The sequence below is a fragment of the Actinoplanes sp. G11-F43 genome, from assembly GCF_050589265.1.
In the GTDB taxonomy this organism is placed as follows: domain Bacteria; phylum Actinomycetota; class Actinomycetes; order Mycobacteriales; family Micromonosporaceae; genus Actinoplanes.
The window spans coordinates 57,672-167,324 of record NZ_JBNZCE010000020.1 but is presented as its reverse complement, the minus strand read 5'-3'; the positions used below and the strand labels follow the sequence as shown (position 1 = coordinate 167,324).

Below are 109,653 nucleotides of genomic sequence, written 5' to 3'. Positions count from 1 at the left end.
CGGGCGCTGGGCCACCGGCCGCCGGGCCGCCGGGCGCCGGGCCACCGGCCGCCGGGCCGCCGGGCGCCGGGCCACTGGCCGCCGGGCTACTGGCCGCCGGGCCACCGGCCGCCGGGCGCCGGGCGCTGGCCGCCGGGCGCTGGCCGCCGGGCGCTGGCCGCTGGCCGCTGGCCGCCGGGCGCTGGCCGCTGGCCGCTGGCCGCTGGCCGCTGGCCGCTGGCCGCTGGCCGCTGGGGAGAACGTTCTTTCTGGTGGGCTGATGCGGTTCCGGCGAGCATTCTTTGCTGGAAAGAACGTTCGTTCTGGTTCGCTTCCGCGCGCCCAGCGGATCCCTCCGGCGAAGGCTTTACGGCCCGTCGATCACAGCCACGGCACCGCTCCCCGGCGAATCGGCGACCGCTCAGAGCATTCCGCAGAGTTCCCGGCCACCAGTCGATCATCACGCGCGAGATTGATCAACAAACGGGATCTTGGTCGCTTTTCACCGAAATGATCCTTTTGATGGGCCACCTGGCCAGCGCGGAGTCAATTCCTCGCGCGAATGTCCGCCGCCCACCCCCATCCTGGCCGATCTTGGAGGATTTACCACCAGAAACGGTGGTAAATCATCCAAGATCTCTTGCTGAGCGAGGCGCCCGCGCGAGGGCTTGACCGCGAACGATCAGGCGACCGAGAAGTGGCTGAAAAAGGTGGCAAATCGTCCATATTTCAGCCGAATGGGCCAGCTCGGCGAATTGACCGCGAGCGATCCGATAGCTGCGGAGAACGCCCTTCAAGAATTTGTTCGCTCGAGACCGATCGCTGACAACTGCGCGCGACTCGATGACTGATCGTCGCCGCCGCGGCAGTGCCCGGCGACCCACCCGCACGGGTACGGCGGTGCGGCCCGACGACCGACGCGCACGGGTACGGCGGTGCAGCCGGGCGACCGACGCGCACGGGTACGGCGGTGCAGCCGGGCGACCGACGCGCACGGGTACGGCGGTGCAGCCCGACGACCGACGCGCACGGGTGCGGCGGTGCGGCCGGGTGACCGACGCGCACGGGTAGGGCGGTGCGGCCCGAATGCGGCCCAGGATCGACGGCTGCGGCTGCGACTGCGTCACAATAGTGTTTGTGTTGCGATGGTGTGTGAGACACAGTATTGTTCCTGGCATGACAATCGATGCGACGCTCTCCGGGCATCTGCAGGAGCTGCGGCGTGGGACGGTCGTTGTTGCCAGCCTCACCGTCCTGCGGGAGCCGGGGTATGGGTATTCGCTGCTGGAGACCCTGAGTGCGGCCGGGTTCGAGGTGGAGGCGAACACGCTCTACCCGCTGCTGCGGCGTCTGGAGACGCAAGGGCTGCTGACCAGTGAGTGGAACACCGATGAGGCCCGGCCACGGAAGTTCTACCGGACCACGCCTCAGGGGGACGCGATCGCCAGTGCGCTCCGTGGCGAGTGGGCTCGGCTCGACCAGGCGATCGGTGACCTGGGCGAGGTCGACGTGAGTGACGGGTCCGGGTGAGGGCCGGTGGCTACGGCACGAGCGATACGAGCCGCACAACCGACACCAGCGGCACAAGCAATACAGGCGGCACAGGCGGCACGACCAGTGAGGGGACCCCTGTCATGACGACGATCATCGACCGATATGTCTACACCGTGCTGCGGCGGGTTCCGGAGGGGCAGCGTTCCGACATCGAGCGGGAGCTGCGCACCTCCATCGAGGACGCGGTGGACGCGCGGGTCGACGGTGGACAGGAGCGGGCGGCGGCCGTCGAGGGGACTCTGCTGGAGCTGGGGGATCCGGATCGGCTGGCGGACGGGTACGCGGGGCGGCCCCGCTATCTGATCGGGCCGGAGTTCTACCCGATCTGGCGCCGGCTGCTGATGCTGATGGTGTCGACGGTTCTGCCGATCGCGGTGGTCGTCTCGGTGGCGATCCGGGTGCTGCAGGGCGCGACGTTCGGGGAGGTGGTCGGGGCCGCCGTCGGGTCGGCTCTCAACGTGGGCGCGCATCTGCTGTTCTGGACCACGCTGACGTTCGCACTGCTGGACCGGAGCGGGGTCGGGCGCAACGAGCTGCACGGGCGGCCGTGGACGCCGGCCGACCTGCCGCGGTACGAGCCGGGGTTCATGACTCCGGGGCAGCTCGCGGTGGCCGTGTCGTGGCCGGTGCTGCTGATCGTCGCCCTGGTGTCGCAGCAGTTCGCGTTCACGGTCGAGCCGGTGTTGGATCCGGCGAACTGGGCGTTCTGGTGGCCGTACGTAATCGTGGTTTTGATTCTTGAGGGTCTGTATGCGGTCTGGCTGTTCCGGCGGGGCGCCTGGGGGCACCCGGTGACCGCTGTGAACGCGGTGCTCGCGGTGCTGTTCGCCGGGCCGCTGGTGTGGCTGGCGGCGACCGGGCGGCTGTTCAACCCGGAGTTCGTCGCGACGCTGGACTGGGGCACCGCCGATCCGCTGCGCTGGCTGACCGTCGTCACCATCGTCGGCATCGTCGGCACCGCGCTGTGGGATGTGTTCGAGACGGCGCTGCGGACCGAGCGGGCCCGGCGTGGGCTGGCGACGCCGGTGCCGGGTTCCGGGCGGGAGTACAGCGCACCGCTGTCCTGACAGACGGGGGCCAGGGCGAGGCGAGTGGGCCGGAGAAACAGGCCGGCGAAGGTCTCAGCTCGGGGTGGGGGATGCCGATTCTCGCGGCACTGCCGAAGAAAGCGCTGCTGGAAAGCACAGTCGGAAGCACGGCTGGAAAGCACGGCTGACGAGCGCGACGACGGCAGTACCGGAGAACAGGCCTGGCAGGATGCCGGGCCGGATGGTCCGGAGACCGCACACGGACGAGCGGGAAGGACGAATCCCCCATGAGCAGAGTGGACCAGTTGGCGGTTCCCGAGCGGGAGGACCGGTGGAAACCGTCCAACCCGCTGCTGGAGAGCGTGATCAGGAAGTACATCGACGAGGCACGGCGAGAGGTCTGTGACACCACCGGCAGCTCCGCGACCCTGGCGGCCGGCGGCATGGTGCTGGTGACGTTCGGGATCATCCTGGCGGTGGGCACCGGTGAGCCGTTCCTCGCCATCATGGTGATGGCGGTCCTGGCGCTGGGCGGGCTGGCCTACACCGGGGTTCAGGCGCCGCCGCTGCGGGTGGACCCGCTGCAGATCCTGGCGCCGATGGGCGGGCCGGGCAACCTGCCGGCCGGCTACCTGGTGCACCCGCTGGCCTGGCAGTCGGGCCTCCCGGAATATCTGGTGGGCGTCCCGGAGCGGCGGCTGCGGATCGCGATCATGCTGTGCCGGGAGCACCCGGGCGCGGTGACCGATCTGCTGCGGCTGATCGAGCGGGCCGAGCGGCACGTGGCCGAGCACAAGCCGGGCCGGGACTTCAGCCCGGAGGGCCGGATGCACGAGGTGCAGAAGTTCGCCACCCGGATGGTCGAGCAGCAGGTCCGGCACGTGCCGGCGCTGACGCGCAGCTGATCACGGGGGCTGTGCTGTCCGCCAGTTACCGGTGTGTGAGCCAGACTCGGCGGGAAGAGGCCATGATGATGTCCATGATCACGACATGCGGGCGGTAACCGGTCGGATGGAACTCACACCGGGGCAGCAGGAGAGGATCCGCGCCCTTCTCGAGGAGGCGCTGCGGGAGGCCGGCCGCAGCGCTCTCGAACGGCACGACGCGGCGGCGGTCAGCGAGTTCGTCGCCGGCCGCCGCCGGGCGCTGGAGCGGATGTCACCCGGCGCCGCGCACGATCCCCAGGACGTGCTGGACCAGGACGGAGAGGGCGGCGGGGTCGGCGAGCAGGGCTGACACCCGCTCGTCGGGGGCCGGGCCGCCCCCGGGACCGTGGTCGATCTCGTCGGCGCCGGTGCCACCCAGGAAGAGGGTGGTGAGCACGTCGACGACGGTGAGCGTGGGGTCGTCGCCGCGGCGCAGCCGGTCGCGCAGGGCCAGGACGGCGATGCCGGCCAGGTCGGCGATCCGCGTCTCGACGACCTGGGCCGGATCGGTGGCGAGCAGCGGCCGGGGGTCACCGGCCCGCTCGCCGGGCGAGCCGCCGACCGGCGCGGTCTTGCGGCCGAGTGGCCGCTCGATGTTCCGCTCGAACCAGTCGGGGCGCCGCCGCATCACCGCGAGCACCCGGTCCACGTCGGCCCGCACCCGGGCGGGTGTGCTGCCCCGGTGGTCGCCGGTGAAGTCGGCCCGGTCACGGGTCCAGCTGTCCACCGGCCATTCGGTGGCGCCGACCCCGGCGGGCAGGCCCACCCAGGTCAAGATCTTCAGCGCCAGCTCCTCCAGCCACGGGTCGCCGAGGCCCTCGGCGAGGGCCCGGGTCATCCGCGGCCGCTGCTGGGCGCCCTGTTCGCCGCGCCGCCGGCGGTGGCCGTCGATGGCGGCGTTCTGGGCGCGCCGGGCGATCCAGCCCTCCAGATCGCTGATCGGTGTGGTGGCGGCCATCAGGTGGTCGATGACCGCTTCGAGATCGTCCTGGAAGCCGTCGAGGCAGGTGTCCTCCATCGAGTGCAGGCCGTGCCCGCAGGCGTTGTGGCCGCGGTTGCGGGCGACCCGGCGGGTGATCACGTCGTACACGATCGGGTATGCCACCTCGAAGGCGGCGGGGAGCAGACCGCGCCGCTCCTCGGCACTGAGCGCCCCGAGCAGCCCCCTCGCCGCCAGGTGACGCAGACGGGACCGGTCGGCGACCGCGCCGTCCCGCTGGCGCGGGATCCGTGGCCGCATCGCCGGTCCGGTGTTGGACCGTCCATGAGTGGGTGACGACACCTGATCGTCACTTTCAGTAACCCCATCCCCCCAGATCATCGACCCATCCTGGCGTGTGCCAATTCCGGATTGCGGCCCCTCAGTGGCCATGTTTCTGGCCGCCACGGTGGCCAGCCCGACGATGACAATCCGTAGTTTTCCGGAGTTGAGAGGACCGCGGGTGTGCTGGCCGACACAAATATGCACTACGGTCTGTCTGTTGTATAGCGACGGAACGTAGGACGAGGATCCCCCGATGCCCGACTCCGATCTGTACGAGGAGCTGAAGAAGCTCCGCCGAGGGCGGGGTGTCGACCGCCGTGACCTCGGCAGATACATCGGCCCGGAGATCCGCCGCCGCTGCCGCCTGGCCGCCGGGGAGAAGGAGATCCGGATCCGGCCGGCGGTGGTCGCGATGCTCGCCGATCTGACCGCCGGGCTCGCTCCCGATCTGCAGCGGGCGGCCCAGCTGGCGTTCGGGCTGGACCGGGATTTCCGGCTGGCCACCCTCGCCGACCGGGAGAGCCGTCTGGCCGATCTGCAACGGGTGTCGGTGCGGACCGCCCGGCGCCGGATGAACGACGCCCTCGCCGCGATGGCCCTGGCCGGTGACGACGCTCCGGAGCCGGCCGAGGGCCCGGCGGCCGGTTCGGGCTGGCGGGTGTCGTCGCTGCGGGCACTGTTCCGGCTGGACACCGGGACCCCCGAGTTGTACGAGATGCGCACGGTCACGGCCACCCGGGAGATCGACGAGATCACCATCCGGATCGGTCTGCCGGAGGCCCCGGCCGGGGTCGGCCCGCCGGAGGTGGACGTGCTGTTCGGCGCGCGGATCCGGGCGGTCGAGCACCGGGACGGCGGGAACAGCCAGAAGGTGGTGCTGGAGCTGCCGGAGCGGATGTTCCCCGGCGACGAGCACGAGCTGTGGCTGCGGGTGGTGCTGCCGCCGGGCCAGCCGACCTGGTCGCACTACGCGATCGTCCCGCTGGACCCGTGCGAGTCGGGGATGGTGCGGGTCCGGTTCGGGGCCGAGCCACCCAAGGAGGTGTGGCTGATCGACGAGGTGCCGTACCCGGATCTGGGTGAGCGCCCGGACGGCCGGCAGGTGCTCGAACCGTCCGCGCTGGGCGAGGTGGTCCGCGAGTTCCACGGGCTGCGTGAGGGCTACGGCTACGGCGTGGCCTGGACCGGACTGTCCGTCAGTTCCGGGCATGTGGAGCGATGAGGAGCTGACCGGCGACGAGGTGCTCGGTCATCACGTGCTGGCCCCGGCCGATGGTCGCGGCGGCCCGGACGGCGGCTGGAGCGGCGGCGTCCGGTGCGGTCACCCGCTGATCTACCCGGTGCCGGCGGCGGATCTGCCGGCCCCGTTGCGGGCCCGCGCCGGGGCCGGCACCCACCGGCATGTCGGCGCCCTGTTCGCCTTCGACCTGGATCCGCTGGATCCGGGCCGGCGTTACACCGCCGCCCGGTTCACCGTCACCCTGACCGGGGCCGGGCACCGGGCGGTCCGGGTGGACTCCGGCGGTGACGAGTTCGGCCTGCTGCCGTCCGGCCCGGCGTCCCCGGTGGCCGCGCTGGCCACCGCGGCGGCCCGGCCCGGGCTGCTGGCCCGGCTGGCCGGGCGCCGGGACTCGCCGCGGGTGTGGACGACGGGTGTGCAGACCCCGTCGTTCGGCTGGGGGTTCGAGGATCCGCGCGGCCGTCTGGTGCTGCCCCGGACGTATGCCATGCACGCCCTGCTGGAGATCCCGGCCACCGCCACCGAGGTGGCCGGGCGGCTGGCGGTGCGGGTGGAGACGTCCGGCGCCCGGGGCCGGCAGGCGGCCGAGCTGTCCGAGGGGGCCGGGTTCACCGAGCCGGTCCGCCCGGCCGCCACCCCGGCCGGCGCGGCGGTGCGGTTGTGCATGGCCGCCGACGTGGTCGGCTACAGCCGGCGCGGCAGTGCCGAGACCGAGCTGCTGCAGCACGATCTGGTGGAGGTGCTGGGCCGGGCCCGCCGGGCGGCCGGGATCGGCGACGGCCTGGTCAGCCCGCAGCCGCAGGGCGACGGCCAGTTCACCGTGCTGCCGGTCGGCATCGACGAGGCCGCGGTGATCCCGGCGCTGCTGCGGGAGCTGGGTGAGCGGCTGGCCGAGCGGGACCGGGACCGCCCGCCCCAGGAGTCGATGCGGCTGCGGGTGGCGCTGCACCGGGGCCTGGTGAAGGAGAGCGTGAACGGCTGGGTCGGCACCGCGGCGATCGCCGTGCACCGGCTGCTGGACAGCCCTCCGCTGCGGGCCGCGGTCAGCGACAACCCGGCCGCGGTGTACGCGCTGGGCGTCCCGGACGTGCTCTACCGGGATGTGATCGTGCACGCCGTGCAGCCGCCGGTGGCGGCCGACTTCCGGGAGATGACCGTGGAGCTGCCGGAGAAGGACTTCGTCGAGCGCGGCTGGATCCACGTCGGCCCCGGAGTGCGGCGGTGACGGTGTTCGCCCTGCTCGTCGGGATCGACGAGTACCGGGCGGTCCCCGGCCTGCGCGGCTGTGTCAACGACGTGGAGGCGGTCGCCGCCCATCTGAACGCCACCGTGGAACACGTGTCCGCGCTGGTCCTGACGAACGGCCGGGCCACCCGGGCGGCGATCGTCGCCGCGATCCGGGAGCACCTGGGCCGGGCCGGGCGGCACGACACCGCACTGTTCTGGTTCAGCGGCCACGGCTCGGACGCGGACGCCCCGGACTGGGTGGGCGGGCTGGAACCGGCCCGGCGGGTGCAGACGCTGGTCTGCGCGGACAGCCGGGCCGGTGGGGTGCCGGATCTATGGGACAAGGAGCTGGCGGTGCTGCTCGACGAGGTGGCCGCGCGCGGTCCGCACGTCACGGTGGTGCTGGACAGCTGCCACTCCGACGGGGCCAGCCGCGGTCCCCGGCTGCCGCCGACCGCGCTGACCCGGGCGGTGGGCGAGGCCGGTGCGCGCGATCCGGGCTCGTTCCTGCCCGGCACGATCGAGCGGGCGGCGGCCGTACCGCCGATGGGGTGGGTGGAACTGGCCGCCTGCCACTCGTTCGAGACGGCGCGGGAGATGCTCGTCGACGGCCGGGTCCGGCACGGGGTGTTCACCTGGTCGCTGCTGCGGGCGCTGCGCCGGCTGGGGGCGGCGGCGAGCTACGCGGCGCTGCTGGACGCGGCGCGCACCGAGGTGGACCGGTACAGCTTCCAGTCCCCGCAGGCCCGGCCGCGGGACTCGCCCCGGCTGGACGAGACCTTCCTGGGCGCCGGTCCGGCCCGGCGTGACGGCGACGGGATCCGGATGCGGTACACCGGGGAGGGCTGGACGATCGACGCCGGTGCGGTGCACGGCGTGCCACCGGGCGACGGGGCCCGGGTCGGCGTGCACGGCGAGGCCGCCGGGCGGGAGGCCGAGATCATCGCGGTACGGCCGGAGCAGAGCCTGGTCGAGCCGGTGTCCCCGTGGTGGCCGGACCGGGACGAACAGTTCCGGGTGGTGCTGACGTCGGTGCCGCTGCCGCCGGCCACGGTGGCGCTGACCGTGGCCGATCCCGGGCTGCGGGACACGCTGAGCACGGCGATCGCCGCCTCGCCGCTGCTGCGGCCGATGCCCGCGGACGGCACCGGCGTCCCCGGCCTGTGGGTGACCGCGGCGCACGGCCGGCTGGAGATCGCCGACCAGCACGGTGACCTGCTGGAGGAGCGGGAGCTCCGCGGCCGGTACGCGGTCACCGAGGCGGTCGTCTGCCTGGAGCACATCGCCCGCTGGCGGCGGACCTGGGAGCTGACCAACGAGACGTCCCGGCTGCGGGCGCCGGTCGGCATCGAGATCGTGGACGCCGGGACCGGGCTTGCGCTGGCCCCCGACGACCGGGGCGAGTATGTCGCCCGCTACCGGCCGGGCGGGCACCTGTGGGAGCCGCCGCGGGTGCGGATGCGGCTGCGCAACCACAGTGGTCTCGCGCTCTGGTGTGTACTGCTCGACCTGACCGCCCGCTTCCAGGTGCACTCGGACCTGTTCCCGGGGGATTTCCTCGCGCCCGGCGCCACCGCGGACTGCCTGGACGGGCGCGTGATCTCCGCGTCCCTGCCGCCCGGCTCCCGGATCGAGCCGGGCGCGTCCACCCGGGACCGGCTCAAGCTGGTCGTGGCCGAGCAGCAGTTCAGTGCCCGCCCGTTCCACCAGCCGCGGCTGGGCCGGCGGCCGGGAGCCGAGCGCGGGTTCCCGGGCTCGGCCCCGCACCGGGACCTGACCGACGCCGACCTGCCCACCGGGTACGACTGGACCACGGGCGAGGCGGTGTTCCGTACCGAGGTCCCGCTCTAGGTCCTCGTTCGTGTGCCGAGCTGTGGCTCGATTCGAGCCACAGCTCGGCACACAGAGGCTAGATCCACTCGGCCTTGTCGGTGAGGGCGCGCAGTCCGGCCGCGTCCAGCACGGTGATCCGGCGGTACCCGGTCCTGACCAGGCCGGCCCGGCGCAGGTCGCGCAGCGCCCGCTGGACGGTGTCCTCGCGGGCGCCGATCAGCGACGCCAGCTCGGTCTGGCTCAGCACGACCCGGATCAGCAGGCCGTCGCCGACCGCCTCGCCGCAGCTGGTGGCGATGTCGAGCAGCACCCGGCCGAGCCGCACCTGCACCGGGAACGCGGTGAACTCGGTGCGCCGCCGGTTGGCCCACAGCAGCCGCCTGCTGACCGCGACGGTGAGCTGGGCGGACACCTGCGGATGGACGCTCAGGAAGCGCAGGAAGGCGGCCTGCCGGATCACCGTGGAGACCACGTCGCCGCAGGTGGTGACGGTGGCGATGCGGCCGTTGCCGGTGAACGCGCCGTGCTCGCCGACCAGGTCGCCGGGCAGCCGGATGGCGAGCAGCCGGGAGGTGCCGCCGACCGTGGTGGTCACCTTGACGTGGCCCTGCCGGATCACCTCGACCTGGGTGTCCTGGCGTCCCTCGACGAGCAGGTGCCGGCCGCCGGGCACCTTGCGGGTGGTGCCGAGTGCCAGCAGCTCCTCCCGTTCGGCGTCGCTGAGCAGGGTCAGGAAGGAACCCGGAGCCCAGGCCGGCTCACCCGCACGCACCATGTCCCCATTGGACCGTCCCGGAGGCGGAGAGCGCAATCGATGATCCGGAATGCCCGAACTCGGAGAAATCCGGATTCGGTACGGCCGGGATGCGATCGGATCGGGTCATGGAATCACACCGGTAGCACTTCATCAGTCCCGTTCCCCAACCATCTCCAGGACCGCCGTCACGATCCGGTCGATCCGGGCCGGCTCGGTGAGCCCGCCGATGATCCCGTCCAGCGGGTCGGCCACCACGTGCGGCATCTGGTCGAGGGTCCCGGAGAAGGCCCCGCCGAAGATGGTCCGGATCACCTCCACCACCACCGTCTCCGGCGGCTCCCCGCGGCGGACCCGGGCGGCGATCGCCCGGACCGCGGCGCCGGCCAGATCGGACAGCTCGGCGTCGGCCCGGTCCGCGGCGGCGGCCGGTGGCGGCGGCACCAGCGGCTCGCCGTAGATGTCGGTGGCCATCGCGACCATCGGCGGCCGTTTGGCGCCGAGCGGGCGCTCCACGTACGACTCGTACCATCGCGGGCGCCCGCGCATCACCGCCAGCACCTGTTCGATCTCGCGGCTGACGGTGGCCGGGTCGCTGCCCGCCCAGTCGCCGGTGACCAGGCCGCGTTTCTGCGCCCAGGAGTCGGCCGGCCACAGCTGCTCGCCGGCCGTGCCGGTGGTGCCGACCCAGGTCAGGATGTCGGTGGCGAGCGCGGTCAGCCACGGGTCCCGGCCCAGCCCGGTGGCCAGCCAGCCGGGCAGCCGGGGCCGTTGCAGGGCGCCGCGCTCGCCGCGGCGGCGGCGGTGGGCGTTCACGGTGGCCGCGTTGAGCCGGGTGGTGATCCAGGCCTCCAGCTGCCGGATCGGCTGCCGGGCGTGGCTGAGCAGGTCGTCGACGACCGCCTCGACGTCGTCGTGGAACCGGTCCAGGCATTCGTCGGCCAGGCTGCCGACCCCGGTGGCGCAGACCGTGTGCCCGCGCTGCCGCTCGAACCGGCAGGTGACCCGGGTGAACACGATCGGCCACACCAGCTCGTAGGCGGCGGCGACCAGGCCGATGCGCTCCGGGCCGCCCGCCGCCGAGGCGAGCCGGCCTTCGGCGGCGAGGTCACGCAGCAGCGACAGGCCACCGGATCGCGCCACCGGGCTGAGCGAGATGACCACCGGGGACTCCTTCGACGTACCGTGGCCGGGCTTCGGTGGTTGAAGCTTGCTCTTGGCGGGCCTCCGCCGGGGAGACGCCGGGCGCAGGCCGGACCGTCCGAGGAGCGATTCGGCATGATCGGCGGAGAGCGTCCCGGTGGACAGTCGACCCATTCCGGCTATCGGCCGGTGATCGTCCGTCAGATACCGGCGTGAATACGAGGTTCGTTCTCGCGCTGGTCCTGCCGGCCGTCCTCCTGCCCGCACCGGCGCACGCGGCGCCGGCCCCGACGCTGGATCAGATCTACACCGCCCTGAACGTCGACACCGTGCCGTCCGACCACGTGCTGCTGGTGGACGTGTCCGGTGCGGTGGACGGCGACCGGTACCCCGCGGTGCGCCGGAACGTGACCGCCTATCTGGACGCCCTGTCCCCGGACGACTTCGTCACGCTGATCCCGTTCGACGGCACGGCGCGGGCCACCACCCGGCAGGTCGGCCGGACACCGGAGACGGCCGGCACCGGGCTGCCGGCCACGGCGGGCGGCCCGCACACCGACATCGGCGCGGCGTTGCGCGCGGCGATCCGGGCGCTCGGCCGGCCCGGCGCTCCCCCGCTGGCCACCGTGGTGCTGCTGACCGGTGGCCCACACGCGCCGGGGCCGGGCAGCGCCTTCCCGCAAGCCCGCGGGGAGGCCTGGGACACCCTCACCGAGCAGGCCGCCGCCCTGGACAAGACGTCGCTGGCGGCGTACGCGGTGCCGCTGTCCGGCCGGGCCGGCGCCGCCCAGCTGACCAGGGTCTTCCCGGCCGCGGCGGTGCTGCCGGCCGCCGGTGAGCTGAGCGCGCGGCTGGCCCGGCCGGTCGCGGAGGCCCGCCTGGCCAAGGCCCGCGGCCTGCTGGCCGAGGAGATCACCCTGCCGGTCCGGGTCTCCTGGCCGGTCACCGCGCCCGGTCCGGGACGGACCACCGTGCCGGTACGGGTGGAGTCGCCGATGCCGCACGTGCCGCTGACCCTGGCCGACGTGGTGGTGACCGGGGACACCCCGGACGTGTCGGTGAGTGTGCCGGCCGGGCCGGTCGAGCTGCCCCCGGGCCGGGAGATCACCCTGCCGGTGCGGGTCGACTGGGATCCCGGGCCGGTCTCGTTCGCCCCGCGCCGGATCGTGCGGGACCGGGTCACGCTGCGGCTGTCCGCGACGGTGACCTCAGCCTGGTCCCCGGTGCTGACCGGCGCGCTCGGCCTGACCCCACGGTTCGCGCTGGCCGGCGCCCCGGCGGAACGGGACCTGTCGGCCCAGCGCGGCAGCCTGTGGCGGTGGATCGCGGTCGCCGTCGGGTTGCTGCTGCTCACCGGGCTGGTGCTGGGCCGGCGGTTCGGTCAGCGGGGGTCGTCGTAGCCCTCGTCGGCGCGTTCCCGGCGCAGGTACGCCTCGGCCCGCCGCGCCTGCGGACCGGTCTCGGCGGCCAGTCCCGCGTACATGCCGGCGATCTGCTCGTGGGAGCGGCCGGGCGGCAGCAGCGGGACCGCCGGGTCGACCGCCGCCTCGATCACCACCGGCCGGTCCGCGGCCAGCGCCTCGTCCCATGCCTTGCCGGCCGCGTCCGGCTCGGTGACCCGGATGCCGCGCAGGCCGAGGAGTTCGGCGTACCCGGCGTAGGGCACCGCGGGCAGGTCCTGGGAGGCGGGGAAACGGGGCTCGCCCTCGGTCTCGCGCTGCTCCCAGCTCACCTCGGCCAGATCCCGGTTGTCCAGCACGCAGATCACGAACCTCGGGTCGGCCCAGTCCCGCCACCGGGCGGCCACCGTGACCAGCTCGGCGAGCCCGGTCATCTGCATGGCCCCGTCCCCGGTGAGCACCACGACCGGCCGGTCCGGGGCGGCGAGCTTGGCGGCCAGCCCGTACGGCAGCCCGCATCCCATCGACGCGAGGGTGCTGGACAGGTGGGCCGGCACGGTCTCCGGCAGGCGCAGGTGCCGGGCGTACCAGTAGACGACCGAGCCGACGTCCACGGCCACCCGCGCGCCGGCCGGCAGCCGTTCGGACAGCGACCGGACCACGTGCTGCGGGTTGACCGGTTCGGCGGCCGCGGCGGCCCGTGCCCCGGCGATCTCGTGCCACCGGCGGACCGACCCGGCCACCCGGTCCGCCCAGGCGCCCGGCGCACGCTTCGGGATCAGGGCGAGCAGGGCGCGGACCGTCTCGGCGGCGTCCCCGAGCAGTGGCACCTCGACCGGGTAGCGGATGCCGAGGCGCCGCCCGTCGACGTCGATCTGCACGGCCCGCGCCTGGCCCGGCGCCGGGTAGAACTCGGTCCACGGATCGTTGGTGCCGATCAGCAGCAGCGTGTCGCAGTGCCGCATCAGCTCCTCGCTGGCCGTCGTGCCGAGATGCCCCATCACCCCGGTGTGGTACGGCAGACCCTCGTCCAGCACCGGTTTGCCCAGCAGTGAGGCGGTCACTCCGGCGCCGAGGCGTTCGGCCAGCTCACGGATCTCGGCGCGGGCGCCGTACGCCCCCTGCCCCACCATGATCGCCACCCGCTCGCCGGAGGTGAGCAGATCGGCCGCGGCCCGCAGGTCCTCCTCCCGGGGGATCACCCGGGCCGGGCGCAGCCCCGGGCTGGTCACCAGGACACCGTGCTCGTGCGCCGACGGGTCCGGCGCCGGGGCGGCCTGCACGTCGTGCGGCAGGATCACGCAGGTCGGGCTCCGGGTCGCCACCGCGGTCCGGAACGCCCGGTCGAGCAGCATCGGCACCTGCTCGGCGGTGGCGGCGGACTGCACGAACTGGGCGCACACGTCGCCGAAGAGCCGGACCAGGTCGATCTCCTGCTGGTAGGCGCTGCCCAGCACGCTGGTGACCTGCTGGCCGACCACCGCGACCACCGGCTGCGAGTCGAGCCGGGCGTCGTAGAGCCCGTTGAGCAGGTGCACCGCGCCCGGCCCCTGGGTGGACAGGCAGACGCCGGTGCCGCCGGTGTACTTGGCGTGCCCGACCGCCATGAACGCGGCCGTCTCCTCGTGCCGGGCCTGCACGAAGGCCGGCTCACCGGCCCGGCGCAGCGCCCCGATCACCGGGTCGATGCCGTCGCCGGAGTACCCGAAGACCCGGTCCACGCCCCACGCCGAGAGCCGTTCCACCACCACGTCCGCAACCGTTCGCCGCTCCATGGGGTGCTGCGTGCCCGCGCTCGGGGTGGTCAAACGGGATGGGCCGGAACCGGCTGGTCCACACCGGCGCGGTCCAGGCGGTCCAGCAGCCAGGCGGTCATCGCCTCGGGCGGCTGCGGGCGGGCGATGCCGAACCCCTGGGCCAGGTCGCAGCCGTACGACCGGAGCCGCTCGAAGATCTCCTGATCCTCCACTCCCTCGGCGACGATCCGCATGCCGAGGGAGTGGGCCAGGCCGACGGTGCTCCGCACGATCGCGGCACTGCGCGGGTCGGTGCCGCAGCGCATCACGAAACTCCGGTCCAGTTTCAGGTCGTCGACCGGCAGCACCTGCAGATAGGCGAGGCTGGAGTACCCGGTGCCGTAGTCGTCGACGGCGATCCGCAGGCCCATGTCCCGCAGCCGGCCCAGCTGGGTGAGCGCGGTGTCGGCGTCGGTCATCAGCACACTCTCGGTCACCTCCAGCTCGATCGCCGTGATCGGCAGGCCGTGCCGCAGCAGCAGCGCCGACACCTGGTCCGGGAAACACTCGTCCCGCAGGTTCGACACCGACAGGTTGACCGCCACCGGCACCACCAGGCCCCGGTCGTGCCAGATCCGGCTCTGCCGGCAGGCCAGCTCCAGCACCTCCGCGGTGATCCGGCCCATCAGGTCGGCGCTCTCCGCGGTGTAGAGGAACGAATCCGGGTAGATCAGCCCGCGCTCCGGATGCTGCCAGCGGACCAGCGCCTCCATCCCGGCCACCCGGGCGCCGTCGTCCACCGTCACCTTCGGCTGGTAGTGCAGCACCAGCTCGTCCCGGTCCAGGCCGGTGCGCAACTCCTCCAGCATGGTGAGCCGGGCCTTCGCGTGATCGTCCAGGCCGGTCGCGAACACCGGGCCGGCGCCGTGGCCGTTCTTCGCCGCGTACATCGCCACGTCGGCGCGGCGCAGCAGGGTGGACCGGTCGGCGCCGTCGTCCGGGTACACCGCGATGCCGATGCTGGCGTCCACGTGCAGATCGACCTCCGGCAGCACGAACGGCTCCCGCAGCGTCCGCAGCACCCCGGCCACGATCCGGGCCGCGTCCTGGCCGCCCGACCCCGGCATGACCAGCCCGAACTCGTCGCCGCCCAGCCGGGCCAGCAGCACCCCGGCGCCGAGCGACTCCCGCAGCCGGGCGCCGACCAGCCGCAGCAGGCTGTCCCCGACGTCGTGGCCGAAGCTGTCGTTGACCTCCTTGAACCGGTCCAGATCGAGGTACGCGACGGCCAGCCGGGCGCCCGGCCCGGACTCGGCCAGCTCCGATTCCAGCCGTTCGATGAACGACCGGCGGTTGGCCAGGCCGGTCAGCTCGTCGGTCCGGGCCTGCCGCCGGGCGGCGCCCAGAGCCTCCGCGGTACGCACACTGGCCAGCATCCGCACGATCGCCGCGGTCACCGCCGTCGCCGCCAGCACACTCGTGATCCGGTCCACGTCGTGCGCGGTCAGCGCCGCCCACATCAGCACACCCAGGCAGACCACCGCCAGACCGGCCGGCACCGCGGTGCTCAGCCAGATGTCCGGCCGCCCGGACCGGGCCCCGGTCAGCGGCTGGCCGGCGGCCAGCGCCAGCAGTGCCAGCCCGGCGATCCACAGCGCGTCCAGCGTCGACGGCACCGGATCCAGGCCCTGCCAGAGCATCACCATGCTGGCCGTGTCCAAGGCCGCGAACAGCCCCATCCCGCCGATCAGCAGCACCGTCGCCCGGTCCGCCCGCCAGCCGCACAACGCCCAGGCACCGAGCAGGCAGCCGGTCACCGCGATGTCGCTGAGCGGGTAGGCGGCGTTGACGATCACCCCGAGCACGGTGCTGTGCGCGGCCGGTTCCACCGCGGCCAGCACCGGGATCGACACCAGCGCGGACACCGCGGTCGTGGCGATCATCCCGTCCAGCCCGGCCGGCACGCTCATCGCCGGCAGCCGGTGCCGCAGGAACAGCACCAGGGCGATCGCGAACGCCGGATAGAACGCCAGCCACAGCGCGTCCGCCGGGGTGACCAGCGGTTCCGGGTCGAGCGGGCGGACCAGGGCGTACCAGTACACGTTGCCCGCGCCGTAGGAGAGCATCCCGGCGGCGAGGAAACCCCAGGCCAGCCGGACCGGGCGGGGGGACCGGCGGGCACGGGCCGCGGTGATCAGGCCGGGCAGCAGGTAACAGACGTTGTGGAGCAGCCCGGCGAACATCGTCCCGCCGACCGCCGAACCCAGATCGGTGAGCACGCACACCACCGTCTGGACGGCGAGGAGGGCGGCCAGCAGCCACCACGCCGCTCGCTCGCGGCGCGTCATCCCCGCGAGAAGAGAACCGGCCCCCACCTCCGACCTATCGGAGCCGCCCAGCCGATCTTGAGCGGATGGCCCCGGCTCCCTTCCACCGCGTGCCGCGTTCCGGCGCGGTCCGCACCACAGCGCGGCACGCTGACCGCGAAACTAGCACGCGTGGCCACCCACGGTCCGCACCGCACCGCAACGCGGCACGCGGACCCGGCCCAGCGTGGGCGCGGGGCGTGTGGTTACTTCCGGCGCGATTCGCGCCGGAAGTCGGCACGCGGGGTTGATCTCGGGCGGCACGGGCCGGGTGTCGCGGGGCGGACCACCACGTCCAGCTGTTGGTGAGCCGGCAGCCGGGTGCCCAGGGAGGCCATGTGCAGGGCGGCCACCACCTCGGCCGTCTCGCCGCCGGGCAGGGTGATCCGGGAACCCGGGGGCGCGACCGTGTCCGGTGGGCACAGCACCGTGGTGCCCGCGTCATGCCGTGCGATCACACACGGGCCGATCGGAACCGGGCGCCGGCCGGGCGCCTCCACCCGCAGCGAGCACGGCTCCTCGACGTGGTTCAGGGCGAATTCGAGCCAGTTCACGCCCCAAGATTGCCCCGTGCCCGGCGGTTCAATCGTCATGGCAGGATCGCCGGATGCCGTACCTGTCCGTTTCCGGCGGCCCACGACCGCACTACGACCAGGTCGGGGACGGCCCACCGCTGATCGTGCTGCCCGGCGGCCCCGGCATGGACGTGCGCTACCTGGGTGATCTCGGCGGTCTGTCGGCGACCCGGCGGCTGATCCGGCTCGACGCCCGGGGCGGGGGCCGTTCCGAGGTCCCGGCCGATCCGGCGGCGGTGTCGTTCCGCGCGCAGGCCGAGGACGTCGAGGCGCTGCGCCGGCATCTCGGGCTGGCGACGATCGATCTGCTGGCCCACTCGGCCGGGACGCTGACCGCCCAGGAGTACGCGGTGACCAGGCCCGCCCGGGTGCGCCGGCTGATTCTGGTCACCCCGATCGGGCGGGCCGGGCGCGACATCGACCCGGACGAGCTGGCGGAGATCCGGGGCCGCCGGTCCGGTGAACCCTGGTATCCGGCGGCCGCCGCCGCGCGGGGCCCGTTCGCGCAGGCGCTGACCGCGGCGTTCCACTGGCACCGGTGGACACCCGAACACCGGCGGGAGTACGTGCCCGCGCACGTCAACCCGCACCCCTGGTACCGGGAGGCGTTCTATGCCGGGCCGGCCACCCCGGGACCGGTGCGGGCGCCGGTCCTGGTGCTGGCCGGCGCCTCGGACGGGATGATCGGCACCGCGGGGGCCCGGGCGGTGGCCGCCGCCCACCCGGACACCCGGCTGACGGTGATGACGGAGTCCGGGCACCGGCCGTGGACCGAGCAGCCCGCGCTGTTCCGCGAGCTGGTCGGCGGTTTCCTGGACGCCACCGGCCCCTGAGCCCGGCGCCGGGCACAGGACCGGCGCCGGCGGCGTGGGTCAGGAAGTGGCGGTGCGGTCCAGCTCGGCGAAGAGGCCCAGCCACAGTTCGCTGCGGGTCGGGAAGGCCGGGACCGCGTGCCGCAACCGGGACAGCGGCACCTCCCCGACGATCGCGATGGTGGCCGCGTGCAGGAAGTCGGCCACCTCGGCGCCGGTGACGGTGAACCCGGCCAGCACACCCCGGTCCTCGTCGACCAGGAACCGCGCGGTGCCGCCGGAGCCCCCGGTGAACGAGCCGCCCGCGTTGCCGTCGGTCGGCACGTCGACCGCCCGCACCCGCAGGCCGGCCGCCGCCGCGGTGGCGGTGGTGTGCCCGGCCGCCGCCACCTGCGGGTCGGTGAAGATCACCCGGGGGGCGCCGGGGCCGTCCGCCGGGTGCTCCGCCGCGATCGGCGTGCCCAGCACGTCGGCCGCCGCGACCAGCGCCTGGTACTTGGCCATGTGGGTGAACAGGGCCCGCCCGTTCAGGTCGCCGATCGCGTAGAGCCAGTCGCTGCCGGGCACCCGCATCCGCTCGTCCACCTTCACGAACCCGGACGTCTCCAGGCCCAGGTCCGCCGAGTTCGGCCGGCGGCCGGCCGCCACCAGCACCTCGGCCGCGGTGACCGTGTCGCCGCCTTCCAGGGTCACGGTCACCCGGCCGTCGTCGTCGCGCTGGACCCGCACCGCCCGCTGCCCCTGCCGGACGTCCACACCGCGGGCCCGCAGCGCGTCGCCGACCTGCTGCCCGGCGAAGTCCTCCTCCCGGGGCAGCAGCCCGCTGGCGCTCGCGATCAGGGTGACCCGGCTGCCCAGCGACTGCCAGGCCTGGCTCATCTCCACGCCGACCACACCGGCGCCGATCACGATCAGCGACTCGGGGACCTCCCCCGCGGTGGTCACCTCCCGGTTGGTCCACGGGCGGGCGCCGGCCAGCCCGTCGATGTCCGGGATCGCCGCGCTGGAGCCGCCGGCCAGGATCACCGCCCGCCGGACCTCGATGATCTCGTCGCCGACCGCCACCCGCCGGTCCCCGGCCAGGCGGCCCCGGCCCCGGATCAGGTGCACCCCACGGGACTCCAGCCAGGGCAGCTGGCCCGCGTCGTCGAGCCCGCCGATCAGCTCGTCCCGGTGCCGCAGCACGGCCGGCACGTCGAGCGGGCCGGTCACCGCACCGGCGACGCCGGCGGTCCGCTGCGCCTCGGCCAGCAAGGCGCCCGGCCGGAGCAGGGCCTTCGACGGGATGCACGCGTAGTACGAGCACTCCCCGCCGACCTTGTCCGCCTCCACGATCGCCACGTCCAGCCCGGCCTCGGCGAGCCGGCCGGCCGCCACCTCGCCGCCGGGTCCGGCCCCGATCACCACCACGTCGAAAGTTCGCATGGGGACATGCTGCCCGGTCCCGCTCCGCGGGGCGCACCCGAGCCGGTGGCCGAGGTCAGATCGTGTGCCGGTCAACGGCTCGATTCGAGCCGTTGACCGGCACACGAACCGGGACCACCGCATTCGCCCGGCGGTCGCCGGGCGGTCCGGGCCACCGCGGACGTCGCGCGGTGGTCACGGGACCGTTGGGTGTGGCGTACCGGAAAGGCTGTCAAACGGGCGCGGACCGTAACGTCGGCGGCAACATGAAGGTGACGGTCTCCTCGGTGACGCGGTGTTCGGTGACCCGGTCCGGGCGCAAGGCGGTGATCACCTCGTCGACCAGGTGCGGCGGTGCGGAGGCGCCGGCGGTCAGGCCCACCGTGGCCACGCCCTCCAGCCACTCCGGGCGGATCTCGCCGGCGTCCTCGATCAGGTGGGCGGGGGCGCCGTGGCGGCGGGCCACCTCGACCAGGCGGACCGAGTTGGACGAGTTCGCCGAGCCGACCACCAGGACCAGATCGCAGGCCTCGGCGATGGCGATCACCGCCTCCTGGCGGTTGGTGGTGGCGTAGCAGATGTCGTCGGGTCCGGAGATGCCGGGATACCGGGATTTCAGCGTGCCGATGATCTCGCGGGTCTCGTCGGCGGCGAGCGTGGTCTGGGTGAGGTAGGAGATCCGTTCGCCGGACACCTCCAGCGCACCGGCCGACGCCACGTCCTCGACCAGGTGGATGCCCGGCACCTGGCCGAGGGTGCCCTCCACCTCGTCGTGCCCGGCATGACCGATGAGCAGGACGGTGTCGCCGCGGTTCGCGAACCGGCGGGCCTCGGCGTGCACCTTGGCCACCAGTGGGCAGGTCGCGTCGATCACGTCGAGATTCCGGCGGGCGGCCTCGGCGCGGACCGCGGGGGCCACACCGTGGGCGGAGAAGACGACGACCGCGCCGTCCGGAACGGTGTCCAGTTCGTCGACGAAGATCACGCCACGGGCTTCCAGGCCGGCCACCACGTGGGCGTTGTGGACGATCTGGCGGCGCACGTAGACGGGTGGACCGTGCAGGCTCAGGGCCTGGTCGACCATGTCGACGGCGCGTTCGACTCCGGCGCAGAACGAGCGGGGAGCGGCGAGCAGGACTTCCATGATCTCGGAGCTTAGGTCGAAGACTTCAGTTATCTGCAAAAACCGGGAAACAAGGCTTGACCTGGGATAAAACGGGCTAGACGGAAGCCTCATTAAGGATGAAACGTGACTAGTTCAGTTAAGCCTGTTGAGACCAGAGAGCAACAGGACCACCAGCAACGGCAGAGCCTCAGCACCGCCGCCGCCCGGAACCTGGCGCACACCACCAAGTCCGTCCCGCAGATGCAGGAGATCTCCTCCCGGTGGCTGCTGCGCAAGCTGCCCTGGGTCCAGGTCGGCGGCGGCACCTACCGGGTGAACCGGCGGATGACCTACCGGCTCGGCGACGGCCGGCTCACCTTCACCAACACCGGCGCGGCCGTGCACGTCGTCCCGGCCGAACTGCGCGAGATCGCGGTGCTCGCCGGCATCGACGACGAAGAGCTGCTGGCCGGGATCGCCGACCGGTTCGTCCAGCGCGAGTACGAGCCCGGCCAGGTGATCGTCGAGTTCGGTTCGGTCGCCGAGAACCTGTACCTGATCGCGCACGGCAAGGTGGACAAGGTCGGGGTCGGCGCGTACGGCGACCCGGTCAGCATCGGGGTGCTCGCCGACGGCGAGAAGTTCGGTGAACGGGTGCTGGTCGCCGACGAGTCGATCTGGGAGTACACCGCCAAGGCGATGACCGCGGTGACCATGCTGGAACTGCCCCGCTCCGCCTTCTCCGAACTGGTCGAACGCAGCGAGACCCTGAGCCGGCACGTCGACGGGTTCCGGGACAAGAGCCGCAAGCCGCAGAACAAGCACGGCGAGGCGGAGATCGCGGTCGCCGCCGGGCACTCCGGTGAACCCGTCCTGGCCGGCACCTACGTCGACTACGAGACCAGTCCCCGCGAGTACGAGCTGAGCGTCGCGCAGACCGTCCTGCGCGTGCACACCCGGGTAGCCGACCTCTACAACGAGCCGATGAACCAGATGGAGCAGCAGCTCCGCCTGACCGTCGAGGCGCTGCGCGAACGCCAGGAGTACGAGCTCATCAACAACCGTGAGTTCGGCCTGCTGCACAACGCCGACCTGCGGCAGCGCATCCACACCCGGGGCGGCCCGCCCACCCCCGACGACTTCGACGAGCTGCTCAGCATGCGGCGCAGCACCGCGTTCTTCCTGGCCCACCCGCAGGCCATCGCCGCGTTCGGGCGGGAGTGCACCAAGCGGGGCATCTATCCGCCGACGGTCAGCATGGACGGCCACACCGTACCGTCCTGGCGGGGTGTGCCGATCCTGCCCAGCGGCAAGATCCCGATCAGCCACACGCACACCACGTCGATCATGGCGATGCGGATCGGTGAGTCGAACCAGGGTGTGATCGGGCTGCACCAGACCGGGATCCCGGACGAGTACCAGCCCGGACTCAACGTGCGGTTCATGGGCATCAGCGAGCAGGCGATCATGTCGTACCTGGTCAGCGCCTATTATTCGGCGGCGGTGCTGGTGCCGGACGCGCTCGGCATCCTCGATCACGTCGAGCTGTCGCACTGATGTCGGTCCTCGGTGATGTCCGGTTCGCGCCGCCGCCCGATCTGCGCAGTCTGGTGCCCGGGCTGGGGATGTCGGCATTGCGGGCGTTCCAGCCTCGACACCCCGATGATCAGCTCTTCTGCCCGGACGCGATCCGGGATGACCCCGGTCTCGGTGACCTGGTGGACGACATGGTGGTCGAGTGGGCACGACATGTCGGGATTTATGATGGCAGATTGGACAAGCTGCGGTCGTACGGGTTCGGCCGCTACATGATGCTCGCCCACCCGGCCTGCAACGACCCGGACCGGCTGCTGATGGCCACCAAATGCCTGGTCGCCGAATGGGCCACCGACGACTACTACGTCGACGAGATCGAACTGGGCGCCGACCCGCGCGTGGTGGGCTCCCGGCTGGCCCGGCTGCTGCACACCGTCGACCCGGCCCGGATGGTGCCGCGGTACGCCGCCGACATGGACGAATACCACCGGATGCAGCCGATCTCGGAGGCGTTCCGGTCGGCCGTCGAACACCTCACCCGCTACACCACCACCGCCCAGCTGGGCCGGTTCCAGCACCAGATGGCGATCCTCTTCCTGGCGTGGACGCAGGAGGCGGACTGGCACGTCAACCGGCGCAAGCCCCCGGTGTGGGAGTACCTGGTGCAGCGGCACCTCAACAGCTACCTGCCGCCGATGATCCTGATCGACGTGCTGGCCGGCTACGAGCTGCCGGCGCACGAGTTCTACCACCCGGAGGTACGCCGGGCCTTCACCACCGCCGGCAACGCCGCCGTGCTCGTCAACGACCTGCACTCCGGCCCGGCCGAATCGGACGACGACCACAACCTGCCCCGGGTGCTCGCCCGGGAGGAGGGCCTGACCCACGAACAGGCCGTCGCCAAGACCGTCGAGATCCACAACGAGCTGATGCACACCTACGTCGAGCTGGCCACCCGGCTCAGCGCCGTCGGCTCCCCGAGCCTGCGGCGGTTCCTCGCCGACACCTGGGCCTGGGTGGGCGGCAGCCGCCGGTGGCACGCGACCACCGGACGTTACAACAAGACCAACGGGAGTTGAGATGACCAGCACGATCCTCCGCACCGACTTCGAGAAGTCCGTCGCGAACTACTGGAACACCAACCAGAACGACCCGGTGAACCTGCGCCTCGGCGAGGTCGACGATCTCTACCACCACCACTACGGGGTCGGCCCGTACGACCCGTCGGTCCTGGACGGCCCCGCCGAGACCCGCGAGAAGCGCCTCATCGCCGAGTTGCACCGTCTCGAATCCGCCCAGGCCGACCTGCTGCTCGACCACCTGGGACCGATTCAGCCCACCGACATGATCCTCGACGGCGGCTCCGGCCGGGGTGGCACCAGCATCATGGCCAACAAGCGTTTCGGCTGCGAGGTGGACGGCGTCTCGATCTCCGAATACCAGGTCGGCTTCGCCAACGAGCAGGCCGCCCGCCGCGGCATCAGCGACCGGGTCCGCTTCCACTTCCGCAACATGCTGGACACGAAGCTGGAGTCCGACAGCCGCCAGGCGATCTGGACCAACGAGACCACCATGTATGTCGACCTGCAGAAACTGTTCGGCGAATTCTCCCGCCTGCTCAAGTTCGGCGGCCGCTACGTCTGCATCACCGGCTGCGCCAACGACCTGGCCGGCCGCCGCTCCAAGGCAGTCAGCAAGATCAACGAGCACTACACGTGCGACATCCACCCGCGCAGCGACTACTTCAAAGCCCTGGCCGCCAACAACCTGGTCCCGATCAACGTGGTCGACCTGACCGAGGCGACCATCCCGTACTGGCAGCTCCGCGCCGAATCCGAGGTCGCCACCGGCATCGAGGAGGCCTTCCTGACCGCCTACCAGGAGGGCAGCTTCCACTACCTCCTCATCGCCGCAGACCGAATCTGATCACCGCCCCCGGGCGCGTCTCTCCCCGCGCCCGGGCCACCCATTTTTCGGTACGCCCGACGAATAGCCCCGCATCGACCACGCGAGGCCGCCGCCACCCCGGACCGACCCGCGACCGCCGGGCCGAATGCGGTGGTCACCGAAAATCGCGGTGGTCACCGAAGCCTCTCCAGACCTCCCGCCCCGCCGAACTCCGACCTCTCAGCGACCTCCCAGCGGCCTTCTGGCGACTCCCAGCAGCTTTACCAGCGGCCCTCTGACGACTCGGCGGCTTTACCAGCAGCCCTCCGGCCACTCCCAGCAGCTTTACCAGCGGCCCTCTGACGACTCAGCGGCTTTACCAGCGGACCTCCGGCCGGCCAACCACCGATTCCGAGCCCTACTTCCCGGCGGCCGCCCCGCGCAAGGCCGACTCCTCGCGCGAATGTCCGTTTCCCGCCCTGCCCTGGCCAGATCTCGCGGGATTCACCACCGGAAAGAGTCTTGTTCTCACCTGCCTGATCACTTGCGGTCAATCCCTGGCGCGGGCAACCCGTCCAGCCGAGATCTTGGAGGATTTACCACCTTATTCGGTGGTAAATCCTCCAAGATCTGCCAGGGCGGGGGCCGGATGGCGGACACTCGCGCGGGGAATTGACCGGGGCGGGCCGGCAGCCCAGAAGAAGCCTCGAAACGGTAGTGAGTCGACCAAGATCCGGCGATGGCAGGCGCCCAAACATGAACGGCCTCTGCTTGCTCGTCGAGATGACCACTGCTCTGGGATCGTCGCGATGATCACCGATCTGGGAATGGCCGCTCAAGGCGTTGCTATCTGGCCAGCTTTTGGACGGAGATGCTGCCAACCGAGCCGCGGGCGCCCCGCCAGTGTGGTGATCTCCGGTGCTGGACGCACCGCAAGTCTCCACGCGAACCTGGGCTCGGGGCCGAGCGCGGCGACCGAAGTCCCACAGCGGACAGGCGGGCGGCAGGAGGGGCACCGGACAGGCGGGCGGCAGGAGGGGCGCCGGGCCAGCCTCAGGGAGCGGGCCGGCCTGGGGAACGTGCTGACCTGGGGGAACGGGCCAGCCTGAGGGAACGGGCCAGCCTGAGAGAGCGGGCCGACCCGGGGAACGTGCTGACCTGGGGGAACGGGCCGATCTGGGGGAACGGGCCGGCCTGAAGCCGCAAGCAGGCCTGATGGCTAGCCGGCCTGAAGCCGCTAGCCGGCCTGAGGCTGTGGGGTTGGTGGGGTCAGGGCTTCAGCAAGGGGGACGCTGTGGCTCGGGCGTCGGCGGTCCACGGGACCGGGCGCATCGTGGACGGGTCCAGGCGGACGTTGACCCGGCGGCCGTCGGCGTGGATCACCGTGCCGTCCGGGGAGGTCACCCGGAAGCGGTAGTCGGCGCTGGTGGTGCCCAGTTTCTCCAGCCAGAAGTGGACCGCGATGTCGCCGATGCGGGTCACCGGGACGTGGAAGGTGATGCCGTATTCGCGGACCACGTTGAACGCGTCGGGGGACGTCGGCTTGCCGCCGGTGAAGGTCACGCCCCGGGCGGCCCACCATTTGCCGACGGCGCGTTCGACGAGGACCGCGTAGCGGGAGTTGTGCAGCACGCCCATGGCGTCGAGGTCGTCGAAGTGGACGGGGGTGTGCACCACGTCGCCGTACGTGACGTCGGGTGTGGTGGTGGCGGTGGTGCTCATGGCTGCTCCGGGAGGATCGTCGGGTCGGTGGTGACGGCGCGCAGGTGGTCGTGCAGGGCACGGCGCGCGTGCCGGTAGGTGGTCTCGGGGCCGAGGACCGGCGCCTGCATGACGGCGCAGACGCCGAGGGCCTCGGTCTGGTAGGCGAGCACTCCGGCGTCGGTGCCGGGGCGCAGTTCGCCGCGGGTGACCGCTTCGGTGGCCAGGCCGGTGAGGAAGGTCATCCAGTCGGTCTGCTCGGTGGCCAGCCGGTCGCGGATGACGCCGGGGCGGGCGTTGAACTCGAAGTGCGCGTTGGCGAAGAAGCAGCCGCCGGGCAGCACTCGTGCCTCGTAGAAGGCGAGCCGGCTCAGGTGCACCGCCCACAGCCGGCGCACCCCGGCCGGGGCGGTGAGGGCGGGGCGGATGACCCGCTCGGTCCACTGGGTGCGGGCCTGGTCGATGACGGCGAGTTGCAGGGCCTCCTTGGAACGCCAGTGCGCGAACAGGCCGGACTTGCTGACCCCGAGCGCGTCGGCGACCTGGCTGAGCGACAGCCCGTCGAGCCCGGACACGGTGGCGAGCGGGAGAGCCTGCTCGAGGACCGCGCCACGGGTGCGTTCGCCGCGGATCAGTCTGCCGTCCCGGGTCATGGCACGAACCTACAAAACGACCGACCGTTCGTAAATATAGTCCCCGTCACATCAAGCCAAAGAATCACTCTTACCAGCGCTTATGTACGCCACCCCGGCCTCATAGGGTCAGCGGTATGCCCGGGACTCTGCCCATCGGCCCGCTCGAGACGATGTCGATCGCCGGAGTGGCGGTGCCGTCATACGTGGTCCCGTTCGACAGGTCCGGCGCCTCGATGGCGCCGCTCACCGAACGGGACCTGGTCCGTGCCGCCGCGGACGCCACCGACGTGTACGTGTTCTCCCACGGGTGGAACAACGACTGGGACGGCGCGCTGCGGTTCTACCGGAACTTCATGACCGAGTTCGGCCGGGTCGTCACCCGGCACGGGCCGGTCCGGCCGGGGGCACGTCCGCTGTTCGTGGGGATCTTCTGGCCGAGCATCGCGATGCCCGAGCACGAGGGGCCGTCGATGGCCGCCGACATGACGGACCGGCCGGACACGGCGGGCTTGGAGGCGCTGGCCGACGAGGTCGGCGGGGATCGGGCCGAGCTGTACGCGCTGGCCCAGGAGCCGAGCCTGAGTGGTGACCGGGCGCGGCGGTTCGCCGAGTTGTTACGGCCGCTCTACCGGCGTACCGACGCGGATCTGGAAGATCCTGATCCGGACGATGATCCGGAGGCGATCCTGCGGCTCTGGCGTGAGCTGCGGGAACAGCTCGACGCCGAGGAGTCCGGGCCGGAGATCATCAGCGGGCCGGGCGGCGGAGGCGCCGTGGCGAGCGGTGCCGGGCCGACCGCGGCCGGGCTGCCCGGGTTCCTCGATCCGCGCAACATCATCCGTCTCGGCACGGTCCTGCTGATGAAGGACCGCGCCGGTACGGTCGGCGCGCACGGTGTGAACCGGCTGCTGGCCGCGCTACTCGGCGGAAGCGGTGCGCGGGTGCACCTGGTCGGTCACTCGTACGGCTGCCGGGTCGTTCTCTCCGGACTCTGCGGCGGACCACTCCCCCGGCCGGTACGGTCGGTGCTGCTGCTCCAGCCCGCGCTCTCCTACCTGGCCTTCGCCGGGAGACTGCCGGGCTCCGGCGCGCCCGGCGGCTACCGTCCCGCCCTGGCCCGCTGCGAACTGCCCGTCGTCGTCACCTGGACCCGGAGGGACGTACCGTTGCGCCAGCTGTTCCACCTGGCCGTGCGCCGGGCCGGTGACGCCGGCGACCGGAACATCGGGGCGGCCGGCCTGGAGACCCCGCCCAGCAGGTTCGCCGCGATGGGCGGCTGGGGCCCGCAGGCCGCCCCGGGCGTGCTGAACGTGCCGATCCGCCGCCCGGCCGACGGCCGCTACCAGCTGACCGGCCCGGAGATCCTGGCACTGGAGAGTCATCCGGTCATCACCGGGCACAGCGACATCATCCAGGAGGCCACCGCGTGGGCCCTCTACAACCTGGCCTCGGCCTGACGCCGTGACCGAGCCGTGGAGCCGGTCCGGGCTGACCGTGCTGCGGATCGGGTACCGGGACCGGCCCGGCCCACCCCGAGTGCGCTGCGAGTTGAGCCGCTCCGGCCGTGGCCCGCGGTGGCGGTGGGACTTCCCGGCGCGGCAGATCGGCCTGCCGGTCGACGGAGGTCGCGCGACACCGAACTTCGGGCGGCCGCGCGGGTTCCGGCCGATCGTGGACTGGATCCGGGCCTCCCGGGCCGGCGGCGATCAGGCGCTCTGGCTGGACCTGTCCGAGGAGCATCCGTTACTGCCGGCCATCGACTGGGAGTACGGCCTGCGCCGGCTGGGGATTCCGGTCCTCCGGCTGCCGGCCCACACCACCGCACCGGCCTGGGCACCCCGGAACCCTCGGGTGGCGCTGTGGGTGACCATGCCCCGGGCCAAGACGTCCTTCCCGGCCCAGGACATGGTCCGCACCGCCGTCCTCGCGATGGGTATGCCGACGGAGGTCCACGTCTTCACCGACGCGGGCCTCGTCGGCGGGATGCGGGACCGGTTCGGTGATCACCTCACCGTCCACGAGCCGGTCGACCGCCCGTGGCTGGACTGGATCACCGGAGCCCTCGGCCGGCGCAGCGCCGACGTTCTGCACCTGATCGGGCACGGCTACCTGGGCCCCGACCAGGGGGCCTTCGCCACCGCCGAGTCGCCGGTCAGCAACTTCGACACGGCCAGTGCCCGCTTCATCTGGCCTCGGCAGCTCGAGACGGCGATGACCGCCATCGGTGCTGGCGCCCTGATCGGCACCGCCGTCCGCGCCAACTACTCGGTCGCCGGTCTACGGTTGCTCTGCCATCGGATCGCCACCATCCGGTCCGCGGCCACCGTCCTTCACCGTGCCGTCTCTCCGGCCGACGATCTTCTCACCGCCTACCAGCTGTTACTCGGCCCGCCGGCTCCTTTCCCGGTACGCACCACCAGGCTGTCGACGCGCGTTCACCCCGAACGGTTCGGGCCGATGCTGGGGCCGGCCGGTGGCTTCCCGTGGCCGGACTACGAGTCGACCGGGCTGGTGGACTCCGGCGCCGGGGTGGACGACGGCGGGCTGGCCGGAGCCCAGCGGCAGATCCGCGAACTGGAGGCACAACTGGCCGCCGGCCCACCCGACGCCCGGGCCGGGCTGGCGATCGTGAAGAGCAGGCTGGACGCGTTGCTCCGGGCGACCGGCGGGCCGGGATGAACGTGGAGATCGAGTTCACCGCGGTGCTGGACGCCGACGGGATGATCACTTTCGGGCTGGCCGGTTCGGGGGTGTCGCGGGTCTGGCGGTGCGCGGCGGACGAGCAGGCGGTCATCGACGCGCTGGACCGGGTGCCGTGGGGGCCGCAGCCGGCGGGCGCCGCCGAGACGGTACACGCGGTCGGGACACTGCTGCGCGGCAAGCTGGCGACGGCTGATCCGGTCCGGCACGCGCTGACCGAGGCGTTCGCCGGGGCCGCGGGCATCGGCGGGGTACGGGCGGTGCGGTTCGTGATCGGGGATCCGGCGGTCGAGGCGGTGCCGTTCGAGACGCTCTGGGACGAGCCGCTGCGAATGTTCCCCGGGCTGGACCCGCGCTGGACCATCGCCCGGTCGCCAGCCGGCGCCGTCGAGCCGCCCGGCCCGTTCACGATGACCCGGGCGGTGCGCCTGGTGGCGATCCTGGCCGCCGAGGGTGAGGACGGCGGGCCGCAGTTGGAGGCGCTGCGCGCGGCGGTCGCCGGGCATCCGGGACTGCCGGTCGAGGCGACCGTGATCACCAGCAGTTTCGCGATGAAGGCGAAGCTGGACGAGGAGGCCGCGCCGGGCTGGACGGCCGAGCTGGTGCCGGCGAGCGCGGCGGCGCTGATCGAACGGCTCCGGATGTTGCGCCCGCAGCTGTTGCACATCTTCTGTCACGGCACCGCCGCCGGGCCCCGGCTGCTGATCTCGCAGCAGGAACTGGCCACCCTCGAACTCACCGCCGGCCACCTCGCCGAACTCGCCCGCCCGGCCGGTCTGGCCCCCTGGCTGACCACGCTGAACTGCTGCGAGAGCGCGGCGCCCGGCGAGACGCTGGGGTCGATCGCGGCGGCGGTCGTACGGTCCGGTCTCCCGGCCGCCCTGGGCATGCGCCGGCCGGTGAGTGTGGACATGGCCGGCGAGTTCTGCGCCGATCTGTACCACGCGGTCGTGGACCGGCTGGCCACCGTCGCCGGGACCGGCCGGACGCCGGCCGAACTGGACTGGGCGCGGGTGCTGACCGGCCCGCGCAGCGCGCTGTGCACCCGGATCGGCGCGGTCCGGGACGTGGCCGGCCGGCAGCGGGAGTGGACCCTGCCGGTGCTCTACCTGGCCGCCGGTGCGATGAGGATCCGGGGCCGGCCGACCGGTGACCTGGATGACGCGGCGGTGGACGCGCAGGTGGCGGCGCTGTCGTTCGTCGACGGCCTGGAGCGGGCCGGGAATCTGCTGCCCGGGATGGCCGGCGAGATGCGCCGGCCGTCGCTGGATCTGCTGTATCCGGAAGGACGACCGTGATCGTCAGCGGGAACGCGTGGCGGGGATCGCCGGCCGAGGCGCCGTTCGGGGCGGTGGCGCACCGCTGGGGCATGGGCGAGGTGGCCCGGCCGATCCGGCCGGCCGCCCCGCCGCTCGCCGACCCGTGGGACTGGCGGCATCCCGGCGTCGGCTGGGGGCTGGTGCTGCCGGACACCGACGTGGGCACCAGCGCCGACCGGGCGGCGGCCCGGGACGCCCCGGAGTGCCTGCGGCAGCTGGTCGCCGATCGGGGGCCGGCGCCGGTGCTGCGCTGGCGGCCGGACGAGCCGGGGGTGCTGCTGCGCTACTACGCCGGGTTCGGCGAGCCGGAGCACATCCCGATCGGTGGCACACCGCGCGGGGTGGCGCCCGGTGCGATCCCGGTCTTCCTGATGCTGTGGGGTGATCCGGCGGTGCTGCCGTGGTCGCTGCAGTACACGCTCGGTGTCGACCCGCGGCTGCGGCCGGGCCGGTTGCCGCTGGCCGGGGACGCCCTGGAGCGCTACGTCCGGCTGCTCGGCACCGCGTGGGCGGCTCCGGCGCCGGGGCGGGCCGAGGTGGTGATGTGGTCGACCGCGCACTCCCCCACCGACATCACCGACCTGATGCGGCGGGTGATCGCCGAACCGGCCCATCAGCGGTACGGCGCCGACCCGGATGTCGGGGTGACCTACCACCGGGGTCCGGCGGCCACCGGAGCGGTGCTGGCCACCGCACTCGCCGAGGGGCGGCCGGACCTGGTGGTGACCACGAGCCACGGGTTCGCCGGGCCGGTGGGCGCGCCGGACCGGGAGCGGCTGGGCTGGCTGGTCGACGGCGACCACACCGAGATCGATCCGGCGGTCCTGTTGCGGGGCTGGCAGCCGGACGGGGCGGTCTGGTACGCGCACGCCTGCTGCGGGGCCGGGGCCGACGCGCGGACCTCGTTCGCCGGGGTGTTCGAGCCGGGTTCGGCACTGGACCGGATGGTCACCGAGGTGGCCGGGCTGGGTGGGCTGGTGGCGCCGTTCCCGGTGGCGCTGCTGTCCGCGGCCCGGCCGGCGCGGGCGTTCGTCGGGCACGTCGAGCCGACCTTCGACTGGACGCTGCGGGACGAGCCGACCCGGCACGCGCTGACCGGGGACCTGATTCCGGCCCTCTACGACGAGCTGCTGCTGGGGCGGCCGGTGGGCTGGGCGTTCCGGGACTATCAGCTGCGGGCCGGGGCGGAGGCCGCCGCCCACCACGACCTGCGGCCCCGGGTGCTGGCCGGGCAGGCGCACCCGGACGACGCGCTGCGGGCCCGGCTGCGGTTCCTGGACCGGCGGGCGCTGGTGGTGCTGGGCGATCCAGCGGTGGCCCTGCCGAGAACGGCTGATCCGGCGGTGGCTCTGCCGGAAGCCGGCTGATCCGGCGGTGGCCCGGCCCGAAGCGGGCTGGCCCGAAGCGGGGCGGTAGGGCGTCTCCCCGCGCTCACGCCCGGCGGTCGCGGCCCGGTCCGGGCCCATCGCCGGCCTCGCGCGGACTCACGAGGGCTGTTCGCCGACCGTACGAAATGGAATTGTTCTTGTCATGGTGAAACTCGGCATCAGCCTGCCGCAATTCCGTCATTTCACGCCCGGCGCGGACGTCGTCGCCGCGGCCCGGGCGATGGAGGAGATCGGCTACGACAGTCTGTGGGTGTTCGAGCGGGTGCTCGTCCCCGAGGACCAGAGCGGTCCGCACGGGCTCTACGGGGTTCCCGGCCTGGCCTGGCCGGACCGCTACAGCGGGGTGACCGACGCGCTGGTCACCCTGTCGATGGCGGCCGCCGTGACGGACCGGATCGAACTGGGCACCGGCGTCCTGGTGGTGCCGCTGCACCTGCCGATGCGGCTGGCCCGGCAGCTCGCCACCCTGGACGCGGCCAGCGGCGGCCGGGTGCTCGCCGGGCTGGGCACCGGCTGGTCCCCGGACGAGTTCGCGGCCACCGGCGCCGTCCCGCTGACCGGGCGCGGCCGGGCCCTGGACGACTTCCTGGACATCGCCGCCGCGGTGTGGGGGCCGGATCCGGTGGGTTTCGCGACCTCCCGCTACCGGGTCGGCGCCGCGGAGATCGGGCCCAAACCGGCCCGCCGCATCCCGGTGCTGCTCGGCGGCGCCGGCAAGAAGGCCCTGGCCCGGGTGGCCCGGCGCGGCGACGGCTGGCTGGCCAGCGCCACCACGCCGGACATGGTGCGGCGCAAGCTGGCGCACATCCGCCGGCTGGCCGAGGAGGCCGGCCGCGATCCGGCGACGGTGAGCTGCACGGTGCAGATCGGCACCATGGACCTGACCACGTCGGCCGAGACCCCGCGCCCGCCGTACGCCGGTGACGTCACCCAGCTGGCCGGCGACGTGGTGGCGCTGGCCGAGGCGGGCGCCGACCACGTCTACATCACGCTGCCCGCCGCCACCGACTCGGTGAAGGAGCTGATCGACCGGGCCGCCGAGTTCCATCAGCGGGTACGCGCGAACCTCTAGGCTCCGTGTGGCGGATCGGGTGGGAGCGAGGCGCGGTCCGCCACACAGAGCCTGGTAGGTGAACCGCCCCACCAGGCCCGCCCCGTTCCCGCCGGATTCCCGGTTCTCCCGGCGCCGGGGAGGGTTCGGACGTGTCGTGCGCCCCGGAGGCCGACGGCCCGGCTGTCCTGACCCGCCGGTGCCGGATTCCCCCCACCGTGCGTGGCATTGCCCGCGGACTACCGGGCGTGGTTGAGTGACCGGGGGTGGTTCCGTTGTCCTCTGAGGTCTCCCGCCGGCTCGGCAACCCATGGGCGCCCGGCACCTTTCTCGGCAGCCTTCCGGCCGAGGTGGCCACGGCGCTGGTCCACTCCAGTGTGAAGCGCACGTTCGAGGCCGGGCGTGCCCTGCTGCGCGAGGGCACCACCGCCGACACCCATGTGTTCCTGCTGCTGAACGGGTTCGTCAAGGCGACCACCGCGGTCGACGGGGTGGAGACGGTGCTGGGCATCCGGGCGCCGGGCGAGGTGGTCGGGGAGATCGGCGCACTGACCGGCAATCCGCGCAACGCGACGGTGACGGCGTGCGCGCCGATGACGGCGGGGCAGATCAGCCGGGGCGACTTCGAGGCGTTCCTGCGGCAGCGGCAGGACGCGGCGGCGCTGATCACCGCGGCGGTGGCCCGGCAGTTGCGGTGGGCGAACCGGCGGCGGGTGGACATCGCGGCCTTTCCGGCGTATGTCCGGCTGGCCCGGTTGCTGATCGAGGTGGCCGAGGTGTGTGGCCGGCTGCGCTCGGACGGCGGCATCGAGATGGTGGTGCCGCTGAGCCAGCCGGACCTGGCCGCGATGATCGCCGCGGCGCAGGCCACCGTCGAGAAGGCGTTGCGCGAGTTGCGGGATCAGGGGCTGATCGAGACCGGGTACCGGCAGCTGCTGATCACCGATCCGGTCCGGCTGCGGGCCGTCGCCGAGCTGTGACCGTTTTTTCGGCGCCGATCCCGTACCAGTAGGCGATCCGCCGGACGGCGCCCGGCCACGATCGGACGATGGATGACGTCGTCCGGTGAGGCACTTACGTTGATCACTGTCGCAGGCCACAATCGTCAGTCCACTCTCGACCCGGAACCTGCGGGCGGGGCGAGCGTTGGACACATCGAGAGAACGCGACGGGAGGCCGGCGTGAGCGACCGCATCGTCGGCCGTACCGAGGAGCTGAAGGTCATCCGCACCGCGCTGGAGGAGACCAAGGCCGGCCGGGGCGGCTGCCACGTGTTCTTCGGCCGGCCCGGGATCGGCAAGTCGCGCCTGCTGCTGGCGGCCGGTGACCACGCCGACCGGCTGGACGTGGCGGTGGCCGCGCGGGAGGCGTTCCGGCACGACCGGACGGCCCCGCTGGTGACCCTGGCCGGGGCGTTGCGCGCGTGCAGCCCGCCGACCGCCGAGTTCGCCTGGCTGTCCGGTCTGGACGACGAGCCGGCCGGCAACTACGCGAAGATCCACCGGCTGCGGGACTCCCTGGAACGGTTCGCCGCGGTCCGCCCGCTGCTGATCGTGATCGACGACGCGCACTGGATGGACGAGCTGAGCGCCCTGGCGGTGCGCGAGCTGGTGCCGGCGCTGGAGTCGTTCCCGGTGCGGTGGCTGCTGGCCAGCCGCACCGAGCGGGCCGACACCCCGGGCCGGCAGACCCTGGACTGGCTGTCGCACCGGATCACCCCGACGCACCTGGACGTGCTGGACGGCGACGCGGTACGCCGGCTGTGCGAGCAGCGGATCGGCGCGCGGGTGGACGACACCGTGCTGGCCCTGGTGGAGGGCTGCGGCGGCTATCCGCTGCGGATCGAGCAGCTGATCGGTGCGCTGACCGCGACCCGGCAGATCATCGTGGCGGACGGGATCGCCACCGTGGTCGGCGACGACCTGCCGTCCAGTTTCGTCACCACGGTCCGGGAGATCGTCGGCAGTCTGTCACCGGACGCGCAGTGGCTGCTGCGGGCCACGTCGGTGCTGGACGGCCCGATCGACCTGGAGTCGGCGGCCCGGCTGATGGGTGGCCTCGATCCGGCCGGGCTGTTCGGGCTGGTCGACGAGGCGGTCACCTGCGGCCTGCTGGTCGAGGACCACACCGGCCTGGTGTTCCGGCACGCTCAGGTGCATCAGGCGGTGCAGAGCACGCTGAGCCCCTCCCAGGCCCGGCACCTGCACGGCCGGGCCGCGGTGCTGGCCCGGGAACAGAACCGGCCGGCCGCGCAGATCGCCGGTCACCTGCTGCGCAGCGGCCGGATCGGGGCCGGGGCGGCGGTCGGCCTGCTGCGCGACACCGCCGCCGAGATGGCGGCGACGGCTCCGGCGGCGGCCGCCGATCTGATGCTGCAGGCGTGCGCGGCGATCGGCGAGCACGACCCGCAGCGCCCGGCGCTGGTCGCCGACACGGTCGGGGCGCTGGCCTCGGCCGGGCGGCTGGCCACGGCGACCGAACTGGGCCGGGCGGCGCTGCGCGGCGACCTGGACCCGGCGGTCCGGGCCACCATCCGGTTCGGGCTGGCCACCGCGTTCCGGCACGCTGGGCGCAACGACGAGGCCGCCGACCAGGCTGACGCGGGCCTGGCCGATCCGGCGGCGCCCCGGGAGGTCCGCGCCCACCTGCACGCGATCCGCGCGCACGCCCTGGTCCACCTGGACGATCCGGCGACCGCCGACGAGTCCGGCGCCACCGCCGTCGCCCTGGGCCGGGAGATCGCGCCGGCGGCCGCGGTGTCCGGGCTGACCGCGCGCAGCCTGATCGCACAGGCCGAGGGCCGGCTGGCGGACGCGCTCGGCCACGCCGAGGAGGCCACCGGGCTGGCCGGGCGGGCCGGCACCACCGGGCCGCACCGGATCCGGCTGGCCGGCGCGCTGACCGCGCTGGGCCGGTTCGACGAGGCGGACCGGGCTCTGGACCGGGGGCACCGGGAGTGCGCGGTCTGGGCGCAGCCGCTCTGGCACCACTACCGGTCGGTGCTGCTGACCGCCCGCGGCCGGCTGGACGACGCGGCGGCCGAGGCCGAGGCCGGGGTCACCCAGGCCGAGCAGTACTCCACCTTTCAGCCGGTGATCCCGCTGCTCGGCACCCTGATCCGGCTGGCGGTGCTGCGCGGGGATCTGGATCAGGGCCGCTACCTGCTGTTCCGGATCCGGGAGCTGACCGCCGCCGGGGTCACCGGCCGGCCCGAGGACGTGGTCTGGGCGGAGGCGTCGCTGCTGGCCGCCGAGGGTGACCCGGTGACCGCGTTCCGGCTGATGCGCGGCGTCTACGACTCGTTCGTGGTGCGGCCCGCGCTGCTGGTCCGGGAGCCGGAGGCGGCGGCGGTGCTGGTGCGGCTCGCCCGGACCGCCGGGGACGGCGCCCGCGCCGAGGCGGTGGCCTCCGCGGCGTCCCGGCTGGCCTGCGCCAACCCGGATTCGTGGGCGGCGGCCGGGGCGGCCGACCACGCCGCCGGGACGCTCACCAAGGATCCGGCCCGGCTGCGGGCCGCGGTGCGGGGTTTCCGGCTCAGTCACCGCCCGGTGGCCCTGGCCAGCGCGCTGGCGGACGCCGCCGGGCAGGCCTGGGACGCCGGCGACCGGGAGACCGCGCGGGAGTGGTACGAGGAGGCGCTGGTGCTGGCCATCGGGGCCGGCGCGCACGGGGTGCACCGGCGGCTGCGGGACGGCCTGGGCGGCCGGCTCGGCGCGGTGACCACCACCCGGCCGGCCGAGGAGGCGCCGGTGCTGCCCACGCTGTCCCCGGCGGAGCGGCCGGTGGCGCTGCTGGTCGCCCAGGGCATGACCAACATCGCGGTGGCCCGCCGGCTCAACCTGTCCCCGCACACGGTGGACAGTCACCTGCGGAAGGTGTTCCAGAAGCTGGAGATCCGCAGCCGGGTGGAGCTGGCCGCCCTGGTGGCGCGGGAGGGCCGGGACTGATGGCGGGATCACGTGATGTGCCGCCACGGCATGTTCCCCCAGCATGACCGGTACATGCTGGGGAGGGACGAGGGATGATCGACACCGATGCGCCGGTCCTGGTGGTCGGCGCCGGGCCGACGGGTGCCGTGCTGGCTCTCGAACTGGCCCGGCACGGCGTACCGAGTCTGGTCGTCGAACGCTCCTCGCGCCCGCCACGGCACTCCGGACCGGATCTGATCGGCGGCACCGCGGCCGGGATACTGGAGCGTCTCGGGGTGGCCGGCCGGGTGCTGGCCGGTGGGGTCGACGCGGGCGCCCGCGGCCGGGTCGAGTGGAGCCGTGCGGTGGGCGGCCCGCCGGTGGTCACCATGCCGTCGCCGCTGGCCGGTCAGGTGACCGGGATCGGCCTGGTCACCCGGCTGCGGGCGGTGCTGCGGGACCATCCGCTGATCGATCTGCGGGAGGGCTGGACGTTCACCGGGTCACGGCACACCGGGGGGCGTACGGTCGCGACCGTCCTGAATTCGGCCACCGGCACCCGGCACGACCTGCCGGTGGGGCACCTGGCCGGTTGTGACGGCGCCCGGAGCACGGTGCGGCGCTGCCTGGGGGTGCCGCTGGAGGACACCATCACCACCGGGCAGTACTGCTCGGTGGACTTCCGCAGCGACGCGCTGGACCGGCGGTTCCCCCGCTCGTCGATGATCATGGCGGACGGGATCTCGCTGGTCCGGTGCACCGGACCCGGGATGTGGACCGGCCATCTGCTGCTGGACCGCGACTCCAGCGAGGAGGCCGACCCGGCCGGGGTGCTGCACAGCCGGCTGCCGGCCGCGCTCGCCGCCTCCCAGGTGCTGGGCGTGGTCCAGTGGCACGACCCGCTCGGGGTGGCGCGGGTGTACGGCCGGGGCACCACCTATCTGGCCGGCCAGTCCGCGCACCCGCTGCACCCGCCGAGCGCGCTCGTCGACACCTGCCTGGCCGACGCCGCCGACCTGGGCGGACGGCTGGCCGCGGCGGTCAACGGCGGGCCCGGCCCACTGGACGGCTACCAGCGGGACCGGCGGCCACACGCGGTCCGGGACCGGGAGCGGCTGTCCCGCGCGCTGGACCGGCACCACCGGTTCGCCGCGCTGGCCGCCACCGGCGCCTCCCCCGAGCAACTGGCCGGCGTGCTGCGGGACCGGCCGCAGGATCACGTGAACACGTGATGCGGTCCCGGGGGCGTTCCGGACAGGCTCGTTCCTGCGCTGAATCCCATCGATAAGGACTGAGGACGATGACGACGGCATTCGCGGACCTGGACGGGACAGTCGTGGGTGGCTGGGTGCGGCGGCTCGCCGGCAACACCTCGACCCGCCGCAACCACTGGAACACCAAGACGACGTACTACCGGGCGGCCGCGACGGTCCTGAACGCCGGGCCCCACTCGGACGTCAACTGGAAGACGATCGTCGCCGCCGCCGAACCGCGCGGCTGCCGCAGCACCTTCTACGAGGTGGCCGGGGCACACGCCCGGCACCGGATGATCGACGACCTGATCGGTGACGGCCGGTCCGAGTCGCTGCAGATCGCGCTGCGCTACCTGCGCACCGACCCGGTCGAGCAGCTGATCGACGAGGCGAAGGTGTGGTCGTTCTGGCCGCACCGGCAGCGGCTCACCCAGCGGCTGACCGCGTCGATGTCCCTCGCCGACCTGGAGGGCGAGCTGTTCACCGAGGTGACGGCGTGGGCCCGGCGCAGCCCGGCACTGGCCCTGGCGGTCGGGTACGCCCCACCCGCCTGCGCGGTCGAGGATCTCACCGTCGTGCACGGCCGGCGGCTGTCCGGGGTGCAGGCGGCCGACCGGCTGGCCGAGGTGGTCCGCGCGAACCTTTAGATTCGCGCCGGTGAAGCCGAATGGCCTGCCGTGACCGGAAGCGCAGGATCGGAACGGGCGGAGCCGCGCGGGTGGTGGGGCCGGTGGCTGGCGAGCCGTGCCGTGGCGCGGGCGGCGATCGCCGGCACCGCCGTCGGCATCACCATCCTGGCGGCCTCGGCGGTGTTCGCCTCCACGGTCACCGCCGACGCCACCCGTGAGGTGCGCCGGACCCAGCAGACCACCAAGGTCCTCAACGACATCTCGGTACGGATCAACGCCCAGGACGCCGCGCTGCGCGAATACCTGGCCACCGGTGGCACCAAGTACCGCAGCGACCAGCTCGCCGCGACCCTCGACTCGGCCCGCGCCGACCTCGACTGGCTGCAGGCCAACAACGCCGTCGACCAGGTGGAACTGGACGCGATCCGGGGCGCGTACGCCAACTACAGCCGGATCGTCGTGGAGATCATGACGCAGACCGAGCGTGGTGCGAGCGTGCAGGGGTACGCCGAACTGGCCTCGCTGACCTTCGCCCCGCTGCGCGACGAGGTGCTCGACAACGTGCACATCAGCCAGCAGTCCCTGGCCGACTACCTGGAGGGGGTCGACGACCGTACGGTCCTGGTCCGTACCGTGGCCGAACTGATGATCCCGGTGGTGGTGCTGCTGTTCGCGGTGTGCGCGTTCGTGCTCGTCGGCTACCAGCGCCGGGCCGAACGGCAGGCCGAGCGGCGGCTGCACGAGGCCACCCACGACCCGCTGACCGGGCTCGGCAACCGGACCATGTTCCAGGACCGGCTGGCCGCCGCGGTGCGCCAGGGCGAGGCCTCCGGCGAGCCGTTCAGTCTGCTGCTGATCGATCTGGACCGGTTCAAGGAGGTCAACGACACGCTCGGGCACGCCGCCGGTGACGAGCTGCTGTGCGAGGTCGCCGAGCGGCTGTCCCGGACCTGCCGGACCGGGGACACCGTGGTCCGGCTCGGCGGTGACGAGTTCGCCGTGGTGCTGCCGTCGACCCCGGAGCGGGCCGCCGCCCTGGAGGCCGGGCACCGGGTGCTGGAGACGCTGCGCCGGCCGATCGAGTTGAGCGGGCTGATGGTCGACATCGACGCCAGCATCGGGGTGTCGATGTACCCGGAGGACGGCAGCGGCACCTCCGAGCTGCTGCAGCACGCCGACGTCGCGATGTACGCGGCCAAGCGCCGCAAGGACGGGGTGGTCGGCTACGACCCGTCGATGGACGGCGGTGACGCGGGCCGGCTCAGCCTGCAGAGCGAGCTGCGGCAGGGTGTCGAACGCGGCGAACTGGTGGTCTTCTACCAGCCGAAGGTCGACCTGGCCAGCCGCCGGCCGTGCGGCGCCGAGGCGCTGGTCCGCTGGCAGCACCCGGAGCGGGGGCTGCTCGGCCCGGACACGTTCATCCCGATGGCCGAGGAGAGCGGCCTGATCGACCTGGTCACCGCCGAGGTGCTGGAGCAGGCCCTGGACCAGATCGCCCGGTGGGTGCGGCTCGGCCACCAGCTGCCGGTGTCGGTGAACATCCCGGCCCGGTCGCTGGCCGACGGCGCGTTCCCGGAGACCGTCATGGCCGCGCTCGACCGGCACGGGGTGCGTCCCGGCCTGCTCACCCTGGAGATCACCGAGAGCGCGATGATCGGCGACACCACGCGCGCCTCCGAGGTGCTGCAGGAACTGCGGGCGTACGGCGTGAACATCTCGATCGACGACTTCGGCACCGGCTACTCGTCGATCGCGAACCTGCGGGACATGCCCCCGCACGAACTCAAGATCGACCGCAGTTTCGTGATGCGGATGAGCGCGAACTCCCGCGACGAGACCATCGTGCGCGCCGTCGTCGACCTGGCCAAGAACCTGCACCTGCGGGTGGTCGCCGAAGGCGTCGAGGACGAGAACGCGATGCGGGCGCTCAGCGAACTCGGCTGCCACGAGGCGCAGGGGTACCACATCAGCCGCCCGCTGCCGGCCGCCGAACTCACCGTCTGGCTGTCCCGGTACGCGACGTCCGGTCTGGCGATTAGCGCCGCCTGAACCCGCACCCTTCGATTACCGTGGGTGAGGTGGATCGACGGTGGGTGCTGACGTCCGCCGGTGCGGTCACGCTGGGCCTGGTGACCGGGTGCGGTGCGAAGAGCCGCTCCGGCGGTACCGACGGCGCGACCACCGTGCAGCTCGCCGAGCCGGTCAAGGCGAACAGCCCGATGGTGGTGGCCGAGAAGTACTTCGCCGACCAGGTCGCGGCACTCACCGGCGGCCTGATCACCGTCGAGGTCAAACCCGGCGGGGTGCTCGGCGACGACAACCGGGTCACCGAGATGGTCCGGACCGGCCAGGTCGCGTTCTGCAAGACCCTGATGGCCAACCTGACCGCGTACGACAAACGGCTCGGTGTGGTCAATCTGCCGTACGTGTTCCGCGGCGAGGGTGGTTGCCTGGAGGCGATGAGCGGCGAGCTGGGCCGGCGCTGCGCCAGCATCCTCGAGGAGCACGGCCTGACCGTGCTGGCCTACTTCTACGGCGGCGACCGCAACGTCTACAACCGGCTGCGCCCGGTCTACACCCCCGCCGACCTGAAGGGCATGCGGATCCGGGTGCCGCAGAACATCGTGTCGATCGACATGGTGAACGCGCTCGGCGCCGACGCGGTACCGCTGGCCACCAACGACATCGCCTCGGCGCTGGAACAGAAACTGGTCGACGCCGCCGAGAACAGCGCCGTCTTCTACGCCACCGAACAGCACGTCGAGTTCGCGCCGCACTTCTCCTGGACCCGGCACCAGCAGACGGTCGACGTGCTGATGGCCAGCCGCACCTGGCTGTCGAAGCTGCCGAAGGCGACCCGGGACGCGATCGTGCAGGCCGGCGTACTCACCCGGGAGGAGCAGCTGCGCCTCTGGACCAAGGCCACCTTCGACCAGGTGTCGGCGGCGGAGGGGCAGGGCGCGCTGACCAACGAGGTCGACTCGACCGCCTTCCGCAAGGCTCTGGCCCCGATGCTGCGCGAACACCGCGGCACCTTCGGCGACCTGGCCAGTCTCCTGCCCGAGCTGAGCTGACGGCCGGACCGGCCTCAATACTCGCGGGTGGGCAGGGCGGCCTCGGCGGCCTTCGCGTCGAAGACGGTCTCGGTCACGGTGACGCGCCGGGGCATGGTCTCGCCGGCCGCGGCCTTGGCGACCAGGTCCATGAGCTGGGGGCCGAGCAGCGGGTTGCACTCGACGACGAAGTTGAGGCGGCCCGCGACGAGAGCGGTGAGCCCGTCCCGGCTGGCGTCCACCGTAATGATCTTGATGTCCTGGCCGGGCTTCCTCCCGGCCTCCTCGATCGCCGCGGCGGCACCGATGCCCTCCTCGTCGTTGTGCGCGAAGACCGCGTCGATGTCGGCGTGCTCGGCCAGGAAACCGGCCATCGCGGAACGGCCGCCGTCGTGGGTGAAACCACCGTCCCGGGAGTCGATCACCTGCAGATCCGGGTCGGCCCTGATCGCCTCGGCGAATCCGGCGAGGCGGCCGTTGGCCGGCGCCGAACCGGTGGTGCCCTCGATCTCCACGATCCGGACCGGGCCGTCGGCCCGCCGGTACTGCTCGACCAGCCACTCGCCGGCCTTACGGCCCTCGGCGACGAAGTCCGAACCGAGTTCGGCGGCATACAGCGAGGTGTCGGTGGTGTCCACCGACCGGTCGGTGACGATCACCGGGATGCCGGCGTCCTTGGCCTCCTGCAGCACGCCGTCCCAGCCGGACTCGACCACCGGGGAGAAGGCGATCACGTCCAGCCTCCGGCTGATGAAGTCACGGATGTCGGCGATCTGCTGCTCCTGCCGCTGCTGACCCTCCCGCAGGTCCAGGTCGACACCGGCGGCCGCGGCGGCCTCCTCGATCGACCTGGTGTTCGCCACCCGCCAGGCACTCTCCGACCCGACCTGGGAGAAACCCAGCGTGATCGGCCCGCCGTCGTCGCCGGCGCCGGTGTCACCGGTGGCCGCGCCGCACCCGGTCAGCCCGGTGACCAGCAGGGCCAGGGCGAGCGCCGTCCGCAACATCACCTCATCTAACGCGAACACCGGACCGGCGGGATGCCGATCCGGTGTTTCGCCACGAGGGTCAGCGCCGGCCGGTGGCCAGCACCGCCAGCAGGTCCCGGGCCAGCGGCGCGGCCAGCAGGTCCTCGACCGGCGCGGGCAGCGCGATCCGCCAGTTCGGGTATTCGTCGACGGTGCCGGGCATGTTCGGGCGCTCGGCGACCCCGGCCGCGTCGTCGAGGGTCGCCACCACGATCCGGGACGGGCAGGCCGCGAGAGCCCGGTGCTGGGCCAGGATCGCCGCCCGGACCTGCTCCGGCCCGGCCGGCGCGGCCGGGTCCAGGCCGGCCTGGCGGGCCAGCGCACCGAGGGTCCGGGCCAGTTCGGCGTCGTCGAAGGTCTTGCCGAGAGCGAGCAGGTCGTCCCGGTCCGAGCCGGTCAGCACCCCGGCGATGGTGGCCTGGTCGTGGGTGCCGGTGGCGCCCACCGAATTCTCCGGATTGCCGCCGGACGCGGCCCCGGCCTCGGTGCGGTAGCCGAGCATGCCGATCGCGGCCATCGTCTCGCGCACCTCCGGCGCGACCGTCCCGATGTCCTCGCCGATGATCCAGGCGCCGGCCCGGTGCGCCTCGATCCGCAGCACCGCGAGCAGCGCGTCCACCGGGTAACGCACGTAGGCGCCGTCACTCACCGGCCCGTCCGCGGGCACCCAGAACAGCCGCCACAGCTGCATCACGTGGTCGATGCGCAGCGCCCCGGCGTGCCGCAGCGACGCCCGGACCAGCGCCACGAACGGCTCGAACCGGGCCGCGGCCAGCGCGTACGGGTCGAACGGCGGCAGCCCCCAGCGCTGGCCCTCCCGGTTCCACGGGTCGGCCGGGCAGCCCACCTCGAAGTCCATGGCGAGCAGATCCTGGTGCAGCCAGGCGTCGGCGGAACCGAAGTCGAACCCGACGGCCGCGTCCAGGCAGACGGTGACACCACTGCGGCAGGCGACGGCCAGCTGCCGGTCGGCCACCCACTGGCACCACATGTGGAAGCGGACCCGGTCGGCGTGCTCGCGGGTGAAGACGGCGACCGCCGGGGACAGCGGGTGGGCGTACCGCTGCGGCCACTTGCGCCAGTCGCCGCCGTGGATCCCGGCCAGCACCGACCAGGTGGCGAAGAGGGTCAGATCGGCGCCCATCTCGCCGGCCCAGGCCCGGAACTCGGCCGGCTCGTCGTGCCGGATGACCGTCCAGATCCGCTCCAGCGCCTCGACCTTGACGCGGGTGACGGCGTCCCGGTCGATCGTCCTGGACTCGTTGAGCGTACGAGCCTCGGCGGCCAGGCCGGACAGGTCGACCCGTTCCGCGCCGGGCGCCTCACCGGGGGCGATGTGCAGGACGTTGAGCCAGCGGCGGCTGGCCGGGCTGTACGGCGAATTCGGCGCGGGCCGCCCCGGCGCCATCGCGTGCACCGGGCTGACCAGCAGCATCCCGGCGTCCCGGGCGGCCACCGAGCGGGCGATCAGGGCCAGGTCCCGGAAGTCGCCGATGCCCCACGAGTCCCGGCTGCGGGCGGCGTAGAGCTGGACCGCGAGCCCGAACGTGCGAGGCGCCTGCGGCAGGTACTCCTCGGCGGCCAGGACCAGGTGCGACACCCCGTCGTCGGTGGTCAGCGTGTGATAGCCGGGCCGGTCCACGATCCCCTCGGCGCGCAGCACGGTGCCGTCCTCGGTGCGCAGCGTGCCGTACAGCCGGGGGTGGTGCCGGCCCGGCGTCGCCACCAGGGTCTGCGGGGCGAGCCGGGCGGTGTGGCCGAACCGGGCGGCCAGGGCCTCCCGGGTCCGGGCCGGGACGTCGCGGTCGACGCCGAAGGAGTCGGTGTACTCCGGCACCACGCCCAGCGCGGCGAGGTCGGTCCCGGTGGTGGTGTGCGGTGCGGCGGTCATGTGCTCACGGTCCCGCCGCGGGGATGTGACCTGGTTCTCCGTACGGTAGCGGGTCGGGTGCGTTGACCTTCGCCGCTAGGGTCGTCGCATGGCTGCTTCCCTTCCGTATCTGCGAATCGTCGGCACCGCCGCCCTGCAAGCCGGCATGAGCGGCATCTGGGTCGCGGTCCGTGACCTGTCCCCGGCCCGCCGCCGCCTGGCCCGGGCCGGCACCGTCGCCGCGCTGACCGCGGTCAGCTTCGTGATGACCCCGGACGAGACCAGCGCCGACGACATCGACGAGATCGAGCTGTCCGCCCAGCCGTTCCCGGTGTCCGATCCGCCGCCCGCGGCCGAGGAGGGTTTCACCGTCGGCAAGAAGGAGGCCGCCCTGCTGGCCGGGGTGGCCGCGCTGTCGATCGCGGCGATCGTCGGCCGCCATCAGCTGGAGAAACGCTGGCTGGCCCGGCTGCGGCGGAACAACCACGCCAACCCCACCCGGGCCTTGGCGGTGCGCATGGCGGGCCTCGATTTCGCCGGGACGCTGGCCATCCAGCTCGCCGAGCGCCACAAGGGCTCCCTGATCGGCCGGTGAGTCGACGCCTGGCAACCGGCGGAAGTCTCCTCCCGCCGGTTGCCATGCCCCCGGAGGCGCGTTGACCGCCCCTCAGTCCCCGTGGGGTGGCGCTGGCCGGGAACACGCCTGTTGCTCTACATTGCAGCTTCGAACCACGCGTGTTGCCCCGCCGCCGCGACTATACGCGGTAAGCAGGTATTGATGTCAACGAGCGTGTACCGCCGCGCGGATCCGCGATACAACTGTTTACCGAACGTCCATCTAGGAGGACTGGTGGCGTCGAACGAGACCGGCCTGCCGGCACTGGACACCCTGGCGGCCCGGCTGGAGTTCCTCTTCGACCGGGTCCGGCCGGCCGGCACCGAGCTCGGTCCGGGCGAGGAGACCGGCCGCCGGTACACCACGAAGGAGATCGCCAACAAGATCAACGAGGCGGGGCGCCGGGACGGCACCGGGGTCACCATCAGCGCCGCGTACGTCGGCGAGATGCGCCGCGGCATCACCACCGACCCGCGCACCTCACACGTGCAGGCGCTGGCCCGCGCGTTCGGCGTCGATCCGGGCTTCTTCGTGGACGACGCGGTCACCCGCCGGGTCCGCGACCAGATCGACATGCTCAACGAGCTGCGCGAGATGAAGGTGCAGCAGGTCGCGCTCCGCCGGGTGCTGCGCCAGCAGGGCCTCTCCGACGACAGCACCCACCTCATCGAACTACTCGTCGACCGCTGCCGCAAACTGGAGGGCCTAGACGGATGACAGATCGCGCGATGCGACGACGGTGTGAGGGGATCCTCGCCGGGCTCGATCTGCCGGACGCCGGTGACGTGCGGGAGTTGTGCGACGTGCTCGCCGAGCGGCAGGGCCGGCCCATCCACCTGGTCGCCGAGCACCTGCCGGCGTCCAGCCCGTGCGGTCTGGCGGTGCGCACCGAGCGTTTCGACGTCATCTTCTACGAGGCCGGCACCAGCCGCCTGCACCAGGACCACATCATCCGGCACGAGCTGGGCCATCTGGTGTGCGGGCACCTGACCGCGCCGGTGCTGGCCGCCGAGGCGTCCCGGCTGCTGCTGCCGGACCTGGACCCGTCGCTGGTCCGTGCGGTGCTGGGCCGGTCCGGTTACAGCGAGGTGGAGGAGAAGGAGGCCGAGATGATCGCCTCGCTGCTGCTGCGCCGGTCGGTGCTGGCCCGCCCGCCGGCCGGGGACGGCGGCACCTCCCCGGTGCTGGACCGGCTGCACCACACACTGATCGATCCCGGGCGGCGGTGACCGGTGTCCTCGGTCGTCTACCCGGTGGTGGCCCTGCTGGCGCTGGTCGCGCTGGCGTACAAGATCCCGCCGTTGATCCGGGATCCGCGCAGCGCGACCCGCCGCGCGCTGGCGGCGATGCTGGCCTGCCTGGTCTGGGCTCCGGCGGCGAACACCCCGAACGTCTACGTCCGGATCGACGAGCTGCTCGGGATGCCGAACATCGCCCGGCTGATCGCGCACTACGGGATCATCGGTTTCGCGGTGTCGGTCCAGTTGCTGCTGCTGCACTGGACGGTCGCCGATCCGCCCCGGCGCAGCACCTGGTTCCGGCTCCTGGCGGCGGGCGCGGCGGCCACCGCGATGGCCGCCTTCTTCACCCTGGCGCCGCTGGACATCACGCTGACCAGCGAATTCACCATCCGGTACGGGGATGCCCCCTGGATGGCCGAGTACATGATGGTCTATCTCGGCTACTTCGTCATCGCCCTGGCCGACATCCTGCGGCTGTCCTGGCGGTTCGCCCGGCTGACCCGGCAGCGGTATCTGCGCATCGGTCTGCGGCTGGTCGGCTCCGGCGCGGTCTTCGGGCTGGCGTACTGCGTGGAGAAGGCGTTCTACATCGGTGCCCGTAACGCCGGCTGGGAGCCGATCCCGGCCGACGTCCAGCAGCAGATGTCGCCGCTGCTCACCGGGCCGGGCTGTGTGCTGATCCTGATCGGGTTCACCATCCCGTCGTGGGGCCCGAAGGTGGCCGCCGCCGGGGCGTGGCTGCGCCGGCTGCGCACCTACCGCCGGCTCTTCCCGCTGTGGGAGCTGCTCAGCCGGGCCACCCCGGAGATCGCCCTGGATCCCGGGCACACCCGGCGGGGCGCGGTCCGCGACATCGAGTACCGGCTGGTCCGCCTGGTGGTGGAGATCCGCGACGGCTGGCTGGCGCTGCGTCCGTGGTTCGACGCCCGGGTGGCCCGGGCGGTGCCCGGCGATGATCACGACCGGGTGCAGGCGGCGGTGCTCGCGGCGGCGGTCCGGGCCAAGGAGCGTGGTGAGACGCCGGCCGAGCGCTGGACCCCGCAGCCGGGCGGTGGCACCGACATCGCCGAGGAGACCGAGCATCTGCTGCGGATCGCGCGGCACCTGGACGGGAAGCGGATGGTGACGTCGTCATGAGCGAGGCCCTGCGGCACATCGAGGCGGTGGCCGCACTGTTGCCGGACGCGCAGCGCGCCGCTCACGCGTACGCGCGCGGGATCGATCTGTTCTCCGGCTCCGATGCGGTCGAGGCGGCCCATCCCAGTGGGCGCGCCTATGTCGCGGCGACCCGGATGGCGCTGCTGCAGAGCGAGGTCAGTGAGGCGCTGCAGGAGATCCGCAGCCGGGACCTGGATCTGGATCCGTCGGCCCGCCGCCCGGACGACGCGCTCAGCCTGGAGCTGGCCGACATCCTGATCCGCACCCTGGAGCTGTCCGAGTATCTCGGTGTCGATCTGGGGGCCGCCCTGGTCACCAAGACCGCCGGCACGCTCGGCGGTTACCGGCACGGCGGGGTCCGGTTCTAGCGAAGCACCGGGAGAGCGGCCAGGCCGCGGGCCCGGAACGACGGCCGCCAGGTCAGTTCGCCGGCCGGGACGGCCAGCCGCAGATCCGGGAAGCGCCGCAGCAGGGCGCCGAGGGCGATCTCCAGTTCGATCCGGGCCAGCGGCGCGGCCACGCAGTAGTGGATGCCGTGGCCGAAGCTCAGGTGAGCGGCCGGGCGGCCGGGGACGACCCGGTCCGGGCCGGGGAACACGTCCGGGTCACGGTTGGCCGCGCCGGGCACCAGCAGAACGGTCGCAGCCTTCGGCACGGTGACTCCCCCGACGTCCACCTCCTCGGTGGTGAACCGGCGCAGCAGGACCGTCGCGGGCGGCTCGTACCGCAGCAGTTCCTCGACGACGGTCCCGCCCGGATCGGCCCGGTCGATCGCCGGGTTCGCCAGCAGGGTGAGCACGCCGGTGCCGATGGCGTGCACGGTGTTCTCGAATCCGGCGAGCAGCAGCAGGAAGGCGAGCGAGGTGAGTTCGTCCTCGGTGAGCCGGTCGCCCTCCGCACGGGCGGCGATCAGCGCGGAGAGCAGGTCGTCGGCGGGGGCGGCGCGTTTGCGGGCGAGCAGGCCGACCAGGTAGGCGTGGACGGCGCCGACCGCCCGCGCCCCGGCGGACCGGTCCGGTGGGACGAGCATGACGTCGGTCCAGGACCGGAAGTCGTCCCGGTCGTCCTCCGGCACGCCGAGCAGGTCGCAGATCACCGTGACCGGCAGTGGCCCGGCGTAGCACCGGACCAGGTCGACCACGCCGTCCGTGGGCAGCGCGTCGAGCAGCTCGGCGGCGGTGCGCTCGATCCGGGGCCGCAGGCCGGCCACCCGGCGCGGGGTGAACGCCTGGGACACCAGCCGGCGGATCCGGGTGTGGTTCGGCGGATCCGTGTTGAGCAGGTTGGCGTCCAGCGCCGGGGGCAGCGAGAAGCCGCGCCAGCTGCCGTCGCCGGTGCGTTTGTCGACGGACAGCCGCGGGTCGGCGAGCAGGGCGCGGACGTCGGCGTAGCGGGTGACCAGCCAGACCGGTGATCCGTCCGGCAGCTCCACCCTGGTCGCCGGGGAGCTGTCGCGCAGACCGGCCCACACCGGGTACGGGTCGCGGAAGAAGGCTTCGGAGACCGGAAGCATGCCCACCTCATCTGCCCCCGGACGGCACACGAAGAAGGGCCGGGCATCCACGGGGGAAGATGCCCGGCCTTTCGCTACAAATCGAATCACATTCATGCCCGGTTCCGCTACTCGGGAGTCATGCCGATCCGGGGAACAGCAGCTCACGACAAGTCATCACGAACCGCTCCGGCCCGCCGATGTTCTGTAGGACGGCGGAAGAAGGGCGCGGTGGTGGTGGGCTGGCGGTGGTATCTCGGCGGGTGCGCGATCGGCGCCGTGGTCTACAACCTGATCCCGTCGGACCCGGTGCAGGCGGTCATCGCCACGGTGCTGCACCTGTCCGGCGCGGTCGCGATCGTCGCCGGGGTCCGCCGGCACCGGCCCGCCCCACGCTGGCCGTGGTACGCGCTGGCCGTCAACGTGGCCCTGTTCGCCACCGCGGACGTCGCCTACTGGCTGCAGACCGTGCTGCTGCGGCGGGACGTCTTCCCCTCGATCGCCGACGCGCTGTACGTGCCGTCCAGCATCATGCTGATCGTCGCGCTGATCGGATTCGCCCGCGCCCGGCGCACCGGCTTGGACATCCCCGGGCTGCTGGACGCGCTGATCCTGTCCACCGGCGGGGCCATGCTCGCCTGGCTCTACGTGATCGCCCCCACCGCCCGGCTCGGTGATCTGACCCTGCTCGGCCGGGCGGTGTCGCTGGCGTACCCGATCCTGGCCCTGCTCGGTCTGACCGTCCTGCTGCGGGTGGCGATCGGTTCCGGGCGCCGGCCGGCCGCCTACCGGATGCTGCTGATCGGCGTGATCACGCTGCTGGCCACCGACACCACCTACACCCTGCTGGAGCTGCACGACGCGTACGCCGCCGGTGGTGTCCTGGACATCGGCTGGATGGTCACGCACGTCCTGTTCGGGGCGGCCGCGCTGCACCCGGCGATGGCCACCGTCTCGCAGCCCACCCCGCCCCCGGCGGAGGGCATGATCAGCCGGTGCCGGCTGATCGCCATGGCCACCGCCGGGCTGATGGCCCCACTGGTGCTGACCATCGAGTGGCTGCAGGACGATCCGCTGGACGTCCCGGTCGTGGTGGCCGGCAGCGTGCTGCTGTTCCTGCTGGTGATGGCGCGGCTGCACGGGGTGGTCGGGCTGTTGGCCGCGTCCCTGGCGGTGGCCCGCGGGCAGGCGCACACCGACCAGCTGACCGGCCTGGCGAACCGGCGGCAGTTCCACGCCCGCTGGGAGCAGACGCTGGCCGGCGGGACCGGGCCGACCGCCCTGCTCTACGTCGACCTGGACGGGTTCAAGGCGGTCAACGACACGCTCGGGCACGAGACCGGCGACGCGGTGCTGGAGGCGGTCGCCGGGCGGATCAGCCAGGCCGTGCGGGTCAGCGACCTGGTCGCCCGGCTCGGCGGTGACGAGTTCGCGGTGATCCTGCCGGGCGCCACCGACGAGCAGGCCGCCGGGATCGCCGCCCGGATCGTGGAGGCGGTGGCCGAGCCGATCCCGGTCGGCGGCGTGCCGGTCCGGGTGGGCGCCAGCATCGGCGTGATCACCGCGCCGGCCGGCGCCGACCCGGAGGGCGAGATCAAACGGGCGGACACCGCGATGTACGCCGCCAAGGCCGCCGGCCGGGGCCGGGTGCACATCACCTAGCTCACCTGGCCAGGGAGGGCATGTCCGGGTCGCTCCAGGCGGTCTGCAGGACCGTGGTGCCGTCGCTGTGCCGGGCCAGCACACCCCGGCCGGGCGGCTGCGGGCGCGGGCGGACCTTGCCGAACAGCTTGCCCTCCTCCGGGCCGCCGGACATCACCAGGACCGGGCTGTCCAGCTGTTCCAGGCGGCGCAGCAGGGGCTCGTACGACGCCCGCGCCGCACCACCGGCCCGCCGCGCGATGATCAGGTGCAGGCCGATGTCCCGGGCGTACGGCAGCAGTTCCACCAGCCCGGACAGCGGGTTCTCGCCGGCCGTGACCACCAGGTCGTAGTCGTCGACCAGGATGAACAGGTCGGGCCCGCGCCACCAGCTGCGGTCCCGCAGCTGCTCGCGGGTGAGGTCCGGGCCGGGCAGCCGGCGCGACATGGCGGCGTGGATCGAGCCCATCGCGTCGGTCAGCACGTGCGCCGACGTGGCGTGGGTGAGCAGATGGTCGCCCTCGACCGCGCCGGTCAGGCTGCGCCGGTAGTCGACGAGCACCAGCCGGGCCTCGTCGAGCGCGAACCGGTCCGCCACCGACCGGGCGATCAGCCGCAGCAGGTTGGTCTTGCCGCACCCCTGATCCCCGAAGATCACCAGGTGGGCGGAGGACTCCGCGTCGTCGAACCGGACCGGCGCCAGGTTCGCCTCGTCGATCCCGATCGGGATGCCCGGCCCGGCCAGCTCGGCGGCCGGCAGCAGGTGCGGCAGCAGCCGCAGGCGGGGCGCCCGCTCGCCCGGCCAGGTCGCCTGGACCAGCCCGACCAGGGCGCCGACACCCTGCGACTCGTCGATCCACGGTACGGCGGTCAGGAAGTGCTGCCCGTCGCGGGTGAGCCCGCGGCCCGGCGACTCGGGCACCCGCTGGGCGGCCCGGCGGTCGATCTCCGATTCGGCCGGATCGCCCAGCCGCAGTTCGACACGGGTGCCGAACAGGTCCCGCACCGGCCCGTGGATCTCCGCCCAGCGGTTCGCGGTGAGCACCACGTGCACCCCGAAACCCAGCCCGCGGGTGGCCAGGTCGACCACCGCGGACGCCTGCTCGCGGTGCTCGTGCCGCAGGGCCGCCCAGCCGTCCACCACCAGGAAGACGTCACCGAACGGGTCGTCCGGGACACCGCCGGTCTGCCCGCTGAACCGGATCTCCCGGGCGTCGATCAGGGCGCTGATCTCGGCCACCGTACGCCGGATGGTGTCGCCGTCCGGGCGGCCGGCCATCCCGGACACGTGCGGCAGCCCGTCCAGCGAGTGCAGGCCTCCGCCGCCCAGGTCGATGCCGAAGAACTGCACCTCGCGCGGGCTGTGGGTGAGGGCCAGGCCGGAGATCAGGGTGCGCAGCAGGGTGCTCTTGCCGGTCTGCGGGGCGCCCACCACCGCGACGTTGCCGGCGGTGCCGCCGAGTTCCAGCACGTACGGCTCCCGCCGCTGCTCGAACGGCCGGTCGGTGATGCCCACCGGCACCGCCAGCCGGCCCGGCCGCTCCGCGTCGATCAGGTCGGTGACACCCGGCGGCACGTCCAGCGGCGGCAGCATGATCCGGTGGGCGGGCCGGGCCGCGCCGGACAGCCGATCGGCGATCGTGTCGAGCACCGGGGTGGCGTACACCGCCCGGAACCGTCGCAGGGTGGACGCGTTCGCCTTGAGGTAGCCGTGCCCGGGTTCGGCGGGCAGTTCGAAGCAGTCGTCGACGCCGAGCACCGCCCGGCTGTCGGCGGCGGAGAAGGTGCGCAGGCCGATCCGGTACGACAGGTGCGAGTCCAGCCCGCGCAGCCGTCCCTGGTCCAGGCGCTGACCGGACAGCAGCAGATGGACGCCCAGGTCGGCGCCGTCCCGGGCGATCTCCAGGAACAGGTCGACCAGGTCCGGCCGGGTCTCCAGCAGGTCGGTGAAGTCCTCGACGGCCACCAGCAGCCGGGGTCGCGGGCCACCGCGCGGATCCCGGCGCCGGTGCAGCTCACCGGCGAGCGCCGCGCGGACCCGTTCGATCTCCGGCAGGTCGGCGATCAGGTGGCCGGCCACCGCCCCGGTGTGCGGCAGTCCCCCGGCCGGGTCGAAGGTCTCGCCGCCCCGGAAGTCGATCAGGAAGAAGTTGAGGTCGGACGGCGCGTGGGTGACGGCGAGGCCGGCGATGACGGTGCGCAGCAGTTCGCTCTTGCCGGAGCCGGTCGCGCCGATGATCAGGCCGTGCGGGCCCTCGGTCAGGTCCAGCTCGACCGGTTCGCCGTCGGGGGTGGTGCCGATCGGTACCCGCAGCCGGTCCCGGTCCGGCCCGGTACGCCAGGTGGACGCCGGGTCGATCGCCTCGGCGCCGTCCAGGCCGAGCAGTTCGGGCAGGCCGTCCGGGCGGGCCCGCCGGGACCGGGAGCGGGGCTTGGCGGCGGCCGGCTCCCGCGTGCCCTCGGTGATCGGACCGGCCGCATCGGTGGTATCGGTGGTATCGGCCGCACCGGCCGGCTGACGGGTGGACAACCGCCGGGCCAGTTCCTCGGCGTGCGCGGCGGTGAGCGAGTCCGGCGTACCCAATGCGGTGGTCTGTCGTGGGGTGTCCACCGCGATCGCGGCGGCCGTGACGTTGAGGCGCAGCAGCCATCGGCCGGCGCCGCCGGGCGCCTGCCCGGACAGGTCGACGACGGTGGTCGCGGCCGGGCCCACCCCGACCAGCCGGCAGCTCGGCGCCACCTCACCGCCGTCCAGCACGACCACCAGGTGCGCGCTGGAGGCCGGGGCCTTCGCGGCCGGGTCGTAGCGGGGCCGGTCGGACAGGTCGGCGCCGAGGGTCCGCTCCAGGTCCTGCAGCGTCTCGAAGACCAGCGTGCCGGCCGCGATCCGGGCGTGCGGCAGCTGCCGCGCCCAGTCCCAGGCGGCCAGCCGGGCGGGCGCCGCGACCACCGCGATCCGCAGTTCGTCCGGCGAGTGCAGGACGGCGAGCTGGCCGATCATCGCCCGGGCCAGGCCGGCCACCGGCTCCCGCTCGCCGCGCAGCGTGACCCGGCTGAACGCCCGCAGCCGCACCGCCAGCGGCAGATGCGGGACGGCGATCGCGGTGCTGGTCTCCAGGTCCTCGATGGCCGCCGGTTCCAGCGCGGCGATGTCCACGGTGGGCGTACGGTCGTCGACGGCGATCCGCACCTCGGCGAAGTCGTCGTCGGTGGGCCGCCGCTCCCACATCCGGGTCGAACCCACCAGCGCCCGCAGGCCGGCCGGTTCCGGATGCCGCCAGAGCAGGGCGGTGCGGTGCCGGCTGAGCTGCCGCAGGTGTTCGGCCGGCGATTCGGTGGTCACCGGTTCGGGCCCGGCCTGCCGCGGCGGCCTACGGAACATCCCCGTGTCCAACCTGTCCTCCTCGACGATCCGGCGGTGACGCAGAAAACGACGATCATCGTAGGAGGCCGGTGCCGCCCGGCATCCCGCCGGGGAGAGGCACCGAGTGGGATGTATCGATTGCTGTAACTATCTGGCAATCTTCGTGCGCAGGTGAAAGCCCGTTCCCCGAACAGAAGGGCCGCTTCATGCGCAATACTGCTCGATTCCTGCTGGCCGCCGCGGTCGCCCTGACCGGCCTGCTGGCCCCGGCCGCCGCAGTCGCCGCACCGGTCGAACCCACCCCCGGCACGATGGTCGTCGGCGGCGAGCCGGCCACCGAGAACTACCCGTTCATGGTCTATGTGTCCGGCTGCACCGGCTCACTGATCAAGGCCAACTGGGCGGTCACCGCGAAACACTGCACCACCCCCTCCTCGGTACGGGTGGGCAGCACCGACCGCGCCGCCGGCGGAACCGTGGTGGCCGTGACCCGCGCGGTCAACCACCCGACCATCGACGTCAAGCTGCTGCAGCTGGCCTCCTCGGTGTCCTACGCCCCCGCACCCATCCCCACCACCTCGGGCGCCGTCGGCACCGCCACCCGCATCATCGGCTGGGGCCAGACCTGCCCGACCCGTGGCTGCGGCTCCGCCCCGCGCGTCGCCAACCAGCTGAACACCTCGATCGTCGCGGACAGCCGCTGCTCCGGCATCAACGGCCCGTACGAGATCTGCACCAACAACACCAACGGCAACTCCGGCGCCTGCTACGGCGACTCCGGCGGCCCGCAGGTCCGCCTGGTCAGCGGCCGCTGGAACCTGATCGGCGTGACCAGCCGGGCCGGCAACAACAACTCCACATGCGCCACCGGCCCGTCCATCTACGGCGACCTGCCCTCCATCCGCGCCTGGGTGAACACCCAGGTCAGCGGCCTCCCCTCCTGATCCGTTCCCCTCTGACGTGGTGAGTTCGGGTGCGGATCGCACCCGAACTCNCCCCCCCCCCCACCCCCCCCACGCCTCTCCGAAAGCCGGCGCAGGCCTCACACTTCCCCGATGTTCCGGCCGCATCCGGGGCCGCACTCCCCCAAGACCGCGTTCCCAGGTCCGCGGCTCCCTCCAGGCCGATGACCATTTCCAAACCCGTCGTGGTACGCCAAACGGGCCCCAGAGATCGGGACGCCCCGCCGGGTCCCCGCGACATCCGCGTCACCGCCGGACCGTCCGGCGAGCGCCGGGCCGAATGCGGTGGTGACCGCAACAAAAACCGTGATCTCGGTCGATTTCCCCACCGCTTTGAGTCCTGCTTCCGGTCGTCTGATCACTTGCGGTCAATCCCTCACGCGGGCGACCCGCTCAGCCGAGACCTTGGTGGATTTACCACCGTTTCCGGTGGTAAATCCACCAAGATCGGCCAGCTCCAGGGCAGGGACATGGACACGGGGAGTGGAGGGCACCCGCGCGAGGAGCACCGTCAGCCGCCGCGGCGGCCGGCTGGGTGAGAAGGATCGTCGCATCGGCCCGGGGCGGAATGTACTCGATGAAGGCGAGACGGATCGCCGGCCACGCCTGCCGGTCAGTGGGTGACCGCACCCCGCATACGCTAGGCGGTCAGGGCGTCCAGGACGAAGGCGCCGCCGTCGGCGCGCAGCAGCAGGAACGTGGGGAGGCTGCGGGTGCCGTCCGGGTTGAAGGTGACCTTGCCGGACGCCACCGTGGTGTCGGTGGTGGTCAGTGCCTGCCGGACGGCTGCCGGGGTGCTGTCGCCGGCCCGGCGGATCGCGTCGGCGGCCACCTGGACCGCGTCGTACGCCTCGACCGTCGACGGGCCGGGGGTGGTGCCGAACGCCGTCCGGAAGCGGGCCGACCAGTCGTCGAGGCTGGGCATCAGGTCCGGGAAGAGCAGCGAGGTGCCGTACACGCCCTCGCTCTGTGCCGGGGTCAGGTCGGCCAGCAGCGGACCGTCGGTGGCCCCGTCGCCGACCACGATCAGGCCGTCGAAGCCTTCGGCGCGCAGATCCTTGATCAGCTGGTTGGCCTCGGCGTAGTAGCCGGTGAAGTAGACCGCGTCGGCTTTCCCGGCCAGCACGGTGCCGGCGATCCGCTGGTAGTTCGGCGCGCCCTGACTGAGTTTGATCTCGTCGGTGACGGTCAGCGCCCCGGTCCGGGCCGCCTCGGCGACGGTGGCGTCGGCCAGGGTGAGCGGGAAGCTGGTGCCGTCGTGCACCACCGCCAGCCGGGTGCCGCCGAGCCGTTTGATCCGGTCCACCGCGAACACCGCCTCGGCGGTGACCGTGCCGCAGATCAGGAAGACGCTGTCGTACCCGGGTTCGATCAGATCGGTCGAGTTGGCCTGCGGGATGACCATCGGGATGCCGGCGTCCCGGAAGATCCGCAGCGTGGGCACCACGGCGCTGCTGCAGTACCCGCCGACCGAGGCCGCGATGTCCTGTCTGACGATCCGCTGGGCCGCGGTGACCGCGGTGCCCGGGTCGCAGGCGTCGTCCTCGGTGACCAGTTCGAGCGGCCGGCCGAGCACCCCGCCGGCCGCGTTGATCTCGTTCACCGCGAGCTGGGCGCCGTTGCGCATCGCCTCACCGGAGTGGCTGCTGCGCCCGGTCAACGGCAGCAGCGCGCCCAGCCGGATGGCCGCCGCCGGCGACGGCCCGGCCTCGTCGGGGGGCTCCGGCGAACCACACGCCGCCAGCGCGATCGTGACCAGCACGGCGGCGATTCCCCAACGTTGCACCACGGCACCCTGTTCGGCGTACCGCGGCAAGGTCTGAGGTGTTTCCCTTGACCCGGGCGGGACCGCGCCGATCTGACCGGTGTGACCTGGACGAACCGCCGGTACAGCGTGCTGATGACGACCGCGCTGGCCGGTGTCCTGCTGGGCCTGGCCGGGTACGTCATCCACGGCACACTGCACACCACCCGGGCCACCGACCAGCAGAGCGACGCCCTGGTGGTGGACATGCTGTTCACCGAGGCCCGGATCGCGGTCGCCATGCAGGAGGTGAACCTGCGGCACTACCAGGTGGAGCCGTCGGTGGCGGTGAAGCAGCGGTTCGAGCAGGTCGCCGCGGACACCGGCCGGGTACTGGCCGAGGTGGCCGGCAAGGGTGATCCGGGGGCGCGGGCCGACGCCGAGCGGCTGCTGGCCGCCCAGGGCCGGTACCGGGAGCTGGCCGAGCGGCTGATCGCCATGGTGGCCGACAGCGATCCGGCGCACGTGCAGCTGGACCGGCTGGAGGTGACTCCGGCGTTCTACTCGCTGCAGAACGACGTGGACGAGGTGTCCCGGGCGTACCACGAGTACGCCCAGGATCAGGTGAGCGCGTTGCGGCGTACCCAGGTGCGGTTGTTGATCGGCACGTCGGTGGGTTTCACGGCCGGCCTGATCCTGCTCGCGATGATCATGAAGATGATGGTCGGCTACCAGCGCCGGCTCGTCGACCAGGCGGACGAGAGCCGGCACCGCTCGCTGCACGACCCGCTCACCGGGCTGCCCAACCGCGACTACTTCCACCAGGAGACCGGCCGCGCGCCGGCCGGCACCCCGGTCGCCATGATCGTCGTCGACCTGGACGGGTTCAAGGCGGTCAACGACACGCTCGGTCACCAGGCCGGCGACCTGCTGCTGATCGAGGCCGGGCGGCGGCTGCACGCCGGCACCGGCGACCGGGGCGTGGTGGCCCGGCTGGGCGGCGACGAGTTCGCCGTGCTGCTGCCCCGGCCCGGCGCCCTGCCGGAGATCGTGGCCCTGGCCGAGCACCTGGTCGCCGAGCTGCGGCGGGACTTCGTGCTGGCCGGCCGCCCGGCGGCGATCAGCGGCAGCCTGGGCATCGCGGTCGGCGCCCCCGGCGACGAGCTGTTCCGGCACGCCGACGCCGCCATGTACCGGGCCAAGGGCAGCGGCGGCGGGGTGGCCGTCTACGAGCCGGGCGACGACACCGGCGAACCCGACCGGATGGCTCTCTTCGCCGACCTGCGGGCCCTGCTCGACGCCGGCGACCCCGCCGATCAACTGCGACTTCACTACCAGCCGCAGGTACGTCTCTCCGACGGCGCCGTGGTCGCCGCCGAGGCCCTGGTGCGCTGGCAGCATCCCGGGCGCGGCCTGCAGATGCCGATGTCGTTCCTGCCGATGGCCGAGCGCGGCGGCCTGGAGATCCCGCTCACCCACCACCTGATCGGGGTGGCGGTCCGCCAGGCCGCGCGCTGGCGGGCCGACGGCCGGGTCTGCCGGGTGTCGGTCAACGTCTCCCCCGGCGCGCTCAGCGACGACGCCTTCGCCGGCCGGGTGCTGGCCGCCCTCGGGGCCGCCGGGCTGCCCGCCGAACTGCTGCGCCTGGAACTCACCGAGACCAGCATCATGCGCGACCCGGACCGGGCCGTGCGGGCGCTGCGCGAGGTGGGCGCGCACGGGGTCAGCGTCTCGGTCGACGACTTCGGCACCGGTTTCAGCTCGCTGGCCCAGCTCCGGCACGTGCCCGCCGACGAACTGAAGATCGACCGCACCTTCGTCCGGGACCTGCGCGACGGCACCCCGGACGCGGTGATGGTCCGCAGCTCCATCGACCTCGGCCACAACCTGGGGCTGGAGGTGGTCGCCGAGGGGGTCGAGGACGTCGAGACGCTGACCCGGCTCCGGGCGATGTCCTGCGACTACGCCCAGGGGTACGTGCTGAGCCGCCCGGTCCCGGCCGAGGATCTGCCGGAGGCCTGCGAACGGGCCCGGGAGGTGGCTCAGGCGGCACTGGCCGCCGGCGCCCCGTACCAGCGGCAGCCGTGACCGCGCCGGTCAGGCGGCCCGCAGGCGTTCGAAGGCGCCGTTGAAGAAGAGCAGCGGCCGGCGGCCCGGGGTGCTCGCCAGGTCGACCACCCGGCCGATGGTCAGGTAGTGGTCACCGGTCTCCAGGTCCCGCTCCAGCTCACAGTCGATACTGGCCAGCACCCCGTCCAGGACCGGGCTGCCGGTGACGCCGGGACGCCAGCCGACGCCGCGCCACTTGTCGGTGCCGCTGCGGGCGAACTGGCGGCACAGCTCCTCCTGCCCGGCCTCCAGGATGTTCACGCAGAACGAGCCGGACCGGCGGATCAGCGGGTACGTCCGGGAGGTGCGCGCCGGGGAGAACACGATCAGCGGCGGGTCCAGGGACAGGCTGAAGAAGGACTGGCAGGTCATCCCGACCGGCTCGCCGTCGAGCACGGCGGTGACCACGGTGACGCCGGAGGCGAACCCGCCCAGCACCCGGCGGAACTCCCGGCCCTGGTCAGACATGGAGGGCCGCCTTGTTCCGGGCCGCCCACGCCGCGGTGATCCCGGACAGCTCGGCCATCCGGGACATCACCACGTAGAGGCCACGGGTGGGCACCGAGGCGCCCAGCTCGACCAGCAGCGGCCGCAGGTGCGTCTCGACGGCCAGCGCGTGGTCCGGTGCCCCACCGGTCATCACCGGCACCGCGACCACCCCGGCCAAGCCGTCGGTCGGGTACCGGTCCAGGAACGCCTTCAGCATCCCGGTGTAGGTGGCCTTGTAGGTGGGCGAGGCGACGACCAGCAGATCACAGCCGGCGACCTTCGCGGTCAGCTCGTCCAGCACCGGGTCGCCCCAGGTGAACAGCCGGCCGGCGTGGTCGGCCAGATCGACGGTCTCGACGACCTCGCCGGGCAGCACGGCGGCGACGGCCTCGGCGACCTCACGGGTCCGGGAGCGGGGCTTGGGGTTGCCCACCACGATCGCGATTCTCATGACTTCCTCTTCACAGTTGCCGGAAAGGGTTCAGCCACCGCGGAGCTGTCCGGAATGGTCGCCAGGCACATCGGTTAGGGATGAGACCGGAGCTGCGGAGAACGGGACTGCTCAGGCGTGCTGCAACGGGGCCGGCTTACCGGCCCCGTCGAAGATCCACACCTCGATGCCCAGGTCACGGGCGGCCCGGGTGGTCCACCCGGACGGGGTGAAGACCTGGGCGACGGTCTCGCTGACGCAGAGCACGGCCCGGCTGTCCGGGAACATCGCGCTGCGCAGCCAGGTCAGTTTGAACATGTCGGCCATCACCTTGTTGCGGTGCAGGGACCGGAAGGTGCCCTGGTTGCCGACCATCTGCACGAGCAGGCCGCAGTCGGTGTCGGCGCCCTCGATCTCCAGCCGGGTGCCGTCGCCGAGATCGATGGACCGGGGCCGCAAGACGACGCCGAACTCGTCACTGAGCGCCAGCAGCATCGCGCGCTCGATGCTCTCCGGGCCGAATCGGCGCCAGCCACGCTCCTCGCCGGCCTCAGACATGGGTACCACCCTACGTCCGTACCGCGGGGAATCGTGGGTGAACCATCGGTGGTTCATCGCGGAGACCACGGCAGCCCCGGCACCGTCTCGCCGCCGGCCAGCCGCCGGGCCAGCCGCTCGTCGGTCCGCATCGCGTCCACCAGCGCCTCCACCGAGGCGAACCGCTCCTGCCACCGGATCAGGGTGATGATCTCCACTTCCGCCGTCCCTCCGTACATGTCCTCGTCACGATCCAGCACATAGGCCTCGGCGGTGCGCGTGCCGGCGCCGAAGGTCGGGTTGGTGCCGATCGACACCAGCGCCACCGCGGACCAGCCGTTCAGGGCGAACCGGCCGAAGTAGACACCGTCCGGCGGCAGGTCCGCCGGGGACTCCACGGCCAGGTTCGCGGTCGGGAACCCCATCGGCCGGCCCCGCCCGGCACCCCGCACGACCCGGCCGGTGATCCGTCGGTCCATCACGCCACCTCCACCTCTGCCGGGACCCGCCGCGGCGTGCGGATCAGGGCCGCGGCCAGGGCCACCGCGGCGAGCAGGAACAGGACCCCCAGCAGTACGCCGGCCGCGGTCGTCCCGGCCGCGCCGGCGACCGCGAAGACGGCCAGCGGGCCGACCGCCGCCCCGAGGTCACCGGCCGTCCGGGTCAGCCCGATCACACCGCCCGCCGCGTCGGCCGCGAACACCTCACCGGTGACCACCCCGGGCAGCACCCCGATCACGCTGGTGGCCAGCGAATACACGACGATCGCCGCGCCGAAGCCCAGCGGCACGTCCAGCAGCGGCAGGCCGGCCAGCGCGATCGCGCCGATCAGCCCGGCCGGCAGCAGCAGGGTGTTGCGGGCGCCCCGGTCCACCCACCGGCCGATCAGCGGCATCGCCGCCAGGCTGGCCAGGGTGCCGGCCGCGGTGGCCAGCCCCAGGGTGAACGGGGTGAGCCCGCCGCTGTCGTAGGCCAGCACCGGGATCAGGCCCTGTTCCCCGGCGAACCGGACCAGGAAGGTGGCGAACGAGAGGGCACACAGCGCCACCAGCAGCACGGTGTTCCCGCTCGGCACCGACGGAGCGGACCGCGCGGCCGGCCGGACCGGAGCCGACCAGTAGCGCGACGCCGGGCGGGCGGCGTCCCAGAGCAGGCAGAGCAGGATCGGCACGGCGGCGACCGCGAACGTCCCGGCCGGGCCGGCCAGCCCGACGACCGAGCCGCCGAGCAGTGCCCCGGCCGCGCCCGCGCTCATCTGCACCACCGTCGCGGTGGCCATCACCGAGCCCCGGCGGCCGGCCGGCGAACCGGCGATCAGCAGCGCGAACCCGATGGTCACCGCCGCGCCGCCGAACACCCCGGCGACCAGCCGGAAGGCCAGCAGCGCGGGCGTGGAGCCGGCCATCCCGGTGAGCGCGGTCACCACGGCCAGCGCCACCGACACCGACCACAGGTAGGCGCGTGGCGGCAGGCGCCGCAGTGCCAGACCGGCCGGAACGTTGGCGATCACCCGGCCGATCCCGAACGCCGCCACCACCGGACCCAGGACACCCACGGCGATCCCGTACGCGTCCAGGTACAGCGGCAGCACCGGCACCGTGACACCCCAGGTCATCTGGGCGGTGCCGATCAGCGCGCAGACCAGGACGGTCTGCTCGACGGTGGACGGGGCGCGCATCAGATCGCCAGGTTCTCGCGCAGGGTCCGGCCCGGGTAGCGCGGGGCCAGCGCACCCCGGCGGCGCAGCTCCGGCGCGAGCAGTTCGGCGACGTCGGTCAGGCCGGACGGCATGGCCAGCGGGCTGGACAGCATGTAGCCGCCGCGCTGCCCGGTCTGGGCGAAGTTCTCCTCCAGGTGGTCGGCGACGGCCACCGGGTCGCCGATCACGGTGTGGTCCAGGCCGGTGGCGCTGGTCCAGCCGTGCTCGAAGAACTCGGTCCGGCTCATCTGATAGTCCTCGCCGTGCTCGGCGAGCAGGGTGCCGATCAGCCCGGACGGCGAGGCCTGCGCCTGCTCGGCCTGTCTGCGCAGCTCACCGAGCGGGAACGAGGACGGCAGCCGGGAGAAGTCGATACCGGCGTTGTGCGACAGGTACGCGCCGACCGCCTCCTCGCTCCAGAAGCCGAGCACCTCGTCGCGGCGGGCGCGGGCCTCGTCGGCGGTGCGGCCCACGATCACCTGGGTGGCCCAGAGGATGCCGACCTTCGCCGGGTCGCGGCCCTGCTCGGTGAGCGCGCTGTCCAGCATGGTGCGGTGCCGCTGCTGGGAGGCGACGCTGCCGCCGAAACCGAACACCAGGTCGGCGAAACGGGCCGAGGCGGCGATCCCGCGGGGCGAGTTGCCGGCCTGCACCAGCACCGGCGCCACCTGAGGGCTGGGCACGCTGGGCAGCGGGCCGCGTACGGCGAAGAATCTGCCCTGATGGTCCACCCGCCGCACCTTGGCCGGGTCGGCGAACCGCCCGGTCTCCCGGTCCCGGACGATCGCGTCCGGGTCGACCGACGCCCACAGCGCCTGGCAGACGTCGATGAACTCCTCCATCCGCTCGTAGCGCTCGCCGTGCGGCATCAGCTGGTCGAAGCCGTAGTTGGCGGCGTCCGCGCCCCGGGTGGAGGCGACCACGTTGAACGCGATCCGCCCGCCGGTGACGTGGTCGAGCGAGTTGAGCAGCCGGGCGGTGTAGAACGGGTGCATGAAGGTGGACGAGTAGGTCAGCCCGAAACCGATGTGGTCGGTGACCGTGGACATCGCCGCGATGATCGGGCTCATGTCGTGGCGCGGCCACTGGACGCCCCACTCCACCGCCGCGTCGATCGAGCCGCGCCAGGTGTCCGGGATGCCGGTGCCGTCGCCGAAGAACAGCATGCCGATCCCGGCGCGCTCGGCGGTCCGGGCCAGTTCCATGTAGAGCCGCGGGTCCGGGAAGTCGGTGCCGACCCAGGAGCCGCGGCGCGCCCACCGGCCCTCGGTGTGCGTGAACGACAGATCGAACGCGAGGTGCATGCCGCTCACGCGGACACCTCCTTCCACAGGTCGGTGAGGGTGGCCGCGTCGGTGCGCACGGCCACGTTGAGTTCGAGCTGGGTGAGGGCGGCCTCGTGCAGGGCCGGGTCGTAGGCGGCGGTGGCGTCGGCCGGGATGACCACCGGCCAGTCGAGCTGGAACGCGTCGGTGGCGGTGGCCGCCACGCAGCATTCGGTGGTCAGCCCGCAGACCGCGAGCCAGCCGATGCCCTCCTGGCGCAGCAGCAGCTCCAGGGAGGTGCCGAGGAAGCCGCTGTACCCCCGCTTGACCACCCGGATCTCGCCGTCGGCGGGCGCCACACCCCACCATTCGGCGCCGGGGGTGCCGAGCACGCACGGCTCGTCCGGGCCGTACGGGGCGTCCGGGTCGCCGGTGCGCAGCCAGAGGCTGGCCCGCCACGGGCGGTCCGGGTCGGTGCCGAGGGCGACCCAGACCACCGGCACGCCCTGGGCCCGCGCCGCGCCGACGAGGCCCGCCACGGTCTCTACCGCGGCGGCGACGGCGGGCAGGTCCGCGCCGTACCCGGCGATGATCTCCGGGTCCGCGAAGGAGCGCTGCACGTCCACCACGACCAGGGCCGGGCGGCCGGTGAGGGAGGCGAGCTTCGGGCTCATCCGGCGGCCCGCAGCCGGGGCAGGACCGCCTCGCCGAACGGGATCATGTCGGCGTGGTAGTCCGGGAAGATCAGCATCAGCCCGTCCAGTTCGGCGGTGTCCACGATCTGGGTGATGTGGGCGAGGACGGTGTCCGGGCCGCCGGTGACGTACGGGGTCTGGAACGCCTCGGCGCCGGTCGCCCCGTCGGCCCAGGCGCGGGCCACGTCGGCCGGGATGCCCCAGGACGTGCGCATCCCGATCAGCGCCGCCTTGTCCAGGCCCGCCGACCAGCGCTTGGCCTTGGCCTCGGCGGCCGCGTCGGTCTCGTCCAGGACCACGGTCAGCATCGAGTACGTCTTGCAGTGCCGTCCGTACTCGGCGGACTTGTCGTGCACGTACCGGGAGAACTCCCGCATCTGGTCCAGGCTGTCGGCGCTGAGGAAGGCACCGTCGGAGTACCGGGCCTGGAAGTCGCGGCCGCGTTCGGACCGGCCGGCGCTGATGATGGTCGGGCGGGTGGCCGGGTGCGGCCGGGACTCGCAGTCGGCGAGGGTGAAGAAGTCGCTCTTCATGGTCACCGTGTCCTCGGTCCAGAGGCGGGTGACGGCCTCGGTCCATTCCTCGGTCATCCGGTACCGGTCGGCGTGCGACAGGTCCTCGTCCCAGAGGCCCATCTGGCGGAACTCGTCGGCGTACGAGCCGTTCACGATGTTCATCCCGGCCCGGCCGCCGGAGACGTCCTGGAGGGTGGTGAACATCTTCGCGGCGATCGCCGGATGGTGCACGTTGGCGTGCATGGTCGCCCAGATCTTGACCGTGGAGGTGGCCTCGGCCAGGGCGGACATCAGGGTCATCGACTCCAGGGTCTGCCCCCAGTGGTCGGTGCTGCCGCCGAAGCCCTTCCACTTCGCCATCGACATGATGAAGTCGAGGCCGATCTTCTCGGCGTCGGCCGCCACCCGGCGGTTGTAGGCGTAGGTCGCCTCCGGGTGCGGAGCCGTCTCGGAGATCATCCAGCCGCCGTTTCCGATCGGCAGGAACACTCCATATTCTTTGTCGGACATCGATACCTCTTTGCGGCTCTCGTGGTCTTCGGGAATCACGCGGCCGGCCAGACCAGCGTGGCCCCGGAGTGAATGGCGGTCACGAACGACGGGTCGAACGCGGCAGACGTGTCGGTGCCGGCGATGGACGTTCCGCCGTACGTGTCGAGCAGCTTCACGAGGGACTCCACGTTGGCGGGGTCGATCGTGCCGAGCGGGGTGCCGGCCTTCAGCGTCTCCCGGACCACACCCACCTCGGTCTGCCAGATCGCCAGGTTGTGCTCCTCGTCGTACCCGGCGCCGGTCAGGTCGGCGGCGGCCTTCACACACTCGGCGCCGTTGCGCTCGCAGTACTCGAAGGCGTGCAGCCCGGCCCGCAGGAAGTCCTGGACCGCGGACGGGTGCTTCGCGGCGAACTCCGGGTTGACGGCCATCGCGCCGAGCGAGCCGGGGACCTGGTAGTCGTACGGCCGCCAGACCTTGACCGGGGTGTTCGCCTTCTTCAGCTGGTTGGGCTCGTTGGAGATGAAACCGGTGAGGGACCGGACCTGGCCACGGGGCAGGATCGACGGGTCGTAGCCGACCACCACCTGCTTGATCGAGTCGTAGTTCGCGCCGGCCTGGGCGAGCATCGCCCGCACCCCGATCGGCATCGCGCCCTTCTGGCCCAGGGTGGTGCCGTCGAGCTGCTTCAGGTCGGTCACGTCGGTCTTCGTCATCAGCACTTCAAGACCGACATTGCTGTACGCCGAGACGCCGGTGACCTTGATCCCGTTGGCGTTGGCGGAGAGCACGTCCTGCTGGCTCACCGGGCTGAAGGTAACCTGCCCGCTGGCCAGAAGTTTGGTGTTCTGGCTGGTGTCACCGGTGCCGGGCTGCATGGTCACGTCGAGGCAGTGCGACTCGAAGTAGCCGAGCTTCTTCGCCGCGACGTACTCCAGGATCGAGGCGGACGCCTGCCACTGGTAGCCGGACAGGTAGGTGATCTTCCCGGCCGCCTTGTTCTGGGCGCAGCGCTCGGCGGAGATCACCGAGGTGGTGGCCGCGGCCGGCTCGTCGGCACCGGAACAGGCGGTGATCGACAAGGCGGTGAGAGCGGCGACAAGGACGCGGATCTTCATGACTCACTCCTAGGTTTTCCGGGCAGGGTGCAGCGACCGGACGTACACAGCGGGATCACTTACCGGCGCTCTGGGTCTCGTGCCAGTGCAGGAGACGGCGCTCCAGCAGGGTGACCGAGAGCAGGAGCAGCGAGCCGAGCACGGCCAGCATCGCGATCGCGGCGTAGACCGCGGACAGCCGGTTCATCGACGAGGCCAGGCTGATCGCGGTGCCGAGCCCCTCGGCGGAGCCGGCCGCGGACAGCTCGGCCACCACCGCGCCGACCACCGACAGCGGGAACACGATGCGCAGGGCGGCGAACAGGTACGGCAGCGCGCTCGGGATCCGCAGGTACCAGAGCGTCTCCAGGCGGGAGGCGTGGACCGTGCGGTAGACCTGCAGCACCGGCAGCGGGACCGCCCGCAACCCGACCGAGGTGTTGATCAGCACCGGGAAGAAGCAGATCAGCCCGGTGACGATCAGCTTCGGCGCGGCACCGAAGCCGAACGCCACCACCAGGGCCGGGGCGATCGCCACCAGCGGTGTCACGTTGAGCACCACCGCCACCGGCATGATCGCCCGGCGGGCCAGGGTGAACTCGCTGACCAGCACCCCGATCACGAAGGCGCTGAGCCCGCCGAGCACCAGCCCGCCGAGCGCCTCCTGCAGGGTCACCCACGCGTTGCGCAGGAAGTAGCCGGAGTCCTCGACCAGGGTCGTGCCCACGTCGCCGAGCGGCGGCAGCAGGTACGGCATCTCCCGCGCGCCCCACTGCCAGAGCAGCCCCAGCAGGGTCATCATCAGCACCAGCGGCAGCCACATCGACGGCTTGAGGAACGACAGGTCCCCTCGCCAGCGGGTGCGGATCGCGGCGGTCTTACGGGCGGCGATCGTCATGCGGCCGCCCCCTGGAAAGCGCCGCGGAGCCGGTCCCGGACCAGGTCCTCGTAGTGGTGGAACTCGGCGGTCTTGAGGATCGCCTGGCCCCGCGGCCGGGGCAGGTCGATGTCGAGCACGTCGGTGATCCGGCCCGGCCGGGGCGCCATCACCACGATCTTGTCGGAGAGCCGGACCGCCTCGGTGACCGAGTGGGTCACGAACAGCACCGTCGCCTTCAGTTCGTCCCACAGGTCCAGCAGCTGCTCCTGCAGCGACTCGCGGGTGAACTCGTCCAGCGCCGAGAACGGCTCGTCCATCAGCAGCACGTCCGGGTGCAGGCCGAAGGCGCGGACGATCGCGGCCCGCTGCTGCATGCCGCCGGAGATCTGCGACGGCAGCTTGTGCATCACGTCGTGCAGGCCGGCCTTGCGCAGCAGTTCGACCATGTCCGGGCCGTCGGTGCCGGACTCCTTGCGGCGGCGGCGCCCGGCGGACCGGTTGACCTTGGCCGGCAGCGACACGTTCTTCAGCACCGACAGCCAGGGCAGCAGCGCCGGGGTCTGCGGGACCAGGCCGAGCATCTTGTTCCGGGCGGCCTCGGCCGGGGACACCCCGCCGACGCTCACCTCACCGGAATCCGGATCCTCCAGCCCGGCGATCACCCGCAGCAGGGTGGACTTGCCGCACCCGCTGGGGCCGATCACGCTGACGAAGGTGCCGGCCGGCACGGTCAGGTCGACGTCGTCCAGCGCGATCAGTGCGCCGGCGGCGACGGTGTACACACGCCGGACCCGGGTCACCCGGATCGCCTCGGCGCTCATGTGAATTGCTCGCGGAAATTGTCGAACAATGCGGTCTCCAGACAACGGCGAAATGTCAATGGAGCCGGAGAGCGTGCGAGGCGAATACGAGGATATGCGTCGCGAGACTCAAGCTGAGGAGAAAGTTAGGGATCGCGTGAGTCGGCGGGAAGTAGCCCGAGTTTCGGTGTCGTTAACTCGGCCACCACCCGCCGGTCGCTCACAGTGCGGCGATCTCCCTCTCGAACCGGGAGCGCAGCGCGGCCTTCTCCGCGTCGGGCAGCCAGCAGGCGTCGACCCCGGCCAGCGCCATCGCGGTCAGGCGCTCGCGGGCCACGCCCAGGTCCTCGGCGAGGATGCGGTACTCCGCGGTCAGGCTGGTCGGGAACATGCCGGGATCGTCGGAGCACGGGATCACGTTCAGCCCGGCCTCGATCATCGCGCCGATCGACGCCTTGCGCCACGGACGCCAGCTGCGCCGGGACGTGGTCGAGGCGACCAGGAACGGGGTCTGCTCCGCACGCAGCCGGGCCACCACCGCGTCGTCCTCCAGGACGAAGTAGCCGTGGTCGATCCGGTCGCAGCCCAGCTCGTCCAGGCAGGTGATGGTGTTCGCGGCGATCGGGGCGTGCTCCGAGGAGTGCGCGGTCCGCCGCAGGCCCGCCTGACCCGCCAGCCGGTACGCCTCGGCGAACCGCTCCGGCGGCCCGGCCGTCTCCAGGTTGTCCAGGCCGATGCCCACCACGTACTCGTGCGGGTTGTCCACCACGGTCCGCACCCGGGCCACCGCCTCCTCGCCGGAGCGGCTGCGGTCGACGGCGGCGAGCAGCCGGCCGGACATCCCGAAGTCCCGTTCGGCCATCCGGATGCCCTCGGCGTACGCCTGGACCGAACCCCGGTAGCCCAGCCCGGCCAGGTGCTCCGGCACCTCGTCGAAGGACATCTCCAGGTGGCGGACCCCGTTGTGGTGGGCGTCCTCGAACGCCTCGTAGACGATCCGGGTCAGGTCGTCGGCGGTGCGCAGCGCCGCGATCACCCAGGCGGACACCTGGAACAGCGAGTACGACACCTCGGGCTCACCGGCCGCCCGGCCCTGCGGCACCGGGATCCGGGTGTTCCGGTAGAGCGCCGGGTCCGGCGGGAGCGAGTTGATGTCGGCGTAGATCCGCTCCGGCTCGGCGGGCAGATCGAGCCCGGCCCGGCGGGCCAGCTCGGCGAAGGTGCCGGCGCGGACCGTGCCGATCAGGTGGCAGTGCAGCTCCACCTTGGGCAGGTCACGAATGAAATCAGACATGGTCTTCCTTAGGAACCCTGGGTGGCCGGGCCTCCCTGGCGGTGGAGGCCCGGCCACGGGAGGGTGGATCAGCTGCCGGTGACTTCGCGGGCGAACCGGTCGGCCCAGTCCTTGCGGGTCGGCACCAGCTGGGCGGGGTCGAGGGTGGCGTATCCGGCGGCCACCGGGTCCTCGGCGATGTCGCCGACCACCGCGGTGATGGTCTGCGGCACCGTCGCCTCCGGGTTCACCGGCAGGTCGCCGACCAGCTCGGCGGACTTGGACTGCGCCTCGGCGGACAGCAGGTAGTCGATGAACCGGTGGGCGTTCGCGGCGTTCTTCGCGGTCGCCGGGATCATCGCGCGGTTGGTGGCCATGTACCTACCGGTGGCCGGCGGGGTCCAGGCGACCTTCTCGCCGTCGGCCATCAGGTTGGTGGCGAAACCGTTCAGGGTGTCCGCGGCGACGATCTCACCCTGCGCGATCAGGTTGGTGACCTCGGTCGACGAGCTGTAGAACTGGAGCACGCCGGGCTTCCACGTGGCCAGGGTCTTCAGGGCGGCGTCGATGTCGTACGGGCCGGAGCCGTAGGTCGCGGCCACCCCGGAGATCATCAGCTGGCCGGCGGTGACCGAGATGTCGGGCAGCGCCACCTTCTCACTGTTCGCCCCGGCGTAGACGTCCCACTTCGCGGCCTGCTCGGCGGTCAGCTTCTCGGTGCTGTAGATGGTGCCGTTGAGCTGGTAGCTGTAGGCCGGCCCCTGATAGGCGGCCTCCTTGGCGAACTCGGCGATCTTCGCCAGGTTCGGCACCTGGTCCGCCGCCACCTGCTGGAACAGCTTGTCCTGCTGGCCCAGCGCGGCGTAGTAGTCGGAGATCAGCACGACGTCGGCGCCGGCCTTGTCCCCGGCCACCTTCAGCTGCGACAGACGGTCCGAGTTGGAGCCGGTCTCCACCTCGACCTCGATGCCGGTGGCCGCGGTGAACGGGTCGATGACCGCCTCGGTGAACTCCTCCACACCGAACGGGAACGTGCTCAGCACCAGCTTCTCGGCCGACTCCGACGAGCCGGACGAGCCGGAGCAGCCGGCGGCGACGAGCAGGGCTGCGGCGGAGAAGGCCGCGGTCAGGGCGTGGCGTATCAAGGGGTTATTCCTTTCCGGAATCTTCGAGGGTGACGAGGTGGGCCGGGTCGGCGCTGACCGTGGTCCGGGTGCCGGGCTCGACCGCCGCCGAGTTGCGGACGTCGGCCACCAGGCGGACCGTCCGGCCGGCGCCGTCGACGGCCTCCACGGTCACCAGCAGGTCGACACCCCGGTAGGCGGTGGAGACGACGGTGGCGTCCAGGCGTTCGCCGTCGTGGTCGACGCCCAGCCGCAGGTGCTCCGGCCGTACCGTACGGAAATTTCCGGTTTTGTCGGTGAAGAAGTTCTCGTATCCCAGGAAGTCGGCCACGAACCGGTTCGCCGGGTGGGCGAAGACCTCCCGCGGCGAGCCGGCCTGCATGATCCGGCCGCTCTTCATCAGCACCATCAGGTCGGACATCTCCAGCGCCTCGTCCTGGTCGTGGGTGACCAGGACGACGGTCAGGCCGGTCTCCGACTGGATGCGGCGCAGCTCGGCGCGCATCTGCACCCGCAGCCGGGCGTCCAGGTTCGACAGCGGCTCGTCGAGCAGGAGCAGCCGGGGCTGGATGGCGATCGCCCGGGCCAGGGCGACACGCTGCTGCTGGCCGCCGGAGAGCTGCTTGGGCCTGCTCCTGGCCAGGTGACCGAGGCCGACCAGGTCGAGGGTCTCCGCGACCTTCGCCGACGCCTCCTTCTTACCGACTTTCCGGATCTTGAGGCCGTAGGCGACGTTGTCGGCCACCGTCATGTGCGGGAACAGGGCGTAGGACTGGAACACCATGCCCAGCCCGCGCTTCTCCGGCGGCAGCCTCGTGCTGTCCACCCCGTGGATGTTGATCGTGCCCGCGGTGGGCAGGCTGTACCCGGCCAGCATCCGCAGCGAGGTGGTCTTGCCGCAGCCGCTCGGCCCGAGCAGCGTGGTCAGCTTCCCCTCGGGGATCTCCAGGTCGATGGCGTCCACGGCGGTGAAGTCACCGAACCGCTGGGTCACCCCGATGAACTCGGCAGCCGTACTCATCGGTTGATTCCTCCGAAGATCTTGGCGAAGCCGACGGTGCGCTCCGCGATGACCGCGATGACGACGGTCGCGGCGAGGATGAGAGTGGCCATCGCGGCGATCCGTGGGTTGTAGCTCTGCTGGACGTAGTCGAGCATCGTGACCGGCAGCGTCCGGAACTCCCGGTCCTGCAGCAGCAGCGACAGCGGCACGTTGTTGAACGAGGTGACGAAACCGAGCAGGGCGGCCGAGAAGATCCCGGGCCGCAGCAGCGGCAGCGTGACGGTGACGAAGGCGCGCACCGGCGAGGCGCCCAGACCCCGCGCGGCCTCCTCGACGGCCGGGTCGGCCAGCGCCAGGGAGGCGCCGGTGACGCGGACCGCGTACGGCAGCAGCAGCGCGGTGTGCCCGAGCATCAGAGTGGTCAGGTTGTCCAGCCCGAAACCGATCATCAGCTGCTGGTAGAGCGCCAGCCCGACGACCAGCTCCGGCACGATCAGCGGGGACAGGAACAGCCCCTCCACCAGTCCGCGCCCGGGGATCTTCCCGCGGTGGATGGCGATGGTGGCCGGCACCCCGATCAGCAGGGCCAGCGCGGTCGCGCCGAGCGCCAGCCACAGGCTGGAGACCAGCGACTCCATGAACGGCCGGTAGGTGACCGCGGCCTCGAACCACTGGAGCGAGAAACCCTCCGGCGGGAACCGCAGGGTCCGCCCGGCACTGAACGCGGTGGCCACCACGAACAGGATCGGGACGATCATGATGAGGTAGCCGAACACCGCCAGGGTGCTCGCGACCGGGCGCCTCATGTCGTGGCTCCCTTCCGGCCAGCCAGCGAGGACAGGCCGGAGACCAGGAAGACCAGGATCGTCATGATCAGCGCGGTGGCGCTGGCCGCGGCCCAGTCGACCGAGACCGACGCGTACGAGAAGAGCTGGGTGGCCAGCATCCGCTGACCGGAGCCGCCCAGGAGATAGGGCGTGGTGTACGCGGTGACCGATCCGGCGAACACCAGGGTGGCCGCGACCACGACTCCGGGCAGTGCGAGCGGCACCACCACGGTCCAGAAGGTGCGGGTCCGCCCGGCGCCCAGCCCACGGGCCGCGTCGTCCAGCCCCGGATCGATCTGCGCGACCGCCGAGTAGCAGGAGATGATCGCCAGCGGCAGGAAGAGCTGGGTCAGGCCGAGCACGATGGCCAGCGGCGTGTAGAGCAGCTGCGGCGCCTCGTCGGCCAGGCCGGTCGAGGTGAGCAGCTTGCCGATGGCCCCGTTGGCACCGAGCAGCACCAGCCAGCCGAAGGTCCGGACCACGTTGCTGAGCAGCAGCGGGAAGATCGCCAGCGCCAGCAGGACGCCACCCCACCGGCTGGTGGAGCGGGCCAGCAGGTACGCGATCGGGAAGCCCAGACCGACGCAGATGGCCGTCACGATCAGCCCGAGCGTGACGGTGCGCCCGATGATGCGCAGCTCGTACGGGTCGGTGAGCATCTCGCCGAACCGTGCGAACACCGCCGTGGTCTCCTCGCCGGGCGGCGCGACGAGCATCGCCACCGCGGGCACGAGGAACCCGATGGCGAGGAACGCGAGCCCCGGCAGCAGGAGGAGAGCGGATTTACGAGTCATTCCCTAGCTTTTCGTGACTTGGTCTCATGCAACCGGTTGCACAACCGGTTGCACGCAGGCTACCTCCCCGAGGATGATGGTGCTGCATCAGAGCTGGTAAACAGCGTGTAACGAACATGGAGGACGCCGCGTGGCAACCCTGGCGGATGTGGCAGCGCTCGCCGGCTACAACAAGTCGACGGTGTCGCGCGCCCTGGCCCGCCCCGAGATGGTCGCGCCGGAGACCATCGCCCGCATCCGGGCCGCCGCCGACGAACTCGGTTATGTGCTCAACCGCACCGCCAGCCAGCTCGCCCGGGGCCGCACCGGCCTGGCCGCGTTCGTGGTGCCCACCCTGGAGAACGCCTTCTTCGCCCCGATCATCGGCGGCGCCCAGGCCCGGGCCGCCGAATCCGACCTGCACCTCACCGTCGCCGTCGCATCCCTGGAGACGGCCGCCGGGGTGGCCGCGCTGGAACGCCTCGCCGCCCAGGTCGACGGCCTGATCCTGGCCGCGCCCCGGGGCACCGACGAGCACGTCACGGCGATCGCGGCGGTCAAGCCGACCGTGCTGGTGGACCGGGAAGCCGACGGGCTGCCGTCGGTGGTCGCCGACACCGCCACCGCGATCGGCGCCGTGGTGCAGGGGCTGGCGGTGCGCGGGCACCGGCGGATCGCCTACCTGGGCGGCCCACCCGGCTCCTGGCAGGACCCCGGCCGGGAGGCGGCGGCCCGGGAGGCGGCCGGCCGCTCCGGCGCCGAGCTGACCGTGCACGGCCCGTTCCCGGCCACCTTCGCCGCCGGGGTGACCGCGGCCCACGAGGTGCTGGAGTCCGGGGCGACCGCGGTGGTCCCCTACGCGACGGCCCTGACCCTCGGCCTGATGCTCACGCTCCGTGGCCGGGGCGTGCACGTGCCCGACGACATCGTGGTCAGCGCCGAGACGACGGTGACCGACGCCCTCGGAGCCCCCGGCATCCCGGCCATCGACGTCGACGGCGACGGCCTGGGCCGGGCGGCGATGGACCTGCTGGCCGCGGCCCTGCTCTCCCCCGCCGAAACCCGCCGCCTCCGCCTACCGGTCCAGGTCGCCTGGAGCCGCGCCTAACCCCCGTGCCGACTTCCGGCGCACTCCGCCCCAGAACTCACCACACAACCCAAAATCCAAGCCCCCGTGCCAACTTCCGGCACAAGGCACACCAAAAGTCACCACACGAACCAGGAACCACGAGCGCGTGGCAACTTCCGGCGCGAAGCGCACCGAAAGTCACCACACGAACCGCCAACCAAGACCCCGTGCCAACTTCCGGCGCGAAGCGCACCGGAAATGACCACACGAACCGCCAACCACGACCGCGTGGCAACTTCCGGCACGAAGCGCACCGGAAATGACCACACGAACCGCCAACCGCGAGCGCGTGGTTACCTCCGGCACGGAACGCACCGGAAATGACCACACGAACTGCGGACCACGAGCGCGTGGTTACTTTCGGGGCGGAACGCGCCGGAAATGACCACGCGAGCTGTGGACCGCGAGCTTGTGGTTACTTTCGGGGTGGAGCGCGCCGGAAGTTGGCACGCGGTAGCGGTCAGTCGGTCAGGGGCTCCGGGCCGAGCAGGCGGACGGCATGGTCGGACACCTCGCCGGCGACCAGCACGTCGTAGTGGTCCGGGACGACCTCGGCCGGCCCGTCCTCCCCGGCGAACTCACGAATGATCATGCCCATCCCGGCGCCGATCAGCGCGCCCAGCCCGGCCGCCACCAGGGTGCTCCAGGTCATGTCGGCGATCGGGATGATCAGGTCGAACCAGGCCAGCAGGTGCTCGATGAGGACCGCGACCACCAGCCCGGACAGGGCGCCCCGGCGGGCCGCACGGGCCGCGGGCCGTTTGGCGGCCGTCCGGCGACCGCACGCCACGATCACCGCCCGCCCGGCCGGCACCCCACCCTGGATCAGCCGGTCCAGGGCGCGCTCGGCGGCGCCGAAGTCGGCGGCCCGGGCGACGACCTGGGGTGCGGCCCCGAGTTGGGCGCTATCGCTGTGGATCGTCTCGGTGTGCTCCAGGCGGGTCATCGGCGCTCCTCTCGGGCCTGCGGGTCTGGATCAACTGTCGCCGGTGAAACCGGGTTTGCCATCGGCTGCAGCGCAACCGTCATGGGAGTGACACAACCGTCACACCGGGCGAGTTGCGGAACTGTTGGATCCTGTTGGCTTTCGTTGACATCGAACATGTAAATACGCCAATGTGATCTCGTTACGTCGTTGCGCGAAGGGAAACAATTTCGATGCCACGAACGTCCCTCAGATCCCTTTTCACCGCGTCCCTCCTCGTCCTCGCCGCGCTGACGGTGCCGGCCACACCCGCGGCGGCGGCCGCCGAGGTGCACGGCCTCAAGGGCGAGTACTTCCGGATGTCCGCCCCGGGAGCCCGCGACTTCGCCGAGCTCGGCGGCATCGCACTGGATCCGAACATCGACCTGCCGGGGCTGGCCGGCACCTTCGAGTCGCTGACCGGGCGGACCGAGCACACCACCGCCCGCTGGACCGGAAAGATCACCGCCCCGGCGACCGGCGACTACACCTTCTCGATGATCGGCGACAACGGGTTCCGGTTCCTGATCGACGAGCAGCCGGTGATCGACCACTGGGTCGGTGACTGGGACCGCGAGCAGACCAGTGCCCCGGTGCCGCTGGTCGCGGGCGAGGCGCACGACGTGAAGATCGAGATGTTCCAGGACATCGGCGGGGCGAACCTGTTCCTGCGCTGGGCCGGCGCCGGGCTGCCGAAGCAGATCGTGCCGGAGTCGGCGTTCACCCCGCCGGACGGTTTCCAGATCTTCCCGGTGGACCTGACGGTGGGCGCCGACGGCAGCACGGTGGTGGCCGACTTCGCGGCACCGGTCGGCACCCTCGGGCAGTTCACCGAGCATCTGTCGGTGGAGGTGGACACCACCCGCTTTCCGGTGCGGGAGGCACGGGTGGACCGGCGCGACCGGTCCAGGGTGATCATCACGCTGACCGAGAGGGTGCAGAAGGATCAGCGGGTCCGGGTCGACTACGACGGCACCGGCGGCCTGGTCGTCGGCGGCGAGACGGTTCCGCAGATCATCCGGTCCGCGGTGAACACCTCCACGCACCGCCTGACCACACCGTGGGGCGACAGGGTGGACAAGAATCGCCCGCTCCCGGAGTACCCGCGCCCGCAACTGGTCCGCGAGGACTGGCTGAACCTGAACGGGCAGTGGGAGTTCGCCGCCGCGCAGGCCGGTGAGCAGCCGGTGTTCGGTGAGAAGCTGGCCGAGAAGATCACCGTCCCGTTCCCGGTGGAGTCGCTGCTGTCCGGGATCGAGCGGCGCGAGGATCACATGTTCTACCGCAAGCTGGTGACCGTGCCGAAGGGCTGGGCCGGCAAGCGGGTCAAGCTGAACTTCGGGGCGGTCGACTATCAGGCCAAGGTCTGGGTGAACGGCACCCTGGTCACCGAGCACACCGGCGGCTACACCGCGTTCACCGCGGACATCACCGGCGCCCTGACGAGGAAGGGCCCGCAGGAGATCATCGTCGGGGTCACCGACGTGACCGGGCCGAACCAGCCGAAGGGCAAGCAGTCGCTGAACCCGGGCGGCATCGTCTACGAGCCCTCCTCGGGCATCTGGCAGACGGTCTGGCTGGAGCCGGTCGCCCCGGGGGCCATCGACGACCTCAAGATCACCGCCGATCGCAAAGAGGTCCGCCTGCGAGTCACGGCCGACTCAACGGCCAAGATCACTGCGACCGCGTACGACAAAAAGGGTAAAAAGGTTGGCAAAACCACCGGTGCCGCCAACTCTGATCTCACTCTGAAGATCGACAAGCCCCGCCTCTGGAGCCCGGACGACCCCTACCTCTACGACCTGAAGATCACCCTCGGCAAGGACACCGTCAAGAGCTACTTCGGCCTGCGCGAGATCGAGGTGCAGAAGGTCGGCGGCTTCCCGAAGCTGGTCCTCAACGGCGAGCCGATCTTCTCGCTGGCCACTCTGGACCAGGGCTTCTGGCCGGAGGGCCTCTACACCCAGCCCAGTGACGCGGCGCTGCGCTTCGACCTGGTGGAGACCAGGAGGCTCGGGTTCAACGCGGTCCGCAAGCACATCAAGGTCGAGTCGGCCCGGTTCTACCGGCACGCCGACGAGCTGGGCCTGCTGGTCTGGCAGGACTTCGTCTCGGCCGACATCAACAGCACGGCCGGCCAGGAGGCGTTCCTCAGCCAGGGCCGGGAGATGATGCGGCAGCTGCACAACTTCCCGTCGATCATCGGCTGGATCGTCTTCAACGAGGGCTGGGGCGAGTGGGACCGGGAGGAGACAGGCCGGATCGCGACCTCTGTCAAGAATGAAGACCCGTCCCGGATCCTGAACGCGCACAGCGGCGTCAACTGCTGTGCGTCGAAGGGTGACTCCGGCAAGGGCGAGGTGATCGACCACCACGACTACGTCAACAACGACCCGCCGTACCCGGACGCCACCCGGATCGCGATGGACGGCGAGCACGGCGGCTTCACCCTGCGCACTCCCGGGCACATGTGGCCGGGACCGCCGGCGGTGATCTACAGCGGGGTGCCGGACAAGGCCGCGCTGACCGCCAAGTACGTCGACAACACCCGCCAGTTCTACCTGGAGGCGGCCGGGGCGGAGCTGTCCGGTTCGGTCTACACCCAGATCACCGACCTGGAGACCGAGCTGAACGGGCTCTGGACCTACGACCGGCGGGAGATCAAGGTCGACCCCGCGCCGGTACGGGCGATCAACCGCGCCGTGATCGAAGCCGGCCGCACCGCCGGGGCGGACGCCACCTTCCCGGGGAGGGGTGAGTGGAGGCTGGACGAGGCGAGTGGCACCGTGGCCCGCGACGCCCTGTCCGGCAGTGATCTGACCCTGAAGGGCGACACCTCCTGGACCACGGGTGTCGCCGGGTCGGCGCTGAGGTTCGACGGTGACGGGGACTCCGCGGACACCACCGCACCGGTCCTGGACACCACGGAGGACTACACGGTGTCCGCGTGGGTGACCCTGGACAAGCTGCCCGGCAACTACGCGACGGTGGTCAGCCAGGACGGCCGGGCCCGGGAGAACCCCTTCTATCTGCAGTACGGGCAGGGCGCCTTCGCGTTCAGCACCCCGGGCGGCAACCGGGCCCGCCTGGTGGTGACGCCGGAGCTGAACCGGTGGTACCACCTGGCCGGGGTGCGCGACCACAGCACCGGCGAGGTCCGGCTCTTCGTGGACGGGCAGCGGGTGGCGGCGGTGCCGGCCGGGCCGGACGTGGTCAGCACCGGGCCGCTGTCGGTCGGGCGCGCGAAGTACGCGGGCAACCCGACCGACTGGTGGTCCGGCTCGATCGATCAGGTGGGCGCGTACGACCGGGCCCTGACCGACGCCGAGGTGGCCGCGCTGGCGGCGGCCGGCCGGCCCTGAGATGACGTCGGGGAGGCCGTCACGGTCTCCCCGGCGTCTGTCACTCGGGGTGGTGGGCGCCGATCTCCGACTCGCTGACGCCGGCCGGGTCCAGGACGCGGTGCAGGAACTCGCGGGTGCGCTCCTCGCGGGGGCGGCCGAACACCTCCGACGGCGGGCCCTGTTCGACGATCACGCCGCCGTCCATGAAGACCACCCGGGAGGCCACCTCGCGGGCGAACGCCATCTCGTGCGTCACCACCAGCATGGTCATGCCGTCGGCGGCCAGGCCGCGCATCACCGCCAGGACCTCGCCGACCAACTCCGGGTCGAGGGCGCTGGTCGGCTCGTCGAAGAGCATCAGCTGCGGGTCCATCGCCAGCGAGCGGGCGATCGCCACCCGCTGCTGCTGGCCGCCGGAGAGCTGGGCCGGGTAGGCGGTGGCCTTGTCGGCCAGACCCACCCGCTCCAGGTTCTCGGTGGCGATCCGGTCGGCTTCGGCCCGGCCACGTCTGAGCACCCGGCGCTGGGCGATCGTCACGTTCTCCCGGACGGTGAGGTGCCCGAACAGGTTGAACTGCTGGAACACCATGCCGATGCCGCGCCGGACGGCGTCGATGTCGCAGTCCGGGTCGGTGAGTTCGGTCCCGGCCACCCGGATGGTGCCGGCGGTCGGCTGCTCCAGCAGGTTCACGCAGCGCAGCAGGGTGGACTTGCCCGAACCGGACGGGCCGATCACGCAGACCACTTCGCCCGGGTCGACGGCCAGGTCGATGCCGCGCAGCACCTGAAGGTCACCGAAGGACTTGTGCAGTCCGCCGATCTCGATGGTGGACATCGTCACCTCTCCCTTCCGGCCCGGCGCTCCAGCCCGCGGACCAGCTGCGACAGCGGCAGGGTGATCAGCAGGTAGAGGAGTCCGGCCACCACCAGCGGCGTCGGGTTGACCCGCTGGTTGAGTGTGTCACCGGCGAACTTGGTCAGTTCGATGGTGGTCGACGTGACGCCCAGGACGTACACCAGGGAGGTGTCCTTGGTCAGCAGGATGATCTCGTTGGTCAGCGGCGGGATGACGATCCGGAACGCCTGCGGCAGGATGATCGAGATCATCGCGCGGGTGTGTGACATGCCGAGGGTGCGGGCGGCTTCCAGCTGTCCTTTCGGGACGGCCTGGATGCCGGCCCGGATGGTCTCCGCCATGTAGGCCGCGGCGGTCAGGCCGAGACCGACGGCGACCGAGCCGTAGACGCCGCCGGGGATCTCCCGGTCCGGGAAGGCCAGCGGCACGCCGTAACCGACCATGAACAGCACGAGCAGTGACGGCAGGCCGCGGAACAGCTCGATGTAGGCGGTGGCGAACCAGCGGTAGGGCAGCACCGACGACAGCCGCATCAGCGCCAGGATCAGTCCGAGGGTCAGACCGAAGACGAAGGCCAGCAGCGTGTACGTCACGGTGTTGCGCAACGCGACGGTGATCGCGTCGGGGAACATGTCGCGGGCGATGTCGAGCCGGAAGAACGCCTCGGACAGGCGCCCCCAGTCGGCCGCCCCCGCCACGGTCAGGATGACCGCGGCGAAGACGACGTAGCCGGCGACCCGGGCGACCAGCCGCCGGCGGCGTGGACTCAGCTTCATGCGGCGGGCTTCTCGCCGATCCACTGCTTGTAGATCTCGTCGTACTTACCGTCGCCGCGGGCCGCGGCGAGCGCCTCGTTGACCGCCTTCAGCAATTCGGCGTTGCCCTTCTTGACGGCGAAGCCGTACTGCTCACCGGTGTCGAAGCCGGCCGCGACCTCGACCTTGCCGGGGTTGGCCTTGATGTATTCGTTCCAGACCGGCAGGTCGTTGACGGCGGCCTCGACCTGGTTGGTGGCGAGGGCCTGCTGGAGTGCGGCGAGGTCCTTGTAGGACACCACCTCGATGTCCAGCTTCTTCTCACCGACCTGGGTCTTGATGTAGTCCTCGCCGGTGGTGCCGCCCTGCACGCCGAGGCGCTTGCCGGCCAGCTCCTCCAGGGTCTTGACCGTCTTGCCGGTCTGCACCGCGAGGGCCTGGGTGGCGTCGAAGTACGGGTCGGAGAAGTCCAGCACCTGCTTGCGCTCGTCGGTGATGGTCATGCCGGCGGCGGCCACGTCGCACTTGCCGGCGTTGAGGTCGGAGCCCGACTTGATGCCCTCGAAAGGCGTGTCGACGATCTCCTGGGTGACACCGAGCTTGGTGGCGACCAGGTCGATCAGCGCCACGTCGAACCCGACGACCTTGCCGCTGGAGTCCTTGGACTGGAACGGCGCGTACGGCAGATGGGTGCAGGTGGTCAGCGCACCGGCCTTGATCAGCGGGACACCGGTCTCGGTGGTGACCGAGGTGTCCTCCTTGGCGCAGCCCGTGATCGCCAGCGCGACGGCGGCGGCCAGCACAGCCGTCTTGTTGAAACGTCGCGTCATGTTCATACATCTCCCCCGGCCAGGTAGTGGATCGGGCAAGATTATGCCAATTCGACTGCGGACGGCTGTCGATGTGGACTCGGTTAGGTCACGCTCGGGGGGGCAAATCCGGGCGGAGATCTTTTCAGGTCGTCGCGCCGGCAGCCGATGGCGAGCCCATGGCACCCAGTCGGTTCGGCACGTTCGTCACCTCCGCGGCAGTGGCCGCGATGCTCGTCCCCGGGACGGCGTACGCCGCCGAGCCCGCCCCGCTGACCGGCACGGTCGAGACCGTGATCGTGGATCAGCCACCCGGCGCGGAGGACCATGCCGGCCATGAGGATCAGACCCGGACTTTCGTACGCGTCCAGGGGCGCCTGCTGGAGGTCCCGGACGGCGCACTGACCGGGGTCGCGTCCGGCACCCGTGCCACTGTCCGGTTGCGCGGCTCGGCGGTGGTGTCCGCCGAGCCGGCCGCCGGAACCCGGGGCGCCCGCGCGGTGTCGGCCGCCGGATCGCACACGCTGACCGTGCTGCCGGTGTTCTGGAACTCCACGGACGCGCAGACCCAGGAGTCGCTGACCACCCTGGCCAACCAGGCGAGGGACTACTGGGCCGAGCAGTCCGGCGGTGACGTCGCCGTCAGCGTCGACGTGCGCGACTGGAAGCAGATGGCCGCGCCCACCACCTCCTGCAACGCCGCCGCGATCTACAACGCCGCGCTGGCCGCCCACGCGACGGCCACCCCGGCCGACCCGAAGAACCACGTGGCGGTCTACTTCCCGAGGTACTCGGCCTGCACCTGGGCCGGGCTGGGCTCGGTGAACGGGCCGATGATGTGGATCAACGGCTATCCGATCGAGGACGTGTTCACCCACGAGTTCGGCCACAACCTGGGGCTGGGCCACGCCAACTGGGCCAAGTGCACGTCGGCGAGCGGCGCCCGGGTGCCGCTGTCGGACAACTGCACGGTCGGCGAGTACGAGGATCGGACCGACGTGATGGGGTACGGCATGTCCGGCGTACCGTCCGGCAACCTGAACTCGGCGTTCGGTGACTACCTCGGCCTCCAGCAGACCACCACGACGTCCCCGGCCGAACTGACCGCGCTCTCCGCGCACTCCGGCACGTCGGGCCTGCGGATCCCGGTCGCCACCGGCACGATCTTCGTCGACTACCGCCCGGCGGCCGGCCGGGACACCCGGGTCAGCCGGTGGGCCGGCGTCCAGGTGCGGTTGCGGAGCACCGGCACGCCGCCGACCACCCGCCTGCTCGACATGCAGCCGGCCACCGCCACCGCGTTCACCGCCGCGAACCTGCCGGCCGGCGCCACCTGGCCGATCCCGGGCACCGGAAAGGCGGTCAAGGTCACCGCGACCGGCGACACCACGGCGCGCGTCGAACTGGTCGCCGGATCCACCGACACCACTGCCCCGTCGGTCGCCCCGGTCGTCACCGTCCCGGCCGCCCCGGCCCGGCTGGAGTCGGCGCCGGTCAGCTGGACCGCCGCGGTGGACAAGGAGTCCGGTGTCACCGGCTACCGGGTGACCGTCAACGGCGCCACCGTCGCCGAGACCGACGGCTCCACCCGGACCGCCGAGGTGCCGCTGGCCGAGGGCCGCAACGCGGTCGCGGTGGTCGCGGTCAACGGCGCCGGCCTGGTCAAGGCGGGCGCGGCCCGGACCGTGGTACGGGACTCGACGGCCCCCGCCGCGGTCACCGCGCTCAAGGTCGCCGCGGACGGCCGCTCGGTCACCTGGACCGCCCCGGCCGACACCGGCACCACCCGGTCGTACGCGGTCCGGATCGACGGTGTCCTGGCCCGGACGGTGACCGCCGCGCCCGCCTCGGTGAGCATCACCGCCGGCCGCCGCACCGTCTCGGTCACCCCGTCGGACGCGGCCGGCAACACCGGCGCCGCCACCGAGACCACCCTCTGGGTCGATCCGGCCGCCCCGGTCCCGCCGGTGATCACCGCGCCGGCCGCCGGCGCCTGGCAGAACACCCGGCAGCTGACGGTCACCTGGAACCCGGCCTCGGCGCCCGGTTCGGGCATCGCCTCCTACACCGTGTCGGTCAGTGGCCGGACGGTCGCCACCGTCGACGCGGACACCACCACCGCGACGGTCACCGCCCCCGCCGACGGCAGCGTCGCGGTGACGGTGCTGGCGCGGAACCTGGCCGGCACCGCCGCCAGGGTCGCCTCGGTGACGGTGAAGGTGGACACGGTCGCCCCGCCGGCCCCGGTCGCCGTCAAGCTCGCCGCCGACCAGTCGAAACTGACCTGGACCGCGCCGGGCGGCACCGGCTCCCCGGTGTCCTGGCAGGTCCGGATCGACGACGGCGACCCGGTGACGGTCACCCGGGCCGAGGTGGCCAACACCGCCGGCCCGGGACGCCGCACCTGGACGGTGACCCCGGTCGACGCGGCCGGCAACACCGGCACGGCCACCCGGTTCACCGCCTGGACCGACCGGACCGCCCCGTCCGCGCCGGTGTTCACCGCCCCGGCCGCCGACAGCCTGGCCCGGACCGGGCCGGTCACCGTCACCTGGGACGCGGCGGCCGACGACGAGTCCGGGATCGCCTCGTACCGGGTGAGCGTGGGCTCCCAGAAGGCGACCGTGACCGGCACCAGCTGGTCGTACCGGCCGGTCGAGGGCCGGCAGACGGTGACGGTGACCGCGGTCAACAACGCCGGGGTGCTGTCCACGCCCGCCACCGTCGTCTGGACGTACGACCCGACCGCGCCCACCCCGGTGTCCCCGGTGAGGCTCACCGACGGCACGCTGTCGTGGCGGGCCGCCACCGACCGGACCAGCGGCGTGTCCGAGTACGTCCTGTCGCTGGACGGCGTCCGGGTGACCACCGTCGCGGCCGGCACGACGTCGGCTGCGGTGACCACCCCGGCGGGCCGGCACACCTGGACGGTCGTCGCCGTCGACCGGGCCGGGAACACCGGTGCGGCCGCCTCGGTGACCACCACCCGCTGATCCGCGCCACCCCCTCCGGCCCGTCTGCCCTCGCGGCAGGCGGGCCGGTTCGGTTCCCAAACCGGTTCGGTCCGACCGGGCCGGTTCGTCTCCCACCCCGGCCGGTTCGTGTCCCAGCGGACCGGGAAACGGCGATGCGGCCCGCCCCCGGATCAGGGACGGGCCGCATCGGCTCGGTCAGGCGGCGGCGAGCTGGTTCCGGCCGGAGCGCTTGGCGGCGTACAGGTTGGCGTCGGCCCGGTCGTACAGCTCCCGGCCCGGCTCGTCGGACCGGCACTCGGCCAGGCCCATGCTGAGGGTCACCGTCAGGCCCGGCACGATGGTGTTCCAGTCCCGGGCCAGGATCACCCGGCGGATCCGCTCGGCGATCTCCCGGGCCTCCGTTTCACCCACCGACAGGAACATGGCGAACTCGTCGCCACCGAACCGGATCGCCACCTCGTCGTGCCGGCAGTGCGAGCGCAGCACCGCGGCGATCTCGCCGAGCACCCGGTCGCCGACACCGTGCGAGTAGTGGTCGTTGATGTGCTTGAAGTGGTCCACGTCGATGAGCAGCAGGGTTCCACCGCCGGTGACCGCGTTGATCCGCCGGTCGAACATCCGCCGGTTGCCCAGCCCGGTCAGCGCGTCCGAGGCCGCGGCCAGATCGGCGCTCATCCGGGCCGCCTCCAGCTCGACCCGGCGGTACGCCTGCCGCAGCATGGTGCGCCGGTCCAGCCGCAGCTGCCACAGCGCCTCGACGTGCCCGCGCAGCGACTCCAGCACCGCCTGGGTGGGTTCGCCGGGGAACTCCAGGACGGCGGTGGTGGCCAGCTCGTACTGGAAGAGCAGTTTCTGGGACCGCAGCACCGACAGCTCCAGGGCGGCCCGGAACTCCCGGCGCGCGGCCCGCCACTCACCGGTGCTCCGCAGCGCCACCCCGTTGGCCAGGTGCAGCATCCGGGCCTCGTGCGACTGGCCGGCCTCCCGCATCCGCGGCAACAGGTCACCGACCAGTTCGAAGGCTTCTTCGGTACGCCCGGACTTGGCATAGCAGACGGCCAGCACCGCTGACCCGAGTGGCGAGTCGACGCCCTCCCCGAACAGCTTCTCCACCACTGCCACGCACTTGTCGACCAGGTTCGCCGCGTCCTCGGTGCGCCCCACCTGGTCCAGCCGCAGCGACCACTCCAGCCACAGCTCGATGTGGGTCAGCTCGGCGGCCGACCGGTACAGGTCGTCCGGGTTCTCGAACGACTCGATGCAGCGGCGCATCGCGTCGTCGGCGAGTTCGAACAGGTCGGCGCAGCGGGCCGCCTCGGCCAGCGAGGCCATCGCGGAGAAGTAGCGCAGGCCCTTGCGGGGCGCCACGTCCAGCACCGCCATCGCGCGGGCCACGTAGTGCAGGCCCTCGTCGATGCGGCCGAGGTGGATCAGCACCTCGGCGGCGTCCGCCATGATCTTGGCGTCGGTGGCCTTCGGCCCGCCCAGCGCCTTCTGGTCCTCGATCAGGTCCTCGGCGATCCGCATGGCCTCGTCCAGCCGCCCGAGCGACCGCAGCGCGTACATCCGCCCCAGCCGGCTGACCCGGTGGGTGCGGTGGTCGCCGAGCATCAGCGTGATCGCCTCCGCCTCGTCCGCGGCGAGAAGCGTCTCGGTGTGATGCCCACGAATCGTCAGATCGTGCACATGCAGCGCGAGGCCGGCATAGGGACCGTACGGCGACACCAGCACCGGCAGACGATTCATCGGCATTCCCCGCTTTCCATGGCCCTACGGTCGGCGGGACCGGCCCGGAGATGAGACTTCCCCGCGGCGGCCTCCCCACCCGATAGGATTCCGGCATGGAAGGCCGTCGATGTGACGCGACCGTGGTCATCCCCGCCCGCGACGAGGCCCACCGGATCGGCGTCCAGCTCGCCGCCCTCACCGCCCAGGACTACGGCGGCGACTGGGAGGTGGTCGTCGCCGACAACGGCTCCACCGACGGCACCGGCGACACCGCCCTCGGCTGGACCGGCCGGCTGCCCCGGCTCCGGGTGGTCCGCGCCGGCCACCCCGGCGTGAACAGCGCCCGCAACGCCGGGGCCCGCGCCGCCCGGGGCCGGATCGTGGCCTTCTGCGACGCCGACGACGAGGCCACCCCCACCTGGCTGAGCGGGCTGGTCGCGGCCTGCGCGGACACCGACATCGCCGGCGGCTACCTCGACCCGGTGGCGCTCAACAGCCCGCGCACCCGGGCGTCCCGGCCGGCCAACCCGCCCGACCGGCTGCCGCTGATCATGGGCTGGCTGCCGTACGCGACGGGCGCCTGCATGGCCGTCCGCACCGAGGTGTTCACCGCCCTCGGCGGCTTCGACGAGACCTACACCGGCGGGGGCGGCGACGACGTGGAACTCTGCGTGCGCGCCCAGCTCGCCGGGCACACCGTCGGCTTCGCACCCGGCGCGGTGGTCCGGTACCGCCTGCGCGACGGACTGTGGCCGCTGGCCCGCCAGCAGATCGGATACGGCCGGGCCGACGCCCGCCTGCTCCGCGACTTCCGCGCCCACGGCCTCACCGTCAACAGCACCGCCGAGGCCGCCCGCGAATGGCTCGGCCTGCTGGCCCGGGCCGGCCACCTCCGCGACCCGGACCGCGCCGGCCCGTGGGTCTGCGAGACGGCGTGGCGCCTGGGCCGCCTGCGCGGCAGCCTCGAACAGCGGGTGTGGTGCCCATGACCAGCCCCGCCGAGCCCGTTCCCGCCGAGCCCGGCCCCGCCCAGCCCGTTCCCGCCGAGCCCGGCCCCGCCCAGCCCGGCCCCGCCCAGCCGGCCCCGGCCACCCCACTCGGCTCGTCGCGGCCGGCGCGGCCCACCCCGCCCGGCTCGTCACGGCCGGTTCGGGCCTGCCTGTCCGGGGAGGACCTGGACTGGCTCGGTGGCCGGTCGCTGTGCGTGGCCCTCGACCTGCCGACCACGGTGTCCCCGGCCACCACGCCGCGGGAGGTGCCGTGGGCCCACGAGGTGTGGTCCTTCCTGCACCCGGACGACGGCCCACCGGCACCGGTCACCGTCGACACCCGGGCGCCGATCGCCAGCGGCCTGTCCAGCTCCACCGCCCTGATCATGGCGTTGTTCGACGTCTACGCACCGGACGCCACCCGCGCCGACCGGGTGCGCTGGGCGTACGAGTTCGAATTCGCCTTCTGCAACGGCGGCGGCATGGACCAGCTGGCCATCGACCTGGGCGGCGTGACCCGCTTCGACGGCCGCCCGGCCGGCCTGCCCGCGGTGACCGGCCACACCACCTTCCCCAGCGAGTGGGCGGTGATCGTGGTGGACTCCCGATCCCCCAAATCAACACCCGGCCACATCCGGGACGTACGCGCCCAGCAGCACCGTGACGACCCGGAACTGGCCGCCTACATCCGCCGCTGCGACACCGCCACCACCGTCGCCTGGGACGCGATCATCCGCCGCGACCTGCCCGCCCTGGGCGCCGCGATGACCGAGGCACACCGGGCGATGCGTGACCACCAGCGGATGTCCACCCCGGTGCTGGAACGCTTACGCGCTCTGGCCCGCGGCACGGCCGGCCTCCCGTTGAAGGTGAGCGGCGCGGGCGGCGGCGGAGCCCTGACCGGAATCTGCCGCGCCGACGACGCGAGCTCGATCGCGGAGGCCGTCGCGCGGGCCTACCGGGCCGACGGTTCCCCGGCGGAGGTCCTGGTCACCGGCGCGACACCACCCCGCCACTCATAGGCGAGCCACTGCGCGTAGTGGTGCAGACGAAACCCCAGCTCCGTATCCACCACCCGCGGGGCCGCCGCCCTCGCCCTCCCCCGGCGCAGATCCCGCACCGGGACCGGGCGGACCGCTCGCGCCACGGCGTGCGCGAAGACCTCCAGCGGATACGCCGGGACCGGCTCCTGCCCACCACCCCGCGCGAGGATGCGGGCCACATCCCGGACGTGCAGCGGGCGGATCAGCGCGGGCTGGTCGTCGGTGAGCAGGATCGGACGCGACCGCAACGCCTGCCACACCAGCGTGCCGACGGCCTCGCCCGGTCCGCATCCCGGCCCGTACAGGTCTGCGTCGATGTGATTCAGATCCGCACCGTCCTCGGCGAAGGTCACCGCGATCCCGTCCTCGGCGAGAAACGCGGCGAGGTACGCGGGGAGATGCGCGGTCCGCGAGTCGCCGTCATGCCGGAGCACCACGGCGCGGGACGGGGCGGGCGGTCGCAGTGGACCGGTCCGTCCGGCGCCGACCGCGCGAACGGCGAGATCAGCGAGTCGCCGCAGGTCGTCCGCACCGAGCGGGGCACCGGGCCGCTGACTGACACCACCCGGCCCGATCGTGCGCAGCGCCTCAGCCGCGGCGGCATCCATCCCGGCGGCATCCATCCCCGCGGCGTCTTCAGTGGCGCTCGAAGCCGGGTGAGAGGACGGTCCGGGTACGGCCGGGCCCGGACCGGAGGGCGTCCCCGGCCGGGATGGTGCGGAGCGGGAGAGCAGGCCGAGCGCATGAGCGGTCAGCCAGACGCCGTGTTCCTCCGGGGTGAGGCCGTGGGCCGGCGGGGCGCCGCGCAGCCGGAGCCGGGCCTCGGTCTCCAGGTGCAGCCAGGTGCCGTCGGCGGCGCGTTCGAGGCATTGGGCGACGCCGTTCTTCAGGAACGGCACCAGCCACGGCGGCTCCGGCATGATCCGGGGTGGGCCGGGTGGCGCCACCGGCAGGAAGCAGGCCGACCGGCGGGGGCCCCGGAACGCGTTCCCGGCGATGCTGGGCCCGTCCTCGTGTTCGGCCAGGTTCGGGACGGCGATCAGGCAGCGGACCCCGGCGGTACGCAGGAACCGCTGCATCAGGATGTCGTCCGGCCAGCCGTCGGCACGCTGGTCATCAGCGGCCCGCGCGTATCCGAGCGCGATCTCCCGGGGCAGCACCAGCGCGGCGCACGGCGTGTACTCGCCCACCGCCGGCACCCACCGGTCCCCCTGTAACGCGCCGATCCGGACCATCGCGCCGTTGCGCGAGTCCCCGTTGGCGAACAGCGCGAGCGCGGCGTCCGGCGCGGCCTCGATCGCGTCGAGGACCCGGTCCCAGATTCCGTCCGCGAGCCGCATGTCGTCCTGCAACACCAGGTGGTGGGTGTGGCCGGCGGGGACGCTCGCCCAGGCGGCGATCGCGGTCCGCAGCGCGGTCGGCGGCCCGTCCGGCCACGGATCGACGACCACCCGGAGCAGGCCGGGCGGTCCTTGAGCGGCCACCCGGGCCCCGGCGTCGCCCCGGGCCGGGTGGGTGAGGACCGAGCCACCGAACCGGTACCGGCCACGGCCGAGCGCCGTCCGGTCCTCGCCCGCCGGGTCCGGGACCGCAGTCAAGTGAGGCCCGCCCAGCTCGCCCAGCCGGACACCGAGGCCATTCCCTCGTCCAGGCCGATCCGGGGGCGGAAGCCGGTGCCGGCCAGGCGGGAGGCGTCGACGGTGGTACGCCGGCCGAACAACTCCCGGTCGCGGTCCGCCCAGGCCGGGCTGTCCGGCAGGTCCAGGCGGGGCAGGCCGAGCAGGTCCCGGTACCGGTCGTAGTAGTCGCCCCAGCTCGTCGTCTCCGGGCCGGTGAGGAGGAACCGGCTTCCGGCGACCGCCGGCGCGGTCAGCAGGTGGGCGACCGCGCTCGCCACGTCGTGCACGTGGACCACGTCGCAGGTGCCGCCGCCACCGCCGGGCAGGCAGGCGTTGTCCTCCCGCAGCCGGCGCAGGGGCCGGATCGTCCAGACCGGCCCCATCGGCCCGTACACCGCGGCGGGTTGCAGTCGCACCACCTCGACGCCGCCCGGACCGCCCTCGGTGACCAGGGTGTCGGCGGCGGCCTTCTGTGCCGCGTAGGAGAGGTCGCCCGGTTCCGGGACCAGCGGCGGTGAGTCCTCGGTCAGTGCCGGCCCGGTGCCCGCCCGGTAGACGGCCGCGCTGCTCAGATGGACCAGGCGGCGCACACCCGCCTGGGCCGCCGCGGCCAGGACCGCCGCCGTGCCGTCGACCGTCACGGTCCAGCGTTCCCCGGGTTCGCCGTGCGAGCCGTAGACCGTGTGCACCACCGCGTCGCAGCCCCGGAAGGCCGCCGTCAGCGCACCGGCGTCCCGGATGTCGGCGGTCACGAACCGCAGCCGGTCCGGCGCACGGTGGGCGAGGCGTGCCCGGCGCGCGTGGGTACGGACCACCGCCACCACCTCCGGCACCCCGCTGTCGAGCAGGTACTCGACGACATGCCCGCCGATGAACCCGCCGGCTCCGGTGACCGCGACCCGCCCACCCGACGGCGATCCGGACCGCGCGGTGGACGTCCGCCGTGACGGCTCCCACGGGCGGGGCAGACCGCCGGCCGGCCGGCAGCGGGCGATCAGATCGACCGTCGCGGCGGCCTCGCCGAGGGTCGCCGCCACCGGGACCTCCGTCGCGGGGGACGGTGGGCCGTGGATCGTGCGGGCGAAGCGGACCAGCTGGTGGCGGAAGAGACCGGCCCGGGTCAGCAGTGCCGGGTCGGTGGCCGGGATGCGGCCACGGGACGGTGCCGGGCCGCTGATCTCGTAGCCGGCGGCCCGTTCGGTGCCGATGGTCAGGGTGGCGTCGGTGCCTTCGAGGACGATCTGGTTCGCCAGGGCGCGCAGGCGGCTCAGGGTCACCTCGGCGGTCACCGCGCCGACGGCGAGGCGCAGTTCGACCTCGGACGCGGCACCACGAACATTCTGATCGAAACCGGACTCAGCGTGGAGCCGACCGGGCCCGGTGTTGTCCCGGTGGGAGAGCAGTTCGGCGGGTCCACCCAGCCAGCAGCCCAGCAGGTCGAGGACGTGCGGCCCGAGGTCGGCGAGGACGCCACCGCCCGGACCGGGTGCGAAGGCGGACGGCCCGGCCGCCGGCCAGGCGTAGGCGGCGCCCTCCCGCCACCGGACCCGCAGCAGCCGGCCGAGGCGCCCGGAGGCGAGCAGCTGCGCCACCCACGGGGTGGCCGGATAGAACCGCCGGACGTGCGCGGGGATCACCGGCACCCCGCTCGCGAGCAGCGGGCCGAGATCAGAAGCGGTCAGCGCGACCGGTTTCTCCAGCAGCACCGGGATCCCGGCGGCGGCCAGGATCCCGGCGACCGTGGTCTGCGATCCCGGCCCGGTGGCCACCAGAGCGGCGTCGATCCGCGGCACCGAGGCACCAGGAAGCGACGGCACGGCACCGGGGCGCCGCGACCCGGCACCCGGGCGCGGGCCGGGCAGTTCGCGCACGTCGGTGAAGGTGGCGACCGGATACCCGAGGGCATCGGCGATCAACGCCGTTCGGGCCGGATCCCGGTCGACCAGGGCGGCGACCCGGAACGGCGGGTCCGGGAGGAGCAGCGCGGGCAGATGGCACAGCTCGGTGACCGCGCCGCACCCGACGATGGCCAGTGCCGGAGCGGTCATCGCCGCTCACCGGCCGGATGGGTGACCCATACGCACGGCTCCCAGTAGGTGCCGCGGTCGAGTTCCCGGTCGACGTCCAGGGTGGCGAGGCCGTGCGGGAAGACGTACCCGCCGGTGTCCGGGAAGGCCATGCCGGTCCAGCTCTCCCATTCCCGCACGGTTCCGGTGATCAGCGACGATGCGGTGGTGGACGGGCCGAGCACTCCCCCGGCGGCCACATGGTTGCGCAGCCACGGGTCGAAGGGCTCGCCACGGTCGGTGGTCCAGGACGCGTACCGGCTGATCGGGGTCAGGGGGTATCGCTCTTTCCAGGTGGGCCGCAGCGGCGCGACCAGCCGGCCGAACCCGGTGCCGGCGGCGAGATCGCGCAGTGCGGTGAGCATGGTGCCCGCGTGCCGGCGACCGCGGTGCCGGGGTGCGACCTCGATGCCGAGCGCGCACAGCACGTCGGAGGGAGCGCCGCTGAAGCCGGCGACGATGGCCGCGTCGATGCCGGCGCCGGACACGTCGTCCCAGGCGACCGGGAGGGACCGGGCGACGGCGAGCACGTCGTCACCGTCGATGAGGGCGAGCTGGTACTCCCCGAATTCGGCGAAGAGGCGTTTCCAGTAGCCGGCCATCACGTCGCCGTGCAGGTTGTATTCGGGCAGCACCCGGTCGAAGAGGGCCGGGACGCGGTCCCAGATCTCGGGCCGGACGGCATGGCTGACCAGCTTCATCGATCGTCCTCCACGGTGAAGGCGGGCCCGTCGCCGCCGCAGACGCGGAGCGGGCCGAGTGGTGGGTAGGCGGCCAGCGCGGCCCGGATCAGTGCCGTGCCGGCGACGAGTTCGGCGCGCGGGCGGGACCGGATCCGCATCCGGCGGTGGTGGTCGCCGGGGAAGACGTTGCGGCCGTGGTAGGTGTAGATGTAGAGCTGCCCGTGCCCGTGCAGATGCTGGACGGGCACGTCGCGGTGCAGGTCAAGCAGGAGCTGCCAGTCTTCGCCGTAATGCTCGTACCGGCCGCTCTCCGGGTATCGGAACCGGGTGTCCCGGGTCATCAGCATGGTGGGCGGCAGCAGCGGGTATCGCCCGGCCGGTGGCCTGCGCCAGTCGATCCAGTGCAGTTCCCGGTCGGCGCCGAAGAGTTGCAGGTGGTCGCTGAGGAACGAGCTGTGCGCCCCGGCTTCGGCGAGCGCGCCGATCTGGACGGTGAGCCGGTCCGGATGGTTGAGGTCGTCGTCGTCCCACACGCAGACCAGGTCGCCGGAGGCGGCGTCGAGGGAGAGGTTGCGCAGCGCGCCGAGGCGCAGCGCCGGGTCACCGTCGAGGATCACCGATTGTGGTACGCCGTGGGCGCGCACCGAGGACCGGAGCCGTTCGGTGTACGCCGGGCCGCCCTGGGAGACGATGACGAGTTCCCGGTGCGGGTAGTGCTGGGCGGCGAAGCAGCCGATGGCCCGGTCGGCGAGCGCCGGGCGGTCCCGGGTGACCATCAGGCAGCTCACCGTGGGGTTCACCGGGCCTCCAGGTCCCACACGATCGCGGCCGGGATGTCCTTCCAGGCGGCCATGGCGGCGTCGGCGATCCGTTCCTCGTAGCCGCCGGGTGGCAGGGGGCCGGCGAACAGCGGTTCGCGGCAGGAGCGGACGGTGAGGCCGTGTGCGGCGAACGCGGTCAGGTAGTCGGCGGCCAGGTGCACGTGGTAGGGCACGAAGCCGAGCCCGCCGTCCGGCCGGACGAACATGGCCGGGCCCTGCAGCAGGGTCATGAACGGGTGCGGGTCGGTGATCACCAGCCGCCCGCCGGGGGCGAGGACGCGGCGCAGTTCGCCGATCGCCGGGCCGAGTTCGGCGACGTGGGCCAGGGCGAGACCACAGACGACCAGGTCGTACGCCTGGCCGGGTCCGGGAAGCCGGTCCAGTGTCCCGGTCTCGAAGTGGGCGCCGGGCACTTTGGCGACGGCTTTGGCGAGCATCTCCGGTGACTGGTCGACGCCGGTGACCCGGTGGCCGAGGGCGCTGAGCCGGGCGGCGTGGCGCCCGGTGCCGCAGGCGGCGTCGAGTGCCCGGCCCGGTGGCAGCCCGTCGAGGATGGCGGCCACCGCGGGTTCCTCGGCGGCGATGACGAAGTTGGGCAGGGTGTCGTAGCGTTCGGCCCAGACCGCGTATCCGTCGGACGGGCTGAGTTCGGTGAGTGGCTTGCCGGCGCCCCGTTCCCCGGCGAGGCGGCGCAGGCTGTCGACGCGGGCGGCCACGAAGTCGTCGTCGCCGGTGGTCGCGGTGCGCAGCAGGGCCAGCCCTTCGACTCCCATCATCAGTTCACGCATCCGGGCTCGGTGCGGCATCCGCCAGGCTCCCCTCAGGTAGAAACAATTCATGAGCGTTGATGTCATCGAGGGGTACTTCGGGCGGGAGAGCGTGGCGCCGGGCGAGCCGATCCGGATCCACGCCTCGACCACCGCGCCCCGGTTCCGTGTCGACTTCGTCCGGCTCGGCGCCGAGCCCCGGTACGCCGGAAGCACCCACTGGCTGCCAGGACAGCACAGCCCGCGGCCGATGATCGCGGGCCACGCGGACCCCTCGGTGGACTGGGACTGGCCGGCGCACACGTTCACTCCCCCGGACGACTGGCGACCCGGGCTGTACGCGGCCTTCTTCGAGACGGCCGACGTCGCCCCGGCCCGCGGCGGGCCGTTGCGGGGTTTCGGCCGGGACGCCCTGGTGGTGCGGGCCGGGCGGGAGCGCAACCGGATCCTGTACAAGGTCTCCACGTTCACCCGGCACGCCTACAACCGTGGGGACGGCACCGGGTTCGGCGACGGGGCCAGCCTGTACGACGATCCGGTGTACCTGCCCGGCCAGGGGCACAAGGTGAGTTTCCGCCGGGCCGGGGGCATCGACTTCCTCGCCTACTGGGACGCGCCGTTCCTGGCCTGGCTGGAGCGTTCCGGGTACGCCGTGGACCTCTGCACCGACCTGGACCTGCACGAGGATCCGGGGCTGCTGGACGGCTACCGGCTGCTGTTGAGCGTGGGGCACGACGAGTACTGGAGTGCCGAGATGCGGACCCGTACCGGGGAATTCGTCTCCTCCGGCGGCAACGTGGCCTTCCTCAGCGGCAACACCTGCTGGTGGCGGGTGCGGGTGACGGACGGCGGCACCGCGTTCGTGTCGGACACCGACCACCGGGTCGGCGACGTCTACCCGCGGCTGCCGGCCCCCGACCTGTGGTGGCCGATCGCGCCGGAGAACACCCTGACCGGAGTCAGCTTCCGCAACGGCGGGATGTGGCCGGGCGGCTGGCCGGGTGACCGGCCGCGGACCGGGTTCACCGTGCAGCACGCGGACCACTGGGTGTTCGCCGGAACCGGTCTGCGCGACGGCGACCGGCTGGGCGAGGGGACACCCCTGATCGGGTACGAGTGCGACGGCGCGGCCTTCCACCGGGACGCCTCCGGGCTGGCCCGGCCGACCGGCGCCGACGGCACTCCGGCGGACTTCACCATCCTCGGGATCGCCGAGCTGACCCCGGTCCACGACGATTTCCATCACCTGCGTACGGGCCACTGGAACTGCCCGGACCGGGACTCCGACGGTCCACGGGCGGCCACCATGGGGGTGCACTCGCCGGGCGCCGGCACCGTCTTCACCGGCGCCACCACGGACTGGCCGGTGGTCGTCGCGAGCGGCGCCGACCCGCTGCTGGAACGGGTCACCCGCAACGTGCTGGACCGGCTCAGCACGTGAGCCCCCGGGCCAGCGGGACCACCTCGGCCAGGTCGCGGACGCACCACACGCCGTCCACCGGATGGTCCGGGAACGGGCCGGTGCGGCACAGGTACGCCGCGCGCATGCCGACGGCGCGGGGCCCGGCCACGTCCGGCCCCCACATGTCGCCGACGAACAGCGTCTCCTCCGGGGTGAGCCCGCACGCGGCGAGGGTCATCCGGTAGATGCGCGGGTCGGGTTTGCGCATGCCGGCCCGCGCCGAGGTGACCGCGACGGCGAACCACCCGCCGAGGCCGCTGTCGCGCAGCGCGCCGTCCAGGTCCCAGTGCCAGTTGGAGCAGACCGCGGTCCGGATGCCGAGGCCGTGCAGGGCGGCCAGGGCGGGGCCCGCGTCGGCGTACGCCGTCATGGTCATGGTCTTGGTCGCCTCGTCGAGATCGTCGGCCAGGGCGCCGGCGCGGGACTCGGGGACGCCGTGCCGGACCACCCGGGCCCGCAGCCTGGCCAGCTCCCAGTCGCGGAAGCCGGCCGCGGTGCGGGACGCCTCCTCGTGGCGGGCGCCGTCGTCGAGAGCGTGGTCCCACGCCTCGCCCCATCCACGGGCGAGCGCGCCGAGACCGTGCGCGGTGAACACGTCGCGGTGCGAGCGCCAGTGCGACAGCCGGGCCAGGGTCCCGTTGAAGTCGAAGATCACCCCGCGCAGCATCAGAACCGTCCGCAGCGGCGCGGGAAGTAGTCCTCCAGCCCGCCCTCGCGCCAGATGTCCACGGTGGCGCAGTGCAGGCCGCCGCCGAACGGCCCGACCGCCCGGAACGGCACCGGCACCACCTCCATGCCGAGGGAGTTCAGCTGGTCGGCGAGGCGCACCTCGCCGGCCTCCACGCAGACCGTGCCCGGGTCCAGGTTGAGGATGTTGACCGCCAGCCAGGGGCTGCAGAACGACAGCCGGGGGTAGTGCTTCCAGCTGGCCGGCTGCACCGCCTCGACCACCTGCCAGTCGTTGACCTCGAAGTACTTCACCAGCTCGGGGTCGGCCAGGCGTTCCCCGGCGTGCAGCACCAGGCCGGGGCGCAGCGGCACCCAGGTCGCGTCGATGTGCAGCGGATGGGTGTTGGTGAAGGTGACCGGATGCACCCGGTGGTCCGGGAAGTGCCGGCGCAGCCAGTCCACCCCCTTGCGGTTGGTCACCAGGGAGAGCTGCACGAACAGGTCGCGGCCGAACCGGGCGATGTCGGCGGCGTCGAACAGCGGCTCCTCCTCGGTGAGGACCAGGTCGTGCGCGGCCACCCGGGCCAGCTGTCCGGTCTTCGGCACGGTCCGGTACTCGTCCCAGAACCCGGGCACGAAACTGGCGTCGGTGAGCCGGGGTTTGGGCGCGGTCTCCCAGCGCATGTCCGGATCGGCCTCGAACAGCTCCTGCAGGACGGGGCGGTAGCAGAGGTACTCGAACCAGCGGCTGCGGTAGCACATGGTGGCTTCCAGGATCTCGGTGCCGACGGTGATCAGCACGTCCCGAGGTGGCATGCAGCCGAACCCGGTCGGGATCTCCCAGTCCGGGGTGGCGAAGGTCTGCGCGAAGTCGATCGGGGTGGGCCGGGACACCCGGATGCCGCGCCTGGTGAGCATGGTGGCGAACGCGTCCAGCTGCTCGTTCGCGGCCTCGGTCATCTCGGCCGGCATCGGCCCGTAGGTGCCGAGCGGGAAACCGTCCTCCGGGAAGTCGCGCTGCACGGCCGGCTCGGGCGCCTGCACCATGGTGCCGTCGGCCCGCCCGACCAGCACGTGCCGCAGCGGGTCCCAGCCGTTCCAGGAGTTCACACGCACCTGAGAAGTCCCTTCGGTCAGAGGAAGAGGTCGTGGTCGCGGTCCAGCACCGGCCGCCCGCGCCCGGCGGCGATCTCGCCGAGTTCGAGGTTGGAGTCGTGCCGGGCGCAGTGGAACCGGCAGTCCCGGGACGGGTCGACCAGGCCCCGGTCGGAGCGGGCCCAGATCTCCGGCAGCGGTTCGGTGACCGCGTCGCCGAGGCGGGCCGCCGGGTTGCCCCGGTGGTACGGGCAGACGTAGACGCCGGACGGGGTGACCAGGGTGCGCAGCTCGGTGACACCGCAGCGGTGGTAGTCCTTGGGCTGCACCGGACCGTCCCGGCGCCGCACCGAGTCCATGGTGGACGAGTTGATCACTTCGAAGCCGGCGCCGGCCAGCGCCTGGGCGGCGACGATCTGGGCGGAGACCTCGGCCAGGATCGCCGGGTCCAGCCCGATCACGTGGTGCTCGTCGTCGAAGAGCGCCTTGACCTCGAAGAAGTCGCAGCCGATGTCCCGGGCCAGCTCGGCGGCGGGCAGGATCTCGCGGTGGTTGCCCTCGACCGCGCCGTCCGGCCCGCGCCGCACGATCACCAGGAACGAGTAGCCCAGCGCGCCGGTCTTCACCGGGGCCAGCTTGCGCATGTTGCCGATCACCTTGTCGAACACGCTGCCGCCCCGCCGGTCCGGGCGGACCAGCCGGAACGTCTCCGCGGTGGCGGCGTCGACGGAGACCCGGATCCAGGAGGCGTACGCGGCCAGCTCCTCCAGGTTGTGGTCGATCATGGTGCCGTTGGTGACCACGCCGACCGCCACCCCGGCCTCGCCGAGGGTGCTGATCACCCGGCGGGTGCCGCGGTGCGCGAGGGGTTCCCCGCCGCCGATCAGGATGACCGCGCGCACGCCCATGCCGGCCAGCTCACCGGCGAGGGCGGCGAGCCGCTCCGGGGAGAACCGGCCCTGGTTCAGCAGCTTGCCGCTGATGCACTCGGGACAGGCCAGGTCGCAGAAGGTGGTGGGGTCCAGGTCGACCACGACCGGGCCGGCCGAGCGCTGCCCGGCGGCGACCCGTTCGACGACCGGATAGACCCCCGGCTGGTAGAGCTTGGCCGTCAGATCCAACCGGTCGATGGTCACGATCCATCACCCTTCGCGATACGCCGGAAAACCGCAGAAATCACCGCGGTTGAATAGGGATTCGAGATACCACAACCCTAGGGGAAGATTGCCGATGATCGATATATTGACTATTGGAGACAGTGCCGCTATGTGGCCCTGACCAGGGGCGATGATCTCCAGATATGCAAGTTGCATATTTTGTTTCATCTATTCTCACCGCATGGAACTGGACTCCCGGACACATCGGTGGACACTTTCCCAGCTACCACCCGGAACGGAGATCACCGGCGCCGAACGGCTGGGCGGCGGCTGGTCCTCACTGGTCCGCGCGGTGCACACCCGGGACCGCGACTACGTGCTGCGCACCATGATCCGGCCGGAACTGGCCGACCGCGCCGAGGAGATGGTCACCCGGGAGGCGCGGGTGCTCGGCATGCTGGCCGGCACCGGGCTGCCGGTGCCCCGGGTGCTCGGCGCCGACCCGTCCGGCACGCACACCGGGATGCCGTCGCTGCTGACCACCCGGCTGCCCGGCCGGATCGAGATCGGCGACGACCACGCCACGGGCGCCCGGGCGGTGGCACTGGCCCGCCAGCTGGCCGCGATCCACCGGGTCCGGCCGCCGGTCGCCCCACCGCCGTACGTGGCGTGGTCCTGGCCCGGCGAGATCGTGACCCCACCGGACAGCCCGCGCCCGGGGCTGTGGCGGCGGGCCGAGGAACTGATCACCCGGGAGCCGCCCCGCCACCCCGGCCGGTTCCTGCACCGCGACTTCCACCCCGGCAACGTGCTGTTCGAGGACACCGCGATCACCGGCGTGGTGGACTGGACCGAGACCTCCTGGGGGCCCGCCGACCTGGACGTCGCCCACTGCGCGACGATGCTGGCGCTGCTGCACGGCGACGATCTCGCCGAGACGTTCGTCGGGGCGTACCGCACGGCCGGCGGCGCCCTGGCCCCGGACCGGCACAGCCACCTCTACTGGCGGCTGCTGGACGCCCTGTCGTTCGCCCCCGCCGCGGCCAACGCCGGTGGGCCCTGGCGCGAGCTGGGCCGCACCGACCTGACCGCCGAGGTGCTCGGCCCGGCCCTGGAACGCCACCTGGCCCACCTGCTCGACACCTACGGCTGACCGGCCCACAGCCGGCGTCCAGGTTCGCCGGGGAAGACTGCGTTCATGATCGACAACGCCCGCAGCCTCGTCTACGGCTACCTGCCCGACCAGCTCACCCTCGCCTTCGCCGACGACGAGACCGCCGCGGAGGAGGCCGCCGAGCTGACCGCGCTGGCCGCCGCGACCACTCTCGGGCAGGCCCGTGCGGTCCCGGTCCGGCACCTGCGGAGCAACCCGGCCGCCCCGGAGTACGACGACGGCGCCGACCACGAGCCGTTCGCCCTCGCCGAGGTGGGCGCGGTCCTCGAGGGCGACTGGCCCGGGATGGCGGCGAGCCGCGCCCTCACCCTGCTGCCGAAGGACCTCCAGGTGGAGTACGGCACGCCCACCGACACCACGCTCAACGGCGACTACCTGGAGATCCCGGTCGTCGCCGAGGACGGCCTGGTGGCGGCCCTGCGCGAGCGCGGTCACCGGGTCCGCCGCGACGACACCCTGCTCAACGTCCTGGACGGCGCGACCCTCCGAGGCCAGACCGCGTGGTGATCTGTGGTCCGATCCGGGCCACAGATCACCACGCGACCGGAAGTCCTAGCGGACCCGCTCGGCGGTGAACTGCATGCGCGGCGTGGCGTAGAACTCCTGCGCCTGCACCAGCCGGAGTTCGCGCTCGCCGGACCGGTAGGTCGTCTCGATCAGGTCGAAGACACTCGACGCGGTCCGCTCCAGTGCCGTCGCCGCGTCCTTGGTGGCCACGTAGTGCGCGGTGAACAGCGCCGCCGTGACGTCACCCGAGCCGTTCGCCTTGAACGGCAGATGCGGGGTGTTCACCAGCCAGGCGCCGGCCCCGTCCACCACCAGCATCTCGATCGTGCCCGGCTCCCGGTCCGGCCGCTCCACGCTGGTGACCAGCACGGTCGACGGGCCCATCGCGCGGGCCAGGTCGGCCGACTCCAGCGTCGACTCGATGCCGGCCGGCTCGGTGCCGGTGAGGAAACCCAGCTCGAACTGGTTCGGGGTGATGATGTCGGCGACCGGCACCACCCGGTCACGCAGCAGCACCGGGATCTCCGGCGCGACGAAGCACCCGGACTTGGCGTTGCCCATCACCGGGTCGCACGCGTACACCGCGGCGGGGTTGGCCTCCTTGACCCGGCGGACCGCGTCGACGATGACGTCGGCGATGCCGGCGCCGCCCTGGTAGCCGGAGAGCACCGCGTCGATCTGCGGGAACACCCCGCGCTCCTCGACGCCGAGGATGATCTCGGCGACGTCCGACGGCGGGATGAGCGGGCCCCGCCAGGCGCCGTAACCGGTGTGGTTGGAGAAGTTGACCGTGGGGACCGGGACGACCTCGACGCCGAGACGCTGGAGCGGGAAGACGGCCGCGGAGTTCCCGACATGGCCGTGGGACACCGCCGACTGGATGGACAGAACCTTCATCCGCCCAGCCTAGATACCCGCCCGGCGGCCCTTGCGGGCCGTCACCCGGCACCGCGAGACGAGACGCAGCGTCTCTCTTGCCCGCACCCCATCGCCGCGGACGGCGATCCCCGGAGAAACCCCGTCCGGCCCGCTCTCGGGAATGTTCCGGGGACGGATCCCCGCCCGGAGCGGACGGGGACCGTTCACGGGGATCACCGGTTCACGACCCGCGCCCGGTCAGCGGGCGGCCAGTTCCAGCCGCGGGCCGGCCACCCGGGCGCCGCCGGCCACCTGCGCGGCGATCTCGCCACCGCGGACGGCGATGTTGGACAGCAACCCGGAGCCCAGGCCGTGACCGGACTCGGTGGCGCCCAGCACGAAGACCGGAAGGGCCGATCCGTCGGTACGGCACAGCCGGTAGTCGCGGCCCAGCCAGACACCGGAGCAGTCGCCGAACGAGGCGCCGAGCAGATGCCGGGGCAGCGGAGAGGTGAACCCGGTGGCGCAGACCACCGCGTCGTACGCCTCCCGGCTGCGCGCCCCGGTCATCCGGTGCAGGACGTCCAGGGTGGTCCGCCGGCCGGCCGGGACGGCGCCGGTGACCCGGGTGGCGCGGTGGAAACGCAACCGGCCGGTCCCGGTGATCTTCTCGTGGTACTCGAAGTCGTACAGCCAGGTCAGCAGTTCCGGGTCGACGCTGCTGTAGTTGGTGGAGCGGTGCCGGCCGAGCAGCTCGTCACGCACGTCGCCGTCGGCGAAGTAGAAATCGTCGACCGCGGCCGGATCGAAGACACGGTTGGCGAACGGACTGTCGTCGGCCGGGGTCATCCCGTACGACGAGAGGTAGCAGTCGACCGTCGCGCCGGGATAGGTCTCCAGGACGTGCCGGACCGCCTCGGCCGCGCTCTGGCCCTGCCCGACGACCGCCACCCGGGACCGGTCCGCGAGCCCGGCCGAGCGCAGGCCGCCGAGGAGCCGGGTGTTGTGGAAGACACCGGGCAGTGACGCGGACCAGTCCGGCATCCGGGGTGCCGAGCCGACGCCCAGCGCGACGTACCGGCTGCTGACCCGGTGGGTGCGGCCACCGGCCCGCCAGGACACCACGCAGCCCCCGGTGTGCTCGTCGAGTTCCACCGACAGCACCTCGGCACCCCAGCTCACCGGGGTCCGGAGCCGGTCCACCGCCCAGCGCAGATAGTCGGTGAACTCCAGCCGACTGGGGAAGAAGGTCTGCTTGTTGATGAAGTCGCTCATCCGGCCGCGCTCGTGCAGATAGTTCACGAAGGTGTAGCCGCTGCGCGGGTCGCGCTGGGTGGCGAGGTCCTTGAGATAGCTGATCTGCATGGTCGACGAGGACAGCAGCATGTCGGGGTGCCAGTCGAATCCCGGCCGCCGGTCGAGGAAGAGCGCGTCGTCACCGGCGCCGGCGTCCTCCAGCGCGACGGCCAGACCCAGGTTGGCCGGGCCGAGCCCGACACCGACGAGTTCGCGATCAAACATGGTCCCCACCCTCAAGATCGTTGCGGTAATGGACGAACTCACCGTCCCGGTGCGACTCGGTGAACCCGAGGGACCGGTACAGGGTCTGGGCGACGTCGTTGTCGCCGTGGGTCTCCAGGACGACGGCGACCGCCCCGGCGGCCCGCGCCTCCTCGATCGTCCGGACCACCAGCGCCCGGCCGGCGCCGAGCCCGCGGGCCGACGGCAGCACGAAGAGGTCGTTGAGGATCCAGGTGACCGTCAGGCTCAGCGAGGAGAACTCCCGGTAGATCTGACAGAAGCCGACCACCCGGTCACCGGACCGGGCGGTGAGCACCCGCGAGTCCCCGGCGGCGATCCGGGCCCGCAGGAAGGCGGCGGCCCGCGCCTCGTCACCGGAGCGACCGTAGAAGAGCCGGTAGGCGTCGAAGAGCTGTTCCACGGCCGGCGCGTCGTCCGGGCCGGCCGGGGTCACCACGAGTGCGGTCGCTGAGGTCATCGGAGGGTTCCTGTTCGTTCGAGGGACGTCGTCACCCGGTCGGCCGCCCGCTCGGCGAGAGCGGGTGCGATCTTGAAACCACCGCCGGACAGACCGGTCATGAACCATAGGCCGTCGGTGGCCGTGGCCGCCGGGCCGACACCGCCGGATCCCCGCACCGGGTACATGTCGGACGCGACGACGCTGCTCAGGTATTCGGCTCCGGCCAGTGCCGGGATCCGCCGGGCCAGCGCCGCCACGGCCCGGCGATCCGGGGCCGCCGGGTGCTACTCCGGGTCGGAGCGGTTCAGGATCCGCACCCCCTCGGCGTAGGTCAGCAGGTCGGCGTCGGAGATGGTGAGGCCGTCACCGACGGTCACCTCCAGGGTGGCGTTCCAGTCCGGGACGTCGACGGCCAGCGTGACCGTCCCGGCCGTCCGGGTCAGTGCCGCGGCGGACGCGCCGACCGTCCGGTCCGCACCGGCGAGCGGTTGCCGTTCCCGCAGCACGGTACGGAACCCGGCGGTGCTCGCGCCCGGTGCGCGGAAGGTCATCCGCGAGGCGCTGACCGTGTCGGTGACCAGGCCGGCCGGACTGCGGGCCAGATCGAACGGCGGCTGTACCGGGATCGACGCGCCACTGAGCGACTCGGCCAGCGCCACCACCCGCGGCGTCGTGTACGTGTCGTCGGTGGCCAGCTGGATCCAGCGGCCCGGCGACTCCCGCCAGACGAGGGCGAGCTGCCGGGCCGGGCGTACGTCGACGGTTCGCAGCGAGCCGGCCTGACCGCGTACCGTAATCGTCTTCTCGGTCGCACCCTCGGTGACCGGCGGCTCGTCGCCGGAGACGGTGACCGTGACGTCCGCGTGTTCGACCAGTTCGGTGGCCTCGAAGAAGGCGCTCAGCCGGCCGGCGTCCGCGGTGACCACCGGGGCGCGCATGCCGTCCACGATCGGAAGCGTGTACGGGAACCGCGGCGCCACCCAGCCGTCGGCCAGCCGCACCGTCGCCGGGTCGTCGCCGGCCGCCGGTGGCATGATCGGTTCCGGACCGGTGACCCGCGCGAACACGAACGGGACGCCCGCGGCCAGCACCGCCGCGACCGACACCCCGGCAACCGTCGCGACCCGGCGCCGGTGGTAGCGGCGGGACCGTTCGTGCACCGTACCGAGCAGGCCCTGCCCGCCGGGCGCGCGACCGGCGGCGCCGTGCATCGTCTCGGAGCCGGGCCAGCACCTCCTGCACCAGGTCCTCGGCCAGGTGCGCGTCCCCCGACAGCACGAAGGCGAACCGCAGCAGCGCACCGCCACGGCCCTTGACGAACTCGTCGAAATCGGTCAGCACGCCTCGTACACATACGATCGGGAGCCCGGCGCCGACACGTCGACGTCGCGGAGCACGATCGAGAGCCGGTCACCGAAGGCGTCACAGGCCTTGGCGAACCCGTCCCGGGAGTACTCGATCACGATCACATTGTTCCCGTACGTGGCGGTGTACGCGTCGCACTCGTCCCATTCGCCGCACTCCTCGGCGACCGCGAAGTCGAACCCGGCCTTGCGGGCGTTCGCACTGCCCAGCTCGGCGAAGTTCTTCTGCCCGCCGGCCAGCCCGCTGGCGTGCGCCCGGTGGTTGAGAGCGGTGGCGAAGGCGACCGCCTGGGCCTGGGTCAGCAGACCCTTCGAGCGGAGGTACGAGTCGAGGTTGTCGGACTCGATCGCCTGGAACCCGTCGGCGGCACACCCGTCGATCCACTTCCCGACGATCGCCGTCAGAGCCGTGCGCTTGGTCTCGGTGGAGATGTCGAAGATCAGCTCATCCCAGTCCTCGTCGATGACCAGGTCACCGTTGCGGTCCTTGAGCAGCAGGTCCGGGTGGTTCTTCGTCCACCAGGCCTCGTCACCCGGCTGGGCCTGGAACGCGTTGACGTAGCAGATGTTGTACGCGCCGGCGGCCGGCTTCGCCTCCCGGTCCCGGCTGACCACGGTGACCCCCTTCGGCAGTGGGTACGCCCCGCCGAGCTGGTAGTCGACGCCCGCGCCGGCCGGTGGCCGGGTCCAGCCCGCCTTCGTTGCGGTGGCCTCCGGGACGACGCTCGCCCGGCTCGCAGCCGGGCTGGAGTTCGGGCTGCGGCTGGGCGACACGTTCACATTGGGTGCCGCGACCGGAGCCGTGCCGGCGGGTCCCCACCAGGAACGCCGAGTGCCGGCGTCAGCGGTGCCGATCCCGACACCGAGCGCCACGACCACGACGCCCGCCATGACGGCGCCCACCTTGACCCTCTCACGGTCGACTGCCATCGATCGAACTCCTCACACGTCCGGGGAACCACTCCCCTGATGAACGCGCTGACCAAGTCCACCTGCTGCCGCCATGATCAAGAAATCTGCGTTCACTCCTCACCCAGACGTTCTCCTCAGCGGAGCGGGGTGGCGACCATGACGGCGAAGGGGTTGCGAAGCCGGTGCATCGTCTTCTCGTCGCGGGCCGAGGCAGGCGGATCCGGGCGGCGGTCCTCGACGGAGAGCGGGGTCAGGAACGACAGTCTCGGGCCGCTGACGGGCTCCGGACTTCGACGGGTGAAACCGGTGTTGTCGGGCATGAGGTCCTTCTCTCGAACAGCGTGACGGCAGCACCTGTGCCACGCGTCACAGGAATCGCAGAATCGATCTGGCGAATGAATAAGGAAAAGCCGAACGGCGGCCCGCTGAACCAGTCGGGCCGCCGTTCGAAGACTGCGAATCAGATGACGCGGATATTCTCCGCCTGCAGGCCCCGCTGGCCCTGGGTGACGTCGAATTCCACCCGCTGGTTCTCGTCGAGGCTGCGGAATCCGCTGGCCGAGATCGCCGAGAAGTGGGCGAAGACGTCGGCGCCGCCCTCGTCCGGGGTGATGAAGCCGAAGCCCTTGTCACCGTTGAACCACTTCACCGTACCTGTAACCATGTCTGCTCCTTCGCAGGCCAGACGAGACCGCCATCTGCGGGCTCGCACGCCACCGCGTTGATCACCCGCGCCGGAATCGACACAAAACGAAAAAGCGCCTCGCTGGATCACAGATCCAACAGGCGCTGAGAACGTCCACGGAAATCAAAACTGCAACCGGGCGACCGTATCACAGAAAACGGCCCTCCATCGAAATTCCCGCCAGACTCCGATCTCGTCCTCGTCACCGCCACGGTCCCCCGGGTGGACACCCCTCGGCCCGGAATCAGCCCGATATCCGGTGGAAACAGTTCGTCGTTACGTTCTACCGACGAGTTCAGGACCGACCGTCAGGTGTCCTCGGACGCTGTTCGTGCAGTCCGCAACGCCACGGAGGGACGTTCGTGAACCTTCTCCTGCTGACCGACAGCCCCGTCGACGTGCTGCCGGCCCTGGATCTTCTACCGCACTCCGTGCCGGTCGCACCGCCCGGCAGATGGTCGGAGGTGGCCAGGGACCCGCAGGTGGACGCGGTCCTGGTGGACGCGACCGGCCGGCTCGGCCAGGCCCGCACGACCTGCCGGGCCGTCCGGGCGGCCGGCCCCACCGTACCGCTGCTGGCCCTGATCCGGGAATCGGGCCTGGCGGTCGTCGGCAATGACTGGTGCGTCGACGACTTCGTCCTCACCACCGCCGGCCCCGCCGAGGTGGCGGCCCGTCTGAGCATGGCGGTGGGCCGGCGCACCCTGGACGCCCCCGCCACCGACGAGCTGATCCACATCGGCGACCTGACGATCGACCCGCACAGCTACACCACCCGGTTGCGCGGCGAGTCACTGGCGTTGACGTACAAGGAGTTCGAGCTCCTGAAGTTCCTGGCGTTGAGCCCCAGCCGGGTCTTCAGCCGCGACCAGCTGCTCCGCGAGGTGTGGGGCTACGACTACTTCGGCGGCACCCGCACGGTCGACGTCCACGTCCGCCGCCTGCGGGCCAAACTGGGCCCCCGCTGCGAAACCATGATCGGCACAGTCCGCCAGGTCGGCTACAAGTTCGTCCCACCCGCCCACAGCTCGATGTCCTTCTACGAGGATCCCCTGCGCGCGGCGCTGTCCACCCGCCCTACCACGGCGGCCTCGGCATAGGAGTAACTCACCCTCTTGTGAGCGTCTGTTGACAACGCTCACACACAATCCTATGGTTGCCCTGATCAGCCTGACAGGCGTCGCTCGAATCAGGGAGCACACGGCATGGGATCCGACGAACCCGCCATCGAATCAGCCGGACGCGGGCAGGGGGTCCTCGACCTTCTGAGCAAGGCCATCGAGATTCAGGGCCCCATGGTGCGTAAGAACATCGCGCGGGCCCGCCAGCGGAATCCGGAAGCCACCCCGGCTCAGGTGATCCGCACCCTGGAGGGAATGTATGTCGGCGCGCTGACCAGCACAGGCGCCGCGGTCGGTGGTGCCGCTGCCGCACCCGGCGTCGGCACCGGGATCGCGCTGGCCCTGTCGGCCGGCGAGGCCCTGTCATCGCTGGAGATGAGTGCCCTCTTCGCGCTCTCCGTCGCCGAGGTCCACGGCGTGCCCATCGACGAGATCGAACGCCGCCGGACCATCGTCATGGGCATCATGCTCGGCGGAACCGGCGCGACCACCATCACCAAGGCCGCCGAGCGCACCGGTCAGCACTGGGCACGCCAGGTGGTCGCCAAGGTTCCGATGGAGACGTTGCGCCAGATCAACAAGATCCTGGGAAAGAACTTCATCACCAAGTACGGCACCAAGCAGGGCATCGTCGTCCTCGGCCGGGTGGCCCCCTTCGGCATCGGTGCCGTCATCGGCGGAGCCGCCAACGCCGCCATGGCCACTCTGGCGGTGCAGGCCGCCCGGCGCGCGTTCGGCCCACCACCGGAATCATGGCCGGCGCGGGATTCGGCCATCGAGGGCGAGATCTGGCCGCCCTCTTCCGAACCGCGGTGACGCCGAAGCGCCGGTTCCCTCCGGAATGGCGTAATCAACTGACCTGCGGCGAATCCGCCGTTCGGGTGAGTGCGGTATCCGATGACCGGTTCGGGATGAACCCGTTTATGCGAATACATCCGCACATGTTGATCAGTATACGATCGGCCGCACCGTAAACGGTTCGATGGAACGTGGGGACAACCATGGAAGATATCCGTTCCGGAACGAAGCTCGATGTCGCGCCGGGTTCGGTGGTGGTGGTCCGCGACGAGGAATGGCTCGTTCAATCCATCGAGATCACCGCGGACGGGCCGCTCGTCCATGTTCGCGGCTTGAGCGAATTGGTCCGGGACACCACCGCATCGTTCTTCGACAACGAGGACCTGGACGACATCCAGCCGCTTGATCCGGCCGCCGCCGCGGTGGTCGCCGACGACAGCCCGCAGTATCGCAAGGCCCGGCTGTGGCTGGAGTCGACCTTCCGCAAGACGGCTGTCCCACTCGGTGACCGGTCATTGACGGTCGCCACCCAGGCGCTGGCAACCCCGCTCAGCTACCAGCAGACCGCTGTGCGCAAGGCTCTCGACCCGGCGAATCTGAGGCCACGGATCCTGCTGGCCGACGCGGTCGGCCTGGGCAAGACACTCGAAATCGGCATGATCCTGTCGGAGCTGGTCCGGCGCGGTCGGGGCGACCGGATTCTCATCGTCACCCCACGCCACGTTCTGGAACAGATGCAACAGGAATTGTGGTCACGATTCGCATTGCCCTTCGTCCGGCTCGACACAGCCGGAATTCAGCGGGTCCGGCAGAAACTGCCGGCAAACCGTAATCCCTTCACCTACTTCAGGCGGGCGATCATCTCGATCGACACGCTCAAGTCGGAACGGTATGTCGCCAGCCTGCGTAAACAACGCTGGGACGCGGTGGTGATCGACGAATCACACAACCTGGCGAACGCGTCGACCCAGAACAACAAACTGGCCCGGCTTCTCTCCCGCAATACCGAGACCTTGATCCTGGCGTCGGCGACGCCCCACAACGGCCGTGCGGACTCCTTCGCGGAACTCGTCCGGCTGCTGGATCCGTCGGCCATCCCACCCAGCGGCGAACTCATCCCGGCGGAGATCGAGCGGCTGGTCATCCGGCGGCACCGGCATAGCCCCGAGGTGGCCGGGGTGGTCGGCGCCGACTGGGCCGAACGCCGCGAGCCGGAGAACCTTCTCATCCCGGCGACGCCCGCGGAGAACGCGGTCGCGCACGAACTGGAGGATGTGTGGCTGTGGCCGGGCAGCAAGGGCACGCCTTACTCCGGACAGAACACATCGCTGTTCCCGTGGACGCTGGCCAAGGCGTTCCTGTCGTCGCCCGCGGCTCTCGCCGAGACGATCAAGCAGCGGATCAACCGGCTGGGCACTGACATGGCAGCGGACACCGAACGTGCCGCCCTGGAGAATTTGGCGGCCTTGAACGCCGAATCGCTGGCCACCGGGTCGGCGAAGTTCGCTCGTCTGGTGGAACGGCTCAAGGACATGGGCGTCGCAGCCCGTTCGCCGATGCGGGCGGTCGTATTCGCCGAGCGCGTCGCCACGCTCACGACTCTTCGCAAGGAACTGCCCAGGGCACTCGGCCTGCCCGCCGAGGCGGTGGAGGTTCTGCACGGCGGACTTCCCGACGACGAGCAACAGCGGATCGTGGACGGCTTCAAACAGGCGCACACCCCGGTCCGGGTCCTGGTCACCGGCGATGTGGCCTCGGAGGGCGTCAACCTGCACGCCCAATGCCACGAGTTGATCCACTACGACATCCCGTGGAGCCTGATCCGGATCGAGCAGCGCAACGGCCGTATCGACCGGTACGGCCAGAAGTTCCCGCCCCGGATCACCGCCCTGCTGCTGGAGCCGTCGAGCGGCCGGTTCGCCGGTGACATCCGGGTGCTGGCGAAGCTGGTCGAGAAGGAGAACGAGGCGCACCACGCGCTCGGCGACGTCGCCTCCCTGATGGGGCAGTACGACGTGAAAGGCGAGGAGGACGCCATCCGTGCCGTTCTCGCCGGTCAGCGCGACCTCGACGACGTGGTGAAGACACCGGACGAGGTCTTGGACGGCGACGACCTGACCGCGATGTTGCTCGGTTTCGACGACGATGACGAGGACGAGACTCTGCGAGTAGGCGCCGAGGAGACCGGTTCGGGTCTCTATCCCGACGACATCTCCTACCTCGACGAGGCCCTGCACGCCGCCTTCATCGACCCGACCAAGCCACTCAGCAACAACGGTGTCTCCTGGCGCCGGGACACCGCGTTCGGCACCGCTGAGCTGACTCCGCCGCCGGACCTGGTGCAGCGGCTCGACGTCCTGCCGCAGAGTTACCTGGCCGACCGTCGGGTCACCGAGAGGCTGGTGCTGGCCACCACGACCGCCCGGGGCGTCGACCGGCTCGCCGAGGCGCTGCGCGACGACAACGGGTCGAGCTGGCCGGACGCGCATTTCCTGAGCCCGCTGCACCCCGTACTCGATTGGGCCTCTGATCGTGCTCTGGCCGGCCTCGGCCGCAACGAGGTGTTCGCGGTCCGTGGCGACGTCGAGGACGTGACGGTGCTGCTGCTCGGCACCCTCACCAACCGGCGTGGCCAGGTCGTGTCGGCGACGTGGCTGACCGCGGCCTTCCCCGACCCGGGCAACACCGCGTTCGCGCTGATGGAGGTGCACCCGTCGGCGGCCGCCGCGCTGGCCCACCTGGGCTGGGACACCACCAGGGCCAACCCCGGCCCGGTGCCGGGCGCCGAGTCGCTGCGCGCGTTCATCGAACCGGCCGTCGAGAACGCCCGGTCACAGATGCGCCGGGTGTTC

The 109,653-nt window shown here is 72.2% G+C and carries 95 protein-coding genes (1 of these 95 cut by a window edge); 43 read left to right on the top strand and 52 right to left on the bottom strand.

Features of this window, described 5'->3' with window-relative positions:
• The 5 genes from ACQ0O7_RS24795 to ACQ0O7_RS24775 all read left to right on the top strand — a co-directional run.
• A partial coding sequence (locus ACQ0O7_RS24795; protein ID WP_430784740.1) for a hypothetical protein occupies nt 1-260 on the top strand: 260 nt, incomplete at its 5' end.
• An 895-nt stretch (nt 261-1,155) separates the two neighbouring features.
• Complete coding sequence (locus ACQ0O7_RS24790) at nt 1,156-1,509, top strand: PadR family transcriptional regulator (RefSeq protein ID WP_430784738.1); 354 nt, start codon at nt 1,156-1,158, stop codon at nt 1,507-1,509.
• Nucleotides 1,510-1,613: 104 nt separating this feature from the next.
• The gene (locus ACQ0O7_RS24785; protein WP_430784736.1) at nt 1,614-2,600 is read left to right on the top strand and encodes a permease prefix domain 1-containing protein; all 987 of its coding nucleotides are present in this window, start codon (nt 1,614-1,616) and stop codon (nt 2,598-2,600) included.
• Nucleotides 2,601-2,848: 248 nt separating this feature from the next.
• On the top strand, nt 2,849-3,466 hold the full coding sequence (locus ACQ0O7_RS24780; protein ID WP_430784734.1) for a hypothetical protein: 618 nt from the start codon (nt 2,849-2,851) through the stop codon (nt 3,464-3,466).
• An 85-nt stretch (nt 3,467-3,551) separates the two neighbouring features.
• The gene (locus ACQ0O7_RS24775) at nt 3,552-3,797 is read left to right on the top strand and encodes a hypothetical protein (RefSeq protein ID WP_430784732.1); all 246 of its coding nucleotides are present in this window, start codon (nt 3,552-3,554) and stop codon (nt 3,795-3,797) included.
• Here the strand turns inward: ACQ0O7_RS24775 and ACQ0O7_RS24770 are convergent.
• Entirely contained in the window at nt 3,720-4,727 is a 1,008-nt protein-coding gene (locus ACQ0O7_RS24770) for a hypothetical protein (protein WP_430784730.1), read from the bottom strand. The genes ACQ0O7_RS24775 and ACQ0O7_RS24770 overlap by 78 nt on opposite strands.
• 277 nt (nt 4,728-5,004) lie before the next feature.
• On the opposite strand from ACQ0O7_RS24770, the gene ACQ0O7_RS24765 reads away from it, so the two are divergent.
• From ACQ0O7_RS24765 to ACQ0O7_RS24755, 3 genes are read left to right on the top strand one after another with little or no spacing between them, the layout of a single operon-like run.
• Nucleotides 5,005-5,973 (top strand): hypothetical protein, encoded by a 969-nt coding sequence (locus tag ACQ0O7_RS24765; RefSeq protein ID WP_430784728.1) that lies wholly within the window; start codon nt 5,005-5,007, stop codon nt 5,971-5,973.
• Nucleotides 5,960-7,216, top strand: coding sequence for a hypothetical protein (locus tag ACQ0O7_RS24760; RefSeq protein ID WP_430784726.1), 1,257 nt, complete (start codon nt 5,960-5,962; stop codon nt 7,214-7,216). The genes ACQ0O7_RS24765 and ACQ0O7_RS24760 overlap by 14 nt, the downstream gene beginning before the upstream one ends.
• Nucleotides 7,213-9,069 carry a caspase family protein gene (locus ACQ0O7_RS24755; protein ID WP_430784724.1) on the top strand — a complete coding sequence of 619 codons (1,857 nt, stop codon included), beginning with the start codon at nt 7,213-7,215 and terminating at the stop codon, nt 9,067-9,069. Before ACQ0O7_RS24760 ends, ACQ0O7_RS24755 begins: the two co-directional genes overlap by 4 nt.
• Before the next feature lie 58 nt (nt 9,070-9,127).
• On the opposite strand, the gene ACQ0O7_RS24750 is transcribed toward ACQ0O7_RS24755, so the two are convergent.
• Both ACQ0O7_RS24750 and ACQ0O7_RS24745 read right to left on the bottom strand, forming a co-directional pair.
• A complete protein-coding gene (locus ACQ0O7_RS24750) occupies nt 9,128-9,826 on the bottom strand; it encodes a Crp/Fnr family transcriptional regulator (protein WP_430784722.1) in 699 nt (232 codons plus the stop codon).
• Between the two features lie 132 nt (nt 9,827-9,958).
• Nucleotides 9,959-10,969: a hypothetical protein gene (locus ACQ0O7_RS24745; protein ID WP_430784720.1), complete on the bottom strand. Its 1,011-nt coding sequence runs from the start codon at nt 10,967-10,969 to the stop codon at nt 9,959-9,961.
• A gap of 191 nt (nt 10,970-11,160) precedes the next feature.
• Here ACQ0O7_RS24745 and ACQ0O7_RS24740 point away from each other — a divergent pair, with 191 nt between their 5' ends.
• Nucleotides 11,161-12,348: a hypothetical protein gene (locus tag ACQ0O7_RS24740; RefSeq protein ID WP_430784718.1), complete on the top strand. Its 1,188-nt coding sequence runs from the start codon at nt 11,161-11,163 to the stop codon at nt 12,346-12,348.
• On the opposite strand, the gene ACQ0O7_RS24735 is transcribed toward ACQ0O7_RS24740, so the two are convergent.
• The 3 genes from ACQ0O7_RS24735 to ACQ0O7_RS24725 form a co-directional block, all read right to left on the bottom strand.
• On the bottom strand, nt 12,330-14,123 hold the full coding sequence (locus ACQ0O7_RS24735; RefSeq protein ID WP_430784716.1) for a thiamine pyrophosphate-requiring protein: 1,794 nt from the start codon (nt 14,121-14,123) through the stop codon (nt 12,330-12,332). The two genes, ACQ0O7_RS24740 and ACQ0O7_RS24735, sit on opposite strands and share 19 nt — an antisense overlap.
• Before the next feature lie 29 nt (nt 14,124-14,152).
• Nucleotides 14,153-16,432, bottom strand: coding sequence for a putative bifunctional diguanylate cyclase/phosphodiesterase (locus ACQ0O7_RS24730; protein WP_430784714.1), 2,280 nt, complete (start codon nt 16,430-16,432; stop codon nt 14,153-14,155).
• A 224-nt stretch (nt 16,433-16,656) separates the two neighbouring features.
• Nucleotides 16,657-17,004 (bottom strand): hypothetical protein, encoded by a 348-nt coding sequence (locus tag ACQ0O7_RS24725; protein ID WP_430784712.1) that lies wholly within the window; start codon nt 17,002-17,004, stop codon nt 16,657-16,659.
• 53 nt (nt 17,005-17,057) lie between these two features.
• On the opposite strand from ACQ0O7_RS24725, the gene ACQ0O7_RS24720 reads away from it, so the two are divergent.
• Nucleotides 17,058-17,858 carry an alpha/beta fold hydrolase gene (locus ACQ0O7_RS24720; RefSeq protein ID WP_430784710.1) on the top strand — a complete coding sequence of 267 codons (801 nt, stop codon included), beginning with the start codon at nt 17,058-17,060 and terminating at the stop codon, nt 17,856-17,858.
• Between the two features lie 39 nt (nt 17,859-17,897).
• Here the strand turns inward: ACQ0O7_RS24720 and ACQ0O7_RS24715 are convergent, their stop codons facing one another.
• The gene (locus ACQ0O7_RS24715) at nt 17,898-19,262 is read right to left on the bottom strand and encodes a dihydrolipoyl dehydrogenase family protein (protein ID WP_430784708.1); all 1,365 of its coding nucleotides are present in this window, start codon (nt 19,260-19,262) and stop codon (nt 17,898-17,900) included.
• A gap of 211 nt (nt 19,263-19,473) precedes the next feature.
• Nucleotides 19,474-20,385: a 4-hydroxy-3-methylbut-2-enyl diphosphate reductase gene (ispH, locus tag ACQ0O7_RS24710; RefSeq protein ID WP_430784706.1), complete on the bottom strand. Its 912-nt coding sequence runs from the start codon at nt 20,383-20,385 to the stop codon at nt 19,474-19,476.
• A gap of 105 nt (nt 20,386-20,490) precedes the next feature.
• Between ispH and ACQ0O7_RS24705 the strand changes: the two genes are divergently transcribed.
• From ACQ0O7_RS24705 to ACQ0O7_RS24695, 3 genes are read left to right on the top strand one after another with little or no spacing between them, the layout of a single operon-like run.
• A complete protein-coding gene (locus ACQ0O7_RS24705; protein ID WP_430784704.1) occupies nt 20,491-21,903 on the top strand; it encodes a family 2B encapsulin nanocompartment shell protein in 1,413 nt (470 codons plus the stop codon).
• Entirely contained in the window at nt 21,903-22,961 is a 1,059-nt protein-coding gene (locus ACQ0O7_RS24700; RefSeq protein WP_430784702.1) for a family 2 encapsulin nanocompartment cargo protein terpene cyclase, read from the top strand. Before ACQ0O7_RS24705 ends, ACQ0O7_RS24700 begins: the two co-directional genes overlap by 1 nt.
• Before the next feature lies 1 nt (nt 22,962).
• Entirely contained in the window at nt 22,963-23,808 is an 846-nt protein-coding gene (locus ACQ0O7_RS24695) for a geranyl diphosphate 2-C-methyltransferase (RefSeq protein WP_430784700.1), read from the top strand.
• A 1,230-nt stretch (nt 23,809-25,038) separates the two neighbouring features.
• On the opposite strand, the gene ACQ0O7_RS24690 is transcribed toward ACQ0O7_RS24695, so the two are convergent.
• Both ACQ0O7_RS24690 and ACQ0O7_RS24685 read right to left on the bottom strand, forming a co-directional pair.
• Nucleotides 25,039-25,491, bottom strand: coding sequence for an acyl-CoA thioesterase (locus tag ACQ0O7_RS24690; protein ID WP_430784698.1), 453 nt, complete (start codon nt 25,489-25,491; stop codon nt 25,039-25,041).
• Nucleotides 25,488-26,123: a TetR family transcriptional regulator C-terminal domain-containing protein gene (locus tag ACQ0O7_RS24685; protein WP_430784696.1), complete on the bottom strand. Its 636-nt coding sequence runs from the start codon at nt 26,121-26,123 to the stop codon at nt 25,488-25,490. The genes ACQ0O7_RS24690 and ACQ0O7_RS24685 overlap by 4 nt, the downstream gene beginning before the upstream one ends.
• A gap of 116 nt (nt 26,124-26,239) precedes the next feature.
• On the opposite strand from ACQ0O7_RS24685, the gene ACQ0O7_RS24680 reads away from it, so the two are divergent.
• The 11 genes from ACQ0O7_RS24680 (at nt 26,240) to dctP (ending at nt 41,427) form a co-directional block, all read left to right on the top strand.
• On the top strand, nt 26,240-27,562 hold the full coding sequence (locus ACQ0O7_RS24680) for an alpha/beta fold hydrolase (RefSeq protein WP_430784694.1): 1,323 nt from the start codon (nt 26,240-26,242) through the stop codon (nt 27,560-27,562).
• A 4-nt stretch (nt 27,563-27,566) separates the two neighbouring features.
• A complete protein-coding gene (locus ACQ0O7_RS24675) occupies nt 27,567-28,784 on the top strand; it encodes a hypothetical protein (RefSeq protein ID WP_430784692.1) in 1,218 nt (405 codons plus the stop codon).
• Complete coding sequence (locus tag ACQ0O7_RS24670) at nt 28,781-30,103, top strand: CHAT domain-containing protein (protein WP_430784690.1); 1,323 nt, start codon at nt 28,781-28,783, stop codon at nt 30,101-30,103. The genes ACQ0O7_RS24675 and ACQ0O7_RS24670 overlap by 4 nt, the downstream gene beginning before the upstream one ends.
• A complete protein-coding gene (locus tag ACQ0O7_RS24665) occupies nt 30,100-31,491 on the top strand; it encodes a hypothetical protein (RefSeq protein ID WP_430784688.1) in 1,392 nt (463 codons plus the stop codon). Before ACQ0O7_RS24670 ends, ACQ0O7_RS24665 begins: the two co-directional genes overlap by 4 nt.
• A 163-nt stretch (nt 31,492-31,654) precedes the next feature.
• On the top strand, nt 31,655-32,584 hold the full coding sequence (locus ACQ0O7_RS24660; RefSeq protein ID WP_430784686.1) for a TIGR03619 family F420-dependent LLM class oxidoreductase: 930 nt from the start codon (nt 31,655-31,657) through the stop codon (nt 32,582-32,584).
• Between the two features lie 254 nt (nt 32,585-32,838).
• A complete protein-coding gene (locus tag ACQ0O7_RS24655) occupies nt 32,839-33,543 on the top strand; it encodes a Crp/Fnr family transcriptional regulator (RefSeq protein WP_430784684.1) in 705 nt (234 codons plus the stop codon).
• 201 nt (nt 33,544-33,744) lie between these two features.
• Complete coding sequence (locus tag ACQ0O7_RS24650) at nt 33,745-36,510, top strand: AAA family ATPase (RefSeq protein WP_430784682.1); 2,766 nt, start codon at nt 33,745-33,747, stop codon at nt 36,508-36,510.
• A gap of 74 nt (nt 36,511-36,584) precedes the next feature.
• Nucleotides 36,585-37,703 carry an FAD-dependent monooxygenase gene (locus ACQ0O7_RS24645; RefSeq protein ID WP_430784680.1) on the top strand — a complete coding sequence of 373 codons (1,119 nt, stop codon included), beginning with the start codon at nt 36,585-36,587 and terminating at the stop codon, nt 37,701-37,703.
• Between the two features lie 68 nt (nt 37,704-37,771).
• Nucleotides 37,772-38,371: a hypothetical protein gene (locus tag ACQ0O7_RS24640; protein ID WP_430784678.1), complete on the top strand. Its 600-nt coding sequence runs from the start codon at nt 37,772-37,774 to the stop codon at nt 38,369-38,371.
• Nucleotides 38,372-38,401: 30 nt separating this feature from the next.
• Complete coding sequence (locus tag ACQ0O7_RS24635) at nt 38,402-40,402, top strand: putative bifunctional diguanylate cyclase/phosphodiesterase (RefSeq protein ID WP_430784676.1); 2,001 nt, start codon at nt 38,402-38,404, stop codon at nt 40,400-40,402.
• Between the two features lie 29 nt (nt 40,403-40,431).
• Nucleotides 40,432-41,427, top strand: a complete 996-nt coding sequence (gene dctP / locus ACQ0O7_RS24630) for a TRAP transporter substrate-binding protein DctP (RefSeq protein WP_430784674.1) — start codon at nt 40,432-40,434, stop codon at nt 41,425-41,427.
• 14 nt (nt 41,428-41,441) lie between these two features.
• Here dctP and ACQ0O7_RS24625 read toward each other — a convergent pair whose 3' ends face one another.
• Both ACQ0O7_RS24625 and malQ read right to left on the bottom strand, forming a co-directional pair.
• The gene (locus ACQ0O7_RS24625; protein WP_430784672.1) at nt 41,442-42,413 is read right to left on the bottom strand and encodes an ABC transporter substrate-binding protein; all 972 of its coding nucleotides are present in this window, start codon (nt 42,411-42,413) and stop codon (nt 41,442-41,444) included.
• Nucleotides 42,414-42,474: 61 nt separating this feature from the next.
• Complete coding sequence (gene malQ / locus ACQ0O7_RS24620; protein ID WP_430784670.1) at nt 42,475-44,325, bottom strand: 4-alpha-glucanotransferase; 1,851 nt, start codon at nt 44,323-44,325, stop codon at nt 42,475-42,477.
• 88 nt (nt 44,326-44,413) lie between these two features.
• On the opposite strand from malQ, the gene ACQ0O7_RS24615 reads away from it, so the two are divergent.
• The 5 genes from ACQ0O7_RS24615 (at nt 44,414) to ACQ0O7_RS24595 (ending at nt 47,687) form a co-directional block, all read left to right on the top strand.
• A complete protein-coding gene (locus tag ACQ0O7_RS24615) occupies nt 44,414-44,899 on the top strand; it encodes a hypothetical protein (RefSeq protein WP_430784668.1) in 486 nt (161 codons plus the stop codon).
• A gap of 255 nt (nt 44,900-45,154) precedes the next feature.
• Nucleotides 45,155-45,637 carry a hypothetical protein gene (locus ACQ0O7_RS24610; RefSeq protein WP_430784666.1) on the top strand — a complete coding sequence of 161 codons (483 nt, stop codon included), beginning with the start codon at nt 45,155-45,157 and terminating at the stop codon, nt 45,635-45,637.
• Nucleotides 45,638-45,648: 11 nt separating this feature from the next.
• Nucleotides 45,649-46,149 carry a hypothetical protein gene (locus ACQ0O7_RS24605; protein ID WP_430784664.1) on the top strand — a complete coding sequence of 167 codons (501 nt, stop codon included), beginning with the start codon at nt 45,649-45,651 and terminating at the stop codon, nt 46,147-46,149.
• A gap of 3 nt (nt 46,150-46,152) precedes the next feature.
• Nucleotides 46,153-47,298, top strand: coding sequence for an MAB_1171c family putative transporter (locus ACQ0O7_RS24600; RefSeq protein ID WP_430784662.1), 1,146 nt, complete (start codon nt 46,153-46,155; stop codon nt 47,296-47,298).
• Nucleotides 47,295-47,687 carry a hypothetical protein gene (locus ACQ0O7_RS24595; RefSeq protein WP_430784660.1) on the top strand — a complete coding sequence of 131 codons (393 nt, stop codon included), beginning with the start codon at nt 47,295-47,297 and terminating at the stop codon, nt 47,685-47,687. The genes ACQ0O7_RS24600 and ACQ0O7_RS24595 overlap by 4 nt, the downstream gene beginning before the upstream one ends.
• Here ACQ0O7_RS24595 and ACQ0O7_RS24590 read toward each other — a convergent pair.
• Nucleotides 47,684-48,832: a cytochrome P450 family protein gene (locus tag ACQ0O7_RS24590; protein WP_430784658.1), complete on the bottom strand. Its 1,149-nt coding sequence runs from the start codon at nt 48,830-48,832 to the stop codon at nt 47,684-47,686. The genes ACQ0O7_RS24595 and ACQ0O7_RS24590 overlap by 4 nt on opposite strands.
• Nucleotides 48,833-49,042: 210 nt before the next feature.
• Between ACQ0O7_RS24590 and ACQ0O7_RS24585 the strand changes: the two genes are divergently transcribed.
• A complete protein-coding gene (locus ACQ0O7_RS24585) occupies nt 49,043-50,473 on the top strand; it encodes a diguanylate cyclase domain-containing protein (RefSeq protein ID WP_430784656.1) in 1,431 nt (476 codons plus the stop codon).
• 1 nt (nt 50,474) lies between these two features.
• Here ACQ0O7_RS24585 and eccCb read toward each other — a convergent pair whose 3' ends face one another.
• Nucleotides 50,475-53,834, bottom strand: coding sequence for a type VII secretion protein EccCb (gene eccCb / locus ACQ0O7_RS24580; RefSeq protein ID WP_430784654.1), 3,360 nt, complete (start codon nt 53,832-53,834; stop codon nt 50,475-50,477).
• A 188-nt stretch (nt 53,835-54,022) separates the two neighbouring features.
• Here eccCb and ACQ0O7_RS24575 point away from each other — a divergent pair, with 188 nt between their 5' ends.
• Nucleotides 54,023-54,760 (top strand): S1 family peptidase, encoded by a 738-nt coding sequence (locus tag ACQ0O7_RS24575; RefSeq protein WP_430784652.1) that lies wholly within the window; start codon nt 54,023-54,025, stop codon nt 54,758-54,760.
• 658 nt (nt 54,761-55,418) lie between these two features.
• On the opposite strand, the gene ACQ0O7_RS24570 is transcribed toward ACQ0O7_RS24575, so the two are convergent.
• On the bottom strand, nt 55,419-56,564 hold the full coding sequence (locus ACQ0O7_RS24570; RefSeq protein ID WP_430784650.1) for a branched-chain amino acid ABC transporter substrate-binding protein: 1,146 nt from the start codon (nt 56,562-56,564) through the stop codon (nt 55,419-55,421).
• Nucleotides 56,565-56,645: 81 nt separating this feature from the next.
• Between ACQ0O7_RS24570 and ACQ0O7_RS24565 the strand changes: the two genes are divergently transcribed.
• The gene (locus ACQ0O7_RS24565) at nt 56,646-58,610 is read left to right on the top strand and encodes a putative bifunctional diguanylate cyclase/phosphodiesterase (protein ID WP_430784648.1); all 1,965 of its coding nucleotides are present in this window, start codon (nt 56,646-56,648) and stop codon (nt 58,608-58,610) included.
• A 9-nt stretch (nt 58,611-58,619) separates the two neighbouring features.
• Here the strand turns inward: ACQ0O7_RS24565 and ACQ0O7_RS24560 are convergent, their stop codons facing one another.
• The 16 genes from ACQ0O7_RS24560 to ACQ0O7_RS24485 form a co-directional block, all read right to left on the bottom strand.
• Nucleotides 58,620-59,099 (bottom strand): flavin reductase family protein, encoded by a 480-nt coding sequence (locus ACQ0O7_RS24560; protein ID WP_430784646.1) that lies wholly within the window; start codon nt 59,097-59,099, stop codon nt 58,620-58,622.
• A complete protein-coding gene (locus tag ACQ0O7_RS24555; RefSeq protein WP_430784644.1) occupies nt 59,092-59,571 on the bottom strand; it encodes an NADPH-dependent FMN reductase in 480 nt (159 codons plus the stop codon). Before ACQ0O7_RS24555 ends, ACQ0O7_RS24560 begins: the two co-directional genes overlap by 8 nt.
• A 111-nt stretch (nt 59,572-59,682) precedes the next feature.
• Nucleotides 59,683-60,108 carry a hypothetical protein gene (locus ACQ0O7_RS24550; protein WP_430784642.1) on the bottom strand — a complete coding sequence of 142 codons (426 nt, stop codon included), beginning with the start codon at nt 60,106-60,108 and terminating at the stop codon, nt 59,683-59,685.
• Nucleotides 60,109-60,161: 53 nt separating this feature from the next.
• Nucleotides 60,162-60,566 (bottom strand): riboflavin kinase, encoded by a 405-nt coding sequence (locus tag ACQ0O7_RS24545; protein WP_430784640.1) that lies wholly within the window; start codon nt 60,564-60,566, stop codon nt 60,162-60,164.
• Nucleotides 60,566-61,765: an MFS transporter gene (locus ACQ0O7_RS24540; RefSeq protein WP_430784638.1), complete on the bottom strand. Its 1,200-nt coding sequence runs from the start codon at nt 61,763-61,765 to the stop codon at nt 60,566-60,568. Before ACQ0O7_RS24540 ends, ACQ0O7_RS24545 begins: the two co-directional genes overlap by 1 nt.
• Nucleotides 61,765-63,090: an NtaA/DmoA family FMN-dependent monooxygenase gene (locus tag ACQ0O7_RS24535; protein WP_430784745.1), complete on the bottom strand. Its 1,326-nt coding sequence runs from the start codon at nt 63,088-63,090 to the stop codon at nt 61,765-61,767. Before ACQ0O7_RS24535 ends, ACQ0O7_RS24540 begins: the two co-directional genes overlap by 1 nt.
• A gap of 5 nt (nt 63,091-63,095) precedes the next feature.
• Nucleotides 63,096-63,725 (bottom strand): cysteine hydrolase family protein, encoded by a 630-nt coding sequence (locus tag ACQ0O7_RS24530; protein ID WP_430784636.1) that lies wholly within the window; start codon nt 63,723-63,725, stop codon nt 63,096-63,098.
• Nucleotides 63,722-64,771 (bottom strand): LLM class flavin-dependent oxidoreductase, encoded by a 1,050-nt coding sequence (locus tag ACQ0O7_RS24525; RefSeq protein WP_430784634.1) that lies wholly within the window; start codon nt 64,769-64,771, stop codon nt 63,722-63,724. Before ACQ0O7_RS24525 ends, ACQ0O7_RS24530 begins: the two co-directional genes overlap by 4 nt.
• Nucleotides 64,772-64,806: 35 nt before the next feature.
• On the bottom strand, nt 64,807-65,871 hold the full coding sequence (locus tag ACQ0O7_RS24520) for an ABC transporter substrate-binding protein (RefSeq protein ID WP_430784632.1): 1,065 nt from the start codon (nt 65,869-65,871) through the stop codon (nt 64,807-64,809).
• A 55-nt stretch (nt 65,872-65,926) separates the two neighbouring features.
• Nucleotides 65,927-66,748, bottom strand: coding sequence for an ABC transporter permease (locus ACQ0O7_RS24515; protein ID WP_430784630.1), 822 nt, complete (start codon nt 66,746-66,748; stop codon nt 65,927-65,929).
• The gene (locus ACQ0O7_RS24510; RefSeq protein ID WP_430784628.1) at nt 66,745-67,551 is read right to left on the bottom strand and encodes an ABC transporter ATP-binding protein; all 807 of its coding nucleotides are present in this window, start codon (nt 67,549-67,551) and stop codon (nt 66,745-66,747) included. Before ACQ0O7_RS24510 ends, ACQ0O7_RS24515 begins: the two co-directional genes overlap by 4 nt.
• Nucleotides 67,552-67,750: 199 nt before the next feature.
• On the bottom strand, nt 67,751-68,824 hold the full coding sequence (locus ACQ0O7_RS24505) for an adenosine deaminase family protein (protein ID WP_430784626.1): 1,074 nt from the start codon (nt 68,822-68,824) through the stop codon (nt 67,751-67,753).
• Nucleotides 68,825-68,892: 68 nt separating this feature from the next.
• Nucleotides 68,893-69,948 (bottom strand): extracellular solute-binding protein, encoded by a 1,056-nt coding sequence (locus ACQ0O7_RS24500; RefSeq protein ID WP_430784624.1) that lies wholly within the window; start codon nt 69,946-69,948, stop codon nt 68,893-68,895.
• A 4-nt stretch (nt 69,949-69,952) separates the two neighbouring features.
• Nucleotides 69,953-70,948 (bottom strand): ABC transporter ATP-binding protein, encoded by a 996-nt coding sequence (locus ACQ0O7_RS24495; RefSeq protein WP_430784622.1) that lies wholly within the window; start codon nt 70,946-70,948, stop codon nt 69,953-69,955.
• A complete protein-coding gene (locus tag ACQ0O7_RS24490; RefSeq protein ID WP_430784620.1) occupies nt 70,945-71,736 on the bottom strand; it encodes an ABC transporter permease in 792 nt (263 codons plus the stop codon). Before ACQ0O7_RS24490 ends, ACQ0O7_RS24495 begins: the two co-directional genes overlap by 4 nt.
• Nucleotides 71,733-72,551, bottom strand: a complete 819-nt coding sequence (locus ACQ0O7_RS24485) for an ABC transporter permease (RefSeq protein ID WP_430784618.1) — start codon at nt 72,549-72,551, stop codon at nt 71,733-71,735. The genes ACQ0O7_RS24490 and ACQ0O7_RS24485 overlap by 4 nt, the downstream gene beginning before the upstream one ends.
• Before the next feature lie 130 nt (nt 72,552-72,681).
• Here ACQ0O7_RS24485 and ACQ0O7_RS24480 point away from each other — a divergent pair, with 130 nt between their 5' ends.
• Nucleotides 72,682-73,638, top strand: coding sequence for a LacI family DNA-binding transcriptional regulator (locus ACQ0O7_RS24480; RefSeq protein WP_430784616.1), 957 nt, complete (start codon nt 72,682-72,684; stop codon nt 73,636-73,638).
• Nucleotides 73,639-74,119: 481 nt separating this feature from the next.
• Here the strand turns inward: ACQ0O7_RS24480 and ACQ0O7_RS24475 are convergent, their stop codons facing one another.
• A complete protein-coding gene (locus ACQ0O7_RS24475) occupies nt 74,120-74,605 on the bottom strand; it encodes a hypothetical protein (protein WP_430784614.1) in 486 nt (161 codons plus the stop codon).
• A gap of 212 nt (nt 74,606-74,817) precedes the next feature.
• Between ACQ0O7_RS24475 and ACQ0O7_RS24470 the strand changes: the two genes are divergently transcribed.
• Nucleotides 74,818-77,985 (top strand): LamG-like jellyroll fold domain-containing protein, encoded by a 3,168-nt coding sequence (locus ACQ0O7_RS24470; RefSeq protein WP_430784612.1) that lies wholly within the window; start codon nt 74,818-74,820, stop codon nt 77,983-77,985.
• A gap of 40 nt (nt 77,986-78,025) precedes the next feature.
• On the opposite strand, the gene ACQ0O7_RS24465 is transcribed toward ACQ0O7_RS24470, so the two are convergent.
• Genes ACQ0O7_RS24465 through ACQ0O7_RS24455 form a run of 3 tightly spaced genes read right to left on the bottom strand, consistent with a single transcriptional unit; the run spans nt 78,026 to nt 80,408 of the window.
• Nucleotides 78,026-78,802, bottom strand: a complete 777-nt coding sequence (locus tag ACQ0O7_RS24465; protein WP_430784610.1) for an amino acid ABC transporter ATP-binding protein — start codon at nt 78,800-78,802, stop codon at nt 78,026-78,028.
• A 2-nt stretch (nt 78,803-78,804) separates the two neighbouring features.
• Nucleotides 78,805-79,599 (bottom strand): amino acid ABC transporter permease, encoded by a 795-nt coding sequence (locus ACQ0O7_RS24460; RefSeq protein ID WP_430784608.1) that lies wholly within the window; start codon nt 79,597-79,599, stop codon nt 78,805-78,807.
• Nucleotides 79,596-80,408: a basic amino acid ABC transporter substrate-binding protein gene (locus ACQ0O7_RS24455; protein WP_430784606.1), complete on the bottom strand. Its 813-nt coding sequence runs from the start codon at nt 80,406-80,408 to the stop codon at nt 79,596-79,598. The genes ACQ0O7_RS24460 and ACQ0O7_RS24455 overlap by 4 nt, the downstream gene beginning before the upstream one ends.
• A 158-nt stretch (nt 80,409-80,566) precedes the next feature.
• Here ACQ0O7_RS24455 and ACQ0O7_RS24450 point away from each other — a divergent pair, with 158 nt between their 5' ends.
• Nucleotides 80,567-83,380, top strand: a complete 2,814-nt coding sequence (locus ACQ0O7_RS24450) for a hypothetical protein (RefSeq protein ID WP_430784604.1) — start codon at nt 80,567-80,569, stop codon at nt 83,378-83,380.
• Nucleotides 83,381-83,557: 177 nt separating this feature from the next.
• On the opposite strand, the gene ACQ0O7_RS24445 is transcribed toward ACQ0O7_RS24450, so the two are convergent.
• Complete coding sequence (locus ACQ0O7_RS24445; RefSeq protein ID WP_430784602.1) at nt 83,558-85,108, bottom strand: diguanylate cyclase; 1,551 nt, start codon at nt 85,106-85,108, stop codon at nt 83,558-83,560.
• Nucleotides 85,109-85,203: 95 nt separating this feature from the next.
• Between ACQ0O7_RS24445 and ACQ0O7_RS24440 the strand changes: the two genes are divergently transcribed.
• A complete protein-coding gene (locus ACQ0O7_RS24440; RefSeq protein ID WP_430784600.1) occupies nt 85,204-86,079 on the top strand; it encodes a glycosyltransferase in 876 nt (291 codons plus the stop codon).
• Complete coding sequence (locus ACQ0O7_RS24435) at nt 86,076-87,101, top strand: hypothetical protein (RefSeq protein ID WP_430784598.1); 1,026 nt, start codon at nt 86,076-86,078, stop codon at nt 87,099-87,101. Before ACQ0O7_RS24440 ends, ACQ0O7_RS24435 begins: the two co-directional genes overlap by 4 nt.
• On the opposite strand, the gene ACQ0O7_RS24430 is transcribed toward ACQ0O7_RS24435, so the two are convergent.
• From ACQ0O7_RS24430 to ACQ0O7_RS24410, 5 genes are read right to left on the bottom strand one after another with little or no spacing between them, the layout of a single operon-like run.
• The gene (locus ACQ0O7_RS24430) at nt 87,035-88,720 is read right to left on the bottom strand and encodes a hypothetical protein (RefSeq protein ID WP_430784596.1); all 1,686 of its coding nucleotides are present in this window, start codon (nt 88,718-88,720) and stop codon (nt 87,035-87,037) included. The two genes, ACQ0O7_RS24435 and ACQ0O7_RS24430, sit on opposite strands and share 67 nt — an antisense overlap.
• Nucleotides 88,717-90,789 (bottom strand): NAD-dependent epimerase/dehydratase family protein, encoded by a 2,073-nt coding sequence (locus tag ACQ0O7_RS24425; protein ID WP_430784594.1) that lies wholly within the window; start codon nt 90,787-90,789, stop codon nt 88,717-88,719. The genes ACQ0O7_RS24430 and ACQ0O7_RS24425 overlap by 4 nt, the downstream gene beginning before the upstream one ends.
• Complete coding sequence (locus ACQ0O7_RS24420; protein ID WP_430784592.1) at nt 90,786-91,508, bottom strand: hypothetical protein; 723 nt, start codon at nt 91,506-91,508, stop codon at nt 90,786-90,788. The genes ACQ0O7_RS24425 and ACQ0O7_RS24420 overlap by 4 nt, the downstream gene beginning before the upstream one ends.
• Nucleotides 91,505-92,290 carry a glycosyltransferase family 2 protein gene (locus tag ACQ0O7_RS24415; RefSeq protein WP_430784590.1) on the bottom strand — a complete coding sequence of 262 codons (786 nt, stop codon included), beginning with the start codon at nt 92,288-92,290 and terminating at the stop codon, nt 91,505-91,507. Before ACQ0O7_RS24415 ends, ACQ0O7_RS24420 begins: the two co-directional genes overlap by 4 nt.
• Entirely contained in the window at nt 92,287-93,099 is an 813-nt protein-coding gene (locus tag ACQ0O7_RS24410) for a class I SAM-dependent methyltransferase (RefSeq protein WP_430784588.1), read from the bottom strand. The genes ACQ0O7_RS24415 and ACQ0O7_RS24410 overlap by 4 nt, the downstream gene beginning before the upstream one ends.
• A gap of 49 nt (nt 93,100-93,148) precedes the next feature.
• On the opposite strand from ACQ0O7_RS24410, the gene ACQ0O7_RS24405 reads away from it, so the two are divergent.
• On the top strand, nt 93,149-94,519 hold the full coding sequence (locus ACQ0O7_RS24405; protein WP_430784586.1) for a N,N-dimethylformamidase beta subunit family domain-containing protein: 1,371 nt from the start codon (nt 93,149-93,151) through the stop codon (nt 94,517-94,519).
• Here ACQ0O7_RS24405 and ACQ0O7_RS24400 read toward each other — a convergent pair.
• The 3 genes from ACQ0O7_RS24400 to ACQ0O7_RS24390 are packed head-to-tail and all read right to left on the bottom strand — an operon-like array spanning nt 94,509 to nt 97,440.
• Nucleotides 94,509-95,207 (bottom strand): HAD family hydrolase, encoded by a 699-nt coding sequence (locus tag ACQ0O7_RS24400; RefSeq protein ID WP_430784584.1) that lies wholly within the window; start codon nt 95,205-95,207, stop codon nt 94,509-94,511. The two genes, ACQ0O7_RS24405 and ACQ0O7_RS24400, sit on opposite strands and share 11 nt — an antisense overlap.
• Nucleotides 95,207-96,325, bottom strand: coding sequence for a hypothetical protein (locus tag ACQ0O7_RS24395; protein ID WP_430784582.1), 1,119 nt, complete (start codon nt 96,323-96,325; stop codon nt 95,207-95,209). Before ACQ0O7_RS24395 ends, ACQ0O7_RS24400 begins: the two co-directional genes overlap by 1 nt.
• A 17-nt stretch (nt 96,326-96,342) precedes the next feature.
• The gene (locus ACQ0O7_RS24390; protein WP_430784580.1) at nt 96,343-97,440 is read right to left on the bottom strand and encodes a radical SAM protein; all 1,098 of its coding nucleotides are present in this window, start codon (nt 97,438-97,440) and stop codon (nt 96,343-96,345) included.
• Nucleotides 97,441-97,642: 202 nt separating this feature from the next.
• Between ACQ0O7_RS24390 and ACQ0O7_RS24385 the strand changes: the two genes are divergently transcribed.
• Together ACQ0O7_RS24385 and ACQ0O7_RS24380 are read left to right on the top strand one after the other, a co-directional pair.
• The gene (locus tag ACQ0O7_RS24385) at nt 97,643-98,554 is read left to right on the top strand and encodes a phosphotransferase family protein (protein ID WP_430784578.1); all 912 of its coding nucleotides are present in this window, start codon (nt 97,643-97,645) and stop codon (nt 98,552-98,554) included.
• A gap of 45 nt (nt 98,555-98,599) precedes the next feature.
• Nucleotides 98,600-99,082: a hypothetical protein gene (locus ACQ0O7_RS24380; protein WP_430784576.1), complete on the top strand. Its 483-nt coding sequence runs from the start codon at nt 98,600-98,602 to the stop codon at nt 99,080-99,082.
• A 45-nt stretch (nt 99,083-99,127) separates the two neighbouring features.
• Here the strand turns inward: ACQ0O7_RS24380 and pdxY are convergent, their stop codons facing one another.
• From pdxY to ACQ0O7_RS24340, 8 genes are all read right to left on the bottom strand, one after another.
• Complete coding sequence (pdxY, locus tag ACQ0O7_RS24375) at nt 99,128-99,979, bottom strand: pyridoxal kinase PdxY (RefSeq protein ID WP_430784574.1); 852 nt, start codon at nt 99,977-99,979, stop codon at nt 99,128-99,130.
• Between the two features lie 219 nt (nt 99,980-100,198).
• On the bottom strand, nt 100,199-101,461 hold the full coding sequence (locus tag ACQ0O7_RS24370) for a lysine N(6)-hydroxylase/L-ornithine N(5)-oxygenase family protein (RefSeq protein ID WP_430784572.1): 1,263 nt from the start codon (nt 101,459-101,461) through the stop codon (nt 100,199-100,201).
• Nucleotides 101,454-101,939 (bottom strand): GNAT family N-acetyltransferase, encoded by a 486-nt coding sequence (locus tag ACQ0O7_RS24365; protein ID WP_430784570.1) that lies wholly within the window; start codon nt 101,937-101,939, stop codon nt 101,454-101,456. The genes ACQ0O7_RS24370 and ACQ0O7_RS24365 overlap by 8 nt, the downstream gene beginning before the upstream one ends.
• Nucleotides 101,936-102,178 (bottom strand): hypothetical protein, encoded by a 243-nt coding sequence (locus tag ACQ0O7_RS24360; RefSeq protein WP_430784568.1) that lies wholly within the window; start codon nt 102,176-102,178, stop codon nt 101,936-101,938. Before ACQ0O7_RS24360 ends, ACQ0O7_RS24365 begins: the two co-directional genes overlap by 4 nt.
• Nucleotides 102,179-102,205: 27 nt before the next feature.
• Entirely contained in the window at nt 102,206-103,132 is a 927-nt protein-coding gene (locus tag ACQ0O7_RS24355; protein ID WP_430784566.1) for a hypothetical protein, read from the bottom strand.
• Nucleotides 103,133-103,255: 123 nt separating this feature from the next.
• The gene (locus ACQ0O7_RS24350) at nt 103,256-104,215 is read right to left on the bottom strand and encodes an endo alpha-1,4 polygalactosaminidase (RefSeq protein ID WP_430784564.1); all 960 of its coding nucleotides are present in this window, start codon (nt 104,213-104,215) and stop codon (nt 103,256-103,258) included.
• Between the two features lie 116 nt (nt 104,216-104,331).
• Nucleotides 104,332-104,517: a hypothetical protein gene (locus tag ACQ0O7_RS24345; RefSeq protein WP_430784562.1), complete on the bottom strand. Its 186-nt coding sequence runs from the start codon at nt 104,515-104,517 to the stop codon at nt 104,332-104,334.
• A gap of 140 nt (nt 104,518-104,657) precedes the next feature.
• A complete protein-coding gene (locus ACQ0O7_RS24340) occupies nt 104,658-104,861 on the bottom strand; it encodes a cold-shock protein (protein ID WP_430784560.1) in 204 nt (67 codons plus the stop codon).
• A gap of 383 nt (nt 104,862-105,244) precedes the next feature.
• Between ACQ0O7_RS24340 and ACQ0O7_RS24335 the strand changes: the two genes are divergently transcribed.
• The 3 genes from ACQ0O7_RS24335 to ACQ0O7_RS24325 form a co-directional block, all read left to right on the top strand.
• Nucleotides 105,245-105,982 (top strand): winged helix-turn-helix transcriptional regulator, encoded by a 738-nt coding sequence (locus tag ACQ0O7_RS24335; RefSeq protein ID WP_430784558.1) that lies wholly within the window; start codon nt 105,245-105,247, stop codon nt 105,980-105,982.
• A gap of 105 nt (nt 105,983-106,087) precedes the next feature.
• On the top strand, nt 106,088-106,819 hold the full coding sequence (locus ACQ0O7_RS24330) for a hypothetical protein (protein ID WP_430784556.1): 732 nt from the start codon (nt 106,088-106,090) through the stop codon (nt 106,817-106,819).
• 185 nt (nt 106,820-107,004) lie between these two features.
• A protein-coding gene (locus ACQ0O7_RS24325) for a helicase-related protein (protein ID WP_430784554.1) crosses the window boundary here: on the top strand, nt 107,005-109,653 show its 5' portion. It continues 219 nt past the right edge of the window; only the first 2,649 of its 2,868 coding nucleotides appear in the window; it begins with the start codon at nt 107,005-107,007; its stop codon lies off the right edge, out of view.

Coding starts and splice junctions, on each gene's coding strand:
- ACQ0O7_RS24685 (WP_430784696.1), bottom strand. CDS start 26,123: ATGACCCGGGACGGCAGACTGATCCGCGGCGAACGCACCCGTGGCGCG.
- ACQ0O7_RS24460 (WP_430784608.1), bottom strand. CDS start 79,599: ATGAAGCTGAGTCCACGCCGCCGGCGGCTGGTCGCCCGGGTCGCCGGC.
- ACQ0O7_RS24670 (WP_430784690.1), top strand. CDS start 28,781: ATGAACGTGGAGATCGAGTTCACCGCGGTGCTGGACGCCGACGGGATG.
- ACQ0O7_RS24475 (WP_430784614.1), bottom strand. CDS start 74,605: ATGACCCGCCTGGAGCACACCGAGACGATCCACAGCGATAGCGCCCAA.
- ACQ0O7_RS24550 (WP_430784642.1), bottom strand. CDS start 60,108: ATGTCTGAGGCCGGCGAGGAGCGTGGCTGGCGCCGATTCGGCCCGGAG.
- ACQ0O7_RS24495 (WP_430784622.1), bottom strand. CDS start 70,948: ATGAGTACGGCTGCCGAGTTCATCGGGGTGACCCAGCGGTTCGGTGAC.
- ACQ0O7_RS24765 (WP_430784728.1), top strand. CDS start 5,005: ATGCCCGACTCCGATCTGTACGAGGAGCTGAAGAAGCTCCGCCGAGGG.
- ACQ0O7_RS24625 (WP_430784672.1), bottom strand. CDS start 42,413: ATGTTGCGGACGGCGCTCGCCCTGGCCCTGCTGGTCACCGGGCTGACC.
- ACQ0O7_RS24780 (WP_430784734.1), top strand. CDS start 2,849: ATGAGCAGAGTGGACCAGTTGGCGGTTCCCGAGCGGGAGGACCGGTGG.
- ACQ0O7_RS24640 (WP_430784678.1), top strand. CDS start 37,772: ATGACGACGGCATTCGCGGACCTGGACGGGACAGTCGTGGGTGGCTGG.
- ACQ0O7_RS24535 (WP_430784745.1), bottom strand. CDS start 63,090: ATGCACCTCGCGTTCGATCTGTCGTTCACGCACACCGAGGGCCGGTGG.
- ACQ0O7_RS24425 (WP_430784594.1), bottom strand. CDS start 90,789: ATGACCGCTCCGGCACTGGCCATCGTCGGGTGCGGCGCGGTCACCGAG.
- ACQ0O7_RS24340 (WP_430784560.1), bottom strand. CDS start 104,861: ATGGTTACAGGTACGGTGAAGTGGTTCAACGGTGACAAGGGCTTCGGC.
- ACQ0O7_RS24435 (WP_430784598.1), top strand. CDS start 86,076: ATGACCAGCCCCGCCGAGCCCGTTCCCGCCGAGCCCGGCCCCGCCCAG.
- ACQ0O7_RS24405 (WP_430784586.1), top strand. CDS start 93,149: ATGAGCGTTGATGTCATCGAGGGGTACTTCGGGCGGGAGAGCGTGGCG.
- ACQ0O7_RS24530 (WP_430784636.1), bottom strand. CDS start 63,725: ATGAGCCCGAAGCTCGCCTCCCTCACCGGCCGCCCGGCCCTGGTCGTG.
- ACQ0O7_RS24410 (WP_430784588.1), bottom strand. CDS start 93,099: ATGCGTGAACTGATGATGGGAGTCGAAGGGCTGGCCCTGCTGCGCACC.
- ACQ0O7_RS24560 (WP_430784646.1), bottom strand. CDS start 59,099: ATGTCTGACCAGGGCCGGGAGTTCCGCCGGGTGCTGGGCGGGTTCGCC.
- ACQ0O7_RS24520 (WP_430784632.1), bottom strand. CDS start 65,871: ATGAAGATCCGCGTCCTTGTCGCCGCTCTCACCGCCTTGTCGATCACC.
- ACQ0O7_RS24720 (WP_430784710.1), top strand. CDS start 17,058: ATGCCGTACCTGTCCGTTTCCGGCGGCCCACGACCGCACTACGACCAG.
- ACQ0O7_RS24370 (WP_430784572.1), bottom strand. CDS start 101,461: ATGTTTGATCGCGAACTCGTCGGTGTCGGGCTCGGCCCGGCCAACCTG.
- ACQ0O7_RS24365 (WP_430784570.1), bottom strand. CDS start 101,939: ATGACCTCAGCGACCGCACTCGTGGTGACCCCGGCCGGCCCGGACGAC.
- ACQ0O7_RS24455 (WP_430784606.1), bottom strand. CDS start 80,408: ATGACGCGACGTTTCAACAAGACGGCTGTGCTGGCCGCCGCCGTCGCG.
- ACQ0O7_RS24385 (WP_430784578.1), top strand. CDS start 97,643: ATGGAACTGGACTCCCGGACACATCGGTGGACACTTTCCCAGCTACCA.
- ACQ0O7_RS24510 (WP_430784628.1), bottom strand. CDS start 67,551: ATGAGCGCCGAGGCGATCCGGGTGACCCGGGTCCGGCGTGTGTACACC.
- ACQ0O7_RS24790 (WP_430784738.1), top strand. CDS start 1,156: ATGACAATCGATGCGACGCTCTCCGGGCATCTGCAGGAGCTGCGGCGT.
- ACQ0O7_RS24420 (WP_430784592.1), bottom strand. CDS start 91,508: ATGAAGCTGGTCAGCCATGCCGTCCGGCCCGAGATCTGGGACCGCGTC.
- ACQ0O7_RS24445 (WP_430784602.1), bottom strand. CDS start 85,108: ATGAATCGTCTGCCGGTGCTGGTGTCGCCGTACGGTCCCTATGCCGGC.
- ACQ0O7_RS24400 (WP_430784584.1), bottom strand. CDS start 95,207: ATGCTGCGCGGGGTGATCTTCGACTTCAACGGGACCCTGGCCCGGCTG.
- ACQ0O7_RS24485 (WP_430784618.1), bottom strand. CDS start 72,551: ATGACTCGTAAATCCGCTCTCCTCCTGCTGCCGGGGCTCGCGTTCCTC.
- ACQ0O7_RS24760 (WP_430784726.1), top strand. CDS start 5,960: ATGTGGAGCGATGAGGAGCTGACCGGCGACGAGGTGCTCGGTCATCAC.
- ACQ0O7_RS24605 (WP_430784664.1), top strand. CDS start 45,649: ATGCGACGACGGTGTGAGGGGATCCTCGCCGGGCTCGATCTGCCGGAC.
- ACQ0O7_RS24700 (WP_430784702.1), top strand. CDS start 21,903: ATGTCGGTCCTCGGTGATGTCCGGTTCGCGCCGCCGCCCGATCTGCGC.
- ACQ0O7_RS24690 (WP_430784698.1), bottom strand. CDS start 25,491: ATGAGCACCACCGCCACCACCACACCCGACGTCACGTACGGCGACGTG.
- ACQ0O7_RS24330 (WP_430784556.1), top strand. CDS start 106,088: ATGGGATCCGACGAACCCGCCATCGAATCAGCCGGACGCGGGCAGGGG.
- eccCb (WP_430784654.1), bottom strand. CDS start 53,834: ATGTTCCGTAGGCCGCCGCGGCAGGCCGGGCCCGAACCGGTGACCACC.
- ACQ0O7_RS24595 (WP_430784660.1), top strand. CDS start 47,295: ATGAGCGAGGCCCTGCGGCACATCGAGGCGGTGGCCGCACTGTTGCCG.
- ACQ0O7_RS24350 (WP_430784564.1), bottom strand. CDS start 104,215: ATGGCAGTCGACCGTGAGAGGGTCAAGGTGGGCGCCGTCATGGCGGGC.
- ACQ0O7_RS24660 (WP_430784686.1), top strand. CDS start 31,655: ATGGTGAAACTCGGCATCAGCCTGCCGCAATTCCGTCATTTCACGCCC.
- ACQ0O7_RS24540 (WP_430784638.1), bottom strand. CDS start 61,765: ATGCGCGCCCCGTCCACCGTCGAGCAGACCGTCCTGGTCTGCGCGCTG.
- ACQ0O7_RS24770 (WP_430784730.1), bottom strand. CDS start 4,727: ATGCGGCCACGGATCCCGCGCCAGCGGGACGGCGCGGTCGCCGACCGG.
- ACQ0O7_RS24785 (WP_430784736.1), top strand. CDS start 1,614: ATGACGACGATCATCGACCGATATGTCTACACCGTGCTGCGGCGGGTT.
- ACQ0O7_RS24470 (WP_430784612.1), top strand. CDS start 74,818: ATGCCACGAACGTCCCTCAGATCCCTTTTCACCGCGTCCCTCCTCGTC.
- ACQ0O7_RS24775 (WP_430784732.1), top strand. CDS start 3,552: ATGCGGGCGGTAACCGGTCGGATGGAACTCACACCGGGGCAGCAGGAG.
- ACQ0O7_RS24355 (WP_430784566.1), bottom strand. CDS start 103,132: ATGCACGGCGCCGCCGGTCGCGCGCCCGGCGGGCAGGGCCTGCTCGGT.
- ACQ0O7_RS24695 (WP_430784700.1), top strand. CDS start 22,963: ATGACCAGCACGATCCTCCGCACCGACTTCGAGAAGTCCGTCGCGAAC.
- ACQ0O7_RS24545 (WP_430784640.1), bottom strand. CDS start 60,566: ATGGACCGACGGATCACCGGCCGGGTCGTGCGGGGTGCCGGGCGGGGC.
- ACQ0O7_RS24440 (WP_430784600.1), top strand. CDS start 85,204: ATGGAAGGCCGTCGATGTGACGCGACCGTGGTCATCCCCGCCCGCGAC.
- ACQ0O7_RS24715 (WP_430784708.1), bottom strand. CDS start 19,262: ATGCGAACTTTCGACGTGGTGGTGATCGGGGCCGGACCCGGCGGCGAG.
- ACQ0O7_RS24730 (WP_430784714.1), bottom strand. CDS start 16,432: ATGACGCGCCGCGAGCGAGCGGCGTGGTGGCTGCTGGCCGCCCTCCTC.
- ACQ0O7_RS24680 (WP_430784694.1), top strand. CDS start 26,240: ATGCCCGGGACTCTGCCCATCGGCCCGCTCGAGACGATGTCGATCGCC.
- ACQ0O7_RS24505 (WP_430784626.1), bottom strand. CDS start 68,824: ATGTCTGATTTCATTCGTGACCTGCCCAAGGTGGAGCTGCACTGCCAC.
- malQ (WP_430784670.1), bottom strand. CDS start 44,325: ATGACCGCCGCACCGCACACCACCACCGGGACCGACCTCGCCGCGCTG.
- ACQ0O7_RS24645 (WP_430784680.1), top strand. CDS start 36,585: ATGATCGACACCGATGCGCCGGTCCTGGTGGTCGGCGCCGGGCCGACG.
- ACQ0O7_RS24490 (WP_430784620.1), bottom strand. CDS start 71,736: ATGAGGCGCCCGGTCGCGAGCACCCTGGCGGTGTTCGGCTACCTCATC.
- ACQ0O7_RS24525 (WP_430784634.1), bottom strand. CDS start 64,771: ATGTCCGACAAAGAATATGGAGTGTTCCTGCCGATCGGAAACGGCGGC.
- ACQ0O7_RS24615 (WP_430784668.1), top strand. CDS start 44,414: ATGGCTGCTTCCCTTCCGTATCTGCGAATCGTCGGCACCGCCGCCCTG.
- ispH (WP_430784706.1), bottom strand. CDS start 20,385: ATGGAAGTCCTGCTCGCCGCTCCCCGCTCGTTCTGCGCCGGAGTCGAA.
- ACQ0O7_RS24555 (WP_430784644.1), bottom strand. CDS start 59,571: ATGAGAATCGCGATCGTGGTGGGCAACCCCAAGCCCCGCTCCCGGACC.
- ACQ0O7_RS24345 (WP_430784562.1), bottom strand. CDS start 104,517: ATGCCCGACAACACCGGTTTCACCCGTCGAAGTCCGGAGCCCGTCAGC.
- pdxY (WP_430784574.1), bottom strand. CDS start 99,979: ATGAAGGTTCTGTCCATCCAGTCGGCGGTGTCCCACGGCCATGTCGGG.
- ACQ0O7_RS24575 (WP_430784652.1), top strand. CDS start 54,023: ATGCGCAATACTGCTCGATTCCTGCTGGCCGCCGCGGTCGCCCTGACC.
- ACQ0O7_RS24380 (WP_430784576.1), top strand. CDS start 98,600: ATGATCGACAACGCCCGCAGCCTCGTCTACGGCTACCTGCCCGACCAG.
- ACQ0O7_RS24465 (WP_430784610.1), bottom strand. CDS start 78,802: ATGTCCACCATCGAGATCGGCGGACTGCACAAGTCCTTCGGTGACCTT.
- ACQ0O7_RS24590 (WP_430784658.1), bottom strand. CDS start 48,832: ATGCTTCCGGTCTCCGAAGCCTTCTTCCGCGACCCGTACCCGGTGTGG.
- ACQ0O7_RS24750 (WP_430784722.1), bottom strand. CDS start 9,826: ATGGTGCGTGCGGGTGAGCCGGCCTGGGCTCCGGGTTCCTTCCTGACC.
- ACQ0O7_RS24735 (WP_430784716.1), bottom strand. CDS start 14,123: ATGGAGCGGCGAACGGTTGCGGACGTGGTGGTGGAACGGCTCTCGGCG.
- ACQ0O7_RS24450 (WP_430784604.1), top strand. CDS start 80,567: ATGGCACCCAGTCGGTTCGGCACGTTCGTCACCTCCGCGGCAGTGGCC.
- ACQ0O7_RS24515 (WP_430784630.1), bottom strand. CDS start 66,748: ATGACGATCGCCGCCCGTAAGACCGCCGCGATCCGCACCCGCTGGCGA.